The sequence below is a fragment of the Flavobacterium geliluteum genome (assembly GCF_017948595.1).
Classification (GTDB): Bacteria; Bacteroidota; Bacteroidia; order Flavobacteriales; family Flavobacteriaceae; genus Flavobacterium; species Flavobacterium flavipigmentatum.
The window spans coordinates 1-103,674 of sequence record NZ_JAGFBV010000017.1 but is presented as its reverse complement, the minus strand read 5'-3'; the positions used below and the strand labels follow the sequence as shown (position 1 = coordinate 103,674).

The following is a 103,674-nucleotide window of genomic DNA, read 5'->3' as shown; positions in this document are numbered from 1 at the left end:
TTCAATGCTAAAATAAAAGCATTCAGATCAAAATTCAGAGGTGTGAGGAATGTGGAATACTTCCTTTTTAGACTCACTACTATTTATGCATAATTTTTATAACTCCACAGGTTTTCGTGTTGATCCTAAAACATATTAAAAACAAAGAAGCCTTTCTATTTAGAAAGGCTTCTTTTTAAAAGCGGTCTGGACGGGACTCGAACCCGCGACCCCATGCGTGACAGGCATGTATTCTAACCAACTGAACTACCAAACCCACTGCTTTATTGTGACTGCAAAAATACAATAGAACTTGGATTCTACAAGGTTTTTTGCGTTTTTTAAACAAATAAATTCAAGATTTTCTTAATCCCTTGATTTCTATCAAAATACAAAAACAAAAGTTATTTAAATCAAAAAAGCCATCCACAAAAGTGGAAAGCTTTTCATTGGTCTAACTACTAAACCGGCTACGAGTTACAAATTCGTAGCAAACAACACAACTAATCTTAGATACCGTATTTGGGCAAAAAAGCCTTTCTGTTAAGAAAGGCTTCCCCAATATTGCGGTCTGGACGGGACTCGAACCCGCGACCCCATGCGTGACAGGCATGTATTCTAACCAACTGAACTACCAAACCTCTGCGTTATTGCGGTTGCAAAGATAGTACAGAATTTCGTTTCTGCAAGTGTTTTGGTAAAAAAAATCGAATAAAATTTAAAATCCTTAGCCAAAGTTTTGTTTTTCAACTAAATATGTGGTCAGTATTTTTTCAAAATTATCTCCAACATTGACCGAAACATACTTAATTTGGTTCTTTGCACACGTTAAAGCCAGCTTCTTAAAATATTCTTCTGCCCTTTTTTCGTATTCTAACTTCACATTATCGGCAAAAATAGATACTTCTTCACCACTTTCTAAGTCGATAAATTTGCGCGGTGTATTATCAAAATCAAATTTAAGTTCTGTTTTGTCATCAACGACATGAAACAAAACTACTTTGTGCTTGTTGTGCTTTAAATGTTGCAACGCATTAAAAAGCTTCTCATCGTCTGCCGACTGAAACATATCTGTAAACAAAATAATCATCGAACGACGATGCATTTTCTCTGCAATTTGATGCAAATAGGTAATTGTATCGGTGCTTTTCTTGACTTTTGGCTGCACCAATAATTGTTCTAATTTATTAAGCAACATCCTATGATGGCGATCACTTCCTTTCTCCGGCGCATAATATTCGTAACTGTCTGAAAAAACGCTCAACCCAACGGCATCGCGCTGTTTCTTTAAAATATTCATCAAAACGGCTGATGCTAAAACCGAGAAACCTATCTTTTTTTCGTAAAAAGGCTGATCCGATTTTAGCTCCGGATAATGCATTGACGACGAATTATCAACAATAATATGACATCGCAAATTGGTTTCTTCCTCAAAACGTTTGGTATACAAACGGTCTGTTTTGGCAAATAGTTTCCAATCGATATGTTTGGTACTTTCTCCAACATTGTAGACTTTATGCTCTGCAAATTCTGCTGAAAATCCGTGAAATGGACTTTTATGCATTCCCGAAATAAAACCTTCGACCACTTGATTCGCCAACATTTCGAGATGCTGAAAACTTGATATTTTTTCTATTTCCGATTCAATTCTCATTCGGTTTCTTTTTTAATATTTTGCGCACGGTACAACGCATCTGTAGCTTGCCATAATTTCCTTTTTAATATCGGACTAAAATTAGGGTTTTCTTTTAAAAATGTCTGCACAACCTCAAAAGCTTCTTTCGAAGAATATTTTCCAATGGTATTATTCAGCCAGTCTTTTGGAAAGAAAATGTCCCCTGTTCGCTGAATTTCTTCGATTAAATCTAAAGAAAATTTGAGGTATTTTTTAGCACTTTCCTGGCGCAAAGGATGATGAAAATTAGCCAAACCAACCGAAACCCACGACTCTTTTTCGCGATTCTTATCCTCTTTCAAAGATTCCATAAATGCATCCCGCACCGATTCTTCCTGTGACAAAGACGGCAATAAAAACTCAAATCGTCTTTGCTTATCCGAATTCGTGATCGCAGTTTTGGCTGCATTCAATATTTCGGCTGCTTTTTCATGTTTAAAGATAGCCAAATTCATCGCTATATTGGTATAATCGTCTTCGTTTAATTTCAAGCTTGAAATCACATTTTGCTTGCTCCATATTGCATACAATTTCTCTTTTCCTGAGTCTGAGTACGCGATTGAGGCAAACAAATTAAACAACGTTTTTTTGATGTTGCTTGGCAAATTGGCCTGTAAACGCCCGTAAAGAACATCTTCAAGCTGTTTTTGAGCCATTATTTGCTGTCTTTCTGTCAAAAGTTTCCAAAAAACAACACTTGCCTGATTGGTCAACAATTTCAAAACCAATTCGTTTTGCTCTGCCTCAATTCCCTTCATAAAACAATCAAAAGCGGCAGTTGGCGCCACAGTACCTATCAGCATGTTTTCGTAAAGATTAAGATAAGCAGCACCTCTCGCCACTTCGTCCTTCACTGTCAAAAGATACTCTAAATGATTCCCGTCAAGCGGAAAAACTCCGTACCCAAAACCGTTTGAGTTATAAATAATAGCAAGCGGTTTCATCAGGCCAACAGCTGCTGTCAAATTGACTTTTTGCTCTTTCAAATTGACCTTTATCGTCTTGATTTCGTTAGGATAAAGCAACGTAATATCAAAAATCTGAGGCCAAAAATTTCCAGATTTATCTTCCGCTTTTTGCTGAATTTCAAACTTTTTGATTCGGTTTTGAGTGTCATATTCAATTTTATCTGTAAAAATCGCCCTGCCCGATTTCTTTACCCAAACCTCACTCCATTTTTGCATATCAAGAGGCGTTTCGGCATCCAGAATGGTAACCAGATTACTCCAGTCGGCATTGTCGTTGGCGTATTTTGTAATGTACTTTTGAATTCCTTTTTGAAAAGCCGCTTCACCCATCGAAGCTTCCAACTGGCGCATCATAATGGGCGCTTTATTGTAAATAATGCCTCCGTAAAGCGATCCTGCATTTTTCAAATTGGCTAAATTTTGTTTGATTGGATGTGTGCCCAACGATCGGTCTTCCGCGTAAGCGTTAGGATAATGAGCCGTAAGAAACTGTAAATTATGATTGATTTTCGGAAAAATTGGATTCATTATTTTATCGGCCATGAAATTGGCAAAAACCTCTTTCATCCACACATCATCAAACCATTTCATCGTGACTAAATCGCCAAACCACATGTGCGAAGTTTCGTGAGCAATGAGTTTTGCACGATCTAATTTCTCGCTATCTGTGGCGCTATTATCCAAAAACAAAGTCGATTCGCGGTACTGAATGGCGCCCACATGCTCCATACCGCCATATTGAAAACCCGGAATTGTCGCAAAATCGAGTTTTTGAAACGGAAATTTATAATGGGTGTATTTTTCTAAAAAATCTAAAGATTGCTGATGGAGTTTGAAGATTGTATCTGTACTGACCTGAATTTTTTCAGGATTGTTTTCACGGTACAACATCGTCATTTCCATACCCGGATTCTGGGTAATACTTTTAAATTTCCCAGCAACAAAAGAAAACAAATACGAACTCATTTTGTCTGATTCACCAAAGGTATAAGTGACCGTATTCTCGGTCTCCATTTTCTCTTTTACATCCGCACCAGCCAAAACCGACCAGTCTTTTGGAACCGTAAACCTCAGTTTATAAGTCGCTTTAATATCCGGCTGATCCAAACAAGGGAAAACCGTACTGGCCCTGTCGGGAACCAACAAAGTATACAAATAATCGTCATTGCGATTTAAGGATAAATTACCCGCGATAAAGACTATTTCAACTTTGTTTGGCCCTAAAATCAAATTTTCTGTTGGGATAATGATATGTTCTTTTTCGTGTACAATCGCACTATTTTTTCCGTTTATCTTTACGGATTTTATATTTTGAGATTTTTCATTAAAATCCAAATACAAAGGATTATTTAAATCTGAAACAGAAAGATTTAGAACCAAATTTGAAGCAATTTCCTCGTCTTTTTTATTCGGAATCACAAACGATAATGCATACAGAACGTTTGTGAGTTGTTTTTTTCTAAAAATAGCCAACTCCTGAGAAACTCCTTTCTCCAGCAAGATGCTTTGTTTTTGCTTTGATTGAGAAAAACCAAACACAATTGCGGTAAAAAAACTAAGAAAGCAGGAAATCATTTTCATTTGAAGGCGAATTTAAGATTCGATAAAAATAAAAAAAAGGATTGACTCTCTACCACATACTTTCAGGAAATAAAAAAGGCTTGACTTTCGCCAAACCTTTTTTATGTCAATTATAATCTCTCGATTACAACAAAGCGTCTAAACTATCTGCGTAGGTTTGTTTCGGAGCAACTCCTACTTGTTTTCCTACTACTTCACCGTTATGAAAAACCAAAACGGTTGGTATGTTGCGCACACCATATTTTGCGGCAAATTCTTGGTTGGCATCTACATCAACTTTTCCAACAACTACTTTACCTTCGTATTCGTTGCTTAATTCGTCAATGATTGGCCCCACCATTCTACAAGGTCCGCACCATGCTGCCCAAAAGTCTACCATTACTGGTTTATCTGATTTTAAAACTACTTCTTCAAAAGTAGCATCTGTTATTGCTAATGCCATAATAATTTTTATTTAAAGTTACTCCTTTTGAATTTCCGCGGGGAGACAATTTCTAATATGTTTCTTTTAGGGTACAAATTTAGAAATTTAAAACAAAAGAAACAGCATTAACAAATTAGTTTTGATTATAAATGTATTGTCATTCGTTATATCGAGAATAATCCTCTTATCTATTAGCATTCCCGAAATAATAATTGAAGATTCTATTTTGAAAACCCCGTTAGTATTTAACCTACCTTTAGTCTTCTCAAAAACACATCTCAATGAATCTGACTTTACAGAAAATAAAAAGCGTTTTACGATCGGTACGTTTTCAAAAATATGCCAGACGTATTGCTTTTTTTGTTGTTGGATGTATCAGTTTACTTTTGATCGCCTGCGGTGGTTTGTCGATTTATTTTAATCAGAATAAAACCGAAATCGTTGCAAAGATAAATGCTAAAATCAACGAAAACATTAACGGGAAGTTTCATGTGGGCGACTTTCAATATAAATTTCTAATTGGTTTTCCAAATTTTACTTTAGCATTAAAAGAGGTAGAACTCAAAGACAATAACTGGGGCAGTCACCAACACACGCTCTTGAAAGCACGAGAAATAGAAGCCCGCCTGAATATCTGGAGTCTGTTGCAAAACGAAATCAACATCAAAAAAATATACCTCAACGACGCACAAATTTATATTTACAAAGCCGAAAACGGGTATTCGAACGCCGATATTTTTAAACCAAAAAATAAAAAATCACTCGAAAACAGCGAAAAAGAAACTACGATCCTCAACGAAATCACACTCAACCACGTACATTTTACTTTAGACAATCGCCTCGGTCATAAACTATTCGATTTTGATATCGACCGTTTAGAATCTAAAATTGCTTTTAAAAATGATAACTGGCAAACCGATTTGCATCTTAAAACCAGCATTACAAGTCTGGCTTTTAACACAAAACTGGGCTCTTTTGCACAACAAAAAAAGCTCGAAGGCATTTTTAAAGTTGCTTTCTTATCAAAGAAACAACTCATAAATGTCACTACCCAAAACCTTAAAATTGGAACTGACCGTTTTGATATTATCGCTTTTTTTAATGTGGGAAAAAACAATTCTTTGTTCGGAATCAATATCAACACGCATATTTTATGGCGAAATGCTGCTAATTTACTGTCACAAAATATCAATTCTCAGCTCAATCGCTTTGATTTGAAAAAGGAAATTGCCGTCAATTGCGACATCAAAGGCGATCTAAATAGCAAAGGCGACCCCAAAATTGTCGTGCATGCCGAAATCAGAAACAACACACTCAGCATTCCCGACGGACATATTACCGATTGCAGTTTCTCAGGATTTTTTACCAATAATTTCAAGCCTAAAGAAGGTTTTAACGATGCTAATTCGGCGATTATCATAAGTCGTTTTTCGGGTAAATTCAAAAATATTCCGGTAACGGTGCCTCAAGTTGTCATTAGCAATCTCAACAAACCCATCGCCACAGGAACCGCAAAATCTGACTTTGATATTCAGAATCTTAACGAAATGAGCAACGACAAATGGATTCATTTTTCTAACGGTCACGCCACCGCTAACCTAAAATTCCAGTTTGACATCGTTGATTTATACATTACAAAACCACGTTTTATTGGTAATATCGATGTCAAAAATGTGTCCTTTCTTTATATTCCCAAAAATGTACACGCCGAAAACATTAACGTACAACTCAACTTTACAGAAAAAGCATTATTTATTGATAAAATCACCTACAAACACAATAAAAACATCATTTTTATCGACGGAAAAATCGATGATTTCCTCAATTTATATTACGATGCTCCAGAAAAAATGGTCGCCAACTGGAACATCTACGCTCCTTATATTGACCTCAAACAATTTTTGGGCATTTTGGCTTCTACGCAGAAAAACAAAGTGGCAAAAAAAAGAACCAACAACACCACGCTTTCTGAACAGTTAAGAACTACAATCGAGAAATGTATGGTCGCCATTAATATCAAAGCCGACAAAATAACGTACAACAAACTAACGGCCACCAACACAAAAGCCAATATCCGGATGATCGACTCGCAACTGTTTATAAAAAACGGTTCGCTGCAAACTTCTGGCGGAAGCATTACCTTTAATAGTGTTGTGGCGCCAATCGGAAAAAATTATTCCTTTAGCTCCAATGCGCAAGTAAACAAGGTTGCTATTGCGAGTTTTTTGCGATCGTTTAACAATTTCGGCATCCAGTCTTTTAGTCCCAACAACATTCAAGGAAAACTCAGCAGTCAGGCCAATATTAAGGGTTTTATAAGTAGCAAAGGCGAACTCATTACCAACTCGATGCAAGGAAAACTCAGTTTTACCGTTCATCAGGGCGCTTTGCAAAACTTTGAACCTATTGTAAAAATCGGAAAATTTGCCTTTCCGTTTCGCGATGTCAACAACATTACTTTTAGCGATCTCTCAGGCAATCTCGACGTGCATGGCGAGCAGATCCGGGTGAATGACCTCACTATTAGTTCGAATATTTTAAACTTTGATATCGACGGAATTTACTCCTTTGGCCGAGGTACCAATCTCGCCCTCACCATCCCACTCCGAAATTCTAAAAACGACGCTCAATTGCCCACTAAAGCCGAGCGCGATGCCGTTCGCGACCGCGGGATCATTCTGCATTTACTAGCCGTAGACGATGATGGGAAAATAAAAATCAAATGGGGAAAGAAGGAAAAGTAAAATATAATTGATCATTAAAAAAAACCGTATTTATACTCTATCATGTTTTTTTGTTTATTACTATACTTGTTTAAACAAAATTTTTAATGTATTACGGTTTTACATAATGAATGTATTTATTTAATAGAGTATATTTGTTTTAAATTAATAAATTCAATTTTAATAGAATTTTATTTATTAATTTTGAATGAAAAATACTACTTTTAAGTATTGCTTCGAAATAGGATTAAAATCTTTCGTTACTAATTATTTAAAAATTTGAAAACACACTTGAATTAAATATTCAGGAATTATTTAATTATGGAGAATAATCTCAATTTTATTGATTTATTTGCCGGGGCGTCTGGTATGTCCGAAGGATTTATCAAAGCAGGGTTTAATCCTGTGTCTCATATCGAAATGAATCCAGAAGCCTGCTTAACGATTAAAACCAGAGCAGCATATCATTATTTAAAATCAAATAACAATCTTGATTTATATTACAAATACATAAAAAACGAAATTACTCAGGAAGCTTTTTATAAAGAAATTCCAAGCGAAATCCTTAATTCTGTTTTAAACGTAGAAATCAACGATGATACGATTTCTGGACTTTTCGAAAAGATTAAACAATCAGGAAAAACCATTGATCTAATCATTGGCGGACCTCCTTGTCAGGCTTATTCTTTATTAAGAAGGCATCAGGATAAAATTGAGAAAGATCCAAGAAATAAGTTATATATTCAGTACGGTAGATTTCTTAAAGAATTTAAGCCAAAAGCATTTGTTTTTGAAAACGTTCCTGGATTATTAACTGCAAATAAAGGAGAACATTTCAAAAATCTAAAAGCTTATTTTAGAAGGATTGGATACGAAGTATATCATGAAACTTTAATCGCATCAGATTTCGGAGTTTTACAAGCTAGAAAAAGAATTATTATTGTTGGTTGGAAAAAAGATAATGATTTCGGATTTCCAGAATTTGAAAAAATAATTCAACAATTTAAAGTTAATGATGCCTTTCAGGATTTACCAAAACTAAAACCGGGAGAAGGATTTAAAACAACGAAATATACAGAAACAAAAAACGAATATCTTGAAAAGTTTGAATTGCGAAATGGAGTTGATTTTGTCACACAACATATTTCAAGACCTCATAATCCAAGAGATTTAGCTATCTATAAAACTGCGATTCAAAAATGGAATAAAGGACAGGAGAGATTGCGCTATCCTGATTTACCCGAAGAATTGAAAACACACAAAAATGAAACTTCATTTACAGATCGGTACAAAGTAATTGATGGATTAGGAATTTCTCATACTGTTGTTGCCCATATTGCCAAAGACGGTCATTATTATATTCACCCTGATATAAAACAATGTCGTTCTATATCTGTACGTGAAGCAGCAAGATTACAATCATTTCCTGATGATTTTTATTTTGAAGGTTCTCGTTCTGCAGCATTCAAACAAATTGGTAATGCAGTACCGCCATTAATGGCAAATGCGATTGCAAAAAAGATGAAAGTTCTATTATGTCAATAAAAAAACACAATATAAAAGCGAAAAGCCATATACTTTCATTACTAGGAGATGAATTAATAGGTAGTGATAGTTTAGCAATTTTTGAATTAGTTAAAAATGCTTATGATGCAGATGCAACTAAAGTAAAAGTCTCTTTTATTAACCTTAATCAAGAAAATCAAAAAATAATTATTGAAGATAATGGAAACGGTATGTTTTCAAATATAATTCAAGATGTTTGGTTAACTATAGGAACTGATTTTAAAAGAGGAAAAAACAGAAAAGAAAGTCCTTTATTCAACAGAGTTTCTTTTGGCAATAAGGGTGTAGGTCGACTTGCGGTACATAAATTAGCCAAAAAAATCACATTAGAAACTCAAGCTAGAAATGATATGTTTTCTAGTAGATTAGAAATTGACTGGCCAAAGCTAATTGATTCCAAAGAATTTATTCAGGACTTAGAAGTTGATGTAGAAACTATAGGTGAAGCTTTATTTGAAGATGGTCATGGAACGAGAATAATACTTAATAATCTCGCAACCAAGATTTGGACAAAAAAAACACTTAAAGATTTAGTTAGAAAAGTTAATAATATTAAAAACCCTTTTAAACAAAACCCTAATTTTGAAATTATAATTGAAGCAAATGATTATCATGATGAATGGATAAAAGAAGTATCCGATTCTATAGAAATTTTAGAAGACTCTTTGTATCAATTTAATTTTGAGATATATCAAGACTCTAATAATCCTAATGGTTTAGTTTCTGTAAAATTTAAGTATTTTTTCAATCCACCAAAGCAAACAAACTTATTAAAAAGAGAAGAAGAAATAATAATTAATGAAATTCATATAGGTACTTTATTTAAAGATATTGATGAAGAAAAAGAAGTATTCCATTTTCTTAGAAATAAAGATTTAGATGGTATAGGTAATTTTAAAGGTCAATTTTATGTTTATAACCAAAATTCTAATTTATTAAAGATGAATTTTGGAGGACAGATTAATGCTATAAAACAATTCATAAAAGATAATTGTGGCATTAAAATTTTTAGAGATAATATTAGGGTATATAACTATGGGGAACCATTCGATGATTGGTTAGGTCTAGATTTAGATAAAATCCAAAGAGCTGGTGATCATTTTGGAAAAAAAGTTACTGTTGGTGCTATAGAACTAAATCTCAAAGATAGTAATGATGGACTTATTGAAAAAACCAATAGAGAAGGATTTATTGATAATCATATATTTGAAAAATTTAGATTTATAACTAAAGATCTTTTTTATTTATTTGAAAAGCAGGCTGAGGAGGATAAAGATTTAATAGAAGAATTTTTAGAGGGAACAAAACCTATAAAAAAAGTAGGATTTGGAGATACTATTAAAGAGTTGGAAATTAAACTAAAAAGCAAAGACTTAGACAAAGAACTTTCTCCACTCTTAACAAGAATAGATAAAGACTATACTGCTATGAGGGATATTATGGTAAATTCTGGCATGACAGGTTTAAATTTAGGAGTTGCTTTTCATGAAGTTGACAGAGAAGTTCGTGTCATTAATCAAGAATTAAATATTGAAGGAAACAATGTTGATTTAGAAAGCATTAAAGACAAAATCAAAAATTTAGTTCAAATTTTAGAGAGTTTATCACCTTTATTAAGACAGAACAAAAGTAACTTAACTTCTGCTAAGAAAATTGTTGAAATTGCAATAAAAAGAAATATTAATAGATTTAAATATCATAATGTTGTTTTTTCTAGCCCTCTATTGTCCAATGAAAACCCTGACATTACTTTCAAAGTGCCAACGAATTTATTAATTTCTTCAATTTCAAATATCATTGATAACTCTTTATATTGGACAAAAGCAAAGGTTGATTTATCAGTTATTAATAATGAAAACTATAAACCAGCTATCTATATTGGAACTGATATAGATTCTTTTGAAGGACCAGCAATTATTATTGCCGATAATGGTTTAGGGTTTTCTGTAGAACCAGAATATATGACTCAACCATTTAAAACAAAGAAAAGTGGTGGAATGGGGCTTGGTTTGTATTTTTCTGATGTTGTAATGAACATGGTCGGTGGAAAATTAATTTTCCCAGATTCACTTGATTTAAATATTCCTAAAGCCTATGATGGTGCATGTATAGCTTTAGTATTCCCTAAATAACTCTTATGATTGAAAAACAAAACAAAATTATCATAGTTGATAATTCAGAAGATGAATTAGAAAGATTAGGCAAAGTATTCTTAGAAATTGGAGTTGGGTGCAGAACTTTTCTTTATGCAACTGATTATGATGCAGAACCATTAAAAAATGTAAGAATAGCATTTTTTGATATAAACCTTACATTAGGTAAAGAATTTTTAAGTGGTGAAGAAAAAGAAGAAATTATAGCCAATCACTCTGCTGTTCTCAATGATTTAGCATATGCTATTGAGCAATTTATTTCTATTGAAAATGGCCCTTATGCATTAATTTTTTGGACTAAAAATAAAGAGCTAATTGATGCTTTTATTCAATATGTTAATGAAAGAAAAATAGCGATTCCTAATCCTATTATAATTACCCATATTGACAAAACACAAATTACAGACGACAATGTAGGAACTCTTCCTCAGCTTGTTTTAGATTTATTAAATTCTAATGAAAAAATAAAATTTCTTTTTGATTTAGAAAACAATGCCAAAAAATCTGGTGAGAATACTTTAAACAGAATATATGACATTCTTCCAAAGAATGACCCTTGGGGTGAAAGCCAACAACTTTTTGAAGATTTAGATAAAGTTTTATCTAAAATTGCCGCTTCTACTCTTGGTTTTGGTCATGCAAAAGAAAACCCTAAAAAGGCTGTTTATGAAGGATTGCTTCCTATACTAAATTATGAGTTTTTAAACAGTGAAAGCAATATCAATTGGAATGATATTGTGGCTCAGTTGAATCAAGCTCAAAAGTATAATGATATTGTAAGTCCAGACATAAACATTCAACATAAGGTTAATGCTCTTTATCACATAGAAGAGTACAATAAACAAACTAAAGATACTCGTGGATGTATAATTGAAATTGATAAAAATAACCCGGAATTAATAGCTTCTTTTGGTATTAATAACTACGATACATGGTTTAATGATTTAATACCGATTGATGATAAAATTATTAGAAAGGCTATAAGAGGTAGTTCAAAAATGATTGCATTAGAATTTAGTGCAGCTTGTGATTATTCCAATAAAAAGAACAGAATCAATAAGTATATTTTAGGTGTTGTTACAGATCATTTTGATATAGATACTTTTCTAAATAAAGTAAGAAGAAGTGAAAGCAGTTACCATATAGGTGGTTGTTGCTTTCAGCATAACAATACAAATTATAATATATGGTTGAACCTTAATTATGTATTTGGCACTTTTGAAAACGATGAAAGATTTGGTAATCCACTATTTATTTTAAAGAAAGAAATTATGGATATGCTAGGCAATAAATATGCAAGTCATATATCAAGAATTGGTATTACAAGTTTTTAAAAAAATTGCTGCTTTCGTTAATTCAGAATTCTTCAACGGAAAAGATTGGGAACCAGAAATCCTCGTTTCTGGGTCTAACTATATCAAAAAGAATTTAGATTCCTGCATTCTCAAAATTCAAAACGCAAGTAATGAAATACAGAATACTTAATTCACTTTTATTGCGGAGCTACTTACGAAGGTCCCTCATTCTTCGGAATGAAAAACGTGGCGTTGAAATTCTCCAAAAAATTTCATAATCTTTCCTTAACTCATTTGTCTCTTCATCTTTATTTGGGTAATTTGGTGGATATAATTTTTAAACATAAACCAATATGAAGATTCAAATCAACACCGACAAAAACATAGAAGGACATGAGAGACTAGAAACCTATTTTTCAGGAGAACTGGAAAAAGGATTGGCGCGCTTCGAGGAAAAAATAACCCGTATTGAAGTGCATTTTGGAGACGAAAATGGCGAAAAATTCAGTCTGAACGATAAAAAATGCTTGATCGAAGTTCGTATTGCTAACCTGCAACCCATTACAGTTACCGAACATTCAGATACTATAGAAAAAGCTTTTAGCGGTGCCTTGGCAAAAATTAAAAAATCATTGACTACAACTTTCGAAAAAATGAAAGAATATTAAATTAAAGAGTTTCTAAGTCTCAAAGAGACAAAGGCGCTAAGGTTTTCTTTGCACCTTTGTCTCTTTGTTGCTTTGCACCTTTATAAATGAACTTTTTCTTACGATTTTGGCAACGGGGCGCCTACAGCAATATCACATCTGTGACCCGGTTTTCCGTGTGCTGGATTCATCCCGTCTGCTGTGGTTACAACTTCTTTATTGGCGCTTTCTGTACTCAATAAAGTAGGAACCGCTGGATTGGAAGTTGGCGGTGTAACGTTAAATGTTTTTGAAGTAGTTCCCGACTGTGGTGGCGCTGCCGCAGGAGTAGCAACCGGAGTATTCAAGGGTGTTCCCACAGGAATATCACATCTGTGTCTGGGTTGTCCATGCGACGGGTTCATTCCTTTACCCACTTTTACCGGGGCAACAGTCGTAGTGGTCACAACTTTATTTTGATTCGGATTTACTTGTACTTGTGGTGCCTGTTGTGGTGCAGCAGACTGGGCTTGGGTAGCAGCCGAATTTAACGGTGCACCTACGGAAATATCACAACGATGTCCGGGTTGTCCGTGAGCGGGATTTAGAGCTCCCGAATTTACCGAACCACTATTCATCACAACATTTTGGCTGCCCGCAGGCATTTCTACAACCGATTTTGTTTTTGCTGTATCTTTTGCAAGTCCTAATGCTACCAACTCAGAGGCTGGTGTGTTTTCTTGAGGTTCTAATTCTTTTTTACAAGAAACAAAAGCTAAAGAACTAATGAATAATGTACTTATTAAGATTTTCGGATTCATAATTGCAGTATTTTAAAGCACTCAAATATACTTGTTTTTTTAAAATTAAACCACATCATTAGTAGAAGATAATTTAGACCTTAATTTCAATACCTTTCTTTTTTGTACTCAGAAAGAGGTAAAGTTGCAGTAAAAATTCAAAAATAAAAACTTTTCGCCTTTGCGAATATGCCAGGGATCTGTAGGCATCAATTACTGAGGGTTTGTATTTCTTATATCATTGAAAATTTCTAACTTTAAACCCAACAAATTTAACTTAAACCATGAAAAAAACAATACTCCTTTTATTGTTCGTTGCTACTTTTGCCAATGCACAAACTACAGAAAAAGACAAAATCAGTCAAACGCTGGATAGCTGGCATAAAGCGGCTGCCGAAACTAAGTTTGAAACCTATTTTAATTTGATGGCGGATGACGCTATTTTTATCGGAACTGACGCTACCGAAAACTGGAACAAAAAAGATTTTCAGGTTTGGGCTAAACCGTTTTTCGATAGAGGAAAAGCATGGAATTTTACTGCACTGGAGCGTCATATCTTTTTAGACAAAACTGGAAAAACGGCTTGGTTTGATGAATTACTCAATACGCAAATGAAAATTTGTCGCGGTTCGGGAGTTTTGATCAAAGTTGGCAAAGAATGGAAGATTCAGCATTATGTTTTATCCATGACAATTCCGAATGATCATGTTGATGCGATTACAGCCATAAAAGCCCCGATCGAAGACGCCTTGATTACCCAACTTCAAAAAAAATAAACAAAATACTCCTTTGTTATGATAATCCTAACTTTTTAGGACGTAAAAAAAAGTCATTAGCAATTTCATTATAACATATTTAGCAATTATAAAGGCTATTTGGAACCTCTAAATAACATACTTTCAAAAAAAGGAACCCAATTTTAAAAAATCGATTAAAATAAAACCACAACCTCTCTTTTAATCATCCTAAAAACCAAAATATCTATTTTTTTTTAACTTTGACCCCAAAAAAAATAGGGTTCAATAAAGTATTTGAAAATGAAAATAGAAAGACGCTGGATCATTTCCTTTATTATTATTAGTATCGTTTGCATTTTAGGGGCTTTTTGGCCAACCGTTGCCGAAAACACGTATGTACTGTCTAAGTTTGGTACTACAAAAGACATCGTGCCAGCTGACGTCGCTTGGATGTTAACTTCTTGTTGTTTAGTATTAATTATGACGCCTGGATTATCTTTTTTTTATGGCGGAATGGTCGGCAAGAAAAACGTGATTTCTACCATGCTGCAAAGTTTTATTTGCTTGGGCGTAGTCACTCTTTTGTGGGTAGTTGTCGCCTTTAGCCTTGCTTTTGGAGAACCTGTCGGTTTTAGCTCCGGAGGTCATTTTTATAGCTTTTTCGGTAATCCTGCTACTTTTACTTTTATGGATTACGTTACTATTTTACCTCACAAACAATTGGCTAATACAATTCCGTTTATGCTTTTTGCATTGTTTCAGATGAAATTTGCCATCATTGCTCCCGCTATTATTACGGGATCATTTGCAGAGCGCGTACGTTTTATCTCCTATTTACTTTTTATCAGCTTGTTTACGATTTTTATATACGCTCCTTTGTGCCACTCTGTTTGGTATCCAACAGGAATATTGGGCAGTTATTTTGGTGTAAAAGATTTTGCGGGAGGAACCGTGGTACACATGAGTTCGGGCTTTGCTGCTTTGGCTGGAGTAATTGTTTTGGGCAAGAGAAAAAATAGTCAGCATATCCCAACCAATATCCCGTTTGTCTTATTAGGAACAGGGATGTTATGGTTTGGTTGGTTTGGGTTTAACGCTGGTTCTGCACTTGCGGCCAACGGAACCGCCGCAATGGCTTTTGCAACTACTACCACCTCATCGGCGGCAGCCATGTTAACCTGGATTTTCTTTGATCGAATTAATGGTAGGAAAGTATCGGCTTTAGGAGCTTGTATCGGAGCCGTAGTTGGTTTGGTAGCCATTACACCCGCTGCCGGATATGTTTCTGTACCCGAAAGTATGTTTTTTGGATTTATTACAGCTTTAGTTTCCAATTCGGCTGTAAATTGTCGTTTTTCAAAACGTTTTGATGATACTTTGGATGTTTTTGCCTGTCACGGCGTTGGCGGAATTATGGGGATGATCCTCACGGCGATCTTTGCTCACGGCGAAAATGCAAGTTTACTGCATGGCGGATGGAATGTTTTTGCACACCACATGATGGCATTGGTATTGGTTTCGCTGTTTACTTTCTTTGGTGCGTATTTTTTATTCAAAGTGACCAATTTTATCATTCCACTTCGCGTTTCAGAAGAAAACGAACACATCGGATTGGATTTATCACAACACGATGAAACATTAGATCCAAAGTTGAAACCAATAACAGAACCGCATTACGGTTGATTTTTTTGCCACAAATTTTAAAGATTCTCACAGATTAAAAAAAAAGGAATCCAATAAATCTGTCAAATCTGTGGCAAAAAACAAAAGCAGTCTGATTCATTCGTTTATATTCCTTAATTTTGCTGAAAATTTTTGTAAAAGTGGGAAGTAAAAATAAACTAAAAAGATTCAGAGAAAACGAAACATTTCAAAACGTTTTCCAACCAACCAGAGAAGAAGTTGTAGGCGATTTAATGCCTTTGAAAGGGAAATGGAATTCTGATTTCTTTAAAAATGACAATCCATTAGTTTTAGAATTAGGATGTGGAAAAGGAGAATATTCAGTCGGATTAGCCGAAAGATATCCGAACAAAAATTTTATCGGGATTGACATCAAAGGGGCCCGATTCTGGAGAGGCGCCAAAACCGCTGTTGAAAATGGCTTGCACAATGTTGCTTTCGTACGAACTCAAATCGAGTTAATCAATCATATTTTTGCCGATAATGAGGTAGACGAAATCTGGATCACTTTTCCTGATCCACAAATCAAATACAAAAGGACAAAGCACCGTATGACCAATTCGGAGTTCTTGAAATTGTATAAAAAAATCCTCAAAAAAGACGGTGTTGTCAACCTAAAAACAGACAGCGAATTCATGCATGGCTATACTTTAGGATTGCTGCACGGAGAAGGTCACGAGGTTTTGTACGCCAACCATAATGTGTACAAAAACGAAGGAAGTCCGGAGGAAGTTACTGCTTTTCAGACTTTCTACGAAAAACAATATTTAGAAATTAATAAGGCAATTACGTATATTCGTTTTAAAATTAAAGACTAATTTTAATTTTAACAACAATTTTTCGAACCCATTATCCAACTGAATGGCATTATTTATTCCTTTACTTTCTGGCTTTTTAGCCGCTTTCATCGGTATTATTCCTCCGGGTTTAATCAACATGACGGCTGCTAAAATCAATTTGAAAGAAGGAAAAAAGAATGCTTTGTGGTTTGTAGTGGGCGCCGTGTTTGTTATCTTTTTTCAGGTTTATCTGGCGGTACTTTTTGCCCGGGTAATCGACAATCGACCAGACGTTCTAACTTTATTGCGCGAAGTTGGCTTTGTAATCTTTTCAATCCTTACGATCTACTTTTTGTTTATCGCCAAAGAACCCATTGCAAAGAAATCTAAGATTAAAAAAAGCAGTAAAAAAAGCCGTTTTTTTCTGGGAATGCTCCTTTCCGGACTAAATTTTTTCCCCATTCCGTATTATGTTGTGGTTAGTGTGACACTGGCTTCCTATAATCTTTTTGAATTTCAAAATAATATCATTTTTACTTTTGTGTTCGGTTCTGTTCTAGGTTCGTTTGCTGCTCTATACAGCTATATTGGTTTTTTTGGAAGAATAGAAAAGAAAACCGATTATCTCATGCGAAACATGAATACCATCATTGGAAGCATCACGGGCTTGATTGCGATAGTAACGCTTTTTAATATTTTGAGTTACTATTTTGGTTGAAAAATGCGGAAAAGATCATTTTTTTGTAAATAAAAGCATTTTAATCTCTACATCTGTGGCAAAAAGACCTATATATGACAGAAGATAATTTTTTCGAAAAAGTTTATGTTATTGCGAAGCAAATCCCTTACGGGAAAGTGACTTCGTATGGCGCCATCGCAAAAGCTTTAGGAACTGCTCGTTCGGCAAGAATGGTCGGCTGGGCGATGAATGCCTGTCATAACAGAGAAGATATTCCGGCTCACCGAGTCGTCAACCGAAAAGGGCTTTTGACCGGAAAACATCATTTTGACGGAACCAATTTGATGCAGCAACTTCTGGAAAGCGAAGGGATCGAAGTCGTTAACAATCAAATTATTGACTTTGAAAAACACTTCTGGACTCCTGAAATGGAGCTTTAAATTTTCTTTACATACAAACAACCACAATCTTGTCATTCCTGAGGAAAGAGGAATAGCAGCAATGTATCTGAACACTGTACATAAAAATCTTTGTCGAGCTACTTACAGAGATTCTTCGTTCCTCGGAATGATAAAAAATAGGCATGAAATCAGATCAGACAAATTACAAAATGGGTTTTTTCTGCATCTGCCTGATGCGTCAGATAACCTCCATGCGCTTCAATAATGTTTTTAGAAAGTGTCAATCCAATTCCGGCGCCGTCTTTTCTGGTAGTAAAAAACGGCAGAAAAACTTTGTCTCTAATCTCTGCGTCAATTCCTTTTCCATTGTCTGAAATCGTGATAAAAAAACGATTGTTTTCGGTATAACACGACAAGAAAAGCTTTTTATCTTCCTTTTCTTTTAGAGCATGAATACTGTTTGTAATCAAATTAATAATCACCTGCTCCATTTGATTTTTATCAATCGGAATAGACCGCAAACTGCTGATTTCGTTTATCAATTGAATATTTTCTGCCTTCAAAATTGGAGACATGATTTTCAGACAATCCTCAAAAAGCACATTAATCGGGGTCATTTTTTTAATTGGAGTGGGAAGCATTGCCAGTTTTCGATAATTCTCAACAAAAACCTGCAAATGGTCGCTTCTGTTGATGATCGTCGAAATACTACTTTTAATATCATCAAAATCATCTTCTTCAAGTTTTTCCTGATCAACAATATCGAGTAAATTTTGCGAAAGCGCCCGAATTGGAGTCAGGGAATTCATCAATTCATGCGAAATAATTTTCATCAAATTAATCCAGGCTTCTTTTTCTTTTTTCTCAATCACGCGCTGGATACTATCCAACATAACAATAAAATATTCTTTGTTATACGACTTCGTCTGCGATGTTTGCAGCATGAAAGTTTGTAAATCCTGTTGTTCTATTTTTATCGAAATTGCCGACTTAAGCTCTGTAAAATATGTCTTTTCTATTTCTTCACAAAGTGATGGAAGGTAATTTTTAAGGTATTTCCAGTGACTCACTTTTGGCACTTTAAACAAAGTCGAAAAACAATCATTCATCATGAAAATGCTCCATTCTTCGTTTTCTTTTTCCAAAATTAAGGTAGCCGTATCAATACTGTTTAAAATCGAGCGATAAATCATTTCTTTTGACTTCTGCTCTTGCTGTTTCTCTTTTAAAGTTTCGTACAAAAGATACAAACTCGTGAAATTTTTCTTTTTTTGCTCTTCAGAAAAATGAGTCGAAAAATCATTGTGAAGAATGGAAAGTAGGGTTTTATCATAGAAAATCAGTTGATTTCTGATATAAACATACATTTCGATAAAAAATACCACTACAAAAAATGCTGTCAAAAGTGCGTTGTAATAAAAATGCTTTTCGATCAGAAAAACAAACAAAAAAAAGAGTACCATAATAAGCAAAACTCTTGCAAACAAAGCGTTATAAAACTTCCAGTTTTTCATTATTAGCTATTTTTCAAGTCATACTTTTCGATTCTTCGGTACAAAGAAGCTCTTGACAATCCAAGCTCTTCGGCTGTTTTGCTAATGTTTCCGTTATGCTTAAACAATGCTTTCTCGATTGCATTGCGTTCTATTTCCGATAGAGGATTTTCTTCGTTTTCCTGAAAATCTTCAAAATCCAGAATATCAAGATCCTTTACCGAAATCGTATTGTTTTCGGCCAAAATCAAGGCTCTTTCTATTTTATTTTCCATCTCGCGTACATTTCCTTTCCATGCATATTTTTCTAAATAAGACTGCACATTAGCGTCAAAGCGGCAATTATACTGATTGTATTTTTCAGCAATTTGCTCTAAAATAAAATGTGCCATCGGAAAAATATCTTCTTTTCTTTCGCGCAACGAAGGCAAATTAATTTCCATAGTATTAATGCGATACAATAAATCCTCACGGAAAGTTTTGTTCTTTACCTCGGTTTTTATATCGCAGTTGGTTGCAGAAATTATTCGGACATTTAGTGGCCGTGGTTTACTTTCGCCCAAACGAGTAACCGTTTTAGTTTGTAAAACATGTAATAATTTTGCTTGTAAATGCAACGGAATATTCCCGATTTCGTCAAGAAAAATAGTGCCGTTTGATGCCGTTTCAAATCTTCCTGCAGTATCTGCCTTGGCATCTGTAAAAGCACCTTTGGCATAGCCAAACAATTCACTTTCAAACAAACTATCACTCAAAGAACCCAAATCTACATGTACAAAAGGCTTGTCTTTGCGCTCAGAATGTTGATGAATATATTGTGCAAAAACATATTTACCAGTTCCGTTCTCCCCCAAAATAAGTACATTTGCATCGGTTTTGGCTACTTTTTCAGCAATAGAATAGGCTTGTTTTATTTTTGGAGAAGTACCGGTGAAATATCTTTTTTCAATGACTTTTACAATTTCTTTCTTTGAGTTTTTTCGGCTTTCTACTACGGCTTTTTCAATTGTTACGAGTAATTTTTCGTTGTGCCAAGGTTTTAAAACATAATCAAAAGCGCCCATTTTTATGCCTTCAACGGCAGTATCAATTTTGCCGAATGCCGTCATCAAAATCACGACAGTTTGTGGAGAAAGCATTCTGATTTCTTTGAGCCAATGAATTCCTTCGCGTCCATCTTCAAAACCAATCCGGTAATTCATATCCAACAGAACGACGTCTATTTCATTTTCATTTAAAATAGTAATAATCTTTTTTGGATTGTTTGCCGTAAAAATAGATTCGAAATTCTTTTTAAGAATCATTTTAGCCGAAAAAAGGATTTCTTCCTGGTCGTCAACGATCAATATCTGAGCTTGTTTTTTTCGCATGAGTTTGATTTTTGTTCGATTCTGAACGGTCAACTGTTCATTATCGAACACTTAGTTTAAACCTGTTTTTTTTAGACTCCTTTAGAACCAGTACTTTACCAATTTTAATTCTTTTGGCACAGTATTTACCTATTGGTAATCAACAAATTAATTAAAGAAATGGACAAGACAATTCCTCGTAAAAATAGAAAATTTAGATATCTCACAATAGGAATTTGTGTTTTTTTAGTTGTCTCAACAATTGCTTTTTTTTCATTTAATAAAAAAAGAACCTTAAATGTAAAAATTGACGAACTGATGGTTCAAAAAGTAGAGAAAGCCTTTTTTGAAGATTTTATCGTTTTTCAAGCCAAAGTAGAGCCTCTAAATGTGATGTTGGTCAATGTGACTGAAGGCGGCTCTGTAAAAGAAATATTTGCAGAAAATGGCGCAATGGTCATCAAAGGGCAGCCTCTTGCGAGATTGTACAACCCGAATACAGAACTTAATTATCTAACGCAAGAGACCGCAATCATTGAACAAATTAATAATTTGAACACAGGAAAACTCAATATTAGAAATCAGGAACTGAATTTGACTAAAGATCTGGTTTTGATTGAGCATGATTATAATGATGCCAAAAGAGTGTATGATATGAACTCGAAATTGTTTGAAAAAGACGTGATTTCTAAAAATGATTGGAATACTTTTAAGGAGAGTCTTCGATTTCAGGAAGAACGAAAAAAAACCATTCAGAAAACCATTCAGAAAGAGAAACAAACCAATCAAATTCAAATTTCACAGATTAATAATTCGATCAGGATTATGGAGCAAAGTCTGGATATTTTACGAAATAACAAAAAGAATTTCCTGATTACAGCCCCGGAATCGGGCAGACTGACTTCGTTTCAGCCCGTTTTAGGAAAAACATTTCAAGCAGGCGAAAGCATCGGTAAAATAGACGCTCAACAAGGTTACAAACTCACTGCTGAAGTGGATGAATTTTATCTCGAAAAAGTTCGAGAAGGTCTGAAAGGTCAGGTAGAATTTAAAAGGAAAGATCTTGAAGTATCGATTACCAAAGTAATTCCGGAAGTAAAAAACGGTCATTTTATAGTAGAATTGGTTTTTACATCCAAAGAAAATATAGCCTTACAAGACGGACTCAGTTTTGGTGTAAAACTTATTTTATCAGAGAAAAATAAAATTTTGGTGGTCTCAAAAGGAAGTTTTAATCAGGAAACGGCAGGAAAATGGATTTTTGTAATGAAAGGCCAAAATAAAGCCGAAAAAAGAAACATCAAATTGGGTAGAGAAAACCATTCTTATTACGAAGTTTTAGAAGGTTTAAAAGAAGGCGAATCTGTTATCATTTCGTCATATTCTGATTATAAAGATTTTGAGGAATTGGCCATAAGTTCTCAGTAGTTTGCATTCTCAGTAACAGTTAACAATTCACAGTTTACAAAGGTTTCAATCATCAATCAAAAAAACAAAATCAACAACAGCTAATATTTTAAAACTATGATCACAATTCAAAATTTAACCAAAGTTTTTAGGACCGAAGAAGTAGAAACCGCTGCTTTGAGTGGTATCAATTTAGAGATCAAAAAAGGAGATTTCCTCACCATTATGGGGCCTTCGGGCTGTGGAAAATCCACTTTACTGAATATTATTGGACTTCTGGATAGTGCAAACACTGGGAGTTACCAACTTTTGAACCAGGAAATGATTGGTTTGAAAGAAAAAGGAAGAGCGGCTGTTCGAAAAGAAAATATCGGATTCATTTTTCAGAACTTCAACCTAATTGATGAACTTTCGGTGTATGATAATATCGAGTTGCCTTTGCTTTACAACAATGTAAAATCTTCTGAAAGAAAACAAAAAATTGAGGCTATTGCAGAAAAACTGAATATCTCGCACCGCTTGAAGCATTTTCCGCAACAACTTTCGGGCGGACAACAACAAAGAGTTGCCGTGGCTAGAGCTTTGGTAAACGACCCAAAAATCATTCTGGCCGATGAGCCAACCGGAAATTTAGACAGTAAAAATGGTAATGAAGTGATGGAACTCCTAACCGATTTGCATGCCAAAGGTGCCACTATTTTGATGGTAACTCACTCTGACTATGATGCCTCTTTTTCTCAAAAAACAATTCACATGAAGGACGGAATTATCTTTTCTGAAAGACTTAATCAGCGTAATGTTGATGTTTTTATGGATACTAAATAGTCTTAAAAATGATCAAAATTATTGTAAGCGCAATCGTAATTCTGGTAGAATTTGTTTGCAAAGTATTGACTATTCTTTAAAGGCTTCAATGCTTTAAAATTTATTAAATCTGTAAAATAACTATTTATACAAAACACAAAATGATCGCAAACTGGTTTAAAATATTTATTTATCATTTGAGACAAAACAAGCTGTTTTCGTTTTTGAATGTAATGGGATTGAGCATTGGTATTGCCGGTGTGATATTTGCCATTTTGTACTGGAACAATGAAAACGCATACGACCAATGGAATCCGGAAAAAGAAAACATCTATCAGGTTTTTAATAAAATTGGAGCGACTGGAGATATTTGGTCTTCTTGCAGCGTACCTTTCGGGAGAACCTGCAAGGCTACTATTCCTGAAATTGAATCGATTTGTTTTTTTTATAATTGGTATAACAATGACATGATCAAATATAAGGGTCAAAAGTTTTTTCATAAAAAAATTGCTGTTTCCGACAATGGCTTTTTTGATATGTACCCTTTACCTATTATAAAAGGAGCTAAAACAAATATTTTAAAAGAAAGAAATAGTGTTGCAATATCTGAGGAAACAGCAAAATTACTTTTTAAGAATAAAAATCCTATTGGCAAGTCAATCACTTATAATTACAAAGACTACACTGTAAAATCAGTTTATAAAATTATAAATCCGTCCTCTTTTGAACCAAATTATATTTTTAGCGGAGTTACCAGAGAGAATGATGAGCAAAGTTGGGGCAACTTTAACTATGCTATGATGATTAAAGTAAAGAAAGGTGTTGATATTGCTACTGTTTTAAAGAAAATGCAAAACGTAAATTATGTTAACAGAACTTTGAAAGACGCGAAAGCCAATGGACAAACTCCTGAACAGTACGTAAAAGAAAACGGCGAGATTACAGTAATGTTAGACAAATTAAGTACTGCTCGTTTATATGGTATTAAAAGTACGCAAGGCCCTAGTTTTCCAGAAGGAAAAGGAAATTTACAATTGCTTTATATTATGGTAGGCCTGTCTATTTTGATTCTGGCGCTTTCTCTGGTAAACTACATCAATTTGGCAACTGCATCTGCCATAAAACGTGCTAAAGAAGTTGGTGTTCGCAAAATTGTAGGAGCTAGCAAAAAGCAAATTATCCTTCAATTTGTTTTTGAGACGGCCATAATAGTGGTTTTAGCCATTCTTTTTGCCTTAGCAATTGTCGAGCTTTCTTTACCTTATTACAATACTTTTTTGAAGAAATCTTTAAGTATGAATAGCAGTGAATTTTACCTGCAACTCATTTTTATATTTTTCTTAATAATCGTTCTTGCGGGTATTTTTCCCGCCATTTATATTTCTAATTTTGAAACTTTAAAGGTTCTAAAAGGGAATTTCTCCAGAAGCAAAAGCGGAATATGGATTCGAAACTCAATGCTTATTTTCCAGTTTGGGATCGCCACCTTTTTTATCATTGGAGCTTTAATTGTAAACTCACAAGTGAATTACATGATGAATAAAGATCTTGGCTTTAATGGCGATCAGATTATTAGAGTTCCTTTTAATTATCAGCAATACGACAAAAAACAAGCTAAATATGAAACGACCAAACAGGAGCTTTTGAAAACATCTGGAATTGTAGATGTCTCTACGTTTGCAGGTTCTTTTGGAAATAGCACCAATTCAAGTTCAGGGTTTACCCACAATCGTATTTTTGTACAGCCGCAAAATGTCGAAATGGATTTTGGTTTTCTGGATATGATGAAAATTAAGATTGTTCAGGGAAGAGATTTATCTTCAAAATTTGCTTCTGATACAATTGATAATTGGCTAATAAACGAAACTCTTGCCAAAACACTGAATATAAAAAACCCAATAAATACAATTGTCACAACGGGTTGGGGAAATGAGAAAGGAAATCTTAAATTTAAAATTGTAGGTGTTGTAAAAGATTTTAATATTACAGGATTGCAGAACAAAATTCCGCCAATGGTCTTTATAAATCTTAAAACACTAAAATGGAATAATTTTGACAATATTTATATCAAAGTTTCACCTGATAATTTAACAGAAACCTTGTCTAAACTAGACAAATACTGGAAGAAAAACATCAATCAGGATTATCCTTTTGAATATGAATTTGTAAACAAAGGCTTTGCCAAAACATATCAGGAACAAGTAAAACAAAAAGACTTATTTTTTATTCTGAATCTAGTTGTCATCATCATCGCCATTTTTGGGTTGTTTGCTTTGGCTTCTTTTTCTATGGAAAGACGATTGAAAGAAATTGCCATTAGAAAAACTTTGGGTGCCGAAACCAATATTTTGCTCAAAGAACTATCCAAACAATATGTTGTTTTTTGCCTGATGGGGTTTGTCATTGGCATAGTTCCCGCTTATATTTTATTACAAAAATGGCTGGAAAATTTCGCCTTTAGAATTAATATATCTGCCGTACCTTTTGGTATTTCGCTTGTAGCACTATTAGTTTTGACGCTGATAATCGTTTTGACAAAAGCGTATCAGGTCACCAAAATAGACATTCTAAGATACTTAAAATACGAATAATATCAACACATTGTTTTTTAAAACCCGGCAAAAATCAAAAAGTTGCCGGGTTTCTTTTTTAAATTTAATTCCTCAATCCTACCATCAATAAATACAATTTAAAAGAGTAAAAATCCGAACATAATCCGTTATCTTTGCAGTCTGAAATCAGTTTAAATAAATATAATTTCCAAATTGATTTTATTCAATAGAAAATACGATACTAAAAATGAAATTAGACAGAAAAGAAATTCTTAAAGCTCTAGAAACAATCACTATAGCGGGAGAAGGAAAAAATATGGTTGAAAGTGGTGCTGTGGCCAACGTAATTACTTTTGGTGATGAAGTTGTGGTAGATTTAGTATTACACACGCCTGCTATGCATATCAAAAAAAGAGCTGAAGATGATATCAGAAAAACAATTCACGAATTGATATCGCCTGAAGCAAAAGTAAAAGTAAATATCAAGGTTGAAACCAAAGAAAATCCAAACGAAATAAAAGGGAAAGCAATTCCTGGAATCAAAAACATTATTGCTGTTGCTTCTGGAAAAGGGGGTGTAGGAAAATCTACTGTAACTGCAAATCTTGCTGTAACATTAGCAAAAATGGGATTCTCTGTGGGCGTTTTGGATGCTGATATTTATGGTCCATCAATGCCGATCATGTTTGATGTTGAAAACGAAAAACCAATATCAGTTACGGTTGACGGAAAATCTAAAATGAAACCTGTAGAAAGTTTTGAAGTAAAAATTCTTTCTATCGGATTCTTTACTGCCCCTAGTCAAGCAGTAATCTGGAGAGGACCAATGGCTGCAAAAGCTTTAAATCAGATGATTTTTGATGCAGATTGGGGAGAACTGGACTTTATGCTTATCGACTTACCTCCGGGAACAGGAGACATCCATTTATCCATCATGCAATCCTTACCCATTACCGGTGCTGTTGTCGTTAGTACACCGCAAGCAGTAGCTCTGGCAGATGCCAAAAAAGGAGTGGCAATGTTTATGCAAGACAACATCAACGTACCTGTTTTGGGTATTATAGAAAATATGGCGTACTTTACACCAGAAGAATTACCTGAAAATAAATATTATATCTTTGGTCAAGAAGGTGCTAAAAACCTAGCTGAGGATTTAGACGTACCTTTTTTAGGCGAAGTACCTATTGTACAATCTATTCGCGAAGCAGGAGATTATGGCCGTCCGGCTGCATTACAAACCGCTTCGAAAATTGAAACCGTTTTTGAAGAAATCACACGCAATGTTGTACAGGAAGTTGTAAACAGAAACGATAGCTTACCTGCTACCGAAGCTATCAAAATTACAACAATGGCAGGTTGTTCTGCAGTAAAAAAGAATTAGATAATTGAGATAATGAAAAAATGCGGTAATTAAGAAACCAGATGATTTAAAAAATTATCTAACTGACTAACTATCTTATTGGTACATTTTCTAATTGATACATTAAATTATGATGACAACAGAAGAATTAACAAATAATGTTTTATTGGCTTTAGACGAAATCAGACCTTTTCTGAACTCTGACGGAGGAGATATTACATTAATTTCTATCGAAGAAGATAAACACGTAAAAGTTCGGCTAGAAGGAGCATGCATTAGCTGCAGCGTAAATCAAATGACACTAAAAGCTGGTGTTGAAACGACTATTAAAAAGTATGCCCCACAAATTGAAACCGTAGTAAATATTCTCTAAGCAACTAATCAAAGAATGCACGCATCTTTATTAGTTTATATGAAAAAATAAAATAACAGTTATTTTACTTTAGAAAAGAATACATTTTCAGTTCAGAAACAAATCGTTAATAAAAAAGGATTGGTACACGTTTTCAAATCCTGCAAAAATTCCAAAAGTCAAAAAATGGATGTATTAATAAAAATTAAAGATCGAGAGGGAGTGATACACGAATTGCAAGCTCCTACAGATATGGCAATGAATATAATGGAGTTATGCAAAGCATACGAACTTCCGGTAGAAGGAACCTGTGGCGGAATGGCCATGTGCGCTTCCTGCCAGTGTTACGTTCTTAATGATGTTGCATTGCCCGAAATGGGAGACGATGAAGAGGCGATGCTTTCGGAGGCGTTTTACGTAAAATCGAATAGCCGTTTAGGTTGCCAAATCCCGATTACACCTGAATTAGAAGGTTTAGAGCTAGAATTAGCACCTGAATATTGATATCATAAAAAAAGCGAGAATTAAAATTAATCCTCGCTTTTTTCTTATTAACAATTTCTAACCTTATTATACTAATTTTGCTGCAATTAAATACTCTGCAATTTGGATAGTATTTGTCGCTGCCCCTTTTCTTAAGTTATCAGCAACAATCCACATGTTTAGTGTGTTTGGCTGGCTTTCGTCACGACGAATTCTTCCCACAAAAACATCATTTTTGCCTTCTGCGTACAATGGCATTGGGTATGTAAAAGTGTCCAGATTATCTTGCACCACTACTCCTTCCGTGTTGTGTAAAATTTCACGAACTTCATTCACATCAAAATCATTTGTAAACTCAACATTTACAGCTTCGCTGTGACCACCAACAACTGGCACACGAACAGCAGTAGCGGTAACTCTAATAGTATTGTCGCCAAGAATTTTTTGAGTCTCGCGAACTAATTTCATTTCTTCTTTGGTATAACCATTTTCTTCAAAACTATCGCAATGCGGAATAGCGTTTCTGTGAATAGGATATTTATAAGCCATATCTCCCTTTATGCCCGCATACTCATTCTCTAATTGTTTCACTGCTTTTACACCAGTTCCTGTGATAGATTGGTAAGTTGAAACAATGATTCTTTTGATATTGTATTTTTTGTGCAATGGCGCCAAAGTCAATACCATCTGAATAGTTGAACAGTTTGGATTGGCAATAATTTTATCTTCTTTTGTTAATGTCGAAGCATTGATTTCGGGAACGATCAATTTTTTGGTAGGATCCATTCTCCATGCTGATGAGTTGTCGATCACAGTTGTTCCTGCTGCAGCAAATTTTGGTGCCCATTCCAGTGAAGTATCCCCTCCAGCAGAAAAAACAGCAATATCAGCTTTCATGTCTACAGCAGTTTGCATGCCAACAACCTTAAACTTTTTACCATTATATTCTATTTCTTTTCCTACCGATTTCTCAGAGGCAACGGGAATCAATTCTGTAACTGGAAAATTTCTTTCTGCTAAGACTTTTAGCATCACCTCGCCAACCATACCGGTAGCGCCTACAACCGCTATTCTCATTTTTATATTTTTTATTATGAATTTTTACTTTAGATGACAAAAGTAATAATAATAAAAGCGAAAACCATTCGATTCACAAAAAATAACAAAATGTTACAAATGAAACAAATGTAAAAAAACCGCCCCAATTAAGCAACGGTTTAGTTAGACATAATGTCGCGGAATTATTTTTTTAGCAAATCTCTAATTTGCGTTAGTAACTCTTCTTGAGTTGGTCCAGCAGGTACTTCTGGTCCAACTTCTTTTTTCTTGGTGGCATTTATTCCTTTTATAATTAAAAATAATATAAAAGCAACGATCAAAAAGTTAATGACTGCTGATAGAAACAAACCATATTTTACACCCCCAAAAGCAGATAAATCTTCAATTTTAGACAAATGTGCCGCATCTAGCGCTGGCTTTAATAGCAACGGAGTAATCACATTTTCAATAAATGAGCTTACAATTTTACCAAATGCAGCTCCAATGATAACCCCCACAGCCAGGTCAACCACGTTGCCTTTCATCGCAAATTCCTTAAATTCAGAGAAAATCCCCATAATTCATTAATTTTTAGTTAGTAATAATTCTCAAATATAAGAATATCTATAAAAAACAAATTCATTTCTATCTAAAAAATACACGTTTAACTCGCTGAGAGATACTGGTCAAGATTTCATACGGAATTGTTTTTAAAGCTTTGGCGATTTCGATAACTGTTGGATTTTCTCCAAAAATAATGACAGCATCTCCTTCTTTACAATCAATTTCAGTAACATTGACCATCAACATATCCATGCAAATACTCCCAACTATGGGCGCTTTTTGGTTTTTTATCATTACATATCCTACTTCATTACCCCACAAACGTGATATTCCGTCTGCATAACCAATTGGTATCGTGGCAATTTTAGTGATTTTTTGAGCCATAAAACGGCGACCGTACCCTACGCTATCTCCTGCAGGGATCGAACGAACCTGAGAAATTACAGACTTTAGAGTACCTACATTTTCGAGGTATTTCTGCTCTGCAGCATCATTCGAAACTCCGTACAAGCCAATTCCTAAACGCACCATATCGTACTGAGCATCTGGAAAATTACTAATTCCGGAAGTATTCAAAATATGACGAATTGGTTTTACGTTCAGCTCATTCATTAACTTAGAAGATAATTTTTCGAACAATTGAATCTGCGAATTTGCAAAATCATAATGTTTAGCCTCATCACTTGTGGCCATGTGCGACAAAATACTCTGAATGCGAACGGTAGTATTTCCTTTTAAAGTGGCGACAAGTTCGTCAAGATTATTTTCTTCAAAACCCAAACGATGCATCCCCGTATCTAATTTTATATGAATTGGATATTCTTTTAATTTTTTTTCCTGAGCGATTTTCAAGAACGAATTCAAACCTTTTATACTGTAAATTTCTGGTTCTAAATGATATTGAATAATCGAAGGAAAACTGGTAGATTCGGGATTTAATACCATAATAGGCAACTTTATTCCGCCATTTTTAAGCGAAATTCCCTCATCGGCGAAAGCCACACCCAAATAATCTACTTTATGATGTTCTAATAATTTGGCAATTTCCAAACCTCCGTTTCCGTAACCGAAAGCCTTTACCATGACCATTATTTTAATCTTTTGACCTAATTTTGATTTAAAAAAATTTAAATTGTGACTGATCGAATCTAAATTAATTTCTAAAATCGTTTCATGAGTTTTCTCCTCCAGCAGCGCTACAATTTCTTCAAATTGAAAAGCTCTGGCGCCTTTTATCAAAATGGTTTCATTGGCAAATGCCAAACTTTCAAAATGCGTGATAAAATCTGCTGTATTTTGAAAAGTCGTGATATTGGAAAATTTCTCTTTAAAAGAACTTATTGTTTCACCAATCCCGATGATTCTACTGACTTTATTAGCGGCAATTAAATGCGCAACTTTTGTGTACAATTCTTCATTCGAAAATCCGCTTTGTAAAATATCTGATAAAATGACCGTCTTTTTTGAATTCTTTTTTTGACTTTCTAAAAAGTCCAAAGCAATTTTTAACGACTGAAAATCAGAACTATAACTATCGTCAATAACACTACAATTATGAACCCCATTTTTGACAGCCAAACGCATTTCAACCGGATACAGCAATTGCATCCTGCCCTGAATTGTAGCAGAATCATATTTTAAATAAAGCAAAACCAGCAAACAAGTAATGCTGTTTTCTACCGATGCCGAATCCAGAAACGGAATTTCGAGATCAAACTTTTCTCCTTTATATTGGTATTGAATTACAGTACTCTCACTTTTATTTTCTTTTTTTAGAATAAAAACAGTTGCCTTTTTATCTGTAAAACTCCAAGAAAAAAGGACTCTCGAATTTACCATATACTCAGCCGAAAATTGTGACAGACAAGAATCTACCACTTCATTTTTCTGATAAATAATGACCTCACTTTCTTTGAACAAAAGCAGTTTTTCGTCTATTTTTTGTACTAAATTCAAAAAACCTTCATCATGAGCAGAACCAATATTCGTCAAAACCCCGATGTTGGGTTTAATCATGTTTTCAAGTTTTGTCATTTCATCAACCGTTGAAATTCCGGCTTCAAAAATTCCTAAATTATGTTTTTCGTTAATTGCCACAACAGACAGCGGAACACCCACTTGCGAATTGTAACTTTTTGGGCTTCTGATAATGTTGTAATCTGGGCTGAGCAAAAAATTAAGCCACTCTTTTACTATCGTTTTACCATTGCTTCCAGTCAATCCGATAATAGGGAAATGAAAAAGATTGCGATAATAACCTGCAAATTGCTGCAACGCAGTCACGGTATCATTGACTACTAAAAAATTGGCTTTCCCCGCACAATCCTCTGGAACATGGCGAACGACAAAATTCTGAACTCCTTTTTCTATGAGATCCAAAATATATAAATGCGCATCGTTATTGACACCAGACAAGGCAAAAAACAAAGTATTGGCTCCGTTTTGCAACGAACGACTATCAATTGAGATATTGTCTATCAAAACATCCGCTTTAGAACCGATCCATTCGGCATGGAGAATTTGGATAAGATTTTTTGAATTTAGGCTCATTTTAGAAAATTCTTTTTGTCAAATTTAAAACATTACCGCTAGAAAAAGGTTGTGATTTTCTTAAAAAATATAACGTTTGCAAATCTGTATTTATATTTGATTATATTTGTGGAACACCTCCAAATTTAAGTGTTTTGAAAAGAATTTTACCGCTATTCTCCTATGTCTTGCATCCCGTTTTTATCTCGATGTACGCCACTTTATTTTATCTTTTTTGCAAAGGAGATGCTTTTGCGAATCAGGAAAAATATTATGTTCTTTTTCAAATTCTGATCATTACCTTTTTTGTTCCAATACTCTTTTTCTTATTGTTAAAATCGACTGGAAATGTAAAATCAATAATGATTCATGAAACATCACAACGACGAATACCACTGGTTCTTCAGTGTTTTTTGTTTATTTTATTGGTAAAGAGAAGCATTGTTATTACGCGATATCCTGAGCTTCATTTCTTTTTTCTGGGAGCATTGTTCAGTACTATTTTGGCGTTGATTTGTACTTTTTTTAAAATAAAAGCCAGCTTGCACATGATGTCGATGAGCGGCCTTGCAATCTTTGTAATCGGATTAAATATTCATTTGCAAATGCACAATCCTTACTGGTCGGCTTTTGTGATTTTGCTGAGTGGCCTTGTGGCTTCATCCCGATTGGTGATGGAGGCACATACAAGTAACGAATTGTCTATAGGTACCGCAATTGGTATACTTCCACAATTGCTTTTTTTATATTTATGGCTATAAAATATAAAAAATTAGTCCCATGCTTAAAGTCCGGATGTCTACTTGCTCGGTTGGAGTTCGCGCAGAAGATTTGAAAAGTGAATTTAAAGAATAACAGGCATACAAATTCCAAGTATTATAACCCGTAGAAATGTAAGCTCCGTACTGAAATCTGTTTACATCCTTGTTATTTACAATTTTTACGTTTTGATCGACAAGGCCTTTAAAAACAGATTTACTTTGCAATACATAACTCAATTTTAATCCGCCATAAATTCTCCAAAATTTGTAGCTTTCGGGAGTAGAATTGCGCCATCTAAATTCGATCGGGACATCTACCAAATAGCTATAAAATTTATTGGTACTTATATCATTATAACTTACCACATTATACTCGGGAGCGTCTTTTGTTCCTGTAATTGCAAGGTTTTGATAATAATTTTTATAACTTAAACCCAAACCTGTTGCAACAGCAAAAGTCCTTGCTTTATTGATAGGCATATCTCTTAAAACACCCAAAGAAAGTCCCGCAGAAAAGCGATCTTGCGCCATTCCGGGAGATTTCATTATCGAATTGTAGATCAGCGAAAAATAAAATTGGTCTTCACGATAGAGCGAATCAATTTTAACGACTGGTTTTGTTTCTGCGGCAATCGTAGTTTCTTCCTGCGAAAAAACATTAAAAAACGATACTAGAAACAAACAACTGAAAAATAATCGCATATCGTATTTTGGTTTTAAGAATGATTTCAAGTAAACGTTTTTTTAAGTTGATTTATTTCACATACAAATATAATATAATGCTAGTTTAAGTACCTATTTGAGGCCAACTATTCTATTTTTCATTACAAAATAAAGCATTCGTAACATTATTTTTAATAAAAGAAGCTCATATTCAAAAAAAAGAAGCTTTTTATCATTGCTCTTTTATACCTTTGTCTTTCATGAAAAGAAAGCAGCTCATAATAAGTGTTTCTTTGGCTCTAACAATATTGTGTTCGATATTGTTTCAGTCCGTGCATAGTTATGAGCACACTGCAAAACAACTTTCTGAGCAACAATGTCACCATCAATACGATAAAAAACAAGGTGGAATAACGCATCAGCATCACAATTACGAGTTATGCTATGTGTGTCATTTTGCTTTTGGAAGCTCTCTTATTCCTGAAGTTTTTAATTTTGAATTTACTACTTTTCACAAAGACATCCCCTACTTTTTTACGGCTTCAGAAAACCTAGTAACGTTTTCAACAAGTGCGTATTTGTTGCGTGGTCCCCCGGCATCTGTGATTGCTTAAATTTCGATGTATTCGAAAAAAAAACACTTTTACTAAATTGATTTAAAAAAATCTGTTCCTCTTGTAAATCTTTATATTCATGAAGATTGACTGGATTTGCTGTTATTTTTATTTAAATTTTAAAAAAAATCACTCAACTATAGCATCATTTTCAAATGAAAAAAATAATATTTGCCCTTATTTTAGGGTTCACTACCCTTGTTTCTGCACAAAATTCTCTTTCAGGAACTGTAACTGATTCTCAGAATCAACCATTACCAGGCGTATCTGTTTACGCATCTGAATTGCATAAAGGAACTACAACTGACCAAAATGGAAAATACGAATTTAGCAACTTACCAAATGGAGTATTGCGATTGAGTTTTACCTATGTTGGATATGCATCTGTAAACAAAACTATCCCGAAATTATTAAAAGAAAACACGCTGGATATTACACTGGAAGAGTCTATTTTGGAGATGGACGAAGTGATTGTATCGACACCTTTTAACAAATTGCAATCGCAGAACGTAATGAAAGTAGAGCATGAAAGCATTAAAACATTACAACAAAAAGGAACATCAACTTTAATCGAAGGACTGGCTACGATTCCGGGCGTTTCACAAATTTCTACTGGAACTTCTATCGGAAAACCGGTGATTCGCGGTCTTAGCGGAAATCGAGTTTTGGTATATTCACAAGGAGTTCGTATTGAAAATCAACAATTTGGCGATGAACATGGTCTAGGTCTGAACGATGCCGGTATCGAAAGTGTTGAAGTTATCAAAGGCCCCGCTTCTTTGTTGTATGGGTCGGACGCTTTAGGAGGTGTTTTGTATTTTAATCCTGAGAAATTTGCAGATGCCAATACTTTTAAAGCCAATTTTAGCCAAAAATATTTTACCAATACACAAGGAAGCAACTCTTCTATTGGCTTGAAAACATCTACAGATAACTGGAAATTTCTAGCCAGAGGTGCCTTCAATACCCATTCTGACTACAAAATTGCCGATGGTGATCGTGTTACCAATTCACGTTACAACGAAACCGATTTTAAAACAGGTGTTGGCTACAGCAATGCTACTTTTTCAAGTGTTTTGAGATACAACTACAATAAATTAGACATCGGAATACCGGAGGATGGAATTGGAGAGCAATCTTCAAGCAAGAATACCTTATTCCCGAGACAAGGAATTTTTAATCATTTATTGAGTTTGAACAATGTTATCTTTTTTGAAAACTCAAAACTAGATGTTGATTTAGGATACATCGCCAATGATCGAAGCGAATTTGAAGACAGCAACGATGCTGCTTTACGCATGAAATTGAAAACATTTAATTATAATGCAAAATATCATTTTCCTAAACTGGGTAAAATTGAAACTATTGTGGGTGTGCAGGGAATGCATCAAACCAATGAAAATCTTGGCGAAGAATACTTGATTCCAAACGCAACAACCAATGATTTTGGTGTGTTTGGAACAGCTAATTACGAATGGAATAGTAACGTTTTGCAGGCAGGATTGCGTTTTGACAACAGAAGTATTACCTCGGAAGCAAACGGAATTGAAGGCGAAGAAGGCTATTTTTCTCCTTTAGACAAATCTTTTGAAAGTTTTAATGCTTCGCTAGGCTACAAAACAAATTTTACGAAAGATCTTACTCTTCGATTGAATGTTGCTACCGGATTTAGAGCGCCTAACTTGGCCGAATTGACTTCAAACGGTGTTCACGAAGGCACAAATCGATACGAAATCGGAAATGCTGATTTGAAAACCGAACAAAACGTTCAGACTGATTTGAACTTAGAATATAAAAACTCTCACTTTGAGTTTTTCGTAAACGGATTTTACAACCACATCAACAATTACATTTATACAGCGCCAACAGGTGAAGTTTTAGACGCCAATGATGTTTTTGCTTATACTCAAGACAATGCCAAATTATATGGAGGAGAAGTTGGGTTTCATTTTCACCCACATCCATTAGATTGGTTGCATTTTGAAACTAGTTTTGAAACCGTAACCGGAAAAAAAGACAACAACGATTATCTGCCATTAATTCCTGCCAATAATTGGAACAACACACTGAGAACCGAGTTTAATATCAAAAATTGGTTCAAAGAAGGTTATGCTTCCCTGAATGTTTCTTCAACATTCGACCAGAAAAATGTTAGTGGTTTCGAAACGGCTTCAAAAGGATATACGTTGGTTAATTTAGGTTTTGGAGGAACAGTAAAACTAGGAAAAACTGCCTTTGATTTGAGCTTAAACGGAAACAATTTATTCGACGAAAATTATATTGCACATCTTTCCAGATTAAAAACAGACGGTATTCCGAACATTGGAAGAAATATTGTTTTGGGAGTGAATTTCAACTTGTAATTTTTGTTTAACCGCAAAGAGCGCAAAGTTTTTTCGCAAGGTTCACAAAGTCAGAAAAAAACTTGGCGAACTTTGCGTTAATTTCTGTGGCACACTTTGCGGTTAATTTTTTAATGCTCACAAAAAGTGCTATTTTTGTTAGAACCATATACTTTAACTATGAAAAAAACAATTCTTATAATGGCAATCACAACCGTAGGAGTTTCGTTTGGACAAAACAAAATACAATACCCGGAAACTAAAAAAGGAACAACTGTAGATGTTTATTTTGACACCAAAGTAGCGGATCCTTTTCGATGGCTGGAAGATGATAAATCTGCCGAAACCGGAGCTTGGGTAAAGGCTCAAAACGAAGTTACTTATGCTTATTTGGATAAAATTCCGTTTAGAAATGCACTAAAAACCCGCATGGAAAAACTGTGGAATTACGAAAAAATAAGCGCTCCATTTACCGAAGGAAAATTTACTTATTTTTCTAAAAATAACGGTCTTCAAAATCAGTCTGTGATTTACAGAAAAGACAAAAACGGCAAAGAAGAAATGTTTTTAGACCCCAATACCTTTTCTAAGGACGGGACAACTTCACTAGGAGGATTGGATTTTTCTAAAGACGGAACAAAAGCAGCATACGCCATCTCTGAAGGCGGAAGCGACTGGAGAAAAGTGATTATTATTGACGCTTTGTCTAAAAAAGTTTTGGAAGACACGCTCGTAGATGTAAAATTTAGTGGCATTTCATGGCGAGGAAACGAAGGTTTTTATTACTCAAGTTACGAAAAACCAAAAGGAAGTGAGTTATCTGCCAAAACCGACCAGCACAAATTGTATTTTCATCAATTAGGAACTTCTCAAAAAGAGGATAAAGTTATTTTTGGAGCCGACCAAAAACGCAGATACGTGGGCGGTTATGTAACCGAAGAAGATCGCTATTTGGTCATTTCGGCCTCTAATTCTACTTATGGGAATGAATTATATATTAAAGACTTAAAAAATCCTGAAAGTCCGATTGTTACGATCGTTGATAATTTTAACAGCGACAACTCGATTATCGAAAATGAAGGAAGTAAATTGTTTATCGAAACCGATTTAAACGCTCCTAATAAACGCGTGGTAATTGTTGATGTAAGCAACCCTAAACCGGAAAACTGGAAAGATTTTATTCCGGAAACTCAAAATATTTTATCGCCTTCAACAGGCGGTGGATTCTTTTTTGCCAATTATACCAAAGATGCCGTTTCATTAGTTCAGCAATATGATTACAGCGGTAAATTGATCCGCGAAATCAAACTTCCTGCCGTAGGAACAGCCAGTGGATTTGGAGGAAAGAAAGAAGAGAAAACATTATATTACAGTTTTACCAACTATACAACTCCGGGAACCATATTTTCGCTTGAACCAAAATCTGGAAAATCAGCAATCTATCAAAAACCAAAAGTTGATTTTAAAAGTGATGATTACGAGTCAAAACAAGTTTTTTATACATCAAAAGACGGAACAAAAATTCCGATGATTATCACTTATAAAAAAGGAACAAAATTAGATGGAAAAAACCCAACGATACTTTATGGTTATGGCGGATTTAATATCAGCCTAACACCAAGTTTTAGTATTGCCAATGCAGTTTGGATGGAAAATGGCGGTGTTTACGCAGTTGCCAATTTAAGAGGTGGCGGCGAATACGGCAAAAAATGGCATGATGCTGGAACCAAATTGCAAAAACAAAATGTATTTGATGATTTCATCGCTGCTGCGGAATATCTGATTGCTCAAAAATACACTTCATCTGATTTCTTAGCCATTCGAGGCGGTTCAAACGGAGGATTATTGGTTGGAGCAACCATGACACAACGTCCAGATTTAATGAAGGTAGCATTGCCAGCAGTAGGCGTTATGGATATGTTGCGTTACCATACTTTTACAGCAGGCGCAGGTTGGGCTTATGATTACGGAACCGCACAGGACAGCAAAGAAATGTTTCAATATCTTAAAGGGTATTCTCCTGTTCAAAATGTAAAAAAAGGAACACATTACCCAGCAACAATGGTAACTACCGGTGACCACGACGATCGTGTAGTGCCTGCGCATAGTTTTAAATTTGCTGCCGAATTGCAAGAAAAACAAGAAGGAGAACATCCTGTTTTAATCCGTATTGATGTAAAAGCGGGTCACGGAGCAGGAAAATCTGTTGCTGCAACTATTCAAGAAAATGTAGACATTCAGGCGTTCACACTTTATAATATGGGATTTAAAGCTTTACCGAAAAAGTAAAATTTAGTTCTCTATTTTCAACCACGTATTCATCAATTAAATTGTTTATGAATACGTGGTTTTTTGCATAAATTTAAACGAATTAAATTGATAGTAAGTTGCGGATGAATCTTTTATTAGCCACTGATTGAAATGATTGAAATGATTTTTTTAATCTTTGAGAATCTTGTTAATCTGTAGCAATCCTTTTTTAAACAATCATTTTCTCTTAAATTTGAATTAACTAAAAACCAAAAACATGAAAATCGTAAGATGGGGAATTATCGGTTGTGGCAATGTAACCGAAGTAAAAAGTGGCCCAGCTTTTCAAAAAACGCCCAATTCGGCTTTAGTTGCTGTGATGCGAAGAGATGCAGCACTTGCCGAAGATTATGCCAAACGCCACAATGTTCCAAAATGGTATTCAAACGCTATTGATTTAATTAACGATCCAGATGTCGATGCTGTTTATATCGCAACGCCTCCATCCTCTCATAAAGAATATACTGTTTTGTGTGCTAAAGCAGGAAAACCTGTATACGTAGAAAAACCGATGGCATTAACTTTTGAAGAATGCAACGAGATGATAAGTGCTTGCAAAGCACATAATGTTCCGCTATTTGTGGCTTATTATAGAAGAAGTTTGCCTCGTTTTTTAAAAATAAAAGAGTTAATCGAGCAAAACAAAATCGGGACTGTTCGACACGTAAATTGCGTTTTGTACCATCCGTTTGAAGAACGTTATGATGATGACATCAATTTACCTTGGACAGTGCTACCACACATTTCGGGCGGCGGAATCTTCGTAGATTTGGCGTGTCACACTTTAGATTTTTTAGACTTTTTGTTCGGCCCCATTCAATCGGTTCGAGGGCACGCAAGCTCTCAACTCTTGGCCTATCCTGCTGAAGATACTGTCTCTATGTCTTTTTTATTCGAAAACGGCATTCACGGAAGTGGTTTATGGAATTTTGCTTCTTTTGAGCGATATGACAATACTGAAATTGTTGGAACTCTTGGAAAAATTTCCTTTTCAACCTTCGGAGACGATCCTATTCACATTCAATATGCAAATGGAGAAAAACAAAGCATTACCATCGAAAATCCGTTACATATTCAACAGCCTTTTATAGAGACTATTGTTTCAGAACTATTAGGCAAAGAGGGCGTTAATCCTTCAAAAGGAACTTCTGCCGCCAGAACAACCTGGGTTATTGACGAAGTTCTGAAAGAATTTAGAAATTTGAAAAAGCCATAACCTTTTCACATTATCCTGTCATTCTGAGGAACAAAGAATCTCAATTAGCAGTTCGACAAAGATTGGCAATTTACTTTGCGGAGTTTCTTACGAAGATTCTTCGTCCCACAGAATGAAAAGATTATGCAAAAAAAAAGGATATTCATTGTGAATATCCTCTTTTCTAAAAACTAAAAACTTTATAAAAATTATAGGCTGTATCTTAATCCAAAAGTCAAGCCTACACCGCTAATCCCAACATAAGAACTAATATCGTCAGTAGCTTTTGTATTATCAAAACCTGCTGCATTAGTCACTTTACTATTAGAACTTGTAGTTAATTTATCCACATAATTTGTATAAATAGCAGAATAAGAAGCATCTTGTCTAAAAGTAGATGGTGTATTTAATTTATCCACTCCGTTTTCGGTAAACACAGTAGTTTCTTTTGTTTTTCCGTGAACAGTAAAGTTTCTGTATTCAATTTCAGCATATAAAGCTATTTTTTTACCTAATTTATAAGAACTTCCAATTGCGGCCATAAAACCTATAGTTGGATTAGGTTCTACAACATCTTCAGAATATGTTTTTGCCATTACACCCGCAGCAGTAGAATACTCACGATTAGTCTTAATAGTTAAATCTCCATGAATAGGAACGATAACTCCTACTTTTGTATATGGCTCAAAACCTTTACTTTCTCCCAAAAATAGCACTAATGCAGGTGATAAATCCCAAGCTCTAATTTTTCCTATAGCATTTCCAGACACAAAAATATTTGTTGGGGAAGTAGCAACTAAACGATTTGTAGTTTCTACCATCAATTTATCAGCACTAGAATAATAGTTGATCCCCATTTCAACTCCTAAACGCGTTGAAAAACGGTATCCCGCAGTTAGACCTGTACGAAATCCTTCCCCAAACGAACCATGATTTGTTTCTCTTGAAATTAAAGTAGTTCCATCAGCCGCGTAAACATCGGTATTAGGCAATTGACCATTTACAATTGGAAACTCTGTAGCTGCAGTTTGTATGAAGTATGACCCTCCTAATTTAAAATACCAGCTTTCTGGCTTATCTGCTGTTTCAGTTTGCGCTATTGTGGCGATAGAACAAAGCATAAATCCTAATAAAAATAGGTTCTTTTTCATAATTTTGTTTTAATTATTTTATACAAAAATAAAATATTTTAACATTCTATTTGTGCTTACATTGTTAGATTTGGTGCGCAATCGTTGTAATTGGAGGCAATATTACTAAAAAAATACTATGCACGCATATTTTTAACACTTAAAACTAATTATCTAATAAATTTTAACTGTTAAAATTTAGTTCAATTTAAAGTTGATTTGCATTTTTTCTAATTCGGCTAATAATTCTTGAGAGATTTTAACTTTTACTCTACGACTAGGCATAGAAAGTTTAGTGACAACATTAATCTCCTCTACCTCATTTACTTCCTGAATTTTGGCGTCTTCTACAATTGCTTCGTCGTTCTCACTTTCTTCTGCAAAAATGGCATCCTCTGTTTCCGTAAAATCATTTGTGGTCTCTACGGCAACCAATCGCTTAATTTTTTCGAGCTCCATAATTTCAAATGTCACCGAATTATCTCCTTTGTTTTGGCTAAACAAATCACTTAGTTTATGAATAAATTCGGTTTTCAGGTCTTGAATATTCAGCAAAACAACCAATTTTTTCGCAAAAGTTTCCAAGACATCCTGCAGCTGTTTTACCTCAACAAATTGCAGCCTCGGCTCTGATTTTTTACCTGTATCATGATTCACCCAGCCGTCTTTTATCAATACTTTTATATGGGCAAAATTATTCTGAATAAAAAAATGACGAAACTTCAGGTATTCTTCATTAAAAATCCTAAACTCGTAGCTTTCATCATAACCTTCGAGATTAAACATTGCCCAACCTTTTCCGTTTTTAGAAACACGATGCTGTACATTGTTTATGATTCCTGCAAAAGTTAAGTTTTTGCCCACGTGCTGTTCCATGCTTTTTAAAGCTTCTAATCGAGCATTGCAGAAATACTTCATTTCGAATCTAAAATCATCCAGCGGATGTCCTGAAATATAAATTCCGACCACTTCTTTTTCTTTGGCGAGCTTTTCCATTGTGCTCCAATCTTCGCACGGAGGCACGATAGGTTCTGCGATTTGTACCTCACTCGTTTCACCAAATAAACTTACTTGCGATGAATTTTCATTCTCTTGAAATTTAGAACCGTACCGTATTGCCTTTTCATAAAAAGTAACTCCATCGCCCTCATCATGAAAATATTGTGCTCTTGTAGTACCTTCAAAGGAGTCAAATCCTCCCGCAAGCGCCAGATTTTCAATTGCTTTTTTATTGGCAGCACGCAAATCAATTCGCTTGGCCAAATCAAAAATCGATTTGTATCTACCGTCTTTTCTGTTCTCGACAATAGTGGCTACGGCTCCAGAACCTACTCCTTTGATCGCTCCCATCCCAAAACGAACGGCATAATTATCATTTACCGTAAATTTATAATACGACTCATTGACATCAGGACCTAAAACCTGTAAGCCCATGCGCTTACATTCTTCCATAAAAAAGGACACCTGTTTGATATCATTCATATTATTTGAAAGAACCGCAGCCATATATTCTGCAGGAAAATGCGCTTTTAAATACGCTGTTTGATAGGCAATCCAGGCATAACAAGTAGAGTGCGATTTATTAAAAGCATAACTTGCAAAAGCCTCCCAGTCTTTCCAGATTTTTTCTAAAATCTTAGCATCATGACCTTTTGCTGCCGCTTGTTCTACAAACTTAGGTTTCATTTTATCTAGAACATCCTTTTGCTTTTTACCCATCGCCTTACGCAAAACGTCGGCCTCACCTTTTGTAAAATCAGCCAATGATTGCGACAAAAGCATTACCTGCTCTTGGTAAACGGTAATTCCATAGGTTTCTCCCAAGTATTCTTCGCAGGCATCCAAATCGTATTTGATTTCCTCTTCGCCATTTTTTCTTCGAACGAAAGACGGAATATATTCTAACGGTCCCGGACGATACAAAGCATTCATGGCAATTAAATCTCCAAAAACAGTGGGTTTCAAATCCTTCATGTATTTTTGCATTCCTGGCGACTCATACTGAAAAATACCTACTGTTTCTCCTCGCTGAAAAAGTTCGTAGGTTTCCGGATCGTCAATTGGAAATTCATCTGGATTCAGATCGATTCCGGTTCTGTATTTTACTAATTTTACCGTATCTTTTATCAAGGTAAGGGTCTTCAAACCCAAGAAATCCATTTTTAGCAATCCAGCACTTTCCGCAACCGAGTTATCAAACTGTGTTACATACAGATCCGAATCTTTTGCGGTAGTAACCGGAACGAAATTCGTAATATCTGATGGCGTAATAATTACCCCACAGGCATGAATTCCGGTATTTCGCATTGATCCTTCGAGGATTTTTGCCTGTTGAATAGTCTCCCCGGCCAAATCACCTTCGTTGGCAATTGCGATCAGCTCTTTTACATTATCAAATTCATCCGATCGAAGTGCTTTTTTTACCTCATCTTCACTTTCAGAAATAAAACGAGCCAAATTCCATTTGGAAGGCATCATTCCCGGAATCAGTTTTGCAATTCTATCGGCTTCAAACAAAGGCAAATCCAGTACACGAGCCGTATCACGAATCGCCGATTTGGTTGCCATTTTACCATAAGTGATAATTTGCGCCACTTGATTTTTACCGTATTTATTGATTACATAATCCATAACACGACCACGGCCTTCATCATCAAAATCAATATCAATATCGGGCATCGACACACGATCCGGATTCAGGAAACGCTCAAAAAGCAAGTCGTACTTAATGGGGTCAATATTGGTAATTCCTAAACAATAAGCAACAGCAGAACCCGCCGCAGAACCACGGCCTGGACCTACCGAAACATCCATATTTCGGGCTTCGGCGATAAAATCCTGAACGATCAAAAAGTAACCCGGGTATCCTGAATTCGAAATCGTTAATAACTCAAAATCCAAACGTTCCTGAATCGCTTCGGTAATCTCTCCATATCTTTTTTTAGCCCCCACCATTGTCAGGTGTCGCAAATATTTATTCTCCCCGCGAACACCGCCATCGGCTTCATCTTCTGGAACTATAAACTCCTCTGGAATATCAAATTTTGGAAGCAATACATCTCGATAAAGCGAGTAAATTTCGACCTTATCTACTATTTCCTGAATATTGATAATGGCTTCGGGTATATCGGCAAAGAGTTCTTTCATCTCTTCCGATGACTTATAATAATATTCCTGATTGGGCAATCCGTAACGATAACCGCGACCACGACCAATAGGCGTTGCCTGTTTTTCTCCGTCTTTTACACACAACAAAATATCGTGGGCATTGGCGTCTTCTTTATTTAAATAATAGGTATTGTTTGTCGCAATTAATTTGACATTGTGTTTTTGCGAAAACTCAATCAAGGTTTTGTTTACACGATTTTCATCTTCCTGATTGTGACGCATCACTTCCAGATAAAAATCATCTCCAAACTGTTCTTTCCACCAAATTAGCGCTTCTTCGGCCTGGTTTTCTCCGATGTTCAGGATTTTACTCGGAATTTCTCCGTATAAATTTCCCGACAACACCATAATATCTTCCTTATATTTTTGAATAACATTTCGATCAATCCTCGGAACATAATAAAACCCGTCTGTAAAAGCGATTGACGACATTTTTGCCAGATTATGGTAACCTCTTTTGTTTTTGGCCAACAACACAACCTGATTACCATTGTCTTTTTTGCTTTTGTCTAAATGGTTGTCACAAACATTAAATTCGCAGCCCACAATTGGCTTCATCTCAGTTTCTGTTGGCTCTTCACCCGCTTCAACCAACGCTTTATTTTTGGCAGAAGCCGCTTTATTATGATTCATAACGGCACTCACAAAGTGAAAAGCCCCCATCATGTTTCCGGTATCGGTCATGGCAACCGCCGGCATACCATTTTTGGCTGTAGCCGCAACGATATTACCAATTCCGATAGTAGATTGTAAAACCGAAAACTGAGTATGATTGTGTAAATGCGCATACTTCGCTGCTTTAAAATCTGCTCTGTCAGAATCTGAAACCGTAGTTTGTTTGTCAACAGATTCTAAGGCTCTCAGTTGCTCCCTGATTTTATCCGAAGCCGCTTTTAAATTGATGTGTTTTAAACCAATTAATGGAAATTCCTGTGGATTTCTTTCTTGAAATTCTTTAAAATAATCCTTCGGAACATCCAGTTCTTCTTTTGTAAAAACCTCTCTTCTAATTAACTCCAAAAAACAACGCGTAGTTGCCTCAACATCTGCCGTTGCGTTGTGCGCTTCTGCGAAAGGTTTATTAAAAAGATAACTATGTAACTCCGTTAAAGTAGGCAGTTTGAATTTTCCTCCACGACCTCCAGGAAGCTGCAATAATGAAGCCGTAACCTCCGTACAGGTATCCAAAACCGGCATGGTGCTCATGGGAGAAGCTACTCCGGCACGATGAAATTCGGCTCCCATAATATTCACATCAAAACCTAAATTCTGACCTACAATAAATTTGGTTTTACTTAAAGCAATATTGAATTTCTCTAAAACTTCGGCCAACGAAATTCCTTCAGCTTCTGCCAATTCAGTAGAAATTCCGTGAATGCGTTCTGCATCATACGGAATATTAAATCCGTCTGGTTTTACCAAATAATCCTGATGTTCTATCAATTCTCCCATTTCGTCATGCAACTGCCATGCGATCTGGATACAGCGAGGCCAGTTATCAGAATCAGTTATTGGTGCATCCCAACGTTTTGGTAATCCAGTAGTTTCAGTATCGAATATTAAGTACATAGTTATAAATGAGGTAATTGCAATTTTATAAAATTACAAAAATTGAACTTCAAATTTAGTTTATTTTTAAGCCAATGAAAAGGGAAGTTATTAACAAAAACTCATAAAAAGCGAAATAAAATTTGACCCAAACCGTCCTTAAAATTAAGATATAATGATTTTGTTTTTATTCTAAAAAAAGAAAGCTGTTTCAAGTTTTATGAAACAGCTTTCTTTTTTAATTTACAAGAATTTAAACCGTTATAGCTTTCTTATTTCTGTTGACTTTACTTTTTTTGTCAACAGAAATCCAGTTTAATCTTTTTTGATAATACTGTATCTTATTTTTATTTAATGGATCCATAACCATTAAATAAACCCATTCGTTATCAAGTAGGTTTTGAATGTGTTCGTTCCTCCAAAGAATATCATGTACTCTCGAAACAGGTGCTTGTATCAGTACAGATAATCGCAAGGGCTGATGATACATTTCGTTATCAGACTGCATTAGAGATTGCAGTGGGAGCCCCATTTTTATATCACCTCCATTACCCTGTACTACTCCAAATTTTCCTGTAATATTATGGGTTATTTTGGATCCTCCACCAAAAACAGCATTGTCTACTGTAGAAAAATAGTAGTGATTGTTGATCCATTGCGTAACCACCATAGGGCCTTGCATGATGGCTTCGAGGGCTTTTCCTCCTGTATCTGTTTCCCAATTGTAAGAATGTAAAAAACAACGACCGTCTAAATTATTATTTTGTGTTAAATCTCTTGGACCTACAATAAATCCTGCATTTTTAGCCAAGCCCCATTCGGGTCTTGTCTCTGCCCAATCGCTGGCTCTTTTCTGAGCATGAGCCACACTATGTGTTGCAAAACCAAGACGTTCCTGTGTAGCGGTTCGTTGGGCTTTGATTAAATCTAATTTTAATTCTTCCATCCTTTTTTTATGTGATAACGGAACCTCGGCATCAAACAATACCATCTCGTCTGTAGTAGTGTTGTGCTCTCCTCCAATAAAAATAGTTGTACTCGGAATTACTATATTATAATTTTCTTCCAGACTCTGTCTAACCTCTGGTAAATTTGCTATTTTGGCGAACATTCTGGCGTTATGTCTGCCAGGACTCGCAGCGCAAGCGCCACAATCTAAACTCGAACCAAAAGCATTGTTGGCAGAATGGCTTCCGTGACCAAAGAAAATAATAATGGGGGCAAACTCTTGCCAACCCATCAGATCAAAAGCTGACTTTACAATAGCGACTTTCTCTTGCAAAGGAATACCTGAATCGGAATTTTCGTGACTACAACTCTTTGTAATTTGCGGTTCGTAAATAGCTTCATGACCTCTCGCTTTCTTCTTTTTTAATCGGTAAAAAGATCCTGGTAAAAGCGTTCTTATCCCTAAAAATATTCCGTAAAAAAAACCCGATCCTTCGACATACCCAAAGGCAGATGGAAGCATGTTTTTCATTCTTTTTAGAAAATATTCTATAAAATTTAGAGTATCATTTTTTTGCTGATATGCCTTTACTTGTAAGGTAGTATCTGGTTTTGCTACTTCTGAAACTAGGTAAGCAGAATTTAGAATAGGAGGACATGATTTACGAGTGATGCCATCATTTAGATTTTCATAATCCATTGCTATACCAAAAAAACCTGCATATCCAAATGTTTCATAATTACCTTTATTCTCTATATTTCTTCGAATTAATTCTGACCTTGTATCAATGCAAAAAACCATTTGGGCATCGGAGATTTCTTTTTTAACTCGAACTTTTGATATCCTCACATTTTGATTTTCTACTCGTTTTACAAGTTCGGTTTGCCAGCTTTTCTCCCATGCTTTTAGCCAAATGTGCTGTAGTTTTTGGACAGGAGAAATTGACAAAAACATCATTTTTTCGGGATCAATTGTAACCTTTAACTTTTCAGAAACCCAAAGTCGCACTCCTAAATAATCCTGCAAGTTTATCGGGTAAGCCTCTTGCCATAAAGATTTCGATGTACTCCTGTGATTGATATAACCAGTCCAGCCGGGCAATGCCGCCAAATGATAGGTACATATTGTAGTAAAATCTTCTTCTGTGTAGTCATCTAAAACATTTGTTAGCACTTCGAGACTCGTTTTGGGTATTTCTGTAATAGCGGTTTTAGGAATATCTGAATCATATATTACTAGTTTTCGCCATGCACTGTAAAAACCTTCGCTTTTATTGGGCATTTCCCATTCAGCCAGACCTTCGTCCATAAAGGCTGCGAGCCATTTTGCCATAATACGATCTAAATCATGATGGTCATTTAATTCTGATGTTGCTTTATGAAACTCCATTTGCTTTAAGTAATCTTCTGGAGATGCTAAAAACTGACTTTCTACAAGTAGATCACAAAGTATTTTTTTATTAATTTCGCCTCTTCTTAATGCTTGTCTAAACAGTGAAACATTTGGATAAACGTTTGCATTAAGCAATTGACTAGCATATTTTACAGCCTCTTCAAAAGGCATTTGTTCGTAACCTGCTAGAGGATTTGAAGTTACAAATGAATACAATGGCCACGTTTTTCCGATAACTTTTGCCGATTCTGCTATACTTTTTTGAATGATTGAATTCATTACAGTGATTTAGATTTATACATTAAAACAGTTTTTTTGTCAGGTTGAGAAATGTTCAACAATTTGACATACAAGACAGGATATTTTCGATAAACCCCTAATTTCATTATAAAAAAACCTATTAAAAATACAATTCCAAATAGCACCTCAATCAAAGATAGTGGTAAGGGAGCTTCTCTGAGTGGCATATCCCACATCAAACCCGTAACGACTTTGTACATGAGCGCATAGGAAAATATACCGCAAATAAATAAAAGGGGAGGTAAAAATGTTTTTTGCAAAATTGTAATTTGCTGCTCTTTAATGATATTATAGGTAGCCTGACCGACGGTTATCGCAACGATAAGTGTTAAAAAAATACCACTATTTAATTCGATCCCTTTTCCGGTTAAATACGCAAACATAAAAGCACCTAGAACTCCAAAAAATAGTACAATTATAACTTGCAAAGGCTTGATTTTAATATTAATTGGTTTTTGCGGTTTAGCATATCCTATCTCTTCTCCTGAGGATAAAAATAAATATGCTTTGTAAAATCCATGAAGGATTAAGTGAACAATAGCCGCATTAAAAAAACCCAAACCACACTGCATAATCATAAAACCCATTTGAGCAATAGTAGAACAGGCTAATTTTTGTTTCACATTTACTTGTAAAAGTTTAGTAAATTGTGCAATAACCGCAGTTAAACCTCCAATAATAAATAAAATAATCAGCGTATCTGATGCAAATAAAACAGTTGAGAATAGCGTCAATAAAATTCCCGAACCGTTTACAAATCCTGCATGCATTAAAGCCGAAGCTGGCGTAGGTGCTGTCATCGCCGAAAGGAGCCAACGATGAAAAGGATATATTGCCGATTGAATAATCGCAGCAATAATAATACACAAACCTGACAATAAAGTAATGGAATGCGATACATTATTTAACTTAGAAAGAATGCCACTTAAAGTAAAATCTCCCGTTTGAAAAGCCAGTAATAAAACTCCCGTACTTAAAAACAAACTTCCGGTGGCAAAGTAGCGAAGCGCAAATTTTGAAGCCTCTGTGGCTTCGCCCCATCGAGAATCGACACCTATTAATTGCGACATAAATACGCCCATTAATCCCCACATCATTAATAAAAGTAGCACGTGATTTGCCATTACAAAAACCATAATAGATCCTGTAAATCCTAAACAAAGCAAGGAAAATTTATTGTAATACTTAAAGCCTTTCAAATAGTTCTTTGCATAACTATTGATGAGAGCGCTAAAAAAAGTTGCTAATGTCCAGATAAGTAATGTAAAACCATTAATTTTTAAAAAACCCTTATAATACCATGGCTGAACATTTGGATAAAAACATATTAAATAAGCCAAATTACCCATGAAAAATATCCATAAAAAATAATTTATTATCTTGTTTAGCAATTGAGCCACGTGATTTTTTTTTATCATTTTTTTTATTTTTATAATAGGTTTTCTACAATCGCGATTTCAAGAATACCATTAATGAGAATGTTTTTTTTTAGGGCTTTAGCATTGGCAATGAATTCTCTAGTTTTTTGCTTTTCTTTTTCGAGTTGCTTAATTCTATCCTCTAATTCCTCGGAATCATGTTTATGGTTTTGTTCCCATTTTTGAAGTCTTTGATTATGATGAAAATTTATTTTTTCATCAATCAAAGACATTATCACATCTGAAGCTTCAGACGGAGTAAATTCTCCTTGTACCAACTGAATTTTTTGCATGATTTTGTCAGATTTAATTAATCCATTTGTTTCCATAATTGTTTTTTTTTTATTGATTAAACTTATAATCCGGCACAAAGATTATCCATTATATCCATAAATTTTTATTTATATTTGTTATGAAATACATAAACAATTTTTATGAATTATACTTTGCATCAACTTCAAATATTCTTGAAAATTTGTCAAATCCAAAGCATCACAAAAGCTTCTGAAGAACTACATCTGACGCAGCCCGCTGTATCAATACAACTAAAAAATTTTCAGGATCAATTTCCAATTCCCCTTACCGAAGTAGTAGGTAGAAAAATCTATATCACCGAATTTGGAAGAGAAATTGCCGAAGCTGCTGAGAAAATACTCAACGAAGTAAATGCTATTAATCACAAAACCTTAACGTATCAAGGGCAACTTTCCGGAAGACTAAAAATATCAATTGTATCCACGGGCAAATATGTAATGCCCTATTTTGTGTCAGAATTTATGAAACAAAATCCGGGCGTAGAACTTATTATTGATGTGACAAACAAATCAGGAGTTTTAAAAAGTTTAGAGTTAAATGAGGTAGATTTTGCATTGGTCTCGGTTTTGCCAAAAAAATTAAATATCACAAAAGTAGAACTGATGCAAAACAGTCTCTTCTTTGTGGGAAGCAATCAATTGAATCTGAAAAAATCCAATGATAAAAAAAACTTATTTGAAAACACACCTATAATCTACCGAGAACAAGGTTCTGCGACTCGAAATGCTATGGAACGTTTTATTACAACTAATAAATTTTCTGTCCAAAAAAAAATCGAGCTTACGTCTAATGAAGCAGTAAAACAGGCCGTACTCTCTGGATTAGGTTGTTCTATTATGCCTTTAATTGGTATTAAAAATGAATTAAAAAATAATGATCTACAAATTATAAAAGTAAAAGGACTTCCTATTATTACTACATGGAACCTGATATCACTTACATCAAAAAAATCGTCTCCGGTCGCAATTGCCTACCTTGATTTTATCAACTCTAAAAAAGAAGAAATCATCAATACTCATTTTTCCTGGATCGGAAATTATTGATTTTTAAATGGCTAACGGCTACTTTAAAAACATAAAAAACAACTCCTTTTTATATGAAATTTCCAAAAATCATTTTTTTGGATGTCGTAATCTTTCAATTAAAAAAAGCAGACAAAATTACGCTTTCAAACTTTTTTATTCACCTAGAAAAAAACAGCAAATTATAATGTTTAAAAATTCACTAAAAGTCCAAAAAATATCAATTATCGCAATAATTGCTTAAACTTTTCTAATTTTTTAAATAAAAAAAATTTTTATATGCATTTTAGAGCGATATTTTCAATTGTTAAAATCAGATTTATTGTATCAGATTTTAATCTAAAAAAGTAAAAACAAAAGCAAATTCTAATTCGTTTTAAACGCAAATTTATCACAACAAAAGCCAATAGCAATTTGTATTTAAGTTTGGGTATCGTATATAATGAAATATTGAAATTGAAGCTTTTGTCACTTTTTTTACATTTGTTTCTCTAATTAAGTTATTCTTAGAAAATAGCTTCGAATTATTGAAATTAAAATTAAAAAAAACAAAATGAGTAAGACATTATTTGACAAAGTATGGGATTCGCATGTAGTACGTAAAATTGAAGATGGACCAGATGTGTTTTTTATTGACCGCCATTTCATTCACGAAGTTACAAGTCCCGTTGCTTTTTTAGGATTAAAAGCCAGAGGCGTGAAGGTCTTGTACCCGGAACGTACTTTTGCAACTGCAGATCACAATACGCCGACCATAAACCAACATTTACCAGTAGAAGATGCTTTATCAGCCAATCAGCTTAAAGCGCTTGAAGATAATGCCGCCGAATACGGAATTTCGCACTGGGGATTAGGACACATTAAAAACGGAATTGTACACGTAGTAGGTCCTGAAAACGGAATTACTTTGCCAGGTGCTACTATTGTTTGCGGAGATTCTCACACGTCTACTCACGGTGCTTTTGGAGCGATTGCTTTTGGTATTGGAACTTCTGAAGTTGAAATGGTACTTTCTACACAATGTATCATGCAGCCAAAACCAAAAAAGATGCGTATTAACGTAAACGGTCAATTGAGCAAAGGTGTTGGGCCAAAAGACGTTGCACTTTATATTATTGCGCAACTCACTACTTCTGGAGGTACAGGTTATTTTGTTGAATACGCTGGAGATGTTTTCGAAAACATGACGATGGAAGGTCGTATGACCGTTTGTAACCTAAGTATCGAAATGGGTGCGCGTGGTGGTATGATTGCGCCTGACCAAAAAACTTTTGATTTCCTTGAAGGAAGATTATATGCCCCTAAAGGCGAAGCTTGGACAAAAGCCGTTGAATACTGGAAAACTTTGAAAACCGATGCTGATGCTGTTTTTGATGCAGAATTAAACATTAATGCTGCCGACATTGAACCAATGATTACGTACGGTACTAATCCTGGAATGGGAATTGGCATCACCAAACATATTCCAAATACCAACCAAGTTGAAGGCGGGGAAGAAACATACAAAAAATCCTTGGCTTACATGGGCTTTGAAGAAGACGATGTAATGATAGGCAAATCAATTGATTATGTTTTCTTAGGAAGCTGTACAAACGGACGTATTGAAGATTTTAGGGCTTTCGCCGAAATTGTAAAAGGAAGAAAAAAAGCAGATAATGTTACCGCTTGGTTAGTTCCTGGTTCTCACGTTGTTGAAGCTCAGATTAAAGAAGAAGGTATTTTGGATATTTTGACAGACGCTGGTTTTGTATTGCGTCAGCCGGGTTGCTCTGCTTGTTTGGCAATGAACGATGATAAAGTTCCTGCTGGAAAATATGCTGTGAGTACATCCAACAGAAACTTTGAAGGCCGTCAAGGTCCTGGTTCAAGAACGCTTCTAGCAAGTCCAATTATGGCTGCTGCAGCTGCGGTTACAGGAAAACTTACAGACCCTAGAGAATTATTTTAATTCTCGCTATAAGCTTTAAGCATTAGGCTTTAAGCTGAAAAATCAATACAAAAACATTGCTGTAGAGAAAAGCCTAAAGCTTACAGCCTACAGCCTAAAGCAAAAATCAAAATGGCATACGATAAATTTAATATATTGACCAGCAGCGCAGTGCCGTTGCCTATTGAGAACGTAGATACAGATCAAATCATCCCGGCTCGTTTCCTGAAAGCTACAAAACGTGAAGGTTTTGGAGACAATCTTTTTAGAGACTGGCGATACAACGGAGATGATACTCCAAAAGCTGATTTTGTTTTAAATGATTCAACTTACAGCGGAAAAATTTTGGTTGGAGGAAAAAACTTCGGTTCAGGATCTTCCAGAGAACACGCTGCGTGGGCAGTTTACGATTACGGCTTTAGAGCTGTCGTTTCAAGTTTCTTTGCAGATATCTTCAAAGGAAACTGTCTGAATATTGGCGTTTTACCCGTTCAGGTTAGCCCAGAATTTGCTGAGATAATCTTTAAAGCAATCGAGGCCAATCCTAAAACAGAACTTGAAATTAACTTACCCAACCAAACCATTACTTTATTAGCAACTGGCCAACAAGAGTCTTTCGCTATTAACGGATACAAAAAAAATAACATGATTAATGGCTTCGATGACATTGATTATTTGCAAAATATTAAAGAAGATATTGTGGCTTTCGCCGATAAACTTCCGTACTAAAAAATCTTGTTCGATCTATTAGACCCGACAGGTTTTTAAAACTTGTCGGGTCTTTATAAATTAAACTCTTAGGAGAACAAAATAAAAATAACATGATTTTTAAACCGAGTACCAAAGAAGATATTGACGCAATTTTTGAGTTTTATGATTTGGCGATTGAATTTCAAAAAACAAAATTTAATAAACATTGGAAAGGTTTTGATCGAAAATTAATCGAAAAAGAAATTGCCGAAGAAAGGCAGTGGAAAATTCTAATTAACGACGAAATCGCCTGCATTTTTGCTATCACTTTTCAAGATGAAAGCATTTGGAAAGAGAAAAACAAAGACAAAGCTGTTTATTTTCATCGCATTGTAACGCATCCGAAATTTAGAGGAAATCATTTTGTAAAGGAAATTATAAAGTGGGGATTACCTTTTGCTAAAGCAAAAAAATTAGACTATTTGAGAATGGATACATGGGGAGACAACGAGTCTTTAATCGAATATTATCAAAAATGTGGATTCGAATTTTTAGGCATCGTCACGCCAGATTATTCGGGATTACCGAAACATTATGAAGGAATTACACTGAGTTTATTTGAAATAAAAGTGCAACATCAACTATAATTTTACTTTTAAAAAGGAATTTAGAAAAGGAATATGGAAAAAAGAAAAATTGAAATAATGGATACCACACTCCGCGATGGCGAACAAACTTCGGGAGTATCATTTTCTGCTGCAGAGAAATTGACCATTGCACAATTGTTGTTGGAGGAATTAAATATCGATAGAATTGAAATTGCTTCAGCGCGCGTGAGCGAAGGGGAATTTCAAGCTGTAAAAGGCATAACTTCCTGGGCAACCGAGAGAGGATATATCGATCGTATCGAAGTGCTTTCGTTTGTAGATGGTGGCGTTTCGATCGAGTGGATGAAAAAAGCAGGTGCCAAAGTGCAAAATTTATTGACCAAAGGCTCCATGAATCACCTGACACATCAATTAAAAAAAACACCGGAACAACACTTTTCTGAAATTGCTGAAATTATCGCTTTAGCGAAAGCAAACCATATCGAAACTAATGTTTATCTGGAAGACTGGAGCAACGGAATGCGAAATTCTCCTGAATATGTTTTTCAGTTTCTGGACTTTTTAGCAACTCAGCCTGTAAAAAGAATTTTGCTTCCTGATACTTTGGGCGTTTTAATTCCGTCTCAGGCTTTCGAATTTATTTCTACTATACGTGTAAAATATCCTCAAATTCATTTTGATTTTCATGCGCACAACGATTACGATTTAAGTATTGCCAACGTTATGGAAGCTGTAAAAGCAGGTATAAACGGCCTTCATGTAACGGTAAACGGCATGGGAGAACGCGCAGGGAATGCGCCGCTTGAAAGCACCGTTGCTGTAATAAATGATTATTTGCCTGAAGTAAGCATCAATATCAAAGAAACTTCATTATATACCGTGAGTAAATTGGTAGAGACTTTTACGGGTTACAGAATTCCGGCTAACAAACCGATTGTTGGCGACAATGTTTTTACACAAACAGCTGGAATTCATGCTGATGGCGACAATAAAAATAATTTGTATTTTAATGATTTGCTTCCGGAACGCTTTGGGAGAAAACGAAAATATGCTTTAGGAAAAACTTCTGGAAAAGCCAATATCGAAAAGAATCTTCAGGAATTAGGTTTAAAATTAAATCAAGAAGACTTAAAATTGGTTACCCAAAGAATTATAGAATTGGGTGATAAAAAAGAAACCGTTACCAAAGAAGATCTTCCGTACATTATTTCAGATGTTTTGGATAGTCATACTTATGAAGAGAAAATAAAAATCGAATCGTATGTGTTAATGCATTCAAAAGGAATGCGTCCCTCAACAACATTAAGCTTAAATCTGAACGGAGAAATCATCGAAGAACACGCTCAGGGCGATGGACAATTTGATGCTTTTATGAATGCATTGTCTAAAATTTATAAAAGTAAAAAATTATCGCTCCCAAAATTGATTGATTATGCAGTGAGAATTCCGCCTGGAAGTAGTTCTGATGCCTTGTGCGAAACTATAATTACGTGGGTAAACAACGGAAAAGAATTTAAAACCCGCGGATTAGACTCCGATCAAACCGTTGCAGCGATCATTGCGACTCAAAAAATGTTGAATGTAATAGCCTAAGGCGCTAAGTTACTAAGATTCTAAGTTGATAAGATTTTTCTTTGCGCTTACTATCATAGTAATTAAAAACCTTTAAAAAAATAAAACTAAGCCAATTAAGAATAAAAATCTTAGAATCTTAGCAACTCAGAATCTTAGAACCTTTTTAAAAAATAAACAATGAAATTTAACATAGCCCTTTTAGCAGGAGACGGAATTGGTCCTGAGGTAATAAATGAAGCTGTAAAAGTATCTGATGCTATTGCAAAAAAATTCAACCACGAAATAACGTGGACACCCGCTCTTACAGGAGCATGTGCTATTGATGCCGTTGGAGTTCCTTATCCCGATGAAACCCACGAAATATGCATGAAAGCAGATGCCGTTTTGTTTGGAGCAATCGGACATCCAAAATACGATAATGATCCTAGCGCACCCGTGCGTCCTGAACAAGGATTATTGTTAATGCGCAAAAAGTTAGGTTTGTTTGCCAACGTACGTCCAACTTTTACTTTTCCTTCTTTAATTGATAATTCTCCTTTAAAAAGAGAAAGAATCGAAGGAACTGATTTGGTTTTCTTAAGAGAATTAACAGGCGGAATTTACTTTGGAGAAAAAGGCAGAAAAGACGGCGGAGAAACTGCTTTTGATAATTGTGTATACACCAGAGCCGAAGTACAACGTCTGGCAAAAAAAGGTTTCGAATTAGCCATGACACGCAGCAAAAAACTATGTTGTGTTGATAAAGCCAATGTTTTAGAGACTTCACGTTTATGGAGAGAAACTGTTCAGGCCATGGAAAAAGATTATCCTGAAGTTACAGTTTCCTATGAATTTGTAGATGCTGTAGCCATGCGCTTGGTTCAATGGCCCAACTCTTATGACGTATTGATCACTGAGAATTTATTCGGAGATATTTTAACAGATGAAGCTTCCGTAATTTCAGGTTCTATGGGTTTAATGCCTTCTGCTTCTGTGGGAGAACATACTTCATTATACGAGCCAATACACGGGTCGTACCCGCAAGCAACAGGATTGAATATCGCAAATCCTTTGGCAACCATTTTATCAGCTGCGATGATGTTTGAAGATGCTTTTGGTTTAAAAGACGAGGCTGAAGCCATTAGAGCAGTCGTTAATAAATCGCTTGAACAAGGCATTGTTACAGAAGATTTAGCTACAAAAGGAACAAAAGCCTACAAAACCAGCGAAGTTGGAGACTGGCTGGTAGCGAATTTATAGTTTAATTTTGTTTCAGGTTTCAAGTTGTTGGAACGTGGAACTTGAAACCTGAAACAATTCATATTATGATAAAAATAAATTTAAAAATACAATTTTTACTTTTTGTGCTTTGCCTCTTTTTTATTGGCTTAGGCATAAATAATATTCTAACTGAAGGTTTTAAATCCGGCGTACATCTTTTCTATCAAGTTTCGCCAGTAATGCCTTTTGTATTTTCAGCTATTCTTTTTGGTGCTAATATTTATTCGAAAAAAACTACACAGAAATAATTATCATAAAAAAAGGGATCAACTTTCGTTGATCCCTTTTATATATTTAGAAAAAAATATTAATATCCTCCTCTGTTACCACCACGGTCATTTCCACCACGGTTGTTTCCTCCACCATAACCTCCGCGTGAATCTCCACCACGGCTGTTATTGTTAAAGCTTCTTCTTTCACCTTCTGGTTTCGGTTCAGATTTATTAACCACAATTGCGCGTCCTTGAACAGTAGCTCCGTTCAATTCGTCGATTGCTTTTTGAGCTTCATCATCGTTTGTCATTTCAACAAAACCAAATCCTTTACTTCTTCCAGTAAATTTATCAGTAATGATCTTAACTGAATCAACTGCTCCATAAGCCTCGAAAGACTCTCTTAAATCTGCTTCCTCAATACTGAATGGAAGGCTTCCAACAAAAATGTTCATATGTACTTATTTATAATAATATAGCAAATGTAATCTTATTTTTCTCTAATCTACTATATATTAGCTTATTTATGTTTTTATTTTGATTAAAAAAATGAGAATCCTCTAAAATCAGCCCCTAATAAATGAAATTATTACTTTTCTAAACTACTAAAAGTTAAGGGAATTTTATAAAAAACTCCTTCTGTAAAATTAATCATGGGTTGATCAACCTCTTCATTATCAGCATTTATTGCACTAAATCTAAAAGTCCCCGAAACCGTATTGGCTTCGCTATTATACTCTGTTATTACAATTTGTCCGCTACCTTTATTCACTCCGGTAGAAAAATCAGCAAGTTGCCCTTGCAGCGAATTTGAATAAGAAGCAGTAGAAAAATTATTGAGTCCCAACATATAAGTCTTCTCATTTGTAGAAGCGCTTCGCAAAGTCACTTTTTCGTAGCCTAATTGACCTACGATAATCAATCCTCCGTCCTCATTTGAAAAAGCATTATAATTCTGAGCTCTCCAAAAAACATTATTTTTTAAAGTTTGAAAAGCAGGATTATTAAATTTTATCTCTTCTGTGCAAGAAGAAGACAAAATAACTAGAGATAACAAAAGCAAGTATTTTTTCATACCAATAATAATTAACTTAAAATGTAAAGCAAAAGTATTGTATTCCAGAGAAATGATTAAAAAAGAGAGTCAAAAACTATAAAAATACAGCAAAAAAACAAGTCCAGCATTTTTAATACAGTTTTGAACGAAGATTTCAGAAAAAAATTATATCTTTGCGCCCTTAATTAACAGAGGTCGAGTACCTCAAAATTTAATCATACGATTATGTCAGTAAAAATTAGATTACAAAGACACGGTAAAAAACAAAAACCTTTTTACTGGGTTGTAGCTGCAGATGCACGCTCAAAAAGAGATGGTAAATACTTAGAGAAAATCGGTACTTACAATCCAAACACAAACCCTGCTACTATCGAATTGAATATCGATAGCGCTGTAAAATGGTTGCACAATGGTGCTCAACCTACTGATACTGCTAGAGCAATCCTTTCTTACAAAGGTGCGTTATTGAAACACCACCTTGATGGAGGTATCCGCAAAGGTGCTTTGACTCAAGAGCAAGCTGATGCTAAATTGGCTGCTTGGTTAGATGCTAAATCTGGAAAAGTTGACGCTAAAAAAGATGGTTTATCAAAAGCGCAAGCTGATGCTAAATCTAAAGCTTTTAAAGCAGAACAAGAAGTTAATGCTAAGCGTTTAGCTGCTGCAGCTCAAGCTGAAGCTGATGCTATCGCTGCTGCAAATCCTGCAGTTGAAGAAGAAGTTACTGAAGTAGAAGCTGAAGCTGCTACTGAAGAAGATCCTGCTGCTGAAGAAAATAACGAAACAACTGAAGCATAATTTTAGCCAGCGATAATGCGTAAAGAAGAATGTTTTTATTTAGGTAAAATCGCTAAAAAATTTAGTTTCAAAGGTGAAGTTCTGGCTTATTTAGACACAGACGAACCTGAGTTATACGAAAATCTGGAATCAGTGTTTGTTGAATGCAACAAACACTTGGTTCCTTTTTTTATTGAAAAAAGTTCTTTACACAAAAACGATTTTCTTAGAATTCGTTTTGAAGACATGAATACCGAAGAAGATGCAGATGCTATTATGGGCAACGCGATCTATCTCCCCCTTAATATGTTGCCAAAACTTTCCGGCAACAAATTTTATTTCCACGAAGTTATTGGTTTCGAAATAGAAGATCAGCGTTTAGGCGTTTTTGGAAAAATCGCTGCCGTAAACGACACTACCGCTCAACCTCTTTTTGAAGTTTTGAATGGTGAAGTCGAAATGCTTATCCCGATGATTGACCATTTTTTGGTAAAAATTGATCGAGACAATAAAAAGGTAATTATGAACCTTCCGGAAGGATTGGTGGAGATGTACCTTTAGAAGTTGATTTGTTTAATCGGTTAATTGTTTAATCGAAGAAAATCAAAAATCAACACTCGTTAATCTCAAATCTTAAATCTAGTGTTTCAATTCAAGCAATTTATCGTTAATCAGGATCGCTGTGCCATGAAAGTGGGTACCGATGGTGTCTTATTGGGCGCCTGGGCTCCCGTACATCATCAGCCTTTTAGCGTTTTGGATATTGGTGCAGGAACTGGAATTATTGCTTTGATGCTGGCTCAGCGAACGCATGCGGAACAAATTGATGCGCTTGAAATCGATGAAGAAGCTTACGAACAAGCTGTTGAAAATTTTGAAAACTCACCTTGGGGCGACCGATTATTTTGTTTTCATGCTGGTTTAGATGAATTTATAGCCGAACCAGAAGACGAATACGACTTGATTGTTTCGAATCCGCCTTTTTATTCTGAAGATTTTAAAACCGAAAACGAACAACGTGATTTGGCGCGTTTTCAAGATGCAATGCCTTTTGAAGAGCTCGTAGAAGCGGCTGATTTATTGCTTTCTGAAAACGGAATTTTTGCCGTAATTCTACCCTTCAAAGAAGAAGAAAACTTTATCGCATTAGCCAAAGAATTCGAATTATATCCTTTAAAAATCACTCGTGTAAAAGGAAATTTGACTTCACCTGTCAAACGCAGTTTATTGGCTTTTGGCCGAGATGACATTCAAGAAATTGAAATCGACGAACTGACCATAGAAACCGAAAGACACATTTATACTCCCGAATATATTGAGCTAACGAAAGATTTTTATCTGAAAATGTAACCTTAAACCTGTTCAAAAATACTTTTGAACTGGTATAAAATTCGCTCTATTAATCGTAAATCTTCTGTAACAATCTCTGCGCTGCCCTTCATTTCCTGCTGAAAAACAATTTGTTTTTTATACGAAGTTTTCAAACCATTTGGCAAAGCTACATCAATCAATAAATTACCTTCTTCATCAGGAACCAAAGCAATGTTTTGAATTGTACCTTTTAAAACACCAAATTCTCTGTCCGGAAAATTGGCCAATCGTATGTTTACTTTTTGCCCCGATTTTATTTTCCCCGAATTCAAAGCTGGCGCTTTTACTTTTCCGACAAAACCGTTTCGGGCATCCGGAATAATAGAAAAAACATTATCGCCAACATTAATGGTCTGATTTTCGTTCCAGACCTGCAAAAAAGTAACCACTCCGTTAACTGATGATTGTAAGGTATAATTAAGCTCCCAATCCTTAATCACTTTTTTAAGCTGGTAGAAAGATTGTGTCATATTACGTCCTAAATTCACCTCTTCTCTTGTGCTGTTTATTTGCAAATTCTGACTAGATTTTGTATTATCTATCAAAGAAGATTTTAGTTGCGAAATAGACGACAGCAGACTTTTGTAACTTTTTTGCGCCTGAAGGTAACTCAGCTTTTTTGCCTCCATTTCCTGAGTTGAAATAATGCCTTTATTGAACAACGTCTCAAATCGTGTCACCTCATTTTTTTGCAGCTGCAATTCACTTTCGTTAATAATTTTTTGCTGCTGCAAAATCTCCAGGCGTTCTTTTATCTGAATGTTTTCAGAACTTTGCGCCCTGCTTTCTACTTCAAAAGGATGTAAATTATGATTTAATTCCTGTGCCTGATACTCTTTTTGAAAAACAGCATAAGCACTTTCTATCTCACCTAACTGAGTGTTTTTTAATACTAAAAAAGGAAAACCGACTTTAGGATCATTAATATTATACTTTTCAATGATACTTTTCAGTAGAAAAACATCTTTATAATTGGCTGTATTTTCGATAATGGCCAAGGTAGTGTTTTTAGACACCACCGCTTTATTTTTGACTAAAATGGCTTCAATTCTACCCGAAACTTTTGCTACAATTTTCTCCGGAGGAACGTTGGTTGTAATTATAATCTCGGCGGTAACCACATCTGGATATTTTACAAACCAAGATATAAAAAACAACATCAGCAAGATACCCAATATCAGGATAGACCCCCAACGGATCATCCAATGCGGTACTTTGGTCAAAATATCCTGTACCTCTTCGCTTCTTAATTCAAATGTAGTGTCTTCGATCATAATTAATTTCCTAATTGTAATTGATTTCGAACCAATTCAAAATAATTTCCTTTTTCTTCTACCAATGTCTTATGGCTTCCTATTTCGATAATTTTACCCTTATCCAAAACCACAATTTGATCGGCATTCATTACCGTGCTCAATCGATGCGCTATTACAATAACGGTTTTATCCTTAAAGAAAATATCTAATTTTCGCATGATTTCTTTCTCGTTGTTGGCATCTAATGCCGATGTTGCTTCATCAAAAAACAAAATTTCCGGATTTTTATAAACTGCTCTGGCAATTAACAATCGTTGCTTCTGCCCTGTACTCATCCCCAAACCTTCAGAACCAATTTTGGTGTTATAACCAAGAGGCAATTCGCTTATGTATTCTTTTATATTAGCGACATCGGCAGCATATACCAGCTTTTCTTTATCTACTTTGTCTACCCCTATCGCAATATTGTTTGCAATAGTATCGCTAAAAATAAATCCTTCCTGCATGACAGCTCCAATGTTAGATCGCCATGCTTTTTGCGAAATATTTTTAAGTTGGGTGTTACCAATATTGACTTCTCCTTTTTCGGGCTCATAAAACTTGAGCAACAATTTCATCAAAGTAGTTTTACCGCTTCCGCTAACACCTACTATTGCGGTAACTTTATTGGCGGGTATCCTCAAATTTAAATCCTGTAAAACAGGAATATCAGATCCTAAATAACGATAAGAAAGGTTTTTTATCGTAATATCAGCGTTATACGGAACATCATTGGTTTGATGCATTTCTTGTTGTGTTTCGTCTTCCTTATCATGAATTTCGGATAATCTCGCCAAAGATATTTTGGCATCTTGCAGCTCTCGGACAAACTCAATAAGTTGTGTAATTGGACCGTTTAAACTACCCACGATCGAACTTATGGCCAACATCATCCCGAGTGTGATCGAGCCATCAATAACCAATTTTGCCGATAAAAATATGATAAAAATATTCTTTAGTTCGTTGATCACGGAGGAACCTATCGTTTGTGTTTGCTCTAAAACCAATCCTTTTATAGAAACTCTAAACAATCTTGCCTGCACATACTCCCAACCCCAACGTTTTTGTTTCTCAGCGTTGTGCAACTTGATTTCCTGCATGCCGTTTATGAGTTCCATCACCTTACTTTGCTCGCTTGACACCTCAGCAAAACGCTTATAATCAAGAATTTCTCTTCTTTTGAGGAATAATATAATCCAACCAAAGTACAAGAGACTCCCTGCAAAAAACACAAAAAATATCTTTATATTATAATACGCCAAAACGCCCCCCATAATCACCATATTAATCACAGAAAACAAAACATTGAGTGATGATGTCGTCAAAATACGTTCGATTCTGCGGTGATCGTTGATGCGTTGCATGATATCACCCGTCATTCGAACATCAAAAAAGGAGATGGGCAAATTCATCAATTTAATAAAGAAATCTGAAATAAGCGAAATATTTATGCGGGTAGAAAGATGCAATAAAATCCAGCTTCGTATCAATTCTAAACCTGTTCTTCCAGCAAATAAAAACAATTGTGCAAAAAGAATTAAATATATAAAATGAATGTTTTGATTTTGAATCCCAACATCGACAATGCTTTGGGTTAGAAACGGAAAAATAAGCTGCAACAAACTACTCGCTAACAAGCCAATACTCAACTGCACCAAAAAAGATTTGTACCGTAAAACATATTGCGCTAACATGCCAAAACCTAATCCTTTGTTGTCTTCTTTATCAAATTCTGACTGAAAAAACTTTGGAGTAGCTTCCATCAACAAGGCAATTCCTTCCTGAGTGGTGTCGTCTGCATTATTTCCTATCCAGAATTTAAGGAACTCTTTTTTATTGTATTCAATTAATCCAAAAGCTGGATCAGAAATATAATAAATGCCTTTTTTTATTTTATAAAGTACCACATAATGATCATTATTCCAGTGCAGAACACATGGCAAGGGTGCATCTTCGAGTCTTTCGAGGCTTAATTTTACGCCTAATGTTCTAAAACCAATTTTCTCAGCGGCTTCACTCAAAAAAAGCAAATTACTGCCTTCTCTCGTAGTCTCGCTAAAATCTCTTAACTCCTGAATATGAATCGTTTTTCCAAAATGCCTGGCAATTATTTTTAAACATGTAGGGCCGCAATCTTTAGAATCAGCTTGGATGTAGTTAGGAAAAATTTTCAATTTCGATTATTTTTTTGTTTACTATGTGCGCTATAATTTCCTTTATGATGTTGAATATACTAACAAAAAGCAAATGTAAAGTTAGGATATAATTCTCTTTACTTTACCCTCAATTTGCACAAATAGGTCAATTATAATCAATTTTAGGAAAAATACAGCTATTAAAAAAGAAAAAATATCACACTACATCCCATAAAAAAATCCTGATTATTTAAGAAAAGATTTAAAGGCTGCTGATAAAGAAGATTGGGCTCCTTTTTATTATTTTGTAATACAATAAAAGAATTTTCCAGACATGATAAACTATCAAAATGAGCTGAAAATAAAATTATTTTTATAAAATACCTAAATAGAAGAGGGAGAAAACTGTCCCTGAAAGGTTTCGGAAAAAACAGAGGTACGGATTTTTTATATCAAAAATCAGGAATTATTTTACTGAATGGTTATTTTAAAAAAAACTAAATCCCATTTGAGATGGGTAAAATGGGATTTTCTTGAGGGTGATTATGGCGTATTATGCCTTTGGTTTTGGTTTTGGTTTTGCTTTTTTACGATCGCTTTTCTTTTTTCCGCCCGCCATTTCGTACTGGGTGCTGTTTTTGCCATATTTGGTGGCTACACCAGTCAAAATTCTTTCGTTCCAATCTTTGATGATCCTGATCTGCTCAATACAATCATTATACAAATCATCGAGCGTGCTCAACGCCGTATTGTAACTATTGAGTTTGTTTGATAACAAAGTTACCTGTTTTTCATAATTAGGAACATTAATACCGTTTCCTAAATCTAAAGCCTTGTCTATACTTTTGACTGCTGCCAAACGCGTAACACTTTTTTCGAGATCCAATACTCGTACTAGTTTTTTTCGTGCCATTTTTTTAAATATTAAAATTATACTTACAAAAATAATCGAAAATTAAATGCCGAAATCGAGATTTAACATCTCTTTTTATTGAAAATCAATATTTTAGATCAAAATAAAGGATTTTGTTAACTCGTAATTTAATTTTGCTTTCTAATTATTTAATTTGCTTTTGATAAAATTAAATTAGTAATACACCAAATTAAATTACTCGTTATAAAAACTAAATTACTAGTTAACAAAATTGAGTTTTTAGAAAGCAAAATCTAATTTGTAGTACACAAAACTAAATTAGTAGTTGACAAAATCTAATTTGGAGTTAACAGAATCCAATTATTAGTTCTAAAAACTAAATTGCGAGTTAACAAAATTAAGTTTCGATTTTATTTTTTGAAGAAAAGATAAGGTCTGCAAAGAATAAATTTTACCTAACTGAAACTAAAACCGCTCACTATTGATCTTTATCCCTTGCCTTTAGAATATTTATTGAATGGAATAGCATAATACAAAGCTTTGAATAATGATTAGCCTTTGTTGATCAGGCTACTTAACCACTACCGAAGACAATAATGGCTGTAATAGCCCCGATAGAAGCGACATCCTCTTGTGGCGGGGTTCGCCATAAGAGATACAGCGAATAGCGGGACAGGTGTTGTTCTAGAAACAAAACTGCTGCTCCTAAAAAAAAGATTAGTCCTGCAACGCAATTTTTACTTTTGGCAACATGCGCTCAACAAATAAGGTATAAGCAGATTTTGAAGGATGCAAACCATCTGAGGCTACTAAACTGGGAATTTCGATGCCTTTTCTGGTGATGTCGGTGATGGAGACAAAAACAACTCCATTGGCGATGCAATAATTTTCTGCAAACTTATTGTAAGCGTCTATTTCTTCTGAAATTTTATTTTTTCCCGCAGCATCGTAAAGGGTGCTGTAAGGTGTGTAGGCATAATCGGGAATAGAAATGACCACGACATTTTTTTTGTCTCCTTTGGCCAAGGTTATTGCTTTGGTCACGAGTTCTGGAAATTCTTTCTGGTAGACCGAGAAATTGATGCTTTGGTACTGATTATTGACTCCGATTAATAACGTAACCAAGTCATAATTGGGTGTGAGATTTTGTTCATTTAGTGCCGAAATTAAGCTGGAAGTTGTCCAGCCTGTGGTGGCGATAACTTTTAATGAAAAGCTGGCACCAGGATAAACCGAACTCAGACTTGATTTGAGCTGTTCTGGAAAACGACATGTTTCGCAAACACTTTGACCAATGGTATAACTGTCGCCCAAAGCCAAATAATGGATATTGCCCACAACGGGAGTTACAGGATTGGGCTGTATGATTACAGGCGGCGTAACCGGCGGTATGGTCTCTGAGGACATTTCCTCGGAGTTACAGCTAAAAAGCAGTAGGGAGAATAAAAACACAACTATTTGTTTGGACTGCATTTTCATAATGTATAGCGATTATATTATGGGACATTCTAAACAAATAGTTACGTTAAAAAAGTAACAGCGGTTTTTAAGCCATTTCGGCTTTCATCACAATCTGCTCTTCGATAGAGTTCCAGAGTCCAATGCGTCTTTCTAAAGCGAGAATTGAAATTTCTTCAACTTCTTTCCATTTTTGCGCATCATTCTCACACAAATCATTGATCATTTGCATTGCCATTGGACCGTGCTCATCGGCATCCAATTCGATATGTCTTTCAAAATAATAAAGCAATTTGCTTAAATTTATTTCAGGTAAGTTTTTCTGAAAGTTTTTTAAGATGGCTGTAAACATACTCGGAATTAAATCTTCTCTTCCGAAAGTAAAAGCGGCAGCAATTTGATGTGGTTTTCCTTCTTCGATTACTCTAAAAGTAAAATCAAGAAAAGCTTTTACATCCGGATGCAGATTACTTTGTTTGATAGCGACAAAAATATTATGAAGCGAATTTACCTCGGCCAAAAAGTTATTGATTCCCGATGTGTCGGCACCACAATCTTCCATTGCCTCGAGATACATTTCGTAATGGCTTTGTCTTCTTCCGTCTATTGTAAGGTCTGTTTCTTCGGCAAGAACGATTTCATTAATCAAATATCTTGTCTGCGGATTTTTGGTCGCAAACCACGGTGTTGTAGTACAAGTAAGTTTGGCTTGCAATGCTTTTAATAAAGACATAAAATCCCAAACGGCAAATACATGACTTTCTAAAAAGCGATGCAAATCGTCTATATTTTGAATTTTATTGTATAATGAATGTTGTAGAAGTTGCTCTTTTTGAGGTTGAATGCTGGTATTGATGGCTTCAATATTCATGTGTGTAATTTTTATGCAAATATAAAAAGCTTCTTGATAACAAGAAGCTTTTTATATTGATTTTGTATATCGGCTAATAGTTGCCTGCTATTTAAAAGCTGGAATACCCGTTACATCCATTCCTGTAATAAGCAAATGAATATCATGAGTTCCTTCGTAGGTAATAACACTCTCCAGATTCATCATGTGGCGCATGATCGAGTATTCGCCTGTAATTCCCATACCGCCCAGCATCTGACGTGCTTCTCGCGCGATATGAATGGCCATATCTACATTGTTTCTTTTTGCCATAGAAATCTGTGCCGTAGTTGCTTTTCCTTCGTTTCTTAAAACACCCAGACGCCATGTTAGCAATTGTGCTTTGGTGATTTCGGTGATCATTTCGGCCAGTTTCTTTTGTTGCAATTGTGTACCGCCAATTGGTTTCCCGAACTGAATTCTTTCTTTTGCATAACGCAAAGCGGTATCGTAGCAATCCATAGCAGCACCAATGGCTCCCCATGCAATTCCGTAACGAGCAGAATCCAGACAACCCAGCGGCGCTCCTAATCCTGACTTATTTGGTAATAAATTTTCTTTAGGCACTTTTACATTGTCAAAAATCAATTCGCCGGTAGACGAAGCTCGAAGTGACCATTTATTGTGCGTTTCTGGAGTTGTAAAACCTTCCATGCCGCGTTCTACAATTAATCCGTGTATTCTACCTTCTTCATTTTTGGCCCAAACTACTGCAATATCTGCAAAAGGAGCATTTGAGATCCACATTTTAGCACCATTTAAAAGATAATGATCACCCATGTCTTTAAAATTGGTAATCATACTTCCTGGGTCAGAACCATGGTCTGGCTCGGTCAAGCCAAAACAGCCCATGAATTCTCCTGTTGCCAATTTTGGCAAATATTTCATTCTTTGTTCTTCGTTTCCATATTTCCATATCGGGTACATTACCAAAGAAGACTGCACCGATGATGTTGATCTTACACCAGAATCACCGCGCTCGATTTCCTGCATAATGAGTCCGTATGAAATTTGATCTAGCCCTGCTCCTCCATATTCTACAGGAATATAAGGGCCAAAACCACCTATTTCTCCAAGTCCTTTTATAATTTGTTTTGGAAATTCGGCCTTTTGAGCGTACTCTTCTATAATGGGTGAAACTTCTCTTTTTACCCATGCACGAGCCGATTCGCGAACTAATTTATGTTCTTCTGATAATAAATCGTCGAGGTTATAGTAATCTGGCGCTTGAAATAAGTCTGGTTTCATTTTTTCTAGTTTTTAGAAAACAAATTTACGGAATAAAAATATAACAAAATATACTTAAATTGTTATATTTTTTAAAATAGGTCAAAAATTTAAATAAAATAAGAAGCATTAATTCTAGCTTTTTGGTTATTTATAAGCTAAATTTGAGTTTCCAAAACAAATTGAATGAGGTTTACCATCTCTATTTTGCTTCTTTTTATCTTAAATAGTGTTTTTGCTCAACAAAAGAATGCTTTGAGCCAGGAAGAGTATATCCAATTGCAAGCAAAGATCAGACTGAGCGCCAACTCTAACATTGACAGCTCTTTTATATATGCTCAGCAGCTCGCCAAATCCAATAACAATAAGCATTTGGCTTTTGCTACTGCTGCCATGTCTTATTTATACCAACTCAAAGGAAAACCCGAAAAATCAAAAGAAAACTATATTTTGGCTTTTAAGTATTTGGATAAGATGCCAGATTCTAATGATAAAATACAGCTAAAATCCTACCTATATAATTATGGAGGATTAAGCGAATGGAAAAGAGGTAATTTTGGGAAAGCTTTAGAAATTTTTCATACCGGAATGAAGCTTTCAGTAGCACTGCAAGATATTATTCAGATCGCCAAGTTTAAAGGCAATATTGCATTGATCAACGACAAAGTTGGCAATTATCAACTGGCTATAAAAAATTTACGCCAGTTAAATGATTTTGTAGATCAAAACGAAAACGTTTATAACAAAGAGCAATTTTTAAACATTAAAAGCAATACCAATCTTACTTTAGGTTCTTCGTATGAAAGTTATTTTATGAAGAATAAAAACAAAAGATTCCTGCTCGATTCTGCGGAGTATTTTTATAAAAAAACGGTTTACTATTCTGAGCTTTTTACAGATAATAAAATGGTTGCTAAACTTAGCTTAGGTAATATTTATAGCATAAAAAGCGATTATGCCAATGCAGAAAAAATTTATTACGATATTATTATTTTTGCCCAGCAGAATAAGCTTCAGGACGATTTATGTGTTGCCAACTATAACCTTGGGGATATTTATTTTGTTCAGAAAAAATACCGTAAAGCATTGGTGTTTTTTAAAAAAACCGATTCGATTGCAGCTTTATCTAAGGCCAATGAAATAGATTTTCTAAAATCAAATTATTATCAGGCAAAAATTTACAACATCCTAAAAGAGCCCGAACTCGCTTATAAGCATTCTAAAATTTATCTCAATAATTACGAAAAATTCGAAACCAAACTTGATCATGATGTTTTAGAGGTAAATTTAAAACTAGGACTTAATGATCTTGATGCTGAGATGCTTCTTATTGAGGAAAAATACAAATATGATGTCTTATGGAATAAAATTTTAAAGGCATTTTACGGAGTATTAGTTGTTGGCATCATTTTTTTATTGATAAAAAACAGAAAAGATAAAATCAAAGCGCGCAAAAAGATGAATGCCTTGATTGAAGAATTTAAAATCAACCTCGAAAAGAAAAACAATCCGGAACCAGAATTAGCCGTACCTGAAGCGATAGAGGACAGCCCAATTAAAAAGGAAGTTGTCAACTTAACTTTGGATGAGGCTAAAGAAAACAGGATTGTAGAAAAATTATTAGCCCTCGAAAATAAACTGGAATACCTAAACGCCGATTTTACGTTACCTTATGTAGCCAAAAAAATCAAAACAAATACTACCTATTTATCGTATGTGGTAAACAAAAGATTCGGAAAATCATTTGGAGAATATTCCAATGAATTGAAGATAAATTATGTAATCAATGAAATGATTACCAATCACATGTATCGAAAATATTCTACACAAGCCATCGCAGAAAGTGTAGGCTTTAAGAATGCCGTTTCTTTTGCAAAATCATTTCGCAAAAGAACTGGAGTATCTCCAGCTCAATTTGCGAATAATATCTAACTAGAATTTTATTTGTATTAAATTCTTAGTTGTTTCCATTACCACCGGTTTTTCCCGGATCAGATCCCGAATTTGGATTTGCCCCATCTCCTCCACGGACTGTTTTTTGCTGATTTTTTGATAATTTTTCGCTTTTGAAATCTTCTAATTTAAATGTTGAAATTGACATAATTTTACGTTTTGTGGTTAGCACTATTTCAAAACTAGACAAAAAGCAAAGCCTTTAATCAAGAATGGGGTTTCGGGCGTTTTACATAACCAATAAAAAACGTAATGTTTTAAAAATCAAATATTTAATTACCAATACTGTACTTATATAATTTATAAATTGTATGACCTATTATTAATAAAAAGTGTGACTGGAGCATCGTTTTTCAAATAAAAACCCCAATATTTGTCTTGTTATTTCGATTATAATAGTTCAAAAGCGATGGTCAAAATTGTTCAAAAATATCTTCAAATCAATAAGTATTCAAACCTAAAAAATGAGTTTGAAGACTTATTTCTATCGCACCCAAATTATCCTAGTTTGTTTGCGATAACAGACTCTTTAGATTTGTTGTCAATTGAGAACGCAGCGGTAAGAATTTCGAAAGAACAGATACTTGATTTACCAAAATCATTTTTAGCTTATTACAAACAAGAATTGACTTTGGTCGAAAAAAACAAGAAAAACGTAAAAATTTATTCGGACAAAGAAGGCATTCAAAAAATATCGTACGAAGAATTTTTAACTGGTTGGGACGGCGTAATTGTTGCTATCGAAGAGAATAAATTGTTACTGAATGAAGAATCTTCGATTGGTTTTAAATGGCTAAAATATGCATTGCCAGTATTCTTGTTAGCTGGATTATCTTTTATTTACAATCACTACAACACTTTTAGCATTGTTTTTTTAATCACATCCTTATTAGGGTTCGCATTTAGTGTTCTTATCGTAGATAAAAAAATAGGTTTAAGTCCTAATTTAAATTCAAGATTCTGCAATCTAGGTTCGGCGATTTCATGTGATTCGGTGATACGATCCGATTTACGAAGAATCAACAAATGGATCAGCTTTACCGATTTACCGCTGATTTTTTTCAGCTCAAGTTTGTTGTCCATTTTGTTATTACCGTTTGAATCAGCTGTTTTCGTAGGATTCTTAAGTTTACTTTCTGTACCTATTATTGTATTGTCTGTGTGGATTCAGAAATTTGAAATTAGAAAATGGTGCACACTTTGTCTTATTGTATCTTTTTTGATCGTTTCGCAAAGTATTGTCTGGTTTACCTCCAGCAACTTTACATTGGTTTTTAGTACATCAAATGTTTTTCCTTTTCTGTTTTCTTTCGTTTTATTATTGACGATTTGGCTTGGGATAAAATCTATTCTTAAAAACAGAATCACCAACGAGGTTTCTCTTAACGAATTGAAAAAATTCAAGCGAAACTATTCCGTACTGAATTTCTTATCGCAAAGAATCCCTAAAATAGATGGATTTTCAGATTTAAGAGGTTTGCAGTTTGGGAATAAAAAAGCAAGTATCAATCTTTCGATCATTATAAGTCCGAGTTGTACACATTGCCATAAAACTTTTCAGGAAGCATTCGACTTGGTTTTGAAATTTCCGGATAAAATATTTTTGAATGTTTTATTTAATGTCAATCCGGAAAACAATGAAAATCCGTTTAAGACAGTGGTAGAAAGATTACTGATGATTTATAGATCGACCCCTGGAAAAACGGTTGAAGCGATTTCTGACTGGCACATTAAAAAAATGGAACTAGACAAATGGCTAAAAAAATGGTCTATCGATGGCACAAGCGCGATGATCACACAGGAGATCAACAAACAATATGAGTGGTGCCAGAAAAATAATTTTAATTACACCCCAATAAAAATTGTTAATGAAAAAGTTTTTCCGAACGAATACGATATTAGTGAGCTTAAATATTTTTTAAACGATTTTGCCGAAGAAATTCATATTTTAGAAAGAACAGCATAAATAGAATTGTAATAAAAAACACGAGCGAACAATCTCGAGTGATAAAAAAAAGCTTTAATTAAAAAACTATAATTATGATACAAAATATACTAACCCTAGAAGATGCTGAAGAATTAACAGTAAGTGAGCAAAAAAGCATTCAAGGTACTTATTTGCACGTTTGTACTGGATAGTAATATTGAGTCTTACAATAAAAAGATGTATAATAAAAATGTAGCGCTTTTTCAATCTATTGAAAAAGACTTAAAAATATAACGAATACAAGAAGTTGACAATTTGCCTTATTTAAAATTTAGTCATGTTTTTTTTAATTTGTAGGCGCTCAATAATGAAAAAAGTTGAGCACATTCCGATATTGATGGTTGATATTGGAATTCTCAGGAAAATGGTTACTGCGTTAAGCGCTAATTTAGTAGGTTTAACCAGTACCATATCCTAGAGGAAATTATTTTGAAGATAAAATCTAAAAAATACTTAAAAGAGAGGAAAACAATTTCTCTCTTTTTTTGTTTAAAAAAAGTCCGTTTTACTTTTTTGAAAAATATTGAACAACCAGAGCTAACTTAGAAGAAAATAAAATAATAATTAATAAGCCCTTTCTAAAACTTAATTAGGCTAGAAATAAACCCTCACAAATGGCATAAATGCTGACCCGTAAAGACTTTTTTTGTCATTATACAAAACATCGTAGCGAGCTCCAACAGTAACGCCTCCGTTTCGGTAACCCGCTCCGAGATATAAAGCAGTGTTCCAATAATTATCCGAAAAAGCGGGTCTTACATTATTTGCTTTGTAATCTGTATTTACGCGCACCTGCTCTAATTCTGCAGACAATTGAAGTTCCGGAATAGGATTTACAAGCGTAACCAAACTTCCTCCATAAACAAAAGAATTATAATAATTTTTTGATGCTAAATAACCAAATTGCAATCCGGCACCAACAGCAACAATCTCATTTACATTATAGATAGCACTTGGCATGACAGAAATATCCGTGTAGCCAGAACCTATCCCTAACCCAAGACCTCCACCAAATTGCACTTTATCCCAGAAATTACTACGATTATCAAAACTCTCTTTTTCCTGAGCAATTGCAAAACTTGAAACCAAGAGTATTAAAATCACAAAAAAGGATTTGAAAACGATTGAGATTTGATTTTTCTTCATTGTTACATCAATTTTTAACAAATTTTTACGTAAAAGTAAGCAAAAAAAAGATTTAAATAATATCGATTGTTGTACTTTTGCCATTCTATTTAACAAAAGTATATTCAAAAATATTATGGATAGGTTTTCATTTTTAAATGCAGCGCATACAGAGTTTTTTGCACAATTATACGATCAATATACAGTAAATCCAGACAGCGTTGAGCCTAGCTGGAGAAGTTTTTTTCAAGGTTTTGACTTTGGAATGACTACTTATAATGACGAACACCCTGTACAACAAATAGTTGAATTTGCTGCTAATACTACAGATTATAGTTTAGTTTCGGAAAAATTACAAAAAGAATTCAATGTCCTAAAATTAATTGATGGCTACCGTTCGCGTGGTCATTTGTTTACAAAAACAAATCCAGTTCGCGACCGTAGAGTTTCTTCTCCTTCTTTGGATATAGAAAATTTTGGTTTGTCAGCTGCTGATTTATCAACAGTTTTTGATGCTGCCAAAGTTATTGGAGTTGCGCCTTGCTCTCTACAGGACATCGTGATACGTCTTCAATCTATCTATTGCCAGCACATTGGTATTGAATACATGTACATCAGAAATCCTAGTGTCGTAAAATGGATTCAGGATAAACTAGCAGTAAATGTTAATCAGCCGAATTTCTCTGCTGAAGAAAAGAAAACCATCTTAAACAAATTAAATCAAGCCGTTTCTTTCGAGAACTTTTTACATACGAAATACGTAGGTCAAAAACGATTTTCATTAGAAGGTGGAGAATCTATTATTCCTGCTTTGGATGCCTTGATCGAAAAAGCAGCCGAAAAAGGTGTTGAACAATTTGTAATGGGAATGGCACACCGAGGGCGTTTGAACGTTTTGGCAAATATTTTTGGCAAATCAACTCAGGACATCTTCGGAGAGTTTGACGGAAAAGATTACGATCAGGAGTATTTTGATGGTGACGTAAAATACCACTTAGGACTTACTGCTGACAAAAAAACAAGAACCGGAAAAAACATCAATATCAATTTGGCACCAAACCCTTCTCACTTAGAGACAGTTGGAGCCGTAATTGAAGGTATAACCCGAGCCAAACAAGACAAATATTATGCTGATGATTTCTCAAAAGTATTGCCTATCGCTGTACACGGAGATGCTGCAATCGCAGGTCAGGGTATCTTGTACGAAATTATTCAAATGGCTCAGCTTGACGGATACAAAACTGGAGGTACCATTCATATTGTGATCAACAACCAGGTTGGATTTACAACCAATTATTTAGACGCTCGTTCTTCTACTTACTGTACAGATGTTGCAAAAGTTACGCTTTCGCCGGTATTACACGTAAATGCAGATGATGCCGAAGCTGTAGTTCACGCCATTTCTTTTGCCTTAGATTACAGAATGGAATTTGGCCGTGACGTATTTATCGATTTATTAGGATATAGAAAATACGGTCATAACGAGGGTGATGAACCTCGTTTTACCCAACCGGTTTTATATAAAATTATAGCAAAACATAAAAATCCAAGAGATATTTATGCTGAGAAATTATTGTCTGATGGCATAATTGATGCTACTTATGTAAATGCTTTAGAAAAGGAATACAAATCTTTAATGGAGGAGAATTTAGAAGCTTCCCGTAAAAAAGATTTGACGATTATAACACCATTCATGAAAAACGAATGGGAAGGATTTGTTCAGGTAACCGATACACAAATGCTTCAAAAAGTAGATACAACTTTTGATAAAAAAGGCTTAGATTCTATTATAAATACAATCTCAACTTTACCATCAGATAAAAAATTCATCAATAAAATAACTAAAATTGTTACCGACAGAAAAGCCGGATACGATAACAATACCGTTGACTGGGGAACTGCAGAAACATTAGCTTATGGTTCTCTTTTGACCGAAGGATTTGATATTCGTATTTCAGGACAAGACGTAGAGCGTGGTACATTCTCTCACCGTCACGCTGTAGTAAAAGTGGAAGATTCTGAAGAAGAAGTAATATTATTGAATGGTATCGAAAACAAAAAAGGAAAATTCGGAGTATTCAATTCACTTTTGTCTGAATACGGAGTTCTTGGTTTTGATTATGGATATGCCTTGGCTAACCCAAAAGCATTGACAATTTGGGAAGCACAATTCGGAGATTTCTCTAATGGTGCACAAATTATGATCGACCAGTACATTTCGTGTGGTGAAGACAAATGGAACAATCAAAACGGAATTGTTTTATTATTGCCTCACGGTTACGAAGGCCAGGGAGCAGAACACTCTTCTGCCAGAATGGAGCGTTACCTACAGCTTTGTGCAAGACAAAATATGTATGTTGCCGATTGTACAACGCCTGCAAACTTTTTTCACTTGTTAAGAAGACAAATGAAAACCAATTTCCGTAAACCTTTGATCGTTTTCTCTCCAAAAAGTTTATTGCGTGACCCAAGATGTGTCTCTACAGTAGAAGAATTGGCAACCGGAAGTTTCCAAGAAACAATTGATGACAATGCAGTAGACAAAAAAGCAGTAAAAACTTTAGTTTTTGTTACAGGTAAATTCTACTACGACATTGTTGCCGAAAGAGAAAACAATGGTAGAAAAGACGTTGCAGTTGTTCGTATCGAACAATTATTTCCGTTGCCAGTTGAGCAATTAAAAGCGATTATCGCGCAATATCCAAATGCCGACGATTATGTTTGGGCACAGGAAGAACCTAAAAACATGGGAGCCTATAGCTTTATGTTAATGAACTTTGATCTTGTAAAATGGAGATTGGCTTCATTAAAAGCTTATGCTGCACCGGCATCAGGAAGTTACACACGTGCAAAACGCCGTCACGCCGATGCCATTAGAATGGTATTCGATAAAGATTTATTTAGATAAAAAAGAATTGTTTCAAGTTTAAAGTTTCAGGTTTAATGTTAAGCAACTTGAAACTTTAAACAAATTAAACTTTAAACAAAGAAGAAGATGATTTTAGAAATGAAAGTCCCATCACCAGGGGAATCAATAAAAGAAGTTGAAATTGCAACTTGGTTAGTAAAAGACGGAGATTATGTAGAAAAAGATCAAGCTATAGCTGAAGTTGATTCAGACAAAGCAACTCTTGAGTTACCAGCAGAAGCAAGCGGAATCATTACGCTAAAAGCAGAAGAAGGCGATGCAGTAGCAGTAGGTGCAGTAGTTTGCTTAATTGATACAGGTGCAGCAAAACCAGCAGGAGATGCTCCGGCAGCTGAAGCTCCAAAAGCAGAAACACCGAAAGCAGAGGCTCCAAAGGCCGAAGTAAAAACAGAAGCTCCAAAAGCAGCGCCAGCAGCAGCAACAACTTATGCATCTGGCACTCCTTCTCCAGCAGCAAGAAAAATATTAGACGAAAAAAATATAGCGCCAACAACTGTTTCAGGAACGGGCAAAGATGGAAGAATTACTAAAGAAGATGCTTTAAATGCAGTACCTTCAATGGGAACCCCAACTGGTGGAAACCGTGGTTCTGAGCGTACAAAACTTTCAATGTTGCGCCGTAAAGTAGCAGAAAGATTAGTTGCTGCTAAAAACGAAACAGCCATGTTAACGACTTTCAACGAAGTTAATATGACGCCAATCAACTTGATTCGTAACGAGTACAAAGATGCTTTCAAAGCTAAACATGGTGGTCTTGGTTTAGGTTTTATGTCTTTCTTTACAAAAGCTGTAACCAGAGCATTGCAATTATATCCAGACGTCAACTCAATGATGGATGGCGACTACAAAGTAGCATACGATTTTGCAGATATCTCTATCGCAGTTTCAGGACCAAAAGGTTTAATGGTTCCTGTAGTACGTAATGCCGAAAACTTAACTTTCCGTGGAATTGAAGCCGAGATCAAACGATTGGCGCTTAGAGCACGTGATGGTCAAATCACCGTTGATGATATGACTGGCGGAACATTTACAATTACTAACGGAGGTGTTTTTGGAAGTATGTTGTCTACACCAATTATCAACCCACCGCAATCAGGAATCTTAGGAATGCACAATATTATTGAGCGTCCGATTGCTGTAAATGGTAAAGTAGAAATTCACCCAATGATGTACGTAGCTTTGTCTTATGACCATAGAATTATTGATGGGCGTGAGTCTGTTGGATTCTTGGTAGCTGTAAAAGAAGCACTAGAAAATCCAGTAGAATTATTAATGAATGGTGATGCTAAAAAAGCTTTAGAACTATAGTTTTAAAATAATTTATAATATTAAAAATCCCAAAATCCAATTATAAGGAGTTTGGGATTTTTTATTTTGCTCAAAAACCACGTTTTGAAATTTATTATTTAAGGTACAAATAATGATTATAATAATCAATAATTGCCTTTCCTTCCATCAAAACATCTGCGCCAATAATGCCATGCACCGCTTTTGCTTTGTATTGCTGCAAGGCTTCATTGACATGTGAAAGGTCAAAAATTACGAGACTGAAATCGTCGTTTTTCCAAGAACCGATCTGCAAAAAATTATGTTTCGAAATTTGAGTATCCATTCCTGTTCCTCCTGCTCCTGCGGCTTTAGTTTCAGAGTTTTTTGTGGTCAGTTCAAAACGTTCAATGCTTTCGTAGCCTACACAGGAATTGGAAGCGCCCGTATCCAAAATAAAATTACCCGACACATTATTGATTTTTATTTTTATTAGCAAATGCTGTGTTTTGATGATTTTGAATTTTATTTTTTTATACTTTTCTTTTTTCAGAATTTCGTGTAAGTCTTTCATTTTCGATAGCGATTGAATATCAAAAATAAACCAATTAGTCCCAAAAAACTAAGGATGTACACAATATAATTTGTTGGTTTTTCGGGAGGCGAAATAGTACCGTAATACACAAATGCACTCCAATAATAAGGTGATTTTTTGGCGTTTGTAATGTCGGGATTATTCAAAAAATCATGTTTGGCATTGGCATTGGCTTCAAAATAAGATTGGTTATTTTTAATGTTTTGATAAAAATCATCCATAAAAACAGCCGTTGTATAATCGTTTACTTTCCATAACGAAAACAATAGATTTTGAGCTCCCGCAAACTGAAAACCTCTTGCGATACTCATCGCGCCTTCGGCTTTGTAGAGCTTTCCAATTCCGGTTTCGCAAGCACTTAAAACGACTAAATCTGGCTTTATAGTAAGTCCATATAATTCAGAGTAGAGAATTTCGCGATCATAAAATTTGATGCTCGCAGGTGTTTCGATATCGCCCGAAGAAGCATGCGTACTTAAATGCAAAATAGAATATTGGGCAGCATTATTTTTAAAATTAGAATAGGTTGCAGTAGCATTTTCTAAATATTTCCCTTCGAATTTAGCTTTTATCGATTGCAATTCTTTTTTAGAATAAGCCAATTCAAAATCAGTTTTTTCGAAAATAGGGAAAACACCTAAAATGGTTTTTTTATGGGATGAAATCGAATTAGAATTCAAGTAAAAACTAGCCGAATTGTTATACGCCACATTAAAATCATTTAGAAAATAATGCATTTTGGCAAAATTGGTCGTCTTTGATCCTTCGGTAATCAACGCTTCAAAAGGCAGAAAATTTAAGATACCATCTGGAACAATAATGAGATTTTCGTAATTGTTTTTTTTTGGCAATTTTAGTACATCATAAGCCACTTTCCCGTATTTGTTATAGCCTGAAATATCATTATTGATCGAATTTGAATCATTAAAATAATCTATAAATTGCACGATTTTAGGAATAGCAGTATGCGTAATATTGATATAATCTAGTGCTATTTGTTGATGTTTAAGTGTAAAAAAGTACATTTTTTCGTTGCCCATAAAGTAATAAATCATAAAAGCTTTTTGTTTTTCTAACTTAGATAACAACGCTTCTGTATCAATTTTTTTGGCATCTAAATAATCCTTTTCAAATTGTTTTTTCTTTAGCGAAAGCATGACTTCATTTTGCTTTCTAATTGCTTTGTTAATAATCTCAATACGAGCCAAACTTCCTTTTTGTTGCTCTTTTACAATTTCGTTATTAAGGTTTTGAAGCTGTCTCAAAAGCGATTTTTCTTCTGAAGAAGCTGTTTTAACAGTCGCAAGATAATCTTTCAGGATACCTGATTTAGTCTTTTCTGCCAACTCAAAAGCCTTTACCAAATAGGAAGTTTTTTTCTCTTTAAAATACAAATTTTCATAAATAGAAATACATTTTTCGGTACGATTTCTGGCCCGTAATTGGGTGATGATTTTAGCATTTTCATACACCATTATATTCATGAGTAAATCTTCGATATAAAAAGAAAGTTCAAATGCTTCAAGCGCTTTTTTAGGCTTATTTTGTTTCAAAAAAATCTCGGCCTGAAGATCAATCGCATCCATCAAAAGGGTTTCGGGATACAAATCATTTGTATGTGGCAACGTGTTTTTTGCAGTAGTATAATTTGGAAGTAAAATAGACAATATTGTTTCGATTTGCTCGTCACTTTCTCGGTATTTTTTTTGATCAAAAAGCAATACTGCTTTATCATAATAGAGTTTTGCTTTTTTTCGAATTGGCGGATTCTGAATTTCTAAAAATAATTTTTCCGCTTGTTCAAAATAACTATTTGCGACATCAAATTGTTGCCGTTGACGATAGAGAGAAGCTAAATTTCGATACGAATTAGAAAGCGTTTCAGATTGATTTTTTTCGCCTTTCAGATATTGTATCGAGGCATTAAAAGCCTTTTCTGCCTTGTCATCAGAATTTCGAATCAGTAGGATATTCTTTGAACTTAGTAAATAAGCATTCCCTAAATTATTCGACAAAACACCTTTTTGAATAGTCGATAATTTTTCTGTTTTCAAAGTGCTTTCTAACAACTCAATCACCTGATTGTTTTTTCCTGAACTTTGATAGACATTTGATAAATTTAAAATCGCTGCAAATTTTTGACCTGCAGCATCAGGATAATTTGGTGTTGTATTTACTATAAAAAAATACTGCTTTATAGTGTTCTCAGCACTGTCATAGTCTCCTAAAATGGTGTATAAATTGCCCAGAGGTTTCAGGCAATACTCAATGATATCATATCCCTGAAGCTTCTTTTTTTGGTACAATTGCCAGGCTTTTTCATAACTTTTTATGGACGAACTGGTCTGACCCAATTGATTTTCATAGTAGGCTTTGTTGCAGTTTAAAACCACAATAGCCAGCCATTCTTCTTTGGTTTTTGATTTCGGATTTTTCCAGAAATTGGCTTCTGCAGCAGAAAGTTTCTGCAAATTTTGTACCGTTGGGTTTGCAATAAAAACATCAATTGCTTGGTAAATTTTATCTTCTGGATTTACAGCTTTTTGTCCGAATAAAATCAGAGTAAAAAAGAAGAAAAAATAACAATATCGTTTTGTCATCGGGATTTTATTTCAAAAAAATTAAAATAATTTTGTCTATCGCTGCGCAAGACTATTAAAACTTCCATATTCCGTACAACTGAATGTAATTAAAATCCTGCTCAAAATTCATTACATATCGGGCTCCAAAACTAGGTCCGATCCGGGCAAAACCAGCCGTCAGATCCAACAAAAAACCTGCATTATAATTGGTAAAAGAATTTTTAATCGAAGTGGATCTGGTGGTGGTATTCATTAAAAATCGAGTATCTCCACCTTCAAAGTTTTCAATTTTTATCGTTTGATTATTCTCTTCCGAAACATTTACGTTCGCCTGTATTCCTGCACCAATGCCAAAATAATTATTGATGTTGTATCGAATTAGAATCGGGATTTCCCAATTGACATTTTTGTTTTCTGCACTGATTGTAGTACGTTGCAATTGTTTTACACCGTTTGGGTTAACGACAATTTCATCCATTACACTGGCTTTACTTTCATACTTATTGAGGGCATTAAGCCATTCGACCTGCCAATAAAACCGGTACGATTTGAAGGGAGAAATCGTAGCTCCCACAAAATAACTCGTCGCTTTTTCTAAATCTGGGTAGATATTGTAACCCGCCTTAGCTCCTATCGAAATACCCGGCAAAAATCGTGTCGTAGCATAATTGGTAATAATGGGCTCATTTTTATCAAAAATAATTGCCGTTCTGCTTTTGGTTTTTACTTTATGAAAATCTTCATTAAACTTCATAGAATAACGTACAAAGCCTTTGGTACTGTCAATTTCTTTGACATTTTTCTGATTACTTCCAGGCAAATAGATGTTTTTGAAAGTAAAGAAAATTTGTTTTTGCTTGATAATTGTGTCCAGGCAACTTATAGTAGGCACCTCATCTTTTGGACAAATAGGGCACTCGGGATACATACTCTCTATTTGAAACGTTTTTTTGTCAAACATATCCGGAATATCGGTTTCTAAACGAATCATTCTGGCGGGACCTTCGCCATTGTTCTGAAAACGGGTTTTGAATTTTACTCTCTTAAAACTCACCAATCTATAATTGATAAAACTTCCGTTAGAACCCATTTTATTGGGATCGTGAGAAGTTACAATTTCCATTTCGAGATTCTTGATTTTATGATTTTTAAAACTTCTGTTCGGTACAAAAATACCCCGCATTGTAACGGTTGCGCTGGTGTCTTTTATCATTTCTGGAGTAGTTTTGAAAGTATAAAAAATATTGCGCGTTTCACCGGGATCGGCATTGTCAAAATCCAGAATTGATACATTTTTATAAAGACTGTTCGCTTCTGCCAGACTGGCTTCTAAATCTTCTTCGGTGGTCGTATTTTTGTATTTTTTGCTTTTAAAAGTATTTTCGGCAGAAGCCAAATACGTTTTAGACTCATCAAGATCGGTTGCGCTTGCAAGCGTATTTTCTTTTACTTCGTACTCGCCTGCATAGGTTCTGAAATCAAGAAGTTCGAAATGATTATTTTTGAATTGTTTTTCGTTATAAAACAGATATAATTTTCCGCTGGCTACATAATTTTCCAGATTCTGATAACTCATCACAACTACCATTTCCTGATCCGGAATGGGATCGCAGTTTTTTTGAATCGCAAATCCGTTTTGGTCTGCTATAGAAGCAATGTCCTGATACGGGTCATTTTCTATTTCGTTTACCGCTACTTTTTTTGGTCGTGTCGCAGGAGGTTTGCCGTTATCATAATTGTTGGTAACGGTCAGGCGGGCGGTATAGGTTCCTTTTTTTTTGTAAACATGTTTGGGTTCTGCCTGTTTACTGTAATGACCGTCGCCGAGTTCCCACAGGTAAGAATAACTGGGTTTTGGGGCTCCCGCAATCGGGATTAAAGGCGGTGTCTCGGGCTTAAAAGTTACTGCATTTGCTTTTTGATTGTAGGTAATATTGGCTCTTCGGGTTATGGTATCTTTTACTTTTGCTTGCGAAAACACCATTACTGATGAGAGACACATAAAGTAGTACAATAGTTTTTTCATAGTCGAGGAGTTTTTAGCCCTGATGGAAGCGGCATCTCCCGATTTAGAAAAACAAGGCTTTTTAGCCGTAGTTTTTATTTATCGGGAATACAGCGGACAGCAGGATTAGCTTCTGAAATTTATAAAAAAGAATCTCAAATTATTTTTAAATGTAAAAAAAAGTGATGAGCAAATCATCACTTTTTCCTGAAAAGTATTTTGTAAGTTACTGAATAGCATTGATAGCCGCTACCAATTGCGCTTCGCTGCCCACTGTTGTTTCTGCCAAAGTAAAGCTATAAGTGCTCCCCGCTGCAATCGTAACCGCTTTGATTGCGTAGCGCCATTGACCACTTTCTTCGGTTGCAAAAATAATGTGACAAGCCAATCCTACCGGAATTTGTCCGTAATGCTCGCTAAATAAACCTGCTGTTGTATAGGTGTCTAATTTTGCCAAAGCATTTTGACCTTCGCCATCGTAAGACAAGTAAATTGCGCAATTGTTGTTGTCGTACCCTTCTGGGGCATCTACCAGAATAGTCGTTTTTGGTCGTGGATCACTATAAAATTTATCAACGTTTGTCCAGCCGAAGTTTCCAAAAGTTACATAATAATTGTTTCCTTCGCCTTGCACACCACCTTTTCCGCCAGTTCCATCTGCATTTGGATTAGCTTCTCTCCAAACCAGATTTTCCGGGTCTTCTACATTTCCAAACCACAAAGTCATTTCGTTGTCTAACCCATTTGTGAGCGCTGTAGGAACCAAAAGATTAATATTGCACGAGGTTGCCAATTCTTGTCCGCCTTGTGTGGCTTTGATAAAAAATTCACCACCAGAAATAAGCAAGTTTTTCTTTCCGTCAGCGGTTAAACCCATTGTTGGTTTGTTGGTTACCAACATGTTTCCTTTGTCAAAAAGTTCGATGTATTCAATAGTAACGGCACCTGTTACAGGAACTCCTACTTTTGTTAAACAGTTACCATTGATGTTAATTTTTACGCCTTTGGCCGAAGTTAAAGAAATGGTTCCCGTTCCCGCAGTCGCCGTAAACTTTTGAGTTCTTGTCTCGATAGCAATATTTCTTACATTGGCAAATGCTGTAGCAGATGGTGGTGTTACAATAATATCGTCGCCGTCTGAATTATCGCAACTTACGAATGTGGTTATGGCCAAGAATAATAATCCGATTTTTTTAAAATTTGTGTTCATGATTTCTAGTTTTAAATAGTTATAGTAATAGATGTTTTTAGTTTTATAATTGTTACCCCTTTTTTTAATTTTTTTTTGAAATTTATTTCGAAAGGCACTTTTCTTCAAAAACATTCCCGTCTTCATCTACCGCCACCAGAATGTTTTTGGTCTTTTTATAACGAATGATCAAATACAGCCAAATAAAAGACCAAAGACCTATAGTAGCAAAAACAAGAAACAAATGAAAAGAAGAATCAATTTGTTTTTTCTCTTTTGTTAAAACAACGTACGGCAATTTGTCGTTACGCTCTGTAATGACAAATCCGTTTTGAATCTTTGTTGAAAGTATTTTTTGAAATTTGGCAAAATCTTTCTCGGTTGTAAATTGATAACTTTCCATTGAATACTAATTTTGTATTTAAAAAATGCTTCTTTTTACTCTATATCAATTTATGTCTTGATTTGTTACCCCTTTTTAATCCATTTTTTTCCGAATTCTTTTTTTACATTAGCTAATAATTTTAAATATGGAAAAAAGAACCATTCATCCCGATCAAATGTATATCGACGGACTGGCGAGCAATAATTCGGCGGTGATTCAGTCTATTTATAAAAAATTTGTTCCCAAGGTGGTTGCTTATATAAAGAATAATTCGGGCGATGAAGATCAGGCGCAAGACATTGTTCAAGAAATTATGATTTTGCTTTTTAATCAGGCCAAAGCCAATGCGCTGCAGCTGACCTGCCCTTTTGATGCGTACTTTTTTTTACTGTGCAAAAGGAAATGGCTGAACGAACTGAAAAAAACAGCGAACAAAGGGGTAACAATCAACGAAGATTTAGCATCTATAAATGAATCTACTCAGGAAATGGTTGTGCAGACCGAAACATTTGACGAAAAACAGCAACTTTTTGATACCATGTTTCAAAAGTTAGGCGACAAATGCAAAGAACTTTTGCAATGGAGTTTTACGCTTAAAACAATGGAAGAAGTTGCAGAAAAACTTCAGGTAACGTATGGTTATGTACGCAAAAAAAAATCGTTGTGCGTAGGACAATTGACACAGTGGATTCAGGAAGCCCAAGTCTATAAATCGTTAAAAAAGTAAGCCGCCATGAACGAAGAAAATTACCTATTATTTGATCAATATCTGCAGAACGAAATGTCTGTAGAAGAAAAGTATGCTTTTGAAAAACAATTGGCAGCAGATGAATCTTTGGCTTTAGCCTTTGAAACTTTCAAAGAAATGCAGTTTCAATTGACCAATAAATTTACATTTGAAAAAGATAGAGCAGCTTTTAAAACCAATCTAAAAACAATTTCGGAAGCACATTTCCGACCTTCAAAAGCAAAAGTCATCCAGTTAAAACCTTGGTATTTTACAGTAGCCGCTTCTGTCGCAATTTTGATTGGGATTTTCTTCCTGAATCAAAATTCGAATCCGCGTTTTGAAGATTTCAATCAGCCAGAAGAGGCCTATTTTACAGAAAGAAGCAGTAGTAATACAACTCTCAAACAGGCCGAAATTGCTTTTAATGCAAAAGAATATAACAAAGCTATTCCGCTTTTTGAAACTCTCTTGAAAGAAAATAAAACGGCTGAAATACAGTATTTTTATGGAATTTCATTATTAGAAGAAAATCAATTTAAGCAGTCTGAAACTGTTTTTAATGAGTTAAAATCGGGAACTTCTGCCTATAAAAACAAAGCTATTTGGAATCTTGCTTTATCCAAATTAAAACAAAAAGACTACAAAGCCTGCAAAGAAATCTTGTTGACGATTCCTGCTGATTATGAGAATTTTGAGGAAGTTCAAAAGTTATTAAAAGAGCTGGATTGATTGTTTTAGGGTATTGGAATTAATTAGTTTTAAAATTTATTTTTTTGCCATTTCTTCAAATTGGGAAAGTTTTTAATATTGTCGTAATTTTGCTTTTTTAAAAACAGACAATTGAATTCGACCACCATAATTACCGATACACACACACATTTATATTCTGAAGAATTTGATCAGGATCGTGACGAAATGATACAAAGAGCCATAAACGCTGGAGTAACACGTTTTTTTATTCCTGCTATTGATGCCGCTGCGACACAATCTATGTATGATTTGGAGCAAAATTATCCCGATCATGTTTTCCTGATGATGGGTTTGCATCCCACTTACGTGAAAGATAATTACGAAGAAGAATTGCAGCACGTAAAAACAGAATTGGCCAGAAGAAAATTTTATGCAGTTGGCGAAATCGGGATCGATTTGTACTGGGACAAAACACATCTTAAAGAACAGCAAATTGCGTTTCGAACTCAAATTCAGCTGGCAAAAAAATACAAATTACCGATTGTGATTCATTGTCGCGAGGCTTTTGATGAGATTTTTGAAATTTTAGAAGAAGAAAAATCAGAGGAATTGTTTGGGATTTTTCATTGTTTCAGTGGCACTTTCGAACAGGCGCTTCAGGCCCTTTCGTACAATATGAAATTAGGAATCGGAGGCGTTGTAACTTTCAAAAACGGAAAAATAGATCAGTTTTTAAACCAAATCGACCTGAAACACATCGTTCTCGAAACAGATTCGCCTTATCTGGCGCCGATTCCGTACAGAGGTAAACGAAACGAAAGTTCTTATTTAGTAAATGTTATTACGAAACTGGCTCAGATTTATGAGGTGACAGAGGATGAAATTGCAGCAATTACTACACAAAATTCAAAAGACATTTTTGGTATTTAACTTGTAATGTACAATATTTTGATTTTTTTTTTGTTCTTTTGCCCACAAAAATAGATATAATGCAAAAATTTGATGCTATTCGACCGTTTTATGATTCCGAAATAAATGAAGCTATTCAGGGCGCTGTCAATCATCCGATGCTAAAAGCCATGATGAATTTTACTTTTCCGGAATTAGAAGATCATGTTTGGAAAGAACAATTAAAGAAAACGCATTCGATTCGCGATTTTCAATGCAATTTTATTTATCATACAATCCAAAAAGTACTTGAAAAAAGTTCTGAAGGATTGACGACCTCTGGTTTTGAAAAACTGGAAAAAAATACATCTTACCTCTTCATTTCCAACCACCGTGACATACTTTTAGACACAACTTTGCTAAACGTAAGCTTGTTTGAACATGGATTGGTAATGACTGCATCTGCAATTGGTGACAATTTGGTACAAAAAGCGTTCCTGAGCACCTTGGCAAAACTAAACAGAAACTTTCTGGTTTTAAGAGGTTTAACCCCCAGAGAAATGCTACAAAGCTCTAAATTATTATCTGAATATATTGGTCAGTTGCTGCTTCGTGAAAATCGCTCTGTTTGGATTGCCCAAAGAGAAGGACGTACCAAAGACGGCAATGACGAAACGAATCCGGGTGTTCTAAAAATGATTGGAATGGGCTCTGATGAAAAAAACTTGATGGATTATTTCAAAAAATTAAAAATTGTCCCGGTTTCTATTTCATACGAATACGATCCTACTGATGTTCTAAAAATGCCACAATTGATGGCAGAAGCAAACAATGAGGTTTACATCAAAGAAAAAAATGAGGATTTTATGACCATTTTAAGTGGTATCATGGGAACCAAAAAAAGAATACACATTCACGTAGGTGATGTTTTAGATACTGAAATTGATAAAATTGCAGCTGAAAACGACAATTCTAACAAGCAAATCCAGGCACTTGCGCAAGTAATTGATGATTCGGTTTTGAAAAACTATCAATTATGGCCGACTAACTTTATTGCATACGATATTTTAAACGAGACTGAAAAATTTGCTCATTTGTACAAAGAAAGCGAAAAATCTCTTTTTGAGCGTCGTTTAGAAATGCGAATCGGCAGTGATAATCCTGTTACACGACAAGGCTTTTTGTCTATGTATGCCAATCCTGTGGTCAATAAATTAAAATACGAGGATGTCATCTAAACCAAAAATACTGCTCATCTACACTGGTGGAACCATTGGTATGAGTAAAGATTTTGAGACAGGTGCGCTCAAAGCTTTTGATTTTGGAAAATTGTTGAAAAACATTCCCGAAATCAAACAATTAGACTGCGAAATCGAAACCGTTTCTTTTGAAGATCCGATAGATTCTTCAAATATGAATCCGGCGATGTGGAAAAAAATCGCCGAAATTATAGAAGATAATTATATCATTTTTGACGGATTTGTAGTTTTGCACGGCTCAGATACTATGTCATACTCTGCATCAGCGTTGAGCTTTATGTTAGAAAATTTGACTAAACCCGTAGTGTTTACGGGCTCGCAACTGCCTATAGGCGATCTGCGTACCGATGCCAAAGAAAATCTGATTACAGCCATTCAGATTGCTTCGTTGCAGGAAAACGGAAAACCGGTTATTCATGAGGTTTGTCTGTATTTTGAGTACAAATTATACCGCGGAAACAGAACTTCAAAAGTAAATGCCGAGCATTTTAGAGCTTTTACAGCACCTAACTATCCTGAATTGGTTGAGTCTGGCGTACATCTTAAGCTAAATTCACATTTATTCCTTCCTATAAAAACAAATGCAGAATTGATTGTACATAAAAATCTGGACAATCACGTAGCCATTATCAAAATGTTTCCCGGAATGAGTGAGACCGTTTTGGCTTCGATTTTGGCGATCCAAGATTTAAAAGGAATTGTATTAGAAACGTATGGCGCAGGAAATGCTCCAACAGAAGATTGGTTTTTAAAACTCATTGAAAAATCTATTAAATCGGGTCTGCAGATTGTAAATGTGACGCAATGTTCTGGCGGAAGTGTCAATATGGGACAATATGAAACCAGCACCGTTTTGAAAGAATTGGGCGTTATTTCTGGAAAAGACATTACAACCGAAGCCGCAATCACCAAATTGATGTATTTATTGGGTCATGACATTCCACCAGCTGATTTTAAAACAATTTTTGAAACTTCCTTGCGTGGGGAGATTTCGCTTTAGTTTTTTTATCATATAAGTGATATAAGCTCACTAAATCAATTAATTTATCTAATTGGAATTTGGAATTAACCCTTTAACTATTAGAATCTCTGTAACGAACTGGACAAATTTCTAGTTTTTCTGAAGATTTGTGGTTTTTATAATACACATAAACTACTACCGAAAGAATGCAGATCAAACCTTGCAATGCTACCGTGTGTCGCGTGCCTATTTCATTAGAAACATACCCAATTAACAAACTCCCAACCGGAATCATTCCTTGATACGCCATTAAATAATAGCTAATACTTCGTGAGCGCATCTTGGCGGTGCTTTGGGTCTGCACGTATATGTTTATAGAGGATGTTTGTGCCATCATGCCTACACCGCTCAAAGCCATGCAGGTAAGTGCGAGTATCAAACTATTCGAATAAGCCAAAACAATAATACTAAATCCGAGTAATAAACTGGCCGAAATCATTATTTTATTCATGTTTTTTGATGTTTTTAGGTTGGCAAGGTAAATAGCAGAGACAATAGAGCCAATACCTGCCGCACTTTCAAACCAGCTAAAAGTTTGTGCGTTGCCACTAAAAATATCCTTGGCAAATACAGGCATTAAAGTATTAAAAGAAATCACAAACAAACTGCTGCATGTTAACATCAGGAGCATTTTTGCCATTTCGGTTTCTTTTTTTACATAATCAAAGCCTTCGATGAAATTCTCTAACATTTTAAGTTTATCTGTTGCCGGAATGTGTGGTGTAATTTTCATCATCAATAACGATATCAAAACTGGAATATAACTCAGGAAATTTCCAATAAAACAAATGTCCTCACCATAGGTATGCAATATAATTCCGGCCAATGCTGGACCGGCAATTCGGGCAAAATTGTTTAGTGTCGAGTTTAAGGCAACAGCATTAGACAAGTCTTCTTTATGGTCTACAATGTCGATCATCATAGTCTGTCTGCAGGTCATATCAAAAGCGTTGATAATTCCCTGAAAAAGGCTCAATGCTAAAATAAAATTGATATTGTAAATTTTCAGGTAAATCAATAATGCCAAAGCTCCCGCTTGCAACATCGCCATAGATTGTAAAAAAATCATGCTTTTGTGCCTGTCATAACGTCCAATGATACTTCCGGCCAAAGGAGCCAAAAACAAAGACGGAATCATGCTTAAAAAAGTTGTCAATCCTAATAAAAATACCGATCCTGTAATGCTGTAAACCATCCAACTTACAGCTGTTTTTTGAAGCCAAGTACCAATAACGGAAACCGATTGGCCGTAAAAAAATAATTTGAAGTTTTTTGATCGTAACGCTTTAAACATAATGCGAGCTATTTTTTGACAAAGTTCGCAATTATGATTTCATTAGAAAAATTAATAATTTTACTGATAATGAGTATTTAAAATTATCAATATGGAAATCTATCAATTGCAATATTTTATCAAAACGGCCGAGATTTTGCACTTTACAAAAGCGGCCGAATTGTGTTTTGTAACCCAATCTGGTTTATCACAGCAAATAAAAAAGCTCGAAGAAGAACTCGGAATGCCTTTGTTTATTAGGATTGGGAAAAAAGTCAAACTAACCGAAGCAGGTTCTGTATTTTTAATTCACGCCAAGCAAATTATAGAAAATGTGCAAAGTGGTAAACAGGCGATTGATGATTTAAATGAAATGATTGGTGGAGAATTGCGTATTGGTGTGACTTATATTTTTGGACTTTTGGTTTTACCGATTGTCAATGCATTTGCCAAAACCTACCCAAATTTAAAAATTGTTGTCGAATATGGTACGACAGAACCTTTGGAAAAAAAATTATTAAACAACGAACTGGATCTGGTCTTGGTGATTTCGTCTAATGAAATTGAGCTGCCTTTTCAAAAAATTCCCTTATTTACTTCGCAATTGGTTATGGCCGTTTCTAGATCAAACGAATTGGCTGTTTTGGATAAAATTCCTTTTAAAAACATCGAAAATATTCCGCTTATTTTACCTGTAAAAGGATTTAATTCGAGAGAATTTCTGGATGAACTCTTTTTAAAAAACAATATGAAACCTAAAGTTTCGATCGAGCTAAATGCGGTTCACGCTCTTTTGCGATTGGTAGAAGAAAGCGACTGGGCCACTATTGTTACCGAAAAAGCGCTGAGAGATTGGAATAACCTAAAAGCAATTCAGATTGTTGGTGTAGATACCAAACGAGATTCGTTTATTTTAACCATAGATGGAACCTATCAAAAGAAGGCTGTAAAATTATTTATTGAAGAATTTAGAAAAAGTATGTAAAGGATTGTTCTAAATAGTTTTTCTAACTCGTTTTTTTTTATGTTATTTGCAAACCAATTTAGAGAGGTGTCCGAGTGGTTGAAGGAGCTAGCCTGGAAAGCTAGTATATGGGTAACTGTATCGTGGGTTCGAATCCCATCCTCTCTGCAAAAAATATTGATTAGCAATGTCTTGTAAAATCTACACCTATTTCTACACTCATAAATGTAGAAATAGGTATTTTTTTATAATGTAGTACAACAATCGTGCATTGAAAATCTATTCTTTTTCATTTAATTTATCTGGATTTTTAAGTGCCTTTTTTTCATCACTCGCTAATTTTCTTTCAATTTTATTAATGTCTTCTTCGGGTAATAAATTTTCAGGAATGATACCACGTGAAATCAATGTGCTACGTACAGATTTATTGTTAATGATATGTTCATTAGAAATTTGATTCTCGGTTTTCATTTTATGTTCTTTTGCATTGAAAATCGTTATTTCAGTAGCAAAATCTTTTGCTTTTAGTAAAATAGTAGGCATGTGATCAGCTAATGGTTTTGTACTGGCCAGTCCCCATTTTATTTTCATTTGTTGTGTTGTTTTATTAAATAATGCCGCATCTCCTTTACTCCTGATCAGGGCAAAATTTTGATTCCCTCCTGTTTGTTCAAAAATTACTTGAGAAAGTTCTTTTTCAGTTGCTTTAAGTTTATTTCTCGCTTGAACACGCTCATATTCAAGTATTTTTTGTTCGATTACCTCTGCTTTTCGTGTTTGAATTGCAAAATAGCGTTGTGCAAAAGCTATGGTTTCTTTTCGTGGATCTCCATTCTGGGCAATAAGATAACAGGCATACCTGGTAAGCATTATATCTGGTATTTCTTTTTGTGTACCTGAGCCGATTGAGACCATTTTCCCAACGTCGGCAAAATGGTCTTCAATATTTTCTCCAGAAATTTCGCAAGCCGTTTTCGCTTTAGAAATAACCCCTGTAAAATTGTCCCATTTTGAGTACCCTAAAAGATGTTGTAAATCTCTTGCTAACCAAAATTCAATTCCTTCTTGCGTTTGATTAGAATGGGTCTCAAAATTATTAGTTAAAGTGTGTATTATTTCATTCTTCATGATACTATATTTTAGATTACTTTCTTAACGTTTTTAAGAAATAACTCTAAATCAAAACAATCTTATTTTTTGACCATTCCTCTTAATTATGAACGAAGTATTTTACTTGTAGTGATTTCTAAACCAGACTTTTTGCCATTCTCTTTTTAAAATTAAAAAGGAAACTTGCTCAGCTAGCATGACCAAATCAGAGCCATCCAGTTTTTTAATTTCACTTTCAGAAACATCGATAATATAGAGCAGATTCAGATATTCTGCAAATTTATACTGAATCATTCGGTAGATTTTTTCATGTAATTGAATTTTCAATTCCTCAGGAGAAATACTCAATGGAAAATCGATTCCTTCATTTGCCAAATTAAAATCCTTATTAATTTGCTCAATTAAGTTAAGATATAAATTTTTACTTTCGGCATCAGCCAATAAAAAATCGGTATTTTCAGGAATTGGAAACATGGATGCCGTTTAAAGATTGAAGCAAAGTTAAAACTAAAAAATCACTTAACGGTCGATTCTCTTTCAATGATTCTTGTTGGAAGTTCTACAATTTGATGCTTGATAGGTCGATGTTCCTTCAGGTCTGTAATTTCGTCAATTAAAATAGAAACTGCTTTGTGACCCATTTCAAATCCTGGCTGATCGATTGTCGTTAATTTCGGAGATATTACCGTACTCATAAACCAGTTGCTAAACCCAAAAACAGCCACTTGTTCAGGCGTTTTTATTCCTGCTTCATTAAAATATTTGATAATTCCGATGGCAACCAAATCTGTAATGGCAAAAATGGCATCTACATCTGGATGCTCTGCCATTATTTTTTGGGCATTCTCATAACCGTCTTCAAAATCTGTATTATTATCACAAACATAAACCAATTTGGAGTCATACTCCATTCCGTGAGCCTCGAGAGCTCTTTTGTATCCTAAAAACCGGTCGATAGAATTTTGTGGAACGTATGAACCTCTAAAATGAGCAATCTTTTTAAAACCTTTATTGATAAGATACGACACAGCATCGTAAGCTGCTTTTGCATCATTGATGATCACCTTAGAGCAATCGACTCTTTTTGCAATTTTATCGAATAAAACAACGGGAATGTTTTTTCTAATCGTTTCATTAATATGAAAAAAATCGTCTGTTTCGTTAGAAAGGGACATTAAAACACCGTCAACGCGCTTTTGAATCAGGAGCGCCAATTGTTTTTTTTCTAATTCATATTTTTCGTTAGACTGAAGAATAATAACCAGATAACCTCTTTTTTCGGCTTCCTCTAAAATACCATTGAGAACACTGGAAAAAAAATGATGTACGGTAGCCGGAATGATGACTCCTATAGTTTTAGTTTCGTTAGTTCTGAGATTTACGGCCACAGAATTAGGCATGTAATTCATTTTATCCGCCATCTCAAGAACTCGTGCACGAGTCGCCTTACTGATGTCCGTGTACCCTTTTAAAGCTTTTGAAACTGTTGTAACTGAAATACCTAATGCCGAAGCAATATCTATTAACTTAGTATCATTCATGAAATAAATGTACTAAAAAAAAGTAGCATCCATAAAAAATAATATTCCGAAAACGTTTTCGGTGTTTTCGAAAACGTTTTCGGTTAAAATCAATTACATTGTTGTTAATTACTTGTTAAGTTTACTCTACAAAACCAAAAAATATCAAAAAAAAAGAAAAATTATGAAACAGCTTAATTCTTATTTGGGCATTATCCTTTTAATGTTATGCCTCTTTTCGCTGCCAGGCAGTATGTTTGCGCAGGGAAAAAATTCTGTTTCTGGAAAAGTAGTAGACGAAAACGGACAGACAGTTCCAGGAGCCAATGTGTCTTTACAAGGCACCGACAAAAATACGATTACAGATGAAAACGGTGGATATCTTTTTTCGGATATTGCGGCGGGAAACTACACAATCGTAGCAACAAATGTTGGTTATAAAAGCTTTTCAAAAGAAATTCTAGTAAAAGAAGGAGAATCTGTACAGGAAAATTTACTGCTGGAAGGAGAATCACAAAACCTAAAAGAAGTTGTCGTTACAGGATCATCAGCACCAAGATCTAAGCTGGAATCAAGTGTTGCTATCACTACTTTGGGCGCAAAAGCAATTGAAGACAGAGCCCCTTCGAGCACCGCTGCCTTGCTTCAGACTATCCCCGGATTTGTCGTAGAAGCTTCTGGTGGAGAAATTGGAAACAACCTTTTTGCAAGAGGAATTCCTTCTGCAGGAGCTTATGAGTACGTGCAAATTCAAGAAGATGGATTGCCTGTTTTTGAAGATGGTGCGCTACAATTTGCAAATGCCGATACCTTTTACAGATTAGACGAAACGGTGAATAAAATGGAAGCCGTAAGAGGGGGTTCTGCCTCTATTTTTGCCAACAATGCTCCTGGAGGAATTATCAATTTTATTTCGAAAACAGGTCAAAATGAATTCAAAGGAAGAGCAAAATTTACCACTTCTGATTACGGAATGTTCCGAACTGACCTTAACTTATCTGGCGCTTTAATTCAGGATAAATTATTTTTTAATATAGGTGGATTTTACAGAGCCGATAATGGTGTTAGAAATACTGGTTTTACAGCTAATAAAGGAGGCCAAATCAAAGGAAACCTGACGTATAAATTTAATGACGAAGATTATTTAAGAGTTAATTTTAAACATCTGAATGACAGAAATACGTTCTATCTACCAATTCCTTTAAAAAGTAATAACGGAAAAATTGAAGGTATAGCTGGCTTTGATCCCAACTATGGTACTTTGACTTCTGTAAATTTTAGTCGTTTGAATGTTCCTCAATATGGAGGAGGAACTTTTAGCGCTGATTTGGAAGATGGTTCTCACCCTGTAATCAACTCTATTGGAGCAGAATTTAAAAAGAAAATATCTGAAAAAGTAACTTTCAAAAATGCTTTCAAACAAACCACTATCGATTTAAATTACAATGCTATTTTTCCAAACGGTGGTCCATGGACACAAGAAGCTTATGCCACAGGTGTTCAAAATACAGCAGTTCCTAATTTAGATTACACGTATGTAGATAATGGCGCAACGCTCGATCCTAATACTTTGATTATGAGAGCTGATCTTTGGCACATTCAGAAAAAAATGGACAATTTTGCTAATAATTTCTCTTTTTCTTTTGATTTAGATCCTGTAAAATTGACGGCTGGCTACTATTATTCTAACTGGAAATCCAACCAATACTGGAACTGGAACTCTTATTTAGTGGGTGTTTCTGACAATCCTAGATTATTAAATGTAAAAAATAATACTACAGGTGTCGATCATACCTGGAATGGAATAGAAAGAATTACATGGCTTGAAAGAGATGCACAAACAAAAGGCCTTTTGAATGACATTTATGCTGATGCCGAAATCAAAGCGACAGAAAAATTAACCTTTAATGCGGGTTTACGCTACAATAAAGACAAATATTCCGGGTACAGAGATAACGCAAGATTTTTTGCTGAAAATTTAGGTCTTTTGGACAATAATACGGCTGATGACGCGGTAACTACTGTAAAAGGAAATCCTTATACCTACTGGAGATATGATGTGAGCGAGTGGTCTTATACTGCCGCAGGGAACTACAAATTCAATGATAATATGGCTTCTTACATTCGTTACAGCCACGGTTTTAGATCGCCTATCGAAGAATCATTTTATGATAATGCTGCCGATCTAAGCAAATTAGAAAACACAAAAGTCAATCAGCTGGAATTGGGTTATAAATATTCTAACTCGTTTCTTTCTGTAAATGCGAATGTGTTTCACATGAACTTAAAAAATGTTGCTTTTACCGATATTTTATCTGATGGATCCTCAGAAAATAAATTTGCAGACGTAAACAATATTGGCCTGGAAGTAGAAACCAACGCCAGATACGAAATGGTAAAATTAGGTTTTACTTTTACAGTTCAAAAACCAGAATACGACAACTTTTCAGGAACAAATGCAGATGGTTCTACCTTTGATTTTAATGGAAACACAGCCCGAAGAATTCCGAAATTCTTCTGTAACCTGAGACCAGAAGTTGACATCACAAAAGATTTATCTGCTTATGTTCAGTTTTCTTATTATGATAAAAAATTCACCAATCAAGACAACAGACAGGTTTTACCTGCTTACAAAGAAGTAGGAGCCGGTTTAAATTATACGTATAACAACCTTCGTTTTGCAGTAGATGCTTCGAATTTGTTTAACGAAATTGGTTTAACTGAGGGCGATCCTAGACAAACGACCTCAACAGCAAGTGATGTGTTTATGGCAAGACCTATTTTAGGACGCGCTTTTAGATTTTCGGTTGCTATAAATTTCTAATTATTGTTAGGTTGGTTAATAAACTCTCCAAGTGCTGTTTTAATGAAGCGGCACTTGGTATTTTTATTATTTTAAATTAGTCTTTAAATACCACTATAATAAAAGTTTAGGAAACAAAACTAAAAATTGTAAAAGCTGATGAAAAACATTGGAATCAAAATCTCCTTATACCTCAATTACTTTGTCTTTGCTATTTTACTAAATAGCGTGGGTATTGTTATTCTAAAATCACAAAAAAATTATGGCGTTGATGAAGTTCAGGCCAGTATACTAGAAGCTTTTAAGGACATGCCTATAGCAATAGTATCCTTTTTTATCGCTTCATTTTTACCTCGAATTGGTTTTAAAAAAGCAATGCTAATAGGTTTAGGATTAGTAACTCTTGCCTGTATTTCGATGTATTTTGGAAACTCATTTGATAATGCTAAAATACTTTTTGCAACGGTCGGTGTTTCGTTTGCTCTGATCAAAGTTTCAGTTTATTCCTTAATTGGCACTGTTACTGAAACCCAAAAGCAGCACAACGCATTAATGAGCAGTATTGAAGGTGTTTTTATGATCGGAATTGCACTAGCTTACTTTTTGTTTCCTGCTTTTAATGACGAGAGCGATCCCAATTCCTGGCTAAACGTCTATTGGTTTCTCGCTGCTTTATCCCTCTTATCCTTCGCCTTTTTATTCTTTACTAAATTTGAAGAGCCCAAAACAACCTCTGAACAAAATTTTAAGGATGACTTTTTACAAATGTTCAAACTCATTGCCAAAACACTTACTATAGTTTTTGTCATTAGTGTCTTTTTATTTGTAATGATAGAGCAAGGAATCCTTTCGTGGTTACCTACTTTTAATACCAAAGTGCTTCATTTACCAGAAAACATCAGCATCATGATGGCGAGTATTTTGGCGATCTCACTAGCTGTTGGACGCTTAATAGCCGGAATTGTAACGCAAAAAATCAACTGGATTTGGGTACTGACTTTCTGTATCATCGTAGCTATGCTGATCGTGATTTTTGTGCTTCCAAAAGTAGTCGGGCTTGAAGTAAAAAGCATTAATAGTCTGGCAGACATACCGCTCATTGGATTTGCATTTCCGTTAATAGGACTGTTTATTGCGCCAATTTACCCGTTGTTAAATTCTATTGTATTAAGTGCATTGCCCAAAAACCTGCAAAGCTCCATGACTGGATTAATTGTGATTTTCTCCGCTCTTGGCGGAACATTAGGATCTCGAATTACAGGTTGGCTATTTAAGAATCAAAGCCCCGAAAAAGCGTTTTATTTCACTTTAATTCCGATGTTTTTATTATTGATATCCTTTTTTATTCTAAAAAAAATAACTGCAAAAGATGAAATTTAAATTACATATACGTCAGACTTTAGAAAAATTATTAGCTCAGGAAGATACTGATGGTGATAAAAAAATAACTATTGATGACAAGGGTCCTAAAAGCTTTACGATTGAAGCCGAAAACGGAAATGCGGTAACTATAGAAGGAACCTATCACCTATCTAACTTATTGCAGGAATTAGCTTTAGCCAAAAAAAATAATACTGAATTTGCCGAAATAAACATCACCGAAATTACCGAAAATCCTGTAGAAAGAATTTCCCGAAAAATAAAAAATTTATATTGGAATGGACTCACCAGAACGATTGACGCAGTTGGCGTAAAAAAAATTCTGGAAGATGATAAGATTGAAAATGCCGTTTCTTATTTGTACGTGCCTTTTGGTGACGAAATTGTTTTTGATTATTTCAAAAAGTTGGAAGTTGAAAATTCAACGCTAAAAGTCATACAATTACCCAAAAATATAACGCCAGAATATGTATTATCGCTCAACGAAAAACCAGGTATTCTGGCCTTGGCGCTTCAAATAAAAAACAATCAAATTTCGGGTGTTCCGTTTGTAGTTCCAGGTGGAAGATTTAACGAAATGTACGGTTGGGACAGCTATTTTATCGCACAAGGTCTTTTGATTGATGACAAAATTGATCTTGCGCTGGGTATCGCCGAAAATTTCAAATATCAAATTGATCACTACGGAAAAATTCTCAATGCCAACAGAAGTTATTATTTGACCCGAACACAACCTCCGCTTTACACCTCTTTGATAAGAGCCATTATAGAAAAATCAAATCCTGAAATTTTCTGGGTAGAAAGACATCTAAAAACGGCTATAAAAGAGTACCAAACGGTCTGGATGGAGGAAGGAAAACGGCTAACATCAAATGGTTTGAATCGTTATAAAGCAGAGGGAATTGGAATTCCATTTGAAGTCGAAGAAGGTCATTTTGACGATATTTTAGAACAATTTGCTCCAAAATACAATCTTTCAACTCGGGAATTCGAAAAGAAATACCTCAAAAGAGAGATTGTCGACACAGCACTCGATAATTATTTTACGCATGACCGCAGCATGCGCGAAAGCGGTCATGACACCAGCAACAGATTGGTCGATATTTGCGCCAATCTTAACACTGTTGCTATCAACAGTTTGCTTTACAAATATGAGACAGATATTGCTTTTTTGATCGAAACACTTTTTAATAAAGAATTTCACTATGATGAGCATGTTTCCTATTCGAGCGATTATTGGCAAACAAAAGCCCTTTCCAGAAAAGAAAAAATTAATAACCTATGCTGGAACGAAGCCAAAGGCATTTATTTTGATTATAATTTTGTAACTGAAGAACAACATATATTTGAGGCTGCAACGACTTTTTATCCGCTTTGGGCAAAAATAAGTACTCCCGAACAAGCTGAAATTTTAGTAAAAAAGACATTGCCAAAATTTAAAATGAAAGGTGGGATTGCAGGAAGTACCAAAGAATCAATAGCTAGTTTAGATAAAAACTCTCCAACAAGACAATGGGATTATCCTTTTGGATGGGCACCTCATCAAATGCTTTTATGGGAAGGTTTATTGCACTATAATTTTATCGAAGAAACTCAGGAAATGGTTTATCGCTGGCTCTGGCTGATTACCAGAAATGCCGTTGACTATAATGGTACAATTCCAGAAAAATTTGATTTGGAGATAAATTCACACAAAATTTTTGCCGAATATGGCAATGTCGGAACCGAATTTAATTATATCACCGAAGAAGGTTTTGGTTGGATGAATGCTTCGTACCAATATGGTTTAACTCTTTTGAATGACCAGTTTAAACAAAAACTATCCGAGTTGATTGATCCAGATACACTTTTTTAAAACTTGTCGAGCTTATTGTTTACAAAAAAGCCACAGATTAAAATATTTCAAGGATTAAATCTGTGAAAATTATTAAATCTGTGGCTAAAAATTTTAAACCTTTCTTCCCATTAAGTTCTCACCAAATGCTCTTAAAATATTTTTCTTATCAGTATTAAGATCCATTTTGTCTAAAGTCTGAAATGCTTTATAAGTGTACATTTCTATCGCTTCCTGCGTTGCTTTTGAAGCGCCAGATTCGTTAAAAATGGCTTTCGCAGTAATTATTTTGACTGTATTATCTTCTAATGTTAGACTAAATAATTGCTGCAATTCTGAAGCTTTCTCAGGAGAAGAAAATTCTAATGCTTTAATGTACAAATACGTTTTTTTATTTTCGATAATATCACCTCCTACTTGTTTTCCAAAGGTTTCGGGATTTCCAAAAGCGTCCAAGAAATCGTCTTGCAACTGAAAAGCAAGTCCTAAATTAAGCCCGAAATCATAAATTAAATTGGCTTCTTTCTCAGAAGTTTTTGCGACAATTGCACCCATTTTCATGGCTGCTGCCACCAAAACAGCTGTTTTATATTCGATCATTTTAAGATAGTCGGCAACTGTTACGTCATTTCTTTCTTCAAAATCAACATCCAATTGTTGACCCTCACAAACTTCGAGTGCCGTTTTGCTGAACAATTTAGCCAAATCTCTAAAAATTATCGGCTCGTATTGTTCAAAATATTGATATGCCAAAATAAGCATAGCGTCGCCGGATAAGATTCCAGTATTAATGTTCCATTTTTCATGAACGGTTTCTTTACCTCTTCTTAGAGGCGCATCATCCATGATATCATCGTGAACTAAAGAAAAATTATGAAAAACTTCTACTGCCATTGCAGCCGGAAGCGCTACTTGATAATCGGTGTCAAAAACTTCAGAGGCCATCAGGGTCAGTACAGGACGCATCCTTTTTCCACCAAGATGTAAAATATAATCTATTGGTTCATAAAGATTTTTAGGCTCTTTATTAATGCTTTGATTTTTTAGATAAGTAATAAAAAAATCCTGATACTGGCTAATAGTGTGCATAAAATGAAAATCTGATTTACAAGCCTCAAAGATACAACTCAAATATGAAATATTAGTTTCTATTTTGACAGTCAATCTATGATTTTAATTTAGTTGTAAAATATTCAATTACAACTTATTAAAAATAAACACAAAAAAACACGGAAACTTTTTTGGTTTTTAAAGTTTCCTTCTTATATTTGCGCCATCAAATGGAAACCTACAACACTATAAAAGTTTCCGAAAGAGTTTTAAACGATTTACAAAATCAACAAAACCAAATAATTATGAAAACAACATGGACCATAGATTCTAGTCAATCAGATGTTTTAATTAAAATGAGACATTCTATTATTGCTTATTTAGGAGGAACTTCAAACAAGTTTGATGGCTTTGTAAACATCAAAGACAACGAAATTGAAGATGCATCCGTTGAGTTTTCATTAGATATAAACAATAAAAGCGATAGTTTTCAGCAAATTGATACCTACTTGCAATTACAGGATTTATTTGATGTAAATGAGCATCCTATTATCAGTTTTAAGTCGACTTCTTTTCAGAAAGTAAATAATAATATCAATTTTTTTAAAGGAGATTTAACGATAAAAGATGTAACACGAGTAGTAGAACTTGATGCTGAATTTATTGGGATTAACACGTATAACGGAAATAAAAAAGTAGCTTTTGAAATTACCGGTGATATCAAGCGTCAGGATTTTGGTTTGGATTATCATTCGTACAATCAAAATGGCGGATTGGCTCTGGGAAAAGACATCAAACTAATCGCCAATTTGGAGTTTAGTATATAAATCTCATAAATTAAAAAAATAATGTAAAATTATTACAAAAATAACGGAAACTCTTTTAGAATTTAAAGTTTCCTCTTTATATTTGTAATGCAATTTGACAGTAAAATGAAAGAAAAAATCATATCTAAAGCAAGTGAATTGTTTTTAAAACTAGGTTTTAAAAGTGTCACTATGGATGACATTGCGGGAGAAATGTGTATTTCTAAAAAAACGATTTACAAATATTTTTGTAATAAAGAAGTTTTGATCGAAGAAAGTACTTCGATGGTTCACAAACAGGTACACCAAATTATTGATACCATTGTTGCTAAAAATTACAACGCAATTTATGAGAATTTTGAAATTAGAGAAATGTTTCGTGACATGTTTAAAAACAATACCGACACCTCTGCAATTTATCAGTTAAAAAAACATTATCCTGAAATTTATCAAAATGTAATGTCGCACGAAATTGAGCAGTGTAGTCATTATTTTAGAGAAAATATCGAAAAAGGAATTCGGGAAAATCTCTATCGCAAGGACTTGAATATCGATATCTACGTCAAGTTTTATTACACCTTAATTTTTCACATTAACGAAACAACTATGTCTGAAAAAGAAGCACAGAAAATAGAATTAGAAGCGCTGGAATATCACACCAGAGCAATGGCAACATCTGAAGGAATACTGGAACTAGAAAAACAACTTAAAAAAATTACTACTTAATCATCAATCTATGAAAAGAATAATTCTTATATTTTTGAGTTCATTTGCCTTAACGGCAAACGCTCAGGTAAAAACTTTAACCCTCAAAGACGCTGTGAGTTATGCGTTGCAAAACAAAGCAGATGCTAAAAAAGCAAAATTAGAGGTTGAAAACAGCGAATATAAAATTCAGGAAGTGCGTTCCAGAGCGCTGCCTCAAATTTCTGCAAATGGTAACCTGACTTACAATCCTGTATTACAAACTAGTGTTATTGATGGAGCTGCATTTGGTGCTCCGGGAACAACTATTCAGGCGACTTTTGGCCAAAAATGGACATCAGGTGCTGGGATTTCGTTAACGCAAGCTATTTTTGACCAATCGGTTTTTACCGGTTTGAGAGCTGCAAAATCTACTCGTGAATTTTATCAAATAAACGATCAACTGACAGAAGAACAAGTTATCGAAAGAGTAGCCAACAACTACTATCAGGTTTATGTTCAACGTCAGAAATTGATATTATTAGACAGTACTTTTGCCAACACAACCAAAGTTCGTAATATCGTAAAAGGACAATTTGATAATGGTTTGGCTAAAAAAATAGATTTAGACCGTATTGTGGTAAAAATGTCAAACATTAGCACACAACGCCAGCAAATTTTAAATGCTGTACAATTACAGGAAAATGCTTTGAAATTTTACATGGGAATGCCAATAGAAACTCAGATTGAGATTCCTCAAACTGAATTTGAAGTAACCCCTGCTGCCTTGACAGAAGCTCCCAATCTGGGCAATAGAACAGAATATTTGCTTCTGAAAAAACAAGAAGAACTTTTGGTTTTACAGAAAAAGTCTATCGAAGCAGAATATTACCCAACTTTATCATTATCAGCCGGGTACAACTATCTAGGCCAAGGTCCAGAAATGCCTTTATTTGCAAAACCTGCAGACGGCGTTTATTGGTCTGATTATTCTGCAATTGGCCTAAATTTAAGAGTTCCTATTTTTACAGGATTTGGGGATCAACACGAAAACCTGTGGAGTTATAAAAATTATGCATAAATAGTAGTGAGTCTAAAAAGGAAGTATTCCACATTCCTCACACCTCTGAATTTTGATCTGAATGCTTTTATTTTAGCATTGAA

General features: G+C 34.8%; 82 protein-coding genes and 3 tRNA genes. 48 read left to right on the top strand and 37 right to left on the bottom strand.

Features of this window, described 5'->3' with window-relative positions; genetic code table 11:
• Window positions 1–182: 182 nt before the first annotated feature.
• From J3495_RS11835 to trxA, 5 genes are all read right to left on the bottom strand, one after another.
• Window positions 183–256: transfer RNA gene (locus tag J3495_RS11835), tRNA-Asp, on the bottom strand.
• Window positions 257–546: 290 nt separating this feature from the next.
• Window positions 547–620, bottom strand: a tRNA-Asp gene (locus J3495_RS11830).
• 86 nt (window positions 621–706) lie between these two features.
• Window positions 707–1,633 (bottom strand): DUF58 domain-containing protein, encoded by a 927-nt coding sequence (locus tag J3495_RS11825; protein ID WP_210666759.1) that lies wholly within the window; start codon window positions 1,631–1,633, stop codon window positions 707–709.
• Window positions 1,630–4,203, bottom strand: a complete 2,574-nt coding sequence (locus tag J3495_RS11820; protein WP_210666758.1) for a M1 family metallopeptidase — start codon at window positions 4,201–4,203, stop codon at window positions 1,630–1,632. The genes J3495_RS11825 and J3495_RS11820 overlap by 4 nt, the downstream gene beginning before the upstream one ends.
• A gap of 124 nt (window positions 4,204–4,327) precedes the next feature.
• Window positions 4,328–4,645 carry a thioredoxin gene (gene trxA / locus J3495_RS11815; RefSeq protein ID WP_024980008.1) on the bottom strand — a complete coding sequence of 106 codons (318 nt, stop codon included), beginning with the start codon at window positions 4,643–4,645 and terminating at the stop codon, window positions 4,328–4,330.
• 263 nt (window positions 4,646–4,908) lie between these two features.
• Here trxA and J3495_RS11810 point away from each other — a divergent pair, with 263 nt between their 5' ends.
• The 5 genes from J3495_RS11810 to J3495_RS11790 all read left to right on the top strand — a co-directional run bounded on the left by J3495_RS11810 (window position 4,909) and on the right by J3495_RS11790 (window position 13,032).
• On the top strand, window positions 4,909–7,371 hold the full coding sequence (locus J3495_RS11810) for an AsmA family protein (protein ID WP_210666757.1): 2,463 nt from the start codon (window positions 4,909–4,911) through the stop codon (window positions 7,369–7,371).
• Between the two features lie 300 nt (window positions 7,372–7,671).
• Window positions 7,672–8,895 (top strand): DNA cytosine methyltransferase, encoded by a 1,224-nt coding sequence (locus J3495_RS11805; RefSeq protein ID WP_210666756.1) that lies wholly within the window; start codon window positions 7,672–7,674, stop codon window positions 8,893–8,895.
• On the top strand, window positions 8,886–11,048 hold the full coding sequence (locus tag J3495_RS11800; protein ID WP_210666755.1) for an ATP-binding protein: 2,163 nt from the start codon (window positions 8,886–8,888) through the stop codon (window positions 11,046–11,048). Before J3495_RS11805 ends, J3495_RS11800 begins: the two co-directional genes overlap by 10 nt.
• Before the next feature lie 5 nt (window positions 11,049–11,053).
• Window positions 11,054–12,403, top strand: a complete 1,350-nt coding sequence (locus J3495_RS11795) for a hypothetical protein (RefSeq protein WP_210666754.1) — start codon at window positions 11,054–11,056, stop codon at window positions 12,401–12,403.
• A 314-nt stretch (window positions 12,404–12,717) separates the two neighbouring features.
• Window positions 12,718–13,032 carry an HPF/RaiA family ribosome-associated protein gene (locus tag J3495_RS11790; protein ID WP_210666753.1) on the top strand — a complete coding sequence of 105 codons (315 nt, stop codon included), beginning with the start codon at window positions 12,718–12,720 and terminating at the stop codon, window positions 13,030–13,032.
• 98 nt (window positions 13,033–13,130) lie between these two features.
• On the opposite strand, the gene J3495_RS11785 is transcribed toward J3495_RS11790, so the two are convergent.
• Window positions 13,131–13,811 carry a hypothetical protein gene (locus tag J3495_RS11785; RefSeq protein ID WP_210666752.1) on the bottom strand — a complete coding sequence of 227 codons (681 nt, stop codon included), beginning with the start codon at window positions 13,809–13,811 and terminating at the stop codon, window positions 13,131–13,133.
• A gap of 263 nt (window positions 13,812–14,074) precedes the next feature.
• Here J3495_RS11785 and J3495_RS11780 point away from each other — a divergent pair, with 263 nt between their 5' ends.
• The 5 genes from J3495_RS11780 to J3495_RS11760 all read left to right on the top strand — a co-directional run bounded on the left by J3495_RS11780 (window position 14,075) and on the right by J3495_RS11760 (window position 18,108).
• Complete coding sequence (locus J3495_RS11780) at window positions 14,075–14,566, top strand: nuclear transport factor 2 family protein (RefSeq protein ID WP_210666751.1); 492 nt, start codon at window positions 14,075–14,077, stop codon at window positions 14,564–14,566.
• Window positions 14,567–14,827: 261 nt separating this feature from the next.
• Complete coding sequence (locus J3495_RS11775; protein WP_210666750.1) at window positions 14,828–16,210, top strand: ammonium transporter; 1,383 nt, start codon at window positions 14,828–14,830, stop codon at window positions 16,208–16,210.
• Window positions 16,211–16,350: 140 nt separating this feature from the next.
• Window positions 16,351–17,028: a tRNA (guanosine(46)-N7)-methyltransferase TrmB gene (gene trmB / locus J3495_RS11770; protein WP_210666766.1), complete on the top strand. Its 678-nt coding sequence runs from the start codon at window positions 16,351–16,353 to the stop codon at window positions 17,026–17,028.
• A gap of 43 nt (window positions 17,029–17,071) precedes the next feature.
• Window positions 17,072–17,707: a LysE family transporter gene (locus J3495_RS11765; RefSeq protein ID WP_210666749.1), complete on the top strand. Its 636-nt coding sequence runs from the start codon at window positions 17,072–17,074 to the stop codon at window positions 17,705–17,707.
• Window positions 17,708–17,781: 74 nt separating this feature from the next.
• On the top strand, window positions 17,782–18,108 hold the full coding sequence (locus J3495_RS11760) for an MGMT family protein (protein ID WP_210666748.1): 327 nt from the start codon (window positions 17,782–17,784) through the stop codon (window positions 18,106–18,108).
• Between the two features lie 149 nt (window positions 18,109–18,257).
• Here the strand turns inward: J3495_RS11760 and J3495_RS11755 are convergent, their stop codons facing one another.
• A complete protein-coding gene (locus J3495_RS11755) occupies window positions 18,258–19,583 on the bottom strand; it encodes a sensor histidine kinase (protein WP_210666747.1) in 1,326 nt (441 codons plus the stop codon).
• Window positions 19,584–19,585: 2 nt separating this feature from the next.
• Window positions 19,586–20,932: a sigma-54-dependent transcriptional regulator gene (locus J3495_RS11750; RefSeq protein WP_210666746.1), complete on the bottom strand. Its 1,347-nt coding sequence runs from the start codon at window positions 20,930–20,932 to the stop codon at window positions 19,586–19,588.
• Window positions 20,933–21,091: 159 nt separating this feature from the next.
• Here J3495_RS11750 and J3495_RS11745 point away from each other — a divergent pair, with 159 nt between their 5' ends.
• The 6 genes from J3495_RS11745 to J3495_RS11720 all read left to right on the top strand — a co-directional run bounded on the left by J3495_RS11745 (window position 21,092) and on the right by J3495_RS11720 (window position 27,890).
• Window positions 21,092–22,339 (top strand): efflux RND transporter periplasmic adaptor subunit, encoded by a 1,248-nt coding sequence (locus J3495_RS11745; protein ID WP_210666745.1) that lies wholly within the window; start codon window positions 21,092–21,094, stop codon window positions 22,337–22,339.
• 96 nt (window positions 22,340–22,435) lie between these two features.
• Window positions 22,436–23,143, top strand: coding sequence for an ABC transporter ATP-binding protein (locus J3495_RS11740; protein ID WP_210666744.1), 708 nt, complete (start codon window positions 22,436–22,438; stop codon window positions 23,141–23,143).
• 140 nt (window positions 23,144–23,283) lie between these two features.
• The gene (locus J3495_RS11735; RefSeq protein WP_210666743.1) at window positions 23,284–25,713 is read left to right on the top strand and encodes an ABC transporter permease; all 2,430 of its coding nucleotides are present in this window, start codon (window positions 23,284–23,286) and stop codon (window positions 25,711–25,713) included.
• Between the two features lie 208 nt (window positions 25,714–25,921).
• On the top strand, window positions 25,922–27,055 hold the full coding sequence (locus tag J3495_RS11730) for an Mrp/NBP35 family ATP-binding protein (protein ID WP_210666742.1): 1,134 nt from the start codon (window positions 25,922–25,924) through the stop codon (window positions 27,053–27,055).
• Window positions 27,056–27,167: 112 nt separating this feature from the next.
• On the top strand, window positions 27,168–27,407 hold the full coding sequence (locus J3495_RS11725; protein WP_210666765.1) for a NifU family protein: 240 nt from the start codon (window positions 27,168–27,170) through the stop codon (window positions 27,405–27,407).
• Between the two features lie 165 nt (window positions 27,408–27,572).
• Entirely contained in the window at window positions 27,573–27,890 is a 318-nt protein-coding gene (locus J3495_RS11720) for a 2Fe-2S iron-sulfur cluster-binding family protein (protein ID WP_210666741.1), read from the top strand.
• A gap of 66 nt (window positions 27,891–27,956) precedes the next feature.
• Here the strand turns inward: J3495_RS11720 and J3495_RS11715 are convergent, their stop codons facing one another.
• From J3495_RS11715 to J3495_RS11705, 3 genes are all read right to left on the bottom strand, one after another.
• Window positions 27,957–28,946 (bottom strand): aspartate-semialdehyde dehydrogenase, encoded by a 990-nt coding sequence (locus tag J3495_RS11715; protein ID WP_210666740.1) that lies wholly within the window; start codon window positions 28,944–28,946, stop codon window positions 27,957–27,959.
• Between the two features lie 164 nt (window positions 28,947–29,110).
• On the bottom strand, window positions 29,111–29,485 hold the full coding sequence (gene mscL, locus J3495_RS11710) for a large conductance mechanosensitive channel protein MscL (protein ID WP_210666739.1): 375 nt from the start codon (window positions 29,483–29,485) through the stop codon (window positions 29,111–29,113).
• A gap of 67 nt (window positions 29,486–29,552) precedes the next feature.
• A complete protein-coding gene (locus tag J3495_RS11705; protein WP_210666738.1) occupies window positions 29,553–32,021 on the bottom strand; it encodes a bifunctional UDP-N-acetylmuramoyl-tripeptide:D-alanyl-D-alanine ligase/alanine racemase in 2,469 nt (822 codons plus the stop codon).
• 134 nt (window positions 32,022–32,155) lie between these two features.
• On the opposite strand from J3495_RS11705, the gene J3495_RS11700 reads away from it, so the two are divergent.
• The gene (locus J3495_RS11700) at window positions 32,156–32,761 is read left to right on the top strand and encodes a hypothetical protein (RefSeq protein ID WP_236025453.1); all 606 of its coding nucleotides are present in this window, start codon (window positions 32,156–32,158) and stop codon (window positions 32,759–32,761) included.
• Here J3495_RS11700 and J3495_RS11695 read toward each other — a convergent pair.
• Entirely contained in the window at window positions 32,756–33,493 is a 738-nt protein-coding gene (locus J3495_RS11695) for a porin family protein (RefSeq protein WP_315220074.1), read from the bottom strand. The two genes, J3495_RS11700 and J3495_RS11695, sit on opposite strands and share 6 nt — an antisense overlap.
• Window positions 33,494–33,684: 191 nt before the next feature.
• Between J3495_RS11695 and J3495_RS11690 the strand changes: the two genes are divergently transcribed.
• The 4 genes from J3495_RS11690 (at window position 33,685) to J3495_RS11675 (ending at window position 39,906) form a co-directional block, all read left to right on the top strand.
• On the top strand, window positions 33,685–34,038 hold the full coding sequence (locus J3495_RS11690; protein ID WP_210666737.1) for a hypothetical protein: 354 nt from the start codon (window positions 33,685–33,687) through the stop codon (window positions 34,036–34,038).
• A 155-nt stretch (window positions 34,039–34,193) separates the two neighbouring features.
• A complete protein-coding gene (locus J3495_RS11685) occupies window positions 34,194–36,401 on the top strand; it encodes a TonB-dependent receptor (RefSeq protein ID WP_210666736.1) in 2,208 nt (735 codons plus the stop codon).
• Window positions 36,402–36,560: 159 nt separating this feature from the next.
• Window positions 36,561–38,669, top strand: a complete 2,109-nt coding sequence (locus tag J3495_RS11680; protein WP_210666735.1) for a prolyl oligopeptidase family serine peptidase — start codon at window positions 36,561–36,563, stop codon at window positions 38,667–38,669.
• A 238-nt stretch (window positions 38,670–38,907) separates the two neighbouring features.
• The gene (locus J3495_RS11675; RefSeq protein ID WP_210666734.1) at window positions 38,908–39,906 is read left to right on the top strand and encodes a Gfo/Idh/MocA family protein; all 999 of its coding nucleotides are present in this window, start codon (window positions 38,908–38,910) and stop codon (window positions 39,904–39,906) included.
• 188 nt (window positions 39,907–40,094) lie between these two features.
• Here J3495_RS11675 and J3495_RS11670 read toward each other — a convergent pair whose 3' ends face one another.
• The 5 genes from J3495_RS11670 to J3495_RS11650 form a co-directional block, all read right to left on the bottom strand.
• Window positions 40,095–41,036, bottom strand: coding sequence for an outer membrane beta-barrel protein (locus tag J3495_RS11670; RefSeq protein WP_210666733.1), 942 nt, complete (start codon window positions 41,034–41,036; stop codon window positions 40,095–40,097).
• Window positions 41,037–41,213: 177 nt separating this feature from the next.
• A complete protein-coding gene (dnaE, locus tag J3495_RS11665; protein WP_210666732.1) occupies window positions 41,214–45,752 on the bottom strand; it encodes a DNA polymerase III subunit alpha in 4,539 nt (1,512 codons plus the stop codon).
• Between the two features lie 232 nt (window positions 45,753–45,984).
• The gene (locus J3495_RS11660; protein ID WP_210666731.1) at window positions 45,985–48,351 is read right to left on the bottom strand and encodes a DUF2309 domain-containing protein; all 2,367 of its coding nucleotides are present in this window, start codon (window positions 48,349–48,351) and stop codon (window positions 45,985–45,987) included.
• Complete coding sequence (locus tag J3495_RS11655) at window positions 48,351–49,790, bottom strand: proton-conducting transporter transmembrane domain-containing protein (RefSeq protein WP_210666730.1); 1,440 nt, start codon at window positions 49,788–49,790, stop codon at window positions 48,351–48,353. Before J3495_RS11655 ends, J3495_RS11660 begins: the two co-directional genes overlap by 1 nt.
• An 11-nt stretch (window positions 49,791–49,801) precedes the next feature.
• Complete coding sequence (locus tag J3495_RS11650) at window positions 49,802–50,119, bottom strand: hypothetical protein (protein WP_210666729.1); 318 nt, start codon at window positions 50,117–50,119, stop codon at window positions 49,802–49,804.
• Window positions 50,120–50,224: 105 nt separating this feature from the next.
• Here J3495_RS11650 and J3495_RS11645 point away from each other — a divergent pair, with 105 nt between their 5' ends.
• The 7 genes from J3495_RS11645 to J3495_RS11615 all read left to right on the top strand — a co-directional run bounded on the left by J3495_RS11645 (window position 50,225) and on the right by J3495_RS11615 (window position 57,435).
• Window positions 50,225–51,148 (top strand): LysR substrate-binding domain-containing protein, encoded by a 924-nt coding sequence (locus J3495_RS11645; RefSeq protein ID WP_210666728.1) that lies wholly within the window; start codon window positions 50,225–50,227, stop codon window positions 51,146–51,148.
• A gap of 532 nt (window positions 51,149–51,680) precedes the next feature.
• Window positions 51,681–53,075, top strand: coding sequence for a 3-isopropylmalate dehydratase large subunit (gene leuC / locus J3495_RS11640; protein WP_210666727.1), 1,395 nt, complete (start codon window positions 51,681–51,683; stop codon window positions 53,073–53,075).
• A 111-nt stretch (window positions 53,076–53,186) separates the two neighbouring features.
• Window positions 53,187–53,783: a 3-isopropylmalate dehydratase small subunit gene (leuD, locus tag J3495_RS11635; RefSeq protein WP_210666726.1), complete on the top strand. Its 597-nt coding sequence runs from the start codon at window positions 53,187–53,189 to the stop codon at window positions 53,781–53,783.
• A 92-nt stretch (window positions 53,784–53,875) separates the two neighbouring features.
• Entirely contained in the window at window positions 53,876–54,391 is a 516-nt protein-coding gene (locus J3495_RS11630) for a GNAT family N-acetyltransferase (RefSeq protein ID WP_210666725.1), read from the top strand.
• 33 nt (window positions 54,392–54,424) lie between these two features.
• Window positions 54,425–55,945 (top strand): alpha-isopropylmalate synthase regulatory domain-containing protein, encoded by a 1,521-nt coding sequence (locus J3495_RS11625; RefSeq protein WP_210666724.1) that lies wholly within the window; start codon window positions 54,425–54,427, stop codon window positions 55,943–55,945.
• Window positions 55,946–56,104: 159 nt separating this feature from the next.
• Window positions 56,105–57,166: a 3-isopropylmalate dehydrogenase gene (leuB, locus tag J3495_RS11620; RefSeq protein WP_210666723.1), complete on the top strand. Its 1,062-nt coding sequence runs from the start codon at window positions 56,105–56,107 to the stop codon at window positions 57,164–57,166.
• Window positions 57,167–57,231: 65 nt separating this feature from the next.
• A complete protein-coding gene (locus tag J3495_RS11615) occupies window positions 57,232–57,435 on the top strand; it encodes a hypothetical protein (RefSeq protein ID WP_210666722.1) in 204 nt (67 codons plus the stop codon).
• Between the two features lie 59 nt (window positions 57,436–57,494).
• Here the strand turns inward: J3495_RS11615 and J3495_RS11610 are convergent, their stop codons facing one another.
• Both J3495_RS11610 and J3495_RS11605 read right to left on the bottom strand, forming a co-directional pair.
• Window positions 57,495–57,854, bottom strand: a complete 360-nt coding sequence (locus tag J3495_RS11610) for an RNA recognition motif domain-containing protein (protein WP_210666721.1) — start codon at window positions 57,852–57,854, stop codon at window positions 57,495–57,497.
• A 134-nt stretch (window positions 57,855–57,988) separates the two neighbouring features.
• A complete protein-coding gene (locus J3495_RS11605; protein ID WP_210666720.1) occupies window positions 57,989–58,474 on the bottom strand; it encodes a DUF6252 family protein in 486 nt (161 codons plus the stop codon).
• A 207-nt stretch (window positions 58,475–58,681) separates the two neighbouring features.
• On the opposite strand from J3495_RS11605, the gene J3495_RS11600 reads away from it, so the two are divergent.
• The 3 genes from J3495_RS11600 to J3495_RS11590 all read left to right on the top strand — a co-directional run bounded on the left by J3495_RS11600 (window position 58,682) and on the right by J3495_RS11590 (window position 60,583).
• Window positions 58,682–59,254: a 30S ribosomal protein S16 gene (locus J3495_RS11600; protein ID WP_210666719.1), complete on the top strand. Its 573-nt coding sequence runs from the start codon at window positions 58,682–58,684 to the stop codon at window positions 59,252–59,254.
• A 15-nt stretch (window positions 59,255–59,269) separates the two neighbouring features.
• A complete protein-coding gene (rimM, locus tag J3495_RS11595; RefSeq protein ID WP_210666718.1) occupies window positions 59,270–59,794 on the top strand; it encodes a ribosome maturation factor RimM in 525 nt (174 codons plus the stop codon).
• An 81-nt stretch (window positions 59,795–59,875) separates the two neighbouring features.
• A complete protein-coding gene (locus J3495_RS11590; RefSeq protein ID WP_210666717.1) occupies window positions 59,876–60,583 on the top strand; it encodes a tRNA1(Val) (adenine(37)-N6)-methyltransferase in 708 nt (235 codons plus the stop codon).
• 2 nt (window positions 60,584–60,585) lie between these two features.
• Here J3495_RS11590 and J3495_RS11585 read toward each other — a convergent pair whose 3' ends face one another.
• From J3495_RS11585 to J3495_RS11560, 6 genes are all read right to left on the bottom strand, one after another.
• Complete coding sequence (locus tag J3495_RS11585) at window positions 60,586–61,878, bottom strand: HlyD family secretion protein (RefSeq protein ID WP_210666716.1); 1,293 nt, start codon at window positions 61,876–61,878, stop codon at window positions 60,586–60,588.
• Between the two features lie 2 nt (window positions 61,879–61,880).
• A complete protein-coding gene (locus J3495_RS11580) occupies window positions 61,881–64,073 on the bottom strand; it encodes a peptidase domain-containing ABC transporter (RefSeq protein WP_210666715.1) in 2,193 nt (730 codons plus the stop codon).
• 514 nt (window positions 64,074–64,587) lie between these two features.
• Entirely contained in the window at window positions 64,588–64,947 is a 360-nt protein-coding gene (locus J3495_RS11575) for a hypothetical protein (RefSeq protein ID WP_210666714.1), read from the bottom strand.
• A 678-nt stretch (window positions 64,948–65,625) separates the two neighbouring features.
• The gene (locus tag J3495_RS11570) at window positions 65,626–66,387 is read right to left on the bottom strand and encodes an SGNH/GDSL hydrolase family protein (protein WP_210666713.1); all 762 of its coding nucleotides are present in this window, start codon (window positions 66,385–66,387) and stop codon (window positions 65,626–65,628) included.
• A 67-nt stretch (window positions 66,388–66,454) separates the two neighbouring features.
• Window positions 66,455–67,237 carry a DUF3050 domain-containing protein gene (locus J3495_RS11565; RefSeq protein WP_210666712.1) on the bottom strand — a complete coding sequence of 261 codons (783 nt, stop codon included), beginning with the start codon at window positions 67,235–67,237 and terminating at the stop codon, window positions 66,455–66,457.
• Window positions 67,238–67,324: 87 nt separating this feature from the next.
• Window positions 67,325–68,503: an acyl-CoA dehydrogenase family protein gene (locus J3495_RS11560; RefSeq protein ID WP_210666711.1), complete on the bottom strand. Its 1,179-nt coding sequence runs from the start codon at window positions 68,501–68,503 to the stop codon at window positions 67,325–67,327.
• Window positions 68,504–68,668: 165 nt separating this feature from the next.
• On the opposite strand from J3495_RS11560, the gene J3495_RS11555 reads away from it, so the two are divergent.
• Window positions 68,669–70,414 (top strand): helix-turn-helix domain-containing protein, encoded by a 1,746-nt coding sequence (locus J3495_RS11555; protein ID WP_210666710.1) that lies wholly within the window; start codon window positions 68,669–68,671, stop codon window positions 70,412–70,414.
• Between the two features lie 25 nt (window positions 70,415–70,439).
• Here J3495_RS11555 and J3495_RS11550 read toward each other — a convergent pair whose 3' ends face one another.
• Window positions 70,440–70,583 carry an rSAM-modified peptide gene (locus tag J3495_RS11550; protein ID WP_210666709.1) on the bottom strand — a complete coding sequence of 48 codons (144 nt, stop codon included), beginning with the start codon at window positions 70,581–70,583 and terminating at the stop codon, window positions 70,440–70,442.
• Window positions 70,584–70,808: 225 nt separating this feature from the next.
• Between J3495_RS11550 and J3495_RS11545 the strand changes: the two genes are divergently transcribed.
• Window positions 70,809–72,401 carry a vitamin K epoxide reductase family protein gene (locus J3495_RS11545; RefSeq protein ID WP_236025452.1) on the top strand — a complete coding sequence of 531 codons (1,593 nt, stop codon included), beginning with the start codon at window positions 70,809–70,811 and terminating at the stop codon, window positions 72,399–72,401.
• Window positions 72,402–73,016: 615 nt separating this feature from the next.
• On the opposite strand, the gene J3495_RS11540 is transcribed toward J3495_RS11545, so the two are convergent.
• On the bottom strand, window positions 73,017–73,568 hold the full coding sequence (locus tag J3495_RS11540; protein WP_210666708.1) for a hypothetical protein: 552 nt from the start codon (window positions 73,566–73,568) through the stop codon (window positions 73,017–73,019).
• A gap of 115 nt (window positions 73,569–73,683) precedes the next feature.
• Here J3495_RS11540 and J3495_RS11535 point away from each other — a divergent pair, with 115 nt between their 5' ends.
• Together J3495_RS11535 and odhB are read left to right on the top strand one after the other, a co-directional pair.
• On the top strand, window positions 73,684–76,455 hold the full coding sequence (locus J3495_RS11535; RefSeq protein WP_210666707.1) for a 2-oxoglutarate dehydrogenase E1 component: 2,772 nt from the start codon (window positions 73,684–73,686) through the stop codon (window positions 76,453–76,455).
• An 87-nt stretch (window positions 76,456–76,542) separates the two neighbouring features.
• Window positions 76,543–77,784: a 2-oxoglutarate dehydrogenase complex dihydrolipoyllysine-residue succinyltransferase gene (odhB, locus tag J3495_RS11530; protein ID WP_210666706.1), complete on the top strand. Its 1,242-nt coding sequence runs from the start codon at window positions 76,543–76,545 to the stop codon at window positions 77,782–77,784.
• Between the two features lie 94 nt (window positions 77,785–77,878).
• Here odhB and J3495_RS11525 read toward each other — a convergent pair whose 3' ends face one another.
• The 5 genes from J3495_RS11525 to J3495_RS11505 form a co-directional block, all read right to left on the bottom strand.
• Window positions 77,879–78,316 (bottom strand): retropepsin-like aspartic protease, encoded by a 438-nt coding sequence (locus J3495_RS11525; protein WP_210666705.1) that lies wholly within the window; start codon window positions 78,314–78,316, stop codon window positions 77,879–77,881.
• Complete coding sequence (locus J3495_RS11520) at window positions 78,313–80,937, bottom strand: CHAT domain-containing protein (RefSeq protein WP_210666704.1); 2,625 nt, start codon at window positions 80,935–80,937, stop codon at window positions 78,313–78,315. The genes J3495_RS11525 and J3495_RS11520 overlap by 4 nt, the downstream gene beginning before the upstream one ends.
• A gap of 55 nt (window positions 80,938–80,992) precedes the next feature.
• On the bottom strand, window positions 80,993–82,945 hold the full coding sequence (locus J3495_RS11515) for a PKD domain-containing protein (RefSeq protein ID WP_210666703.1): 1,953 nt from the start codon (window positions 82,943–82,945) through the stop codon (window positions 80,993–80,995).
• Between the two features lie 205 nt (window positions 82,946–83,150).
• On the bottom strand, window positions 83,151–84,134 hold the full coding sequence (locus tag J3495_RS11510; RefSeq protein ID WP_210666702.1) for a hypothetical protein: 984 nt from the start codon (window positions 84,132–84,134) through the stop codon (window positions 83,151–83,153).
• Window positions 84,135–84,216: 82 nt separating this feature from the next.
• On the bottom strand, window positions 84,217–84,516 hold the full coding sequence (locus J3495_RS11505; protein WP_210666701.1) for a hypothetical protein: 300 nt from the start codon (window positions 84,514–84,516) through the stop codon (window positions 84,217–84,219).
• Window positions 84,517–84,643: 127 nt separating this feature from the next.
• Here J3495_RS11505 and J3495_RS11500 point away from each other — a divergent pair, with 127 nt between their 5' ends.
• The 5 genes from J3495_RS11500 (at window position 84,644) to J3495_RS11480 (ending at window position 89,065) form a co-directional block, all read left to right on the top strand.
• On the top strand, window positions 84,644–85,225 hold the full coding sequence (locus J3495_RS11500; protein WP_210666700.1) for an RNA polymerase sigma factor: 582 nt from the start codon (window positions 84,644–84,646) through the stop codon (window positions 85,223–85,225).
• Window positions 85,226–85,231: 6 nt separating this feature from the next.
• On the top strand, window positions 85,232–85,957 hold the full coding sequence (locus J3495_RS11495; RefSeq protein WP_210666699.1) for a tetratricopeptide repeat protein: 726 nt from the start codon (window positions 85,232–85,234) through the stop codon (window positions 85,955–85,957).
• 111 nt (window positions 85,958–86,068) lie between these two features.
• A complete protein-coding gene (locus J3495_RS11490; protein ID WP_210666698.1) occupies window positions 86,069–86,848 on the top strand; it encodes a TatD family hydrolase in 780 nt (259 codons plus the stop codon).
• 59 nt (window positions 86,849–86,907) lie between these two features.
• Window positions 86,908–88,044, top strand: coding sequence for a 1-acyl-sn-glycerol-3-phosphate acyltransferase (locus J3495_RS11485; RefSeq protein WP_210666697.1), 1,137 nt, complete (start codon window positions 86,908–86,910; stop codon window positions 88,042–88,044).
• Entirely contained in the window at window positions 88,034–89,065 is a 1,032-nt protein-coding gene (locus tag J3495_RS11480; RefSeq protein ID WP_210666696.1) for an asparaginase, read from the top strand. Before J3495_RS11485 ends, J3495_RS11480 begins: the two co-directional genes overlap by 11 nt.
• Window positions 89,066–89,138: 73 nt before the next feature.
• On the opposite strand, the gene J3495_RS11475 is transcribed toward J3495_RS11480, so the two are convergent.
• Window positions 89,139–90,380: an MFS transporter gene (locus J3495_RS11475; RefSeq protein WP_210666695.1), complete on the bottom strand. Its 1,242-nt coding sequence runs from the start codon at window positions 90,378–90,380 to the stop codon at window positions 89,139–89,141.
• A gap of 91 nt (window positions 90,381–90,471) precedes the next feature.
• Between J3495_RS11475 and J3495_RS11470 the strand changes: the two genes are divergently transcribed.
• The gene (locus J3495_RS11470; RefSeq protein WP_210666694.1) at window positions 90,472–91,344 is read left to right on the top strand and encodes a LysR substrate-binding domain-containing protein; all 873 of its coding nucleotides are present in this window, start codon (window positions 90,472–90,474) and stop codon (window positions 91,342–91,344) included.
• A gap of 60 nt (window positions 91,345–91,404) precedes the next feature.
• Window positions 91,405–91,491, top strand: a tRNA-Ser gene (locus tag J3495_RS11465).
• A 111-nt stretch (window positions 91,492–91,602) separates the two neighbouring features.
• On the opposite strand, the gene dinD is transcribed toward J3495_RS11465, so the two are convergent.
• The 3 genes from dinD to J3495_RS11450 form a co-directional block, all read right to left on the bottom strand.
• On the bottom strand, window positions 91,603–92,451 hold the full coding sequence (gene dinD / locus J3495_RS11460; RefSeq protein WP_210666693.1) for a DNA damage-inducible protein D: 849 nt from the start codon (window positions 92,449–92,451) through the stop codon (window positions 91,603–91,605).
• Window positions 92,452–92,553: 102 nt separating this feature from the next.
• Window positions 92,554–92,907: a hypothetical protein gene (locus tag J3495_RS11455; protein WP_210666692.1), complete on the bottom strand. Its 354-nt coding sequence runs from the start codon at window positions 92,905–92,907 to the stop codon at window positions 92,554–92,556.
• Between the two features lie 41 nt (window positions 92,908–92,948).
• Entirely contained in the window at window positions 92,949–93,974 is a 1,026-nt protein-coding gene (locus J3495_RS11450; protein ID WP_210666691.1) for a LacI family DNA-binding transcriptional regulator, read from the bottom strand.
• Window positions 93,975–94,137: 163 nt separating this feature from the next.
• Between J3495_RS11450 and J3495_RS11445 the strand changes: the two genes are divergently transcribed.
• The 3 genes from J3495_RS11445 to J3495_RS11435 all read left to right on the top strand — a co-directional run bounded on the left by J3495_RS11445 (window position 94,138) and on the right by J3495_RS11435 (window position 99,991).
• Window positions 94,138–96,777: a TonB-dependent receptor gene (locus J3495_RS11445; RefSeq protein ID WP_236025451.1), complete on the top strand. Its 2,640-nt coding sequence runs from the start codon at window positions 94,138–94,140 to the stop codon at window positions 96,775–96,777.
• A gap of 138 nt (window positions 96,778–96,915) precedes the next feature.
• Window positions 96,916–98,136, top strand: a complete 1,221-nt coding sequence (locus tag J3495_RS11440) for an MFS transporter (RefSeq protein ID WP_210666690.1) — start codon at window positions 96,916–96,918, stop codon at window positions 98,134–98,136.
• A complete protein-coding gene (locus J3495_RS11435) occupies window positions 98,126–99,991 on the top strand; it encodes an alpha,alpha-trehalase (protein WP_210666689.1) in 1,866 nt (621 codons plus the stop codon). Before J3495_RS11440 ends, J3495_RS11435 begins: the two co-directional genes overlap by 11 nt.
• Window positions 99,992–100,084: 93 nt before the next feature.
• Here the strand turns inward: J3495_RS11435 and J3495_RS11430 are convergent, their stop codons facing one another.
• Window positions 100,085–101,059 carry a polyprenyl synthetase family protein gene (locus tag J3495_RS11430; RefSeq protein ID WP_210666760.1) on the bottom strand — a complete coding sequence of 325 codons (975 nt, stop codon included), beginning with the start codon at window positions 101,057–101,059 and terminating at the stop codon, window positions 100,085–100,087.
• Window positions 101,060–101,325: 266 nt separating this feature from the next.
• Here J3495_RS11430 and J3495_RS11425 point away from each other — a divergent pair, with 266 nt between their 5' ends.
• The 3 genes from J3495_RS11425 (at window position 101,326) to J3495_RS11415 (ending at window position 103,591) form a co-directional block, all read left to right on the top strand.
• Window positions 101,326–101,847 carry a YceI family protein gene (locus J3495_RS11425; protein WP_210666688.1) on the top strand — a complete coding sequence of 174 codons (522 nt, stop codon included), beginning with the start codon at window positions 101,326–101,328 and terminating at the stop codon, window positions 101,845–101,847.
• A gap of 105 nt (window positions 101,848–101,952) precedes the next feature.
• Window positions 101,953–102,552 (top strand): TetR/AcrR family transcriptional regulator, encoded by a 600-nt coding sequence (locus J3495_RS11420; protein WP_210666687.1) that lies wholly within the window; start codon window positions 101,953–101,955, stop codon window positions 102,550–102,552.
• Between the two features lie 10 nt (window positions 102,553–102,562).
• Window positions 102,563–103,591, top strand: coding sequence for a TolC family protein (locus J3495_RS11415; protein WP_449536205.1), 1,029 nt, complete (start codon window positions 102,563–102,565; stop codon window positions 103,589–103,591).
• Window positions 103,592–103,674 lie beyond the last annotated feature (83 nt).

Bases quoted from the DNA above. Each gene is read 5' to 3' on its own strand.
- J3495_RS11660 (WP_210666731.1), bottom strand. From the start codon at position 48,351: ATGAATTCAATCATTCAAAAAAGTATAGCAGAATCGGCAAAAGTTATC.
- J3495_RS11550 (WP_210666709.1), bottom strand. From the start codon at position 70,583: ATGTCAATTTCAACATTTAAATTAGAAGATTTCAAAAGCGAAAAATTA.
- J3495_RS11685 (WP_210666736.1), top strand. From the start codon at position 34,194: ATGAAAAAAATAATATTTGCCCTTATTTTAGGGTTCACTACCCTTGTT.
- J3495_RS11820 (WP_210666758.1), bottom strand. From the start codon at position 4,203: ATGAAAATGATTTCCTGCTTTCTTAGTTTTTTTACCGCAATTGTGTTT.
- J3495_RS11610 (WP_210666721.1), bottom strand. From the start codon at position 57,854: ATGAACATTTTTGTTGGAAGCCTTCCATTCAGTATTGAGGAAGCAGAT.
- leuD (WP_210666726.1), top strand. From the start codon at position 53,187: ATGGCATACGATAAATTTAATATATTGACCAGCAGCGCAGTGCCGTTG.
- J3495_RS11605 (WP_210666720.1), bottom strand. From the start codon at position 58,474: ATGAAAAAATACTTGCTTTTGTTATCTCTAGTTATTTTGTCTTCTTCT.
- J3495_RS11440 (WP_210666690.1), top strand. From the start codon at position 96,916: ATGAAAAACATTGGAATCAAAATCTCCTTATACCTCAATTACTTTGTC.
- J3495_RS11625 (WP_210666724.1), top strand. From the start codon at position 54,425: ATGGAAAAAAGAAAAATTGAAATAATGGATACCACACTCCGCGATGGC.
- J3495_RS11675 (WP_210666734.1), top strand. From the start codon at position 38,908: ATGAAAATCGTAAGATGGGGAATTATCGGTTGTGGCAATGTAACCGAA.
- J3495_RS11755 (WP_210666747.1), bottom strand. From the start codon at position 19,583: ATGAAAAACTGGAAGTTTTATAACGCTTTGTTTGCAAGAGTTTTGCTT.
- J3495_RS11455 (WP_210666692.1), bottom strand. From the start codon at position 92,907: ATGTTTCCAATTCCTGAAAATACCGATTTTTTATTGGCTGATGCCGAA.
- J3495_RS11575 (WP_210666714.1), bottom strand. From the start codon at position 64,947: ATGGCACGAAAAAAACTAGTACGAGTATTGGATCTCGAAAAAAGTGTT.
- trxA (WP_024980008.1), bottom strand. From the start codon at position 4,645: ATGGCATTAGCAATAACAGATGCTACTTTTGAAGAAGTAGTTTTAAAA.
- J3495_RS11785 (WP_210666752.1), bottom strand. From the start codon at position 13,811: ATGAATCCGAAAATCTTAATAAGTACATTATTCATTAGTTCTTTAGCT.
- J3495_RS11680 (WP_210666735.1), top strand. From the start codon at position 36,561: ATGAAAAAAACAATTCTTATAATGGCAATCACAACCGTAGGAGTTTCG.
- J3495_RS11485 (WP_210666697.1), top strand. From the start codon at position 86,908: ATGCAAAAATTTGATGCTATTCGACCGTTTTATGATTCCGAAATAAAT.
- J3495_RS11560 (WP_210666711.1), bottom strand. From the start codon at position 68,503: ATGAAACCAGACTTATTTCAAGCGCCAGATTACTATAACCTCGACGAT.
- J3495_RS11540 (WP_210666708.1), bottom strand. From the start codon at position 73,568: ATGAAGAAAAATCAAATCTCAATCGTTTTCAAATCCTTTTTTGTGATT.
- J3495_RS11425 (WP_210666688.1), top strand. From the start codon at position 101,326: ATGAAAACAACATGGACCATAGATTCTAGTCAATCAGATGTTTTAATT.
- rimM (WP_210666718.1), top strand. From the start codon at position 59,270: ATGCGTAAAGAAGAATGTTTTTATTTAGGTAAAATCGCTAAAAAATTT.
- J3495_RS11670 (WP_210666733.1), bottom strand. From the start codon at position 41,036: ATGAAAAAGAACCTATTTTTATTAGGATTTATGCTTTGTTCTATCGCC.
- J3495_RS11535 (WP_210666707.1), top strand. From the start codon at position 73,684: ATGGATAGGTTTTCATTTTTAAATGCAGCGCATACAGAGTTTTTTGCA.
- J3495_RS11775 (WP_210666750.1), top strand. From the start codon at position 14,828: ATGAAAATAGAAAGACGCTGGATCATTTCCTTTATTATTATTAGTATC.
- J3495_RS11600 (WP_210666719.1), top strand. From the start codon at position 58,682: ATGTCAGTAAAAATTAGATTACAAAGACACGGTAAAAAACAAAAACCT.
- J3495_RS11750 (WP_210666746.1), bottom strand. From the start codon at position 20,932: ATGCGAAAAAAACAAGCTCAGATATTGATCGTTGACGACCAGGAAGAA.
- J3495_RS11480 (WP_210666696.1), top strand. From the start codon at position 88,034: ATGTCATCTAAACCAAAAATACTGCTCATCTACACTGGTGGAACCATT.
- J3495_RS11735 (WP_210666743.1), top strand. From the start codon at position 23,284: ATGATCGCAAACTGGTTTAAAATATTTATTTATCATTTGAGACAAAAC.
- mscL (WP_210666739.1), bottom strand. From the start codon at position 29,485: ATGGGGATTTTCTCTGAATTTAAGGAATTTGCGATGAAAGGCAACGTG.
- J3495_RS11450 (WP_210666691.1), bottom strand. From the start codon at position 93,974: ATGAATGATACTAAGTTAATAGATATTGCTTCGGCATTAGGTATTTCA.
- leuC (WP_210666727.1), top strand. From the start codon at position 51,681: ATGAGTAAGACATTATTTGACAAAGTATGGGATTCGCATGTAGTACGT.
- J3495_RS11740 (WP_210666744.1), top strand. From the start codon at position 22,436: ATGATCACAATTCAAAATTTAACCAAAGTTTTTAGGACCGAAGAAGTA.
- J3495_RS11805 (WP_210666756.1), top strand. From the start codon at position 7,672: ATGGAGAATAATCTCAATTTTATTGATTTATTTGCCGGGGCGTCTGGT.
- J3495_RS11515 (WP_210666703.1), bottom strand. From the start codon at position 82,945: ATGAAAAAACTATTGTACTACTTTATGTGTCTCTCATCAGTAATGGTG.
- dinD (WP_210666693.1), bottom strand. From the start codon at position 92,451: ATGAAGAATGAAATAATACACACTTTAACTAATAATTTTGAGACCCAT.
- J3495_RS11730 (WP_210666742.1), top strand. From the start codon at position 25,922: ATGAAATTAGACAGAAAAGAAATTCTTAAAGCTCTAGAAACAATCACT.
- J3495_RS11790 (WP_210666753.1), top strand. From the start codon at position 12,718: ATGAAGATTCAAATCAACACCGACAAAAACATAGAAGGACATGAGAGA.
- J3495_RS11760 (WP_210666748.1), top strand. From the start codon at position 17,782: ATGACAGAAGATAATTTTTTCGAAAAAGTTTATGTTATTGCGAAGCAA.
- J3495_RS11715 (WP_210666740.1), bottom strand. From the start codon at position 28,946: ATGAGAATAGCGGTTGTAGGCGCTACCGGTATGGTTGGCGAGGTGATG.
- J3495_RS11475 (WP_210666695.1), bottom strand. From the start codon at position 90,380: ATGTTTAAAGCGTTACGATCAAAAAACTTCAAATTATTTTTTTACGGC.
- J3495_RS11430 (WP_210666760.1), bottom strand. From the start codon at position 101,059: ATGCACACTATTAGCCAGTATCAGGATTTTTTTATTACTTATCTAAAA.
- J3495_RS11810 (WP_210666757.1), top strand. From the start codon at position 4,909: ATGAATCTGACTTTACAGAAAATAAAAAGCGTTTTACGATCGGTACGT.
- J3495_RS11435 (WP_210666689.1), top strand. From the start codon at position 98,126: ATGAAATTTAAATTACATATACGTCAGACTTTAGAAAAATTATTAGCT.
- J3495_RS11655 (WP_210666730.1), bottom strand. From the start codon at position 49,790: ATGATAAAAAAAAATCACGTGGCTCAATTGCTAAACAAGATAATAAAT.
- J3495_RS11505 (WP_210666701.1), bottom strand. From the start codon at position 84,516: ATGGAAAGTTATCAATTTACAACCGAGAAAGATTTTGCCAAATTTCAA.
- J3495_RS11615 (WP_210666722.1), top strand. From the start codon at position 57,232: ATGATAAAAATAAATTTAAAAATACAATTTTTACTTTTTGTGCTTTGC.
- leuB (WP_210666723.1), top strand. From the start codon at position 56,105: ATGAAATTTAACATAGCCCTTTTAGCAGGAGACGGAATTGGTCCTGAG.
- J3495_RS11420 (WP_210666687.1), top strand. From the start codon at position 101,953: ATGAAAGAAAAAATCATATCTAAAGCAAGTGAATTGTTTTTAAAACTA.
- J3495_RS11720 (WP_210666741.1), top strand. From the start codon at position 27,573: ATGGATGTATTAATAAAAATTAAAGATCGAGAGGGAGTGATACACGAA.
- J3495_RS11565 (WP_210666712.1), bottom strand. From the start codon at position 67,237: ATGAATATTGAAGCCATCAATACCAGCATTCAACCTCAAAAAGAGCAA.
- dnaE (WP_210666732.1), bottom strand. From the start codon at position 45,752: ATGTACTTAATATTCGATACTGAAACTACTGGATTACCAAAACGTTGG.
- J3495_RS11795 (WP_210666754.1), top strand. From the start codon at position 11,054: ATGATTGAAAAACAAAACAAAATTATCATAGTTGATAATTCAGAAGAT.
- J3495_RS11745 (WP_210666745.1), top strand. From the start codon at position 21,092: ATGGACAAGACAATTCCTCGTAAAAATAGAAAATTTAGATATCTCACA.
- J3495_RS11470 (WP_210666694.1), top strand. From the start codon at position 90,472: ATGGAAATCTATCAATTGCAATATTTTATCAAAACGGCCGAGATTTTG.
- J3495_RS11825 (WP_210666759.1), bottom strand. From the start codon at position 1,633: ATGAGAATTGAATCGGAAATAGAAAAAATATCAAGTTTTCAGCATCTC.
- J3495_RS11520 (WP_210666704.1), bottom strand. From the start codon at position 80,937: ATGACAAAACGATATTGTTATTTTTTCTTCTTTTTTACTCTGATTTTA.
- J3495_RS11555 (WP_210666710.1), top strand. From the start codon at position 68,669: ATGAGGTTTACCATCTCTATTTTGCTTCTTTTTATCTTAAATAGTGTT.
- J3495_RS11630 (WP_210666725.1), top strand. From the start codon at position 53,876: ATGATTTTTAAACCGAGTACCAAAGAAGATATTGACGCAATTTTTGAG.
- odhB (WP_210666706.1), top strand. From the start codon at position 76,543: ATGATTTTAGAAATGAAAGTCCCATCACCAGGGGAATCAATAAAAGAA.
- J3495_RS11690 (WP_210666737.1), top strand. From the start codon at position 33,685: ATGAAAAGAAAGCAGCTCATAATAAGTGTTTCTTTGGCTCTAACAATA.
- J3495_RS11765 (WP_210666749.1), top strand. From the start codon at position 17,072: ATGGCATTATTTATTCCTTTACTTTCTGGCTTTTTAGCCGCTTTCATC.
- J3495_RS11525 (WP_210666705.1), bottom strand. From the start codon at position 78,316: ATGAAAGACTTACACGAAATTCTGAAAAAAGAAAAGTATAAAAAAATA.
- J3495_RS11495 (WP_210666699.1), top strand. From the start codon at position 85,232: ATGAACGAAGAAAATTACCTATTATTTGATCAATATCTGCAGAACGAA.
- J3495_RS11645 (WP_210666728.1), top strand. From the start codon at position 50,225: ATGAATTATACTTTGCATCAACTTCAAATATTCTTGAAAATTTGTCAA.
- J3495_RS11705 (WP_210666738.1), bottom strand. From the start codon at position 32,021: ATGAGCCTAAATTCAAAAAATCTTATCCAAATTCTCCATGCCGAATGG.
- J3495_RS11780 (WP_210666751.1), top strand. From the start codon at position 14,075: ATGAAAAAAACAATACTCCTTTTATTGTTCGTTGCTACTTTTGCCAAT.
- J3495_RS11510 (WP_210666702.1), bottom strand. From the start codon at position 84,134: ATGAACACAAATTTTAAAAAAATCGGATTATTATTCTTGGCCATAACC.
- J3495_RS11570 (WP_210666713.1), bottom strand. From the start codon at position 66,387: ATGAAAATGCAGTCCAAACAAATAGTTGTGTTTTTATTCTCCCTACTG.
- J3495_RS11800 (WP_210666755.1), top strand. From the start codon at position 8,886: ATGTCAATAAAAAAACACAATATAAAAGCGAAAAGCCATATACTTTCA.
- J3495_RS11585 (WP_210666716.1), bottom strand. From the start codon at position 61,878: ATGATCGAAGACACTACATTTGAATTAAGAAGCGAAGAGGTACAGGAT.
- J3495_RS11725 (WP_210666765.1), top strand. From the start codon at position 27,168: ATGACAACAGAAGAATTAACAAATAATGTTTTATTGGCTTTAGACGAA.
- J3495_RS11415 (WP_449536205.1), top strand. From the start codon at position 102,563: ATGAAAAGAATAATTCTTATATTTTTGAGTTCATTTGCCTTAACGGCA.
- J3495_RS11650 (WP_210666729.1), bottom strand. From the start codon at position 50,119: ATGGAAACAAATGGATTAATTAAATCTGACAAAATCATGCAAAAAATT.
- J3495_RS11445 (WP_236025451.1), top strand. From the start codon at position 94,138: ATGAAACAGCTTAATTCTTATTTGGGCATTATCCTTTTAATGTTATGC.
- J3495_RS11500 (WP_210666700.1), top strand. From the start codon at position 84,644: ATGGAAAAAAGAACCATTCATCCCGATCAAATGTATATCGACGGACTG.